We start from the raw sequence: 115,343 nt of genomic DNA, 5'->3' as shown, positions 1-115,343 counted from the left end.
ACAATGGGTGTTATTTCACAAGGAATCCTGGGCGGTGTATCAGGTAAAGTAGGAAACGTAGTTGGTGCTTCTTGGAAAGGTATTGACTATTTGAGAATTAAGCCTTCAAATGTGACAAATCCACGAACAGAAGGACAAGTTAACCAAAGAAACAAGTTTACTGTTACTTTGGAGTATCTTCAACCGAATTTAGGTTTTATCAAGAAAGGGTATAAATCTTATGCGGTGCAAAAAACAGAGTTTAATGCAGCAATGTCTTATGTATTGAATAATGCGATTACAGGAGCTGCACCAAACTTTACTGTAGATTATTCTTTAGCTTTATTAAGTAGAGGTAATCTATCTGGAGCATTGAACCCTGCAACAGATTTAGCAACTGCGGGACAAGTAGAATTTACTTGGGATGATAACTCTGCTGAAGGTAATGCAAATGCAACTGATAAAGCAATGATTTTAGTTTACAATCCAAGTAAAAAAGAATCGATGTATATTCTTGATGGTGCTGATAGAACTGTAGGATCTCAAATCATTACAATTCCAAGTACCTACGCAGGGGATACTGTTGAGCTTTTTATGGCATTTATTACTACTGATGGTAGTACTGTGTCAAATAGCGTTTATTTAGGCTCTGGAACAGCTAATTAACGGTTGATGTTTAAATTATAAAACCGTTCTACACGAACGGTTTTATTTTATCGTTTAATAAGTTCTTAATTTTATCTATTATTTCTTTCCTTTGATTAGTTCTTATAATCAAATATTTGTTGCCTTATTGTTGCCTTTTTAACTTAAACCCCTTATAAATAAGGGTTTTTTAATTTCCGATTAGGAAAGTCAGAAGCAATGAACTATAGCCGGTGTTGTACGCTGGCTTTTATTTTCAAATTTTTATTAAGTCAGATAAGCAAGTCCGACACATATTAAAATCAGAACTCCGATTCCAATTCGGAAATACTTTTGTTGTTCAGCTTTTCGAGTAAATCCATCTTTTTTTAGCTCCCACGAAAATATTATTTCAAATAAAGTCCAAAAAGGGTCAAAAATAAAGTCGCAAAAGTGATAACTCTCGTTGCCTTTAATTCTTTCGTCAATCCTTTCTCTTTTTTTTGATAAATATTTAGCGGTCTTAATTTTTTTCGGCTCAACTTTTCTATTTATCAACTCATTATTCGCAAGGTGAACCGCTCTTGGGTTCCATTTTTCAGGCGCTCCAACTATTTTTAGTAAATCGTCGGTTGTTCGTTCTTTTATTGGTGGAATAAACTCGTCAGTCATTTTTTTGTCAGCTTGCGTACAACGGTTTTGGCTATGAAATCGTTGCGGAAAAATCCGCAGGATTCTTTCCGCCGTAGAACTAATATACAAAATATGGGGAATTTTCCAGTGGAAAATTCCGTAGCAATGTTTTATAGCCGTTGTTGGCTGCTGTGGTTTTTTTTAATTTTACGGTTTTTAGTTGATTTTCTTCGTTTTTCAATTATTCTTCGTGGTTTTTAACCGTAAAGATTTTGAATTTCACGTTCTGTTAACTTGCTGATGAGCGGTATTTTCAGTTGTCTTGGCAGAAAGTTCTGAAGTTAAATTTATTCGTTCTGCTATTCAATTCGTAGAGCAGGAGTGAGCGAGTTCAAATTCGCCGTTCTGATTTGTTTTCAGCGTAACGATTGGAAATTTTACCCGTTCTGCTGATTTTTATTCGATAAAACTAATAGTCAGTCGTAAGTTTTATTTCTTTTCAATGTTTGTTTTTTTATTTACCGTCCAGATTTTCAAAAATCCAAAACTCAAAAACAAACAAAAATTTCAGTTTAGGGAAGTAAGTTGGTGATTAGAAATTGCATTCGGTTACCATTGCTGCCAACGGTCTTGTATAACAATCAGTTGCGGATTGGTTCAAAACTAAGATAGCTAAAATTCCAGACTTTTATGCTTGCGCGGTTGTGTCCGCAGGACACAAAGCCGCAATTGTTGTTATACGGTGTTGCCAGTAGTACTTTTATGTATTCTCTTTTCGATTTAATACTGGTTTATGTTTTCTAATTAAATACTCTTCAAGTTCAAATCGTCCGAATGAAATCGGCATAGTTTTAATAGTACAAGAGTTCAAATATTTGGTTAATTGTAAATCTTCATTATCACTAAAATATCTTTTTCGTCCGTTTATGGTTTGCAATTTAAAACCTAAAATAGTTTCGCCTAAATTTCTACGAACAGCAGAAAAGTATGTTTTGCCAGAATGAGTTGCGTGTCTTTTAAAAACATCTGAACTTTCTCCAATATAGATATGCCCGTCTTCTTTATGCTCAATCCAATAAATTCCAGCACCATAATTTATATCGGCGGAAATCCAATCAAAAATTTTGGATTTAGCAAACTGTTTTTCTCCCTGCTTAATTATTTGTAAATAATTCTCCTGAACTTCTTTCCATAACTTTTTGTCCGATTTCGCTTTGAACAATTCCCGTTTCCCTCTTTGAAATTTGTTCAGATTTGTTGGATAATTAACTATCGTAAATTCTTCTAATTCTTTTCGTCCGATTAAGTTCTTTATTGTTCTAAATTCAAATTCCTCTAATTTTATTTTTTTTGCGGAATTGTCTGATTTTATGTAGGTTTTGAAAAAAGTTGAAGTTCTTTCTTTTGAGTGTTGTTTTATTCTTTTAGATAAATTTTTGCCTTCTCCTGTGTAACTCCATTTTCCATTTTTATTTGTTATCAAATAATTTCCATAACAATCTTCGCAGACAGTTCCAAAGTTATTTGGTTTGTCCTTTATCAGAACTTGTAATCCTGCTGACAAAATCAAATCAGAATTCTCTTGACAATATTTCCAATTAATAATAGACATTTTTTGTATTACTGGCAACGTTGTTGTATAAGATTAGTTGCGTTGTTTAAGCAACTAATTTAGCAAATAAAAACCGAATAGAAAATCCGCGAGGATTTTCGTAAGTAGGCTGGAACTAGCAATTAATTTTATACGTTGTTAGCAACTGGTTTTATTCATTTTTTATTCGCACGAGTTTAAATTCCGTTTGTGCTTTTTCCCTTAAAATCTTAAAAAAAAATTCGGATTTCATTCGGTTTTTTTCCCGAAAGTTTAGCCATTCCAATATTCAGCTCGAACCTTTGGTTTTCAAAATTTTCGTCGTTAAAAACTAAACCTGGGAAAATCCATTTTCACAAAGTTCAGCCACAACGTTTAGCTATTCTGTTATTCAGCCAAAACTTTTCGCTTAGCTAAATTTTCGATGCTAAAACTGATTTTGAGCGAGCCGAAATTCAGCGTAATATTCCGTATTTTTTTTAAATTCCGATTGAGTGAAATTCCGAGTTATTTTTCAGAATTCCGCTTTTCATTTTTCCTTTCTTAAAAACCCAAAAACTTGAAATTTAGCAGGATTTTCGTTGGTTTGTCAACTTGTTGCTAACGGTTTGGTGTATGGCTCGTTGTGTGCAAATTAGCGATTATTTTTCGGTTGAGCCACAAGCCAGATTTTTAAATTTTACTATTTATCTTGTTATTGGAAATCGTCAAATTTAAAAATTTGGCGACTTTCCAAATACGCCTAAACTTCGGTTTAAGCAACTAAACAGCAATGAGCTATACACGTTGTTACCCACAGTTTTTATTCCGCATTTTGATAGGATTCCATCAGCCACTTTTTTAGTTCGCTATCAATTTCGCTGACATTCGATAACTTAACTCTGTGTGTACACATTGTTCCAAAAGGTCCTGAATTTCCAAGTCTGTCTGTTGTCGGTTTGTCTTTGAGTTTTAACCCTAAATCGATTCTTGTTTTGGTCGCAGGTTTTATTAATGCAAATTGTTTTTTCCTGATTACGCTTACGCTTGTCTTTTTTGGTGTGATTGTAACATCTTTTCCAAATTCTTTTACGACAGCTAACAGGTTTTCATAAATCGGAATTAAATTTTCTTTGCCTTTATATTGGTTTTCAACAAGGTCGGTTGGTGTTTCATTTTCTTCTTTTGACAATGCGACAATCGTATTCGCAAATCCGTGTGTTACATTGTGTTCTTTTTTAAGAAAGTTTACTGCTTCTGAATGTTTGGCAAAAGACTTTGATTTGAGCACCTTTTTCCATTCACTCAAAGATTTGCCCGTTTTTTCAGGCATATTGTCAATCATTGTTTGAAGTACTTTGTCCATATTATTCCTTTTTTGAATTTGTGTCTGTTTCTAAATACAAAATTAAGTTCATTAATAACTTTTCGTTAGCAGGTATGAAATATTCCATTAGTGAAAGATATTTAGGGTTGTTCTTATATCCAATTCCGTACGATTTTACACTTGTTTTTCCTTTTTCGGTTTCGTCAAAGTAGATTACATTATAAAAGTCTTTTGCCTCTTTTTTCATAAATTCCGGAAAATTGTCGGTAATCTCAGCTTGAAGTGTAATCAGCTTTTTGGGAACGTAATTAATAATATGTGTTACGATTGTTGTGCTGTCTCCAATTTTTCCTGCTTTGTTGTAATTCGTTTTTATAAATCCACCAACTTTTAAATCAATTTCTGCGAGAGGAACGGCCCAACTTTCCCAACCTTTTTTCGTTGTATAAGCATTCCAAACGGAATCGATTGGTGAATTGACTGTAAATTCTTGAATTAAAACTAACTCTGGTGTTTTGGTCGAATCAATTATTGATACAACTCTTTTTTCTTGTCCGAATGTTAATGAAGTCAAAAAGACTACAAAAAGGATAATCAGTATGTTTTTCATATCGGTTTTTTTGGTTGTGACGATTTTTTTTCAAATTGTGGGTAACGGGTTATATCAAAACAAATATAAACGTTTTTACCTATATATTTCCGGATAACAGTACCTTTTTATCTTCATTATCAGGATGTATAAAACGATTAACAGCACTATCAAGCGGACTGCTAATCTTTAAATGGTCACGCGTGCTTACATGAGTGTAAATCATAGTGGTTTCGGGCTTGGCATGCCCTAATAAACTTTGTATATAGCGTAAATCAACACCGTCTTCTAGCATATGCGTGGCAAACGAATGACGTAACGTATGTGGCGTTACCCGTTTTGTGATTTTTGCCTTCACACAAGAATCCCGTAAAAATTTACGTACCGTAACAGCACTATAAGAACTCCCATTCTTTCCTTCAAATAAAAAATCGGTTGGCTGATAACTCCTTACATAATTATAAAGCAAAGGCAAAATACTCTCGGCAAGCATTACCGTTCGATCTTTTCTCCCTTTTGCATGATTTATAAATAGTTGCTTCCGGTCTATGTCAATAGCGTTTACTTTTAAGCTTAGAAGCTCACCTATACGTAGACCAGAAGAATAGAGTAGTGCCAAAGCAGTTCGGTGTTTTAAGTTTCGGGTAACTTGTAAAATTCTTAAAATCTCTTTCTGTGATAAAACGGTAGGTAGTTTTTTACTTTTTTTTGGCCTCAGCTCGTTTAACTCTGCCTCTATTTCTAAACCGTAAAGTTTTGCAAAATGCTGTAAAGCACTTACACATTGCCTGTGTGTACTAATCGCATAATTATATTTTGCAATCACGTCCTCCATAAACATTTCAAACGCTCGCGTACTCAATTTTTCAGTAGACTTTTTATAATAAGCAACAAACATCATTACAAAACCATAATAAGTTTTTACGGTACTTTCGCTAAATCTTTTTCCGCGTAGAAACCGCACATAGCTTTTTAAGATGTCTTGCTCTGCTTCTGAAAAATCATTTTTGGTAAGATTTCTGTATTTATTATGTATCCATAAAAGCTTTGGCTTTGGTTTTGCAGGTTCAACCAACAACTTTTGATAATCTACCAAATAGTTGTGACTTCTAAAGTAAGTAAACAAATAGTGCTTGTTTTTGCTATTATAATCTACGTAATAAGCTTTATAAGTTGCCGAATAACTTAGCTGCGGAATTGCTTTGATATGGTTTTTTGCAGCAGGATGGTAAGGTTGCGACCGAATACCAATTCGATCTTTTCCACGATGATAAAATTTATCTAAAACAATAGTAATCATGTAGTTTACAACTTAGTTCTAAGCTACAAAACTAACCAAAAAATGGAAATAATCCAACTTAAATAGGATTATTTACTTGTGTTTCACTCAACACTCATCACTATCTAATACCAGCTTAACTTTATCACTTCGATATTGTTGTTGTTGGTGGTGACGATGTTTTTAAACTTAGCTACGTCACTCAAACCATTGGTACCCCGAAAATGATACGGATAAACTTTCTTTGGCTGAAAGTCTAAAACCGCATCGGCAGCTTTCTCAACAGGCATTGTATATGGTAAATTCATACAGATAAAAGCTCTGGTAATGTTGGTGAGGTTACGCATTTCAATAATATCTTCGGTGTCACCCGAAATGTAAATTTTTTCGTTTTTCCAGCTCAATAAATATCCATTTCCGCGACCTTTCGGATGATACTGTAGTGCTTCTTCTCGTAAATTGTACATCGGGATTGCCCTGTAGTTGATATCACCCAACATTATTTCCTCATCGTTGTTTAAGATTTGTGCTTTAGGCTTCAACTCTTCAGGCAATTGCATATAAACTGCTTTGGGCATGATGATTTTGAGCTCGTTTTGGCTTAATTGTAAAAGCGTTTCCACGGAAAAATGGTCTTTATGAATATCGGTGACCAAAACAATAGTTGGTTTTTTATAGTTGCGGTAGGCGCTTTCTGGTTGAACAGGATCTACATAAATTACATTTTCGTCTAATTCTAACACAAAAGAAGCGTGATTGATCGGATGTATCTTTACGGAACTTTCCGTCGAAGTGTTGTTTGCTTCTTCGTCTGTTGTGGTTTTTTCTTGAACAGGTTCACTTATTTGCTGTTCGTTTTTTTGTTGGTTATTATTTTTACATCCCATAAAAATCAAGACCATTAATAAAAGGTAGAAATGTTTCATCGCTATAAATTTTTAATCGGTTGTTCTTATAAAATCGGTCACAAAAAATGCCAAAGCTTTGCCAGTCATGTTATGAGTGTCGGTAATGGTTTCGCACAAGTGCAAATAAAGTACCTCTTGTTTTTTGGCAATTTTTATAAAACTTCTAATATCGTTGATGCTAAAACCCGTAGGTGATTGGGCGCTGCTGTTAAAATGCTCAATCGCATCACAATCGATTTCTAAACCAAACTGATTTTTAACATAATCGGTTGCTTTTTTAAATTTAATCAATTTATCGATGGTACTCAAGTGTAAAAAATCATTGAGTAGCATAAATGATAGATTTTTGCTATCATTCATCATCTCAAAAATATACTGAGGGGTATAATTTCGATGTAAACCAATGACCATATATTTATCGAGGTGTTCTTCTTGTAAGGCTTTGGTAAATCCGTTTCCGCTATGACGAAAATCTACTTTACGTAAATCGGTGTGCGCGTCGATATTGAGCACAGAAATAGGTTTTTCAAGGGCAAAAGAAGTACCGCAAATATTGCCATAGGCATTGTTGTGACCGCCTCCAATAATAATAGGGGTTTTATTGGCACGAACAATATTTTCGACCACTTTTTCGACAGTATCGTCTATTTCTTCAACGATTTCTCCCAATTCTGAAGGTGATTTTCCTTCGGCTTCCTGCATCCAACGGTCGGTGTTTACACTTCCTAGAATCAAAAAATTATCGGTCGTATTGTATTCGTTCTGTTGTACGTTCAGAAAAGCTTTTAGAAAACCATACCAAGCGTTTGCGGTTCCGGGTTGACCGTAATTGGCGCGAACACCAATATCTTCAGGAATGCCGAAAATAACATAACCTTGCTCTTTTTGGTGAAGCTGATCGAAACCAGAAACAAAAGACAGGCTTTCGCCGAGCTTGGTTTCGCCTTCACGTTGATTGGTATATTGACTTGCGGTTTGTGGCGTAAAAAAGTCGAAATGTTCCATAAGCGATTAGTTGAAAAATTTGCCTTCTAAAATTACACTTTCTATATGATTTGTCCCAAAAGAATAAGGTAAAAATCCGTATGACGGAATAGGCTTGGTAATCATTAAGTTAGCTTTTTTGCCTTTGGTAATGCTGCCATGGGTTGCGCTCAAATCGATCGCATAAGCAGCATTGATCGTTGCCGCATTAATGGCTTCTTCTGGTGTCATTTTCATTTTGATGCAAGCCAGAGAAACTACCAGATTCATATTTCCAGAAGGTGTACTTCCCGGGTTGTAATCGGTGGCAAGTGCCAATGGCAAACCACGGTCGATCATTTCTCTTGCGGGAGTGTACGGAATACTCAAAAACAACGAACAAGAAGGCAAAGCTACGGGCATGGTATTTGAATTTTGTAAAGCTTCAAAATCTTCGGTATTCATGACTTCTAAGTGATCGACACTCAAGGCATTTTGCGCTACCGCAGCTTGTATTCCGCCAAAGGCGTTAAACTGATTGACGTGTATTTTTGCTTTCAAGCCATATTTATTTCCAGCTTTCATAATGCGTTGGGTATCTTCGATAGAGAAGTAGCCTTTTTCGCAAAACACATCCACATAATCGGCGAGTTGTTCCGCAACTGCGGGCAACATCTCATCGATGATTTGATTGATATAGGCTTCTTTATCGCTTTTATATTCCGGAGGTAAAGCGTGGGCTCCCAAAAAAGTGGTTTTGATGGTGATCGGGTAGTTCTGGGCTAGTTTTTGGGCAACCCGTAGCATTTTGAGTTCGGCTTCTTGGGTAAGGCCGTAACCTGATTTAATTTCGATGGCTCCAGTACCTAATTTGATGACTTCTTCGAGACGCACTTTCGATTGCTCGTACAATTCTTCTTCGGATGTTTCTTGCAGTTTTTTAGCCGAATTTAAGATTCCGCCACCGCGATTGGCAATTTCTTCGTAGGTCAATCCGTTGATGCGATCGACAAATTCTTGTTCGCGGTTACCGGCATACACCAAATGTGTATGCGAATCGACCCAAGTAGGTAACACCATTTTACCTGAACAGTCAATGGTTTGGTCAACTTCTATTTCAGGTAAACTTTCCATACTTCCGTAATCGGAAATGAGGTTGTTATCGATCAGTAACCAAGCATTTTTTAGGGTAGGTAGCGTTTGCATTTCTCTTCCTTTTAAAAAGGAAATTTGTTCGTCTCTTACTTGAATCAGTTCTTTGATGTGGGTGAGTAGTTTTTTCATATCCGTAAAGATAAAAACTATGATTGTTTATAGAAGAAATGAAAGAAAGATTATTTGTTATAACAAAATCTTATGTTAATGAATTTAACGTATAAATAAAATTTATTGATTGATAAATAATCATGAATACAATGCCTCTTGAAGAAGGCAGATAAAATATATATTTGTCACCGAAAAAGTATAACAATTAAAAAAATAAAAAACTATGTCTTTAGTAGGTAAAAAATTTCCAAATTTAGAAGTAAACGCGATGAACGAAATGGGCGATACTTTTAAAATTAATGTATTAGAAGAAGCAAGAAAAAACAACAAAAAAGTATTGTTATTCTGGTACCCAAAAGACTTTACATACGTTTGCCCAACAGAATTACACGCTTTTCAAAACGCTTTACCAGAGTTTGAAAAGAAAAACACCATCGTGATCGGAGCTTCTTGTGATACCGCAGAAGTACACTTTGCTTGGTTAAACACGTCAAAGGACAATGGCGGAATCGAAGGAATCACCTATCCTATCCTTGCAGATTCTAATCGTAACTTAAGTTCAAGGTTAGGGATTTTAGATATCGAAAACGAACGTTATGATGAAGAAACCGGAACTTATATGGTCGATGGTGATAATGTGACTTACCGTGCAACTTACCTGATTGATGAGGAAGGAACTATTTTTCACGAAGGTGTAAACCATATGCCAGTTGGTAGAAATGTAAATGAGTATTTAAGAATGATCGACGCTTACTCACACGTACAAAAACATGGTGAGGTATGCCCAGCAAACTGGGAAGAAGGTAAAGAAGCAATGATTGCCAATAGAGAAGGTGTTGCGACTTACTTAAGAAACTAAAAAAAATAAAAATTGCTATGATAAAAGAATTAGAAAAAGATAATTTACAAGAACTGATTAACGAAAATGGAACGGTTGTCGTTCAATTTTCGGCTTCTTGGTGCGGAAATTGTCGCTTGATGAAACCAAAATTCAAAAAAATGGCTTCAGAAACAGATAATGCTCAATTTATCATGGTTGATGCAGAAAAATTTCCTGAATCCAGAAAATTGGCAACGGTAGATAATTTACCCACTTTTGCCACTTTTAAAGATGGACAGTTTGTCAATCAAGTGCAAACAAACCAGTTAGAATCGCTTAAAAACTTAATCGATGAAGTTACCCGTAATTAGACATTTACAGAAAAACAATACTGCTGAAGATTTAGAAAAAGCGGTAGAAGTCTTAGAATCTTTTACAGAACATCGTTCGGTTTCTGAAACAGAAATGGATGTAGTAGGAGAACTCATCACCAATCTTTGTGGCGCGATAGAAGTACACAAAATGATTGAAGAGGGTATGCCGGAAAGAGATGCCGCCAATAACTTTGTAAAAAAAGTGATGGGCGCTATCGATAAATAAAAATAGATTTTTACGATTTCAAAAAAAGGTTGGCTATTTTAGCTAACCTTTTTTTATTAACTTCAACTTTGAAAAAGTACAACCTAAATGAATAAAAACTTCATCATAGGAAGAATAAAATCCATAAAGTATGCTTTTGATGGTTTGGTAAAGCTCATCAAAACCGAGCATAGCATACAAGTTCAGGTCACCATCGGCATCATTATGGTCATCTTAGGCTTTGTTTTTGGTATTACACGAGTAGAATGGATGTTTCAGTTACTCGCAACAGGACTAGTTTTATGCCTGGAAGGGATTAATTCTGCGGTAGAGGAAGTTGCCGATTTTATACACCCTACGTACCATAAAAAAATAGGTTTGATCAAAGATATCGCTGCTGGAGCGGTGTTTTTTGCGGCCATTATCGCTATTGTGATTGGTATTTTAATTTACTATCCGTATATTTTTCCATAAAATTAAATTTATACTGAGCAATAACCCTAAAAAAATACATTCATATTTGTACTTTTGCCTTATTAGTTAGATTACATGGCCAAGCGTAAAACCAAAACAAAAAAAGCGACCAAAACCAAAAAAAGTTTACCAAAGTTTACTTTAACCAGAAAGCATAAAGTTTTGTTAGGTGCTTTTTTAATTTTGTTGGGTATTGCACTGCTCATTGCATTTACCTCTTTTTTGTTCAATTGGAAATACGACCAAGACACGCTCAGCCAAGTAGCCAACAGAACAGTAGAAACCAAAAACTGGCTCAGCAAATTTGGAGCAGTCATCAGTGATTTTTTCATCTATAAAGGTTTCGGAATACCAGCTTACAGCATTGCTATTTTAATTTCCCTTACGGGGATTTACTTGTTCTTCAATCTAAAGTTAAAGTCACTTTATAAATTTTGGTTCTGGGGTTTACTCGTGATGCTTTGGCTATCGACAAGCTTGGGTTTTTTGGCACATAAAAATTCCCTTTTGGGCGGAACCGTAGGTTACGAAACTAACGATTACCTACAAGATTACCTTGGCTTCACCGGAACGGTTTTACTACTTTTGTTTGTTCTGATTATCTACTTAGTCGTTCGTTTTAACATTACGCCAGAATTGGTGGCAAGTCAGTTTAAACGAACAAAAAGTGAAGTGGTAGAAGATTTCAATTCCGCTCAAGCGGAAACAAAAACACACGCAAAAGAAGAAGTAGTGGTTTCAGAAGAAGAGGATGATGAAGCCATTATCAAGGAGTTTATGGAAAAAGAGAGGAATACACCTCAAGAAGAGCCAGAACCACCAAAACCAGCAGAAAAAATTGTGATTCCGTCGTCTAACGAAGAAGGTGATGTCGATATGGAAGTAGAAACCGCACAAGAGGAAGAAGTAGAAGAGGAGTCACTCAGCAAAAAATTGGTTAACGATTTTGGAGAATTTGACCCGACTTTAGAGCTTAAAAACTTTAGATTTCCTACCATCGAATTGCTAAAAGACTATACCGACGGAAAAGGAATTACCATCGACCAAGAAGAACTCGAAGAAAACAAAAACAATATTGTAGATACGCTTAAAAACTACAAGATTGATATAGCACAAATCAAAGCCACAGTTGGACCAACGGTAACTTTGTATGAAATCGTACCCGAAGCAGGAATTAGGATTTCGAAAATTAAAAATTTGGAAGACGATATTGCACTTTCGCTCTCAGCTTTAGGAATTAGAATAATTGCACCTATTCCAGGAAAAGGAACGATTGGTATCGAAGTGCCCAACAAAAATTCGACTACAGTAAGTATGCGTCAAGTGATTGCTTCCTCCAAATTTCAGCATGCAGAAATGCAATTGCCAATTGCTTTAGGAAAAACCATTTCGAACGAAACTTTTGTGGTCGATTTGGCCAAAATGCCTCACTTATTAATGGCTGGAGCAACAGGGCAAGGTAAATCTGTAGGTTTAAATGCGATCTTAACTTCGTTATTGTACCAGAAACATCCCGCAGAAGTCAAATTTGTGTTGGTTGACCCGAAAAAAGTAGAACTCACACTTTTCAATAAGATAGAACGACATTACCTCGCTAAACTTCCAGACACCGAAGAAGCGATTATTACCGATAACAGTAAAGTAATCAATACGCTCAACTCGCTTTGTATCGAAATGGATAATCGTTATGACTTGCTCAAAGATGCGATGGTACGTAACATTAAAGAGTACAACGAAAAGTTCAAGCAAAGAAAACTCAACCCGAACGACGGGCACAAGTTTTTACCCTATATTGTTTTAGTCGTAGACGAGTTTGCCGACTTGATTATGACCGCCGGAAAAGAGGTAGAAACGCCTATTGCTCGTTTGGCACAATTGGCTCGTGCGATTGGTATTCACTTGATTATTGCGACACAGCGACCATCGGTAAATGTGATTACTGGTATGATCAAAGCCAACTTCCCGGCTCGTATCGCTTTTAGAGTGACCAGTAAAATAGATTCGCGTACCATTTTAGATGCAGGTGGTGCTGAACAACTTATCGGAAAAGGAGATATGCTCTACACACAAGGCAACAATCTTATCCGTTTGCAGTGTGCTTTTGTAGATACGCCAGAAGTAGAAAAAATAACCGATTTTATAGGTTCGCAAAAGGCTTACGCCGATGCTTATCAGCTTCCGGAATATCAAGGGGAAGAAAGTGGCACAGGTCTTGATATAGATGTAGGCGATAGAGATCAACTCTTTAGAGAAGCTGCTGAAATACTGGTGACCGCACAACAAGGTTCTGCTTCGCTTTTACAGCGAAAACTAAAAATAGGTTACAACAGGGCAGGTAGAATTATCGACCAAATGGAGGCTGCAGGAATTGTAGGTCCGTTTGAAGGTAGTAAAGCCAGAAGTGTTTTGATTACTGATTTGGTAGCGCTCGAAGAATTTTTAAATAATGAAGAATCATAAATGTTGAAAGCATTTAAAAAATTAAAATCATTGCAAATGAAAAAGTTAGTTTTAATGGTATTAGCCGTTTTGGCGTTTCAGGTAAGCACGGCACAAAATTCCGCGAAAGCGAAAGAATTGTTAAGCCAAGTTTCTAAAAAAGTAAAATCCTATGATAATATTTTGGTAGGTTTTGACTATGTTTTGGAAAATACTGCCGAAAATATCAAGCAAGAAACCCGAGGTGAAGTCAATCTAAAAGGCGAGTTATACCGTTTAGAATTGATGGGAATTACCAGAATTTTTGACGGAAAGAACCTTTACACTATTGTTCCCGAAGACGAAGAAGTAACCATTTCGAAGCACGATCCTGAAGATGAGGGTGGCGTTTCTCCTTCAAAAATGTTGACCTTTTATGAAAACGGTTATACCTACAAATGGGATATCGAGCAAAGCGTCAAAGGGAGAAAAATACAATATGTGAAGTTGATCCCGATAGATTCGAATGCCGAAGTCAAAGAGATTTTATTGGGTATAGATGTGCAAACCAAGCATATTTATAACATGATTCAGAAACAAGATAACGCTACACAAGTGACCATAAAAGTCAATAAGTTTACGACCAACGAACCGATATCGAGCAACTTATTTAAGTTTGATAGAAGTAAATACCAAGGTTATTACATCAACACACTTGACTAATTGAAAATATTAGACCGCTACATATTTGTAAGTTTTATAAAAACTTTTCTGGCTGTTTTTGTAGTGTTAATGATGATTTTCCTTTTACAGGGAATCTGGCTTTACATTTCAGAACTGGCAGGCAAAGACTTAGATATTTTTATTATATCTAAGTTTTTGTTTTATCTGATGCCCAGTATGATGGCGATGGTTTTGCCGCTCACTATTTTGGTTGCTTCAATTATGACCTTTGGCAGCTTTGCCGAAAAATATGAGTTTGCTGCGATGAAATCTTCCGGTATTTCGTTACAAAGAGCGATGCGAAGCCTCATTTTCTTTATTACTTTTTTGAGTTTAGTGACCTATATTTTTGGAAATAGTGTGATCCCTTGGTCACAGTATAAAATTATCAACCTACGGAAAAATATTTCCCAGATGCAACCTGCGATGGCAATAGTAGAAGGTGCTTTTAATACGCTAGGCGATATCAATATAAAAGTAGCCGAGAAAACTGGTGAAAATGACGAAATTTTAAAAGAAGTTATCATTCACAAAAAAGGGGCAAATTCAAACAGTAACAACGTCGTCCTAAAAGCAGAAAGCGGTAAAATTTTTGGAGAAGAAGATTCAGATATCTTGACATTAATGCTGGAAGATGGTAATTATTATGAAGAGTTACAACCTAAAAAGTACAGCGAGCGAAAGAAAAAACCTTTCGTAAAGAGTTATTTTAAGGAATATCAGATCAATTATGATATGTCTGATTTTAATAACGTAGATCTCGATCAGGAACTTTATAGTAACTCCTCAAAAATGCTTGATAGAGGCGAGTTGGTAATTGCTATCGATTCGATGTCAAGAGATTTTAATCAAGATCGCGAAAGCTATTTGCATAATATAAAAGATAGGAGTGGTTTTGATAGACTATCACCCAATACAAAAGAAGAAACAACATCGGCAAAACCTTTGCGAGTTGTCAATAATTCTAATTTTAACGAAAAAACGAAAGAAGCCTATCATATCAAAACTTTAGAAGAACTATACCAATCTTACGATTTGATACAAAAACAAAAATACTTAGGTGTTGCCCAAGGTTCCGTTAACGGAACTTTACTCAATATAAAAGGTAAGAAAGAAGTTTTTAAGAAAAAGACAGAAAGTCTCAATAAAGCAGAAATACAACTGCACGAGAAGTTTTCTTTGCCAGTGGCTTGCTTTATTTTGTTTTTTGTAGGAGCTCCGCTCGGAGCTATTATTCGTAAGGGCGGACTTGGTTTACCAATGGTTATAGCCGTTTTATTGTTTTTGACCTATCATTTTATCGGTATTTTTGCTAAAAATGGTGCTGAAGACGGTACGATTAGTCCTTTTGTCGCCACTTGGGTTTCAACATTTATTATGTTTCCGCTTAGTATTTACCTTACTTATCGGGCGACCACCGACCAAGGTTTTGTCAATACCGATGTCATTACCATTCCGGTAAAGAATTTTTTCAAAAAAATAGGTTTAAGCAAGAAAGACTCTTAAGAGTTCACTATTTTTGCAAAAAATTATAGTTATGGCTACCAAAACCCTCTCTAAAGAAATAAAATTAGATACGATTGAAGATGCAATTGCTGATATCAAAGCAGGAAAAATAGTCATCGTGGTTGATGATGAAGATCGAGAAAACGAGGGTGATTTTGTTGCTGCCGCGGAAAAGGTAACGCCAGAAATGATTAACTTTATGGTCACGCACGGTCGTGGTCTTATTTGCACACCGCTTACCGAATCACGTTGCGAAGAGTTAGACTTAGATATGATGGTGCGCAACAATACCGATGCGATGGAAACTGCCTTTACCGTTTCGGTAGACCTAAAAGGTCACGGTTGTACTACAGGTATTTCAGCTTCTGATAGAGCAAAAACCGTAAAAGCACTTACCGACAAAAATTTAAAACCCTACGAACTGGGAAGACCAGGTCATATTTTTCCGCTGAAAGCGAAAGAAGGAGGCGTTTTAAGAAGAACAGGTCATACCGAAGCAGCTATAGATTTAGCCAGGTTGGCAGGTTTGTCTCCAGCGGGCGTAATTGTAGAAATAATGAATGAAGATGGTTCGATGGCGCGTTTGCCGCAACTCATGGAAGTTGCAGAACGTTTCGATTTAAAAGTAATTTCGATTGAAGATCTGGTGGCTTATCGCATGCAGCACGACTCTTTGATTGATAAAAAAGAAGACTTTCAGATACAAACCAGGTTTGGCGAATTCCGTTTAAGAGCCTACCAACAAACCACCAACGATCAAGTACATTTAGCGTTAACGAAAGGAAATTGGCAAGCTAATGAGCCTGTTTTGGTTCGCGTAAACTCTACTTTGGTCAATAACGATATATTAGGAACGCTCACCAATAATGCCGATAAAAAATTAGACGATATGTTTCAGGCACTTAATAAAGAAGGTGCAGGAGCGATTGTGTTTATCAATCAGGAACAATCGGGTTTTAATATCCTGTCACGTTTGGAGGAGTTAAAAGACTTACAAGCGCAAGGCGAAATGAAAGCTCCGAGTATTGTGATGGATAATAAGGATTTTGGTATTGGGGCTCAGATTTTACACGATTTGGGTATTCATAAAATCAAATTACTATCGAATACGCAACAAAAAAAGAGGGTAGGAATGATTGGTTACGGCTTGGAGATTACCGAGTATGTGAATTATTGATTTTTCCAATCAATCACAATTTCCTCTAAGGGTTTTCTTACTTTTTTAAAATCCGCAAAAATATCATCTGCAGCACGGATGCCAACTGGTAATAAAAGTGCAGCACTCAAACCTAATTTCTCTAATTCTAAAAATCGGTTGATTTCTAGCTGCTGAAAACCTTCCATCGGGCAAGCGTCTATTTTTTCTTGTGCACAAACCGTGAGTAAATTGCCCATGGCTAAGTACACCTGATTGACTGCCCAAGTTTCTATTTCCTGTTTGGTCTTTTCCTTAAAATCTTCTGTGAGAAAATCCTGAAAAGGCTGTATGATCTTATCTGGGGTGTTTCTTATTTGTTTCACTTTGGTGAAATATTTTTCGATAAAATCTTCGTTGATATTTTGGACAGTACAAAGAATAAGTAAGTGAGAAGCTGTTCCTATTTGTTGCTGGTTCATACACAACGTCTGAATTTTCTGTTGCGCATTTTTATCCTGAATCACCAAAAGCTTCATCGGTTGTAAACCATAAGAAGTAGCCGTAAGCCTAAAAGCATGCTTTAAGGTATCTATTTTGCTTTCTGGTAAAAGTGTTTCTGCGTCAAATTTTTTGGTGGCATAACGCCAGTTTAGAGCTTCAATCGAATTCATATCATTTAGTTTCATCACAAATTTAAACTTATTGATTGCTTTGGTAAAATTATGATTAAGTTAATTTTAAATGCTACAAGTCTTAAGATTTAAATAATACCTACTTTTGTCAAAATTTAGTTTATGAAAAATATTGTTTTCTCGATTTTCTTTTTGTGTTTTACGCTTAATGTTTCTGCACAATTGGTCATCAACGAATTAGATAGCGATACCCCAAGTACAGATGATAAAGAATTTTTAGAAATCAAATCAGCAACGCCTAACTTTTCACTTAACGGCTATATTGTGGTTTTTTTTAACGGTTCAGCCAGTGGGAACAATTCGAGTTACTTAGCTTATGATTTGGCCGGTTATACAACCGATGCCAATGGTTTGTTGTTGATGGGAAGTAACTTAGTTTCTCCTTTTCCACAATATGTGATTTCGCCCAATGTTTTTCAAAATGGTGCCGATGCAGTCGCTATTTACCAAGACAATATCAATAATTTTCCTCCACAAACGATAGCTACAACCACAAATCTTATCGATGCTTTGGTGTATGGTACTGGAGATCCTGACGATACAGATTTGATGGTATTACTTGGGGAAACCCAACAAATTGACGAAAATTTAAATAACGATAAAGACAACGAGTCTATTCAGTTAAATGCTTCTGGAGGTTACGACGTTAAAGCACCAACACCAAGACAACTCAACGACGGAAGCGGAATTATGCTTAACGGAATTACGATTTCGGTTGCTCAAACGCAGTATGATGAAGGTGACAATTTTGATATTACTTTTACACTTGAAGAAGACGTAACACAATCAAAAACCGTCAATTTTACTTTAAATAATGCTGGTTTTGATGCTGCAGATTTTACAGGTAACACCTCCGTAACTTTTGCCACTGGAACCAAAACAGCAGTTGTAAACATTCAATTGATAGACGATACCCTAGATGAAGGTGACGAACAAGCAGTGATAGAGCTGCAAAGTATTCCCTCTGATTTTATCATTCTTAACAATGAAATTACAGTAAGAATTGTCGATAATGATTTCCAAGTTGCCCCTTGGGGAACACCAACTAATCCCACTTTTATAGAAGTAAACTCAACGGCACCAAATACCTATTACGATGCTATCGACGGTTTAGCAGGACAAAACCTTAGAGACGATTTACAAGGCATTATCGCCGAAGAAGGTGTGGTAAGAGCACAAACCTATGCCGATGTGTATGATATACTGATGCAAGCCGACCAAAACCCAGAAAATAGCAATCAAGTTTGGTTAGTTTATACCGAACAGCCCAGAGCAAAACTCGATGTGCAAACAGGTTCAGACAACACCGGAAAATGGAATCGAGAGCATGTTTACCCACGTTCGCGTGGTGGTTATGACAGTATCGAGGATGACGATTTTGCCGATGGTCCAAATGTATATTGGAATACCAATGCAGATTCTTTACGCCACGGAAATTCTGATGCTCATCATATCAGAGCCGTAGATGGTATCGAAAACAGCATTCGTGGTAACCAACATTTTGGTCAATACAACGGACCACAAAATAACCAAGGTAGCTTTAAGGGTGATGTTGCCCGCAGTATTTTTTATATGGTTATTCGTTACAACGGTTTAGACGTTGTCAACGGTTTTCCTGAAAACGGGCCAGGGGAAATAGGAGATTTGGCAACTTTACTGACTTGGCATCAGCAAGATCCGCCAGATGATTTTGAGATGAACCGCAACAATGTAGTTTACGAATGGCAGAAGAATAGAAATCCTTTTATTGATTATCCAGATTTGGTCGATTATATTTTTGGAAGCCAAGCAGGAAACCCATGGAATAATCCAGTTTCCACTGAAAACCCTTCAATTAGTGAAATAAAAATTTATCCAAACCCGTCGAGCGGAAAAATTACTATCGATGGAGTAGAAGGTGAGTTCGAACTTTCTGTTTATTCTGTCATGGGTCAGCAAATTGAGCAACAAAAAATAACAGGAAATGAAACGAATTTATATTTGCCTGTCGGGGTGTATGTACTAAAAATTGAAAACGAATCACAGTTTTTTATACAGAAGTTGGTCATTAAATAAGAAGAAGCGAGGAAGAGGAAAACAAAAAAATACATTAAAATTTTTGTTCCACTACAGTGGTAATTTCTTGCACTTCGCCTGCTTTCATTTCGCCTAAATGGATATCACCAATTCTTACACGCACCAGTCGAAGCGTAGGAAAACCAACAACGGCTGTCATTTTTTTGACTTGTCTAAACTTCCCTTCCGTTAATGTAATCGACGCCCAACTTGTGGGTCCGTGGCGATCGTCACGTACTTTTTTTGCTCTTTCAGGAAAAATGGGAGTATTTTTCAATAATTTAGCTTTGCAAGGAAGCGTTTGATATTTTTTTCCGTTGATGCTTATTTCTACCCCTTTTTGAAGTTTTTTTATAGTTGTTTCAGTAATTATTCCGTCAACTTGTACATAATATTCTTTTTCAATTGCTTGCGAGAGAATTTTGTAGCTCATCTTTCCGTCGGTCGTAAGCATGAGCAGACCTTCAGAATCTTCATCTAGTCTTCCTACAGCCATGGTTTCTTCAGGAAAATCGTATAATTCTCCCAACATTTTTTTCTTTTTGGCTTTTGCTTGATTAGTAATAAATTGGCTTAAATACCCGTAAGGTTTATAAATTTTAAAGTGACGATGCATTATTTAAAAGCCTTATTAAGAATACTTAAAACCCCACGAATAAAAGTCGCGCTCGTCACTACTTTTAGAACGTGATCGGTGACCGTTTTTCCGCTTTTTCTAGCAGTAGATTTTCTTTCGATTTCTTTTCGTTGCTCCTTGGCTTTTTCTTGTTGTTCTTTTTCGCTTGCTGTTTCAATTTTTTTAGTTAAAATTTCATACGCACTTTCTCTATCGATAGCTTCATTATACTTATTTATGAGTTTAGATTTTGAAAGTACTTCTTCGATTTCAGCGGGGCTTAAAATATCCATGCGACTCATTGGTGCGCGAAGCATGGTTGCCGCCAAAGGAGTGGGTCGCCCTTTTTCATCGAGCGCTGTCACAAAAGCTTCTCCTGTGCCTAAAGAAGTGAGCACTTCTTCGGTTTGGTAAAAATCACTTATCGGATAATTTTGTGCGGTCAATTTAATGGCTTTTCGGTCTTTTGCTGTAAAAGCACGTAAAGCATGCTGTACTTTTAAACCTAACTGACTCAAAACTGCAGCAGGAACATCGGTAGGGTTTTGGGTCACAAAAAAGATTCCTACTCCTTTTGAACGAATGAGTTTGATAATGATCTCAATTTGATCTATAAGTGCACTCGAAGCTTCATCAAAAATTAGATGTGCTTCGTCGATAAACAATACTAATTCTGGTTTTTCGCTATCTCCTTTTTCAGGGAAAGTAGAGTAAATTTCCGCCAAGAGACTCAACATAAAAGTAGAAAACAATTTGGGCCTGTCCTGAATATCCGTCAAGCGGATAATATTAATCATTGCATTTCCGTTTGCGTCTTTCTGTAATAAATCTTTTACCTCAAAAGAAGGTTCGCCAAAAAACAAATCGGCACCTTGTTGTTCTAAAGCAACAATTTTTCGAAGAATGGCTCCCGTAGAGGATGAAGAAACGCGACCATATTCTTTTTCGAAAACCTCTTTTCCTTCTTCGGTGACGTAGCGAACAATTTTTTTTAAATCTTCTAAATCAATCAGTGGAATCTTTTTGTCATCACAATATTTGAAGATAATGGCTAGAATCCCTGTTTGTGTGTCACTAAGTTCTAAAATTCGCGAAAGCAAAACAGGACCAAATTCACTTACAGTGGCTCTAAGTTTAACTCCTTTTTGTTCAGAAAGAGACAAAATTTCGATAGGAGAAGCTTTAGCTTCAAAAGGGAAACCAATCTTCTCGTGTCTTCCAGCAAGCTTATCAGCAATGTCAGAAGGTTTTGCAAGTCCACTTAAATCACCTTTAATGTCCATTAATAATACAGGAACCCCTTTTTGGGAAAGATTTTCCGCAATAATCTGTAAAGTTTTAGTTTTTCCAGTTCCTGTTGCACCGGCAATCAACCCATGTCTGTTCATCATTTTTAGAGGAATAGCCACTTGGGTTTCTGATAAAGTTTCATTTTCTAACATTGCTGCGCCGAGATAAATAGAATCACCTTTACTGAGGTAGCCTTCTTGTATGTGCTTGATGAAGTTTTCTTTCTGACTCATTGCTTAATTGATTAGTGTTTAAAAAAAAAGCTCTACAATTAATTTGTAGAGCTTAAATTTACTAAAATTAATATTTCTATTGAATAATTAATTTTTTAACTGCCTTTTCACTTCCGTTACTAACTTTCACTAAATAAACACCAGAAGATGGATTGTTTAATTGAATAGACTTTGTAAGCGAGTTGTTTTCAACTTCTTGATGTTGTACCAATCTACCTCTTAAGTCATAAATTTCTAAGTTATAACTTCCAGCATTTTCAAAACTTAAATTAAAACTACCATTATTTGGGTTAGGATATAGGCTAAATAAGTTATTGTTTATCGTTTCTGTTCCAATAGTATTGGTAATTACAAAATTTTGACTATTGACTGCAAAGAAAATATTATCACTCGCTTTTATTTTTATTCTTGCCGAATTAGACTGTGTTCCAATTGGAATTTGAACGTTTTGAAGACCATCATTTGGAACATTTGAAACCAACAATGTATTAAAATTTAAGCCTCCATCATAAGACAAATAAATATCTACAGTAGTAGCGTTTATACCATTGGCATCAGTTCCAGCTACATTCCATGTCACCGGAACGGTGTTGTTTTGATCATATGAGATACCGGTAGTGTTTTGCGAAGTAACTTCAAAAGGACCTTGATTAACAACATTGATTAGGATATCATCTCTATCACTTTGACCTCCTAAGGCATTGTAATCTCTAACTGTGACAGCAAAATTAATTTGACGAGCGACACTAGGAATAACTTCCCATTGTGGGGTTAAATTACCATTTAATACATCTTGAATTCTCGGAAAGATTCTAGTATTGTTTTTTACAGGAACTCTTGATCTAAACAGAGCTCCATCACTAGAAAATTCTGAAGGAGGAACAAGTGTAATTTCATTGTCAATCTGATCCCAAGTATAATACAATTGATCGCCATCTACATCTACAGCAGTGACCTCTATTTCAAAAGCAGTCTCTTTTGGAATAACATAGTTACTAAGCGGAGTGATTACAGGAGGAGTATTTACAATGGTAGACGTTTGGCCACAAGTACTTGCTGTTTGAAATCTTGCATTTGTATACATTTGATCTATACTTACGGCATTAAATAAAGCGTCACTTAACGACTGAACATTTTGACCAGCACACAAACCTCCATAACCCATAATTGTGGAGCCACTACCAGGCTCGACAGCAGTTTGATCTGTACGCTGCTGTACACATCCGTTTGATGTAGAGTTAAAGGTATGAGTAGCCCCCATTTGATGACCTAGTTCGTGACAAACATAGTCTATTGCAAAAGGATCTCCTATAGGAGTTGGAAGTCCTGTGACACCGCGAGCTTTACCACTATTATTACAAACACTTTGCAATTGTGCTAAGCCTCCAGGGCCTGTACAAAAAGTATGACCTACGTCATAGTTTGCAGTTCCAATAACATTGGTGATTGTTTGTTGACTTTGATTAATTAGCTGACCAGTATTATTGTTATTAAATGGATCCGTACTTCCATTTAAGTAAATTAACTGATCATTGTTGGCAATTAAATTAAAGGTCACTGCCACATCTCTTTCGTATATTTCATTGACTCTATCTATAATAGTTGTAATTGCGCCCATTACGGCTTGTTTTTTTACAGTCTCAGAACTTCCTTGATTACCTGTTACGTTTATATAATACTGAGAAAACTCTCCAGTTACCGCAACAGCTAACCGATAACTTCTTAGAGTAGAGTCATTAACGTCTGCTAAGGCAACATTTTCAAATGAACCATCAATCTCTTCTATCTCAAAAGAACACTCTAAAAAACCATCAATTCTTTGCGTATCTTTTCTGAAAAATGCTTGATAAGTGTTTTTTGAATTATTAAAAGGATTGATTAAAAATCTTCCATTTTCAGTACTTATAAAACCAAATAGACCTTGATACGTAAGTGTAATTCTTATTTTATTTAGGCTATTGTCAGATACTCCTATATAAGATTTGATTTCCGGAAATTTTTCAGATAACTCTTTACTGAGGGTACTAACTTCATATATTCTAAAGTTTTTATATTCATTAAAACCAATAGGAAAAGTTACAAAAACACTACTTTCTATATCTTCGTCTCTGTTTGGAGCAGTAGATAACTGGTGTTTAATTGCATCAAAATTTAGCTGAAAATTTTGATAGTCATCAAGTGTGGTATAGTCATTTAGAAATCCCTCTTGCGCTAGCGGTAGCTTATCTATTTCACTCCATAAATTTACTTGAGCAAATACAAATGTTGGGGAAAGGAAAATAAAAAATAATAGTTTATGTATAAATTTATTCATAATAATAAAAAATTTTAAGCTATAAAGATAGCTATTTTGTACCTATTTACCTAAATGTAAAACTTATTTTTTCAATTAGTATATTAATTTCAAAACTATTATTTTCGTGTAAATTATAAAAATTAAAAACTATGAAAAAAATTGTGATGAGTTTAATGTTGCTTACAGCTTCATTTATAATGAGCGCGCAAGTAACAACACCTCAAGCCAGTCCTTCAGGTGAGATAGACCAAATGGTGGGTTTGACAGAAATTGAAATTGAATATTCTCGACCTTCGATGCGTGAACGTGAAATTTTTGGCGGACTCGTTCCTTACGATAAAATGTGGAGAACTGGAGCCAATAAAAATACAACTATTGAGGTTAGTGATGATGTAACCATAAATGGTGAAAACCTTCCTGCTGGGAAATATGCTATTTATACCATTCCGCAAGAACAAAACTGGGAAGTTATTTTTTACAAAGACAACGAAAACTGGGGCCTTCCAAAAGAATGGGATGAAGCCAAAGTAGCTTTAAAAACAGAGGCGGCTGTCTACCAAATGCCAATGGGGATGCAAACTTTTACGATTGTCATCGACGACTTGACCAACAACTCAGCAATGCTGAGCTTTTTGTGGGAAAATACAATAGCAGCTTTAAAGATAGAGGTTCCTACAGAGGAAAAAGCTTTGAATAGTATAGAAACAACTCTTGCTCAAGATCCAAAACCTGCAGATTATTATGCAGCAGCAAATTACTATTACGAAGAGAAAAAAGACATGAATCAAGCTTTAGCTTGGATGAATAAAGCCGTAGAAGGTTATGGTAAAGACACTCCTTTTTACATTCTTCGTAAAAAAGCATTAATTCAAGCAGAATTGGGGATGAAAAAAGAAGCGATCAAAACAGCTAAAGAATCGTTAGAAGGAGCAAAAAAGGCAGGAAATGATGATTATATAAAAATGAATGAAGCCTCTATCAAAGCGTGGAGCAAATAATAAAATAACACTTTCGTGAAATCAAGGAGCTTTTTTTAAGCTCCTTTTTTTATGAAATATTGTAATGAGGTCAAAATAACAGCTAATATCATAACAACCGCACATCCAAAAATATTTAACCATAAATAAGGCATTACATCGTACCACCATACTATTATTACTATGATTTGAGTGATAATAGCAGCCATAAAAATAGCATTGCTTTTGATCCATTTTACAAAAAATGCAATTAAAAAGATACCAAGAACATTTCCATAAAATATAGAACCAATAATATTGACGAGTTGTATTAAATTTTCAAACAAATTAGCGGTACAAGCAATTAAAATGGCTAAAACGCCCCAAGCCAAGGTAAAATATTTAGATGCTTTGAGGTAATGTTTTTCGCTTTTTGGTTTCCTTTGATTCCGTTTGTAAATATCAATAACCGTTGTGGTGGCTAAAGCATTGAGTTCTGAAGCAGTAGAAGACATCGCTGCACATAAAATAACGGCTAGTAAAAGCCCAATTAGACCACGTGGTAATTCGTTTAAGATAAAATGGATAAACACATAATCTTTATCATTGGTTTCTATCTGTGGATTTATTTTATGAATAAGTTGATCCGCATCTTTACGAATCTCTATTTCTTTTCCCGAAAGTTCTATGAGTTGTCTTTTGTAGATTGTTTGTTGGTTGGTTTCTGCTTGACCTAATTGCAATGTTAGTGCTGCTTTTTTTTCTTGAACCGCTTTTAATTGGGTTTGATAGTCTTGATATTGAGCTTGTTCGCTAGCACTTGCATCTTTTATAACTTCTGCTGTTGCCGGATTAAAATTGAGGGGCGAAGCATTAAACTGATAAAAGACAAAAACCATTACACCAACCAATAAAATAAAAAATTGCATCGGTACTTTTAAAAATCCGTTAAAGATTAATCCTAACTGACTTTCTTTGATACTTCTACCCGAAAGGTAACGTTGTACTTGACTTTGATCAGTACCAAAATAAGAGAGTGCCAAAAATGTTCCGCCCAACAAACCACTCCATATCGTATAATTGTTCTCAAAATCAAAATTAAAGTCAAGAATATTGAGTTTTCCGTGGGTATTGGCAATCTCCAAGGCATTGTTAAAATTGACATTTTCTGGCAGGTACTCCAAAATAAAGAAAAATGCAGCAAACATTCCTAAAAAGATAATTCCCATTTGTTGCTTCTGCGTAATACTCACGGCTTTTGTTCCACCAGAAACGGTATAAATAATTACCAAAATACCTATGATGATGTTGAGGGTAAATAAATCCCAACCCAAAACGGCAGAAAGAATAATAGAAGGAGCAAAAATGGTAATTCCAGCAGCTAAACCACGTTGTATGAGAAACAGAATTGCGGTAAGGCTTCGGGTTTTTAAATCAAACCTGCTTTCTAAAAATTCGTACGCAGTATATACTTTCAACCGATGATAAATGGGTATAAAAACCATACTGATCACCACCATCGCAATAGGAACCCCAATATAAAATTGCACAAAACTCATCCCGCTATGAAAAGCTTGTCCCGGTGTAGAAAGGAAAGTAATGGCGCTGGCTTGGGTTGCCATGACTGAAAGACCAATGGTCCACCATTTGGCTTCGTTTCCTCCTTTTAGATAATCATTTACATCTTTACTGCCTCTAGTTTTGTAATATCCATAGATTACAATAAATAGTAGCGTCGAAAATAAAACGATAAAGTCTAATGTGTGCATTAAGCGTAAAGATTCATGAGAAAATAAAAAAAGATGAGGTAAAGCAGGTTAAAAACCAATACTAAAGTGTAAACTTTTTTCCAGCGGTATTTTTCGGGCTTTTCTATCATTTTTTACCAATCGAAAGTAAATTTACAAAAAGTTTATATGCTCCAGAAACGCCTTCGGGCAATTCTCTAAAAAAGCTAATACCTGTGTAAATGTAGTAACCTTTGCCGTGCTTACCAATAAGTAAACTTCCATCTTTCCAGCCTTCGTTATGTTCATAAAAAGACAATACTGGTGTAAAATTTTTGTCCCATTCATTCGGAAAATATAAACCACGTTCTTGTACCCAACCTGTAAAATCTTCTTTGGTAATTTTGTTAGGGAAGTTTAAAACGGAATGATTTCTGTTTAAAAACTTGACTTCTGAAAACTCATCTGTCACTCGTTCTCGTGATAAGGCTATCGGGAAAGGAGCAATTTCTTGGGTTTGCAAACCTCTAGTAGTGTTGTATTGCGTGACGACAGTGCCACCATTTTTAGCATAATTAAACAGTAAATTACGGTGTAAAACTAAATCTTCGTTGGTATTGAAAGCTCTAATTCCTACGACAATCGCATAGTATTTCAACAAATCAGATAACGAGCTTTCATTTAAGTTGATATTGTCAACTTGGTAGCCAATGTTGTGTAGACTTTGCGGAATTAAATCACCTGCACCTTCAATATAACCAATCAAGTTACCTCGTTTTTGAAGATCTAAACGAATGAGTTTACTTTCTGCCGGAGAAAGTATCATTTGTTTTGGAATATGATCAAAATCTATTTCGGTGAGCGATTGGTCAAAAATACCGTGATCACTTACAAAAAAGGCTTTTGCTGAAATTTCTGAAGCTTTTTGCGTAGGTTTGATCGTGACCATTATTGTTTGTTCTTCGCCTTTATGATTGAAATGAAGTTCTTGCTTTACAGAATTAATCTCCCAACCTTTTTCTGTTTTAAACTGTAAACTTCCGCTAAGGTTATCTTGGTATGATTTTACTTTTACCGCTACAGATTTGGGTTGATTATCGGCAAAAATCATCATGGGGTTTTCAAAAGAAATAACCACATCCGGAACTATTAAAATAGGTTCGTTTACTTCACCTCTTACAGGATCATTATGTTTATGGATAAGCGGTCTTTTTATCTGAAAGGTTTCACCATTTATTTCATAAGTTATTGTAGCTATAATTTCAGACAGATTTTCAGGTAAACCAATCAAATTTTCGTTTTCTACCTGATACATTCCTAAACTTGCCTCGGGATTAAGCCAGTAAGGTGAAGTATAATTTACTTTTTGTGGAATTTCAACTGAAAAACTTTCTATATTGTTTTGATTTTTAGATAATAAGATATTTTTATTTAAATAAAAACCTAAACTAGGTATCTCAATATTTTTTAACCTAACTTCTTGATTATTTCGCAAGGTGTTTTCAATGTTTAAGGTGATTTTACTTCCTCTGGTGAGGTGTTGTTGCGGTGTAGAAATTTCGGTATATAAACCTAAACAAGCGAATATAATCTCTTGTGTGAGCTCTAATTTTTCTGTTTTATACGAATTGCTTTTTAGTTGACTGATTTCCGTATAAATTTTTACTAAATCGGTAACACTTTTCTGTGGATTTAAAAAGTCAAAATCCTGCTTTACATCCGTAACAAGTTTTTCTATTTTATCACCTCCCTCAATTTTAGACCAACGGGTGTTAATATTCTCAAAAACATCATTATTTTTTATTTTTTCGCCTTCCAGAAGTTCTAAATATTCACTTTCGTTTCCGCGAATAGCAGTATTACCAAAACCTTGTGATTTGTGTTGACTACGGCTTAAGGCAGCAATTTCGGTGTTTGATTTTCCCGTCATCGGATCAAAAACACCTACATTTACTTCGACCAAATTACTTTTATCGGTTTTGTTGAAAGCTTCTTGTGAGCCGTAAAACCACCAAGAGGTATTCCAAAACAGTCGTTTAGGTTGGTGCAAACCATATTTCTGTGCTGATTCGGGGTGAAAATTAGAGTCGTTTGCTAAACGAAAAGCTTCTACACTTAAACGGGCAGAAGCCGTATGATGACCGTGTGTATTGCCTTCGCTTCGATGGTCAAAACGATTGATGATTACATCGGGCTTAAACTTCCGGATAGTCATCACTACATCTGCCAATACTTTTTCTTTATTCCATATTTCTAAAGTTTCCTGTGGTGTTTTGGAAAAACCAAAGTCATTGGCTCGTGTAAAAAATTGTTGCCCGCCGTCTATTTTTCTGGCTGCAAGAAGTTCTTGTGTGCGTATAAGCCCTAATTGTTCCCGTAACTGTGTTCCGATAAGGTTTTGTCCACCATCGCCACGCGTAATCGATAAATAGGCTGTTTTGGCGTGCTTATGGTTGGCATAGTAGGAGATGAGTTTGGTGTTTTCATCATCGGGATGAGCTGCAAGATATAAAACCGAACCTAAAAATTCGAGTTGTTCTATTTTCTGGTAAATGGCTGCACTTGAATAGTCTATTGTTTGTTGCGAAAACCCAACTAAGGAAGTAAGTAAAAAGAAGAAGTAAAAATGTTTTTTGATGAAAAACATAAGGTGAATTTATTTATGGATTAATGCATAGTTTCGTCTTCCAAAAATGCATCTTTTTGTATCAAAGAAACGCCTTTTTGCAAAATTAAATTGTTGGGGTAAGTTACTAATTCGCCATTTTCTGCTCGTAAAATTAGATGAAAAGCTTTTATATCTTCAATAATTGCCTCCATAGGGTAATCTTTATCGTGAATTTTTATTTTATCCCCAATTTTATAAGGAAAAGAGAAAAACATAATGACTCCTGAAGTAATGTTACTTAAAATGGACCAAACTGCGAACAGAGCAATACCTATAACCGCAAAAATAGAGGAAAAAACTACTGCAAAATCTTTTGGAGTAACTCCCCAAACCAACAAAAGTAAAAATAAGGCAATAAAGGCCATCAAAAAATTGATGTAACGTGCCATCAGTTGGATGCGTGCGATATTTATTTCTTGTCTTTTACCCACTCTATTGGTGGTGGTTGTCAATATAAGACGAACAATTAGCAAGAATAAAATAACGGCAATAGTATATATGATTTGTGTTTGATATGTATAAAACAGTTCTTTCATGAAAACTCGACGGATTTTAAAACCTCAAATTTAAAAAATAGCACGTTATAAAACTTCAAGTTTATAGATTTTTCAACTCCTTATACAATAGATGTATGGGCAAGCCCATCACTGTATAAAATGAGCCTTCAATTTTTTGAATACCTATTTTACCAATCCATTCTTGAATGCCGTATGCGCCAGCTTTGTCGTAAGGTTGAAAAGTGTCGATGTAAAATTCGATTTCTGATGGGGTTAACTTTTTAAAGAAGACTTGAGTTGTATCATGACTCACTTTCGTAAAATTTTTACGAGCAATAGCCACTGCAGAAATCACCTGATGCTGTTTTCCAGAAAGGTTTTGAAGCATTTCTATAGCTTTCTTTTTGTTTTTTGGTTTTCCTAAAATATAATGGTCTTGAGCCACAATGGTGTCTCCTGTAATCACAATGGTATTTTCTTCCTTAAGTATATCTGCAAAGGCTTTTGCTTTATTTAATGTGATGTGTTCTGTAACCTCAGTAGGAGAAAGGTGGTCAGGATAACTTTCGTCAACATTCTTCGCCAAAATCTCAAAGGTCAAGCCCAATTCTTCGAGCAATTGCTTTCTTCTGGGCGAAGCAGAGCCTAAGATAATTCGCTTGTTTTGTAATTTTTGTATCAACGGATTTATTTCCATAAAACAGGATATAAAGCAATAAACCCGGCAAGAGCTACCAACACTAAGTTAAGTAGAACTTTTACAGGAGCATAAGCGTTTTTGTCACTCAACAATTTGAAAATACAAAAGAGTAGCGGCGCAATCACTAAAAATAATACATAAAACAAGGCAATAGAATTGTTGTAGAGAAAAGTAAATAGGTAAAATATGGTGGCGAAAACTACTACAGCAAGAATAGCCACTATTACAAAATTGGTTCGTTTTTCACCTAAGATAATGGGAAGTGTTTTGTTTTCTTGTTGGTAATCACCATTTTTATTTTTCTGCTGATGAACCAATAATAAAGACCAAACGATAAAAAAGGTAAAGACCGCATAATTTACCAAAATAAAAAACAGTTCTCTTTGCCAAGACTGATTGGTGTTATTTACTGCAGGTAACAGGTCATAAATCCCAGGTAAAATAAAAACAAGACTCGTTAAAACAGCGAGAAGAATATTACCCACTTCTACATAAGATTTTAAAAGGTTTCCTCGGGTATAGAGAATGATAGAAATCAATAAAAAAATACTACTAAAAATAGGTCTCTGAATGAGGTTGGAAAGATAAAAACCTCCTAAAAACCCTAGAATACTTAACCCAATAAAAAGATTTACTGCTTTTTGTTCGGTAAAGGTGTTGTAAAGTGTAGCTTTCTCTGGATTGTTGACTTTTATTGCTTTTTTCTGATTGATAAAATCGATGACACTTCCTGAAGCAGCTAAGCAAACCATAGAAAACACCAAAATAGAATAGCCAAAAGTATTAAGGGTGATGTCTATATTGAAGTTTTGGTTGTTTTTTAAGAAATCAAACAGACAAAACTTGATTGCATATAAGGTTGCTGCAATGAGAATTAAGTATCGAAAACGGATGAGTTGTAAGTATTTGTTCATGAAAAAAGATTAATCGTTTATCCAGTTTCCTTGCACTTTTAAGACTTGCTCTATCAAATCCCGTACGCAACCCTGGCCACCATTTTTATGAGAAATATACTTGGAAATTGCTTTTACTTCGGGTACTGCATCTTGCGGACATGTGGGCAAAGCCACCATTTTCATCGGATATACATCGGGAATATCATCACCCATATAGGCTACTTTTTGCGCATCAATATTATAAACATCAAAAAACTCATCAAGACATGCTACTTTATCATCTATTCCCAAATGAATATCAGTAATGCCCAATCCGCGTAAGCGTTTTCTTACGGCTTCATTCTTTCCACCAGAAATCACACAAATGGTATAACCTTTTTGCACAGCTTTTTTTAAAGCATAACCGTCTTTGATGTTCATGCTTCTCAAGAGTTCACCATCATAAGCAATATGCACTTTTCCGTCGGTTAAAACGCCATCTACATCAAAAACAAAGGTGTTGATGTCATTTAAGATCTCTTTATAGTTTTTTTCCATGGGTACGTTGTATCGATTGGGTGAGCAATTTATAAATTTCTTTGAAATTGGCGTCATCCAATTGCGCTAAATGCGAAGAGATGGTCTTTTGATCGTTGCGAATGGCAGGTCCGGTTTGTACACGCTTGGGCGAATTATGGGTCGCTTTTTTTGTAGTTTCGGTCATTAGAGCGTGTAAAATCTCGAAAGGAACTTGATTTTGCTCACACAAATCTTCTCCGATTTGATAAAGATGGTTGACAAAATTACACACAAAAACCGCCGAGAGGTGTAAAGACTTCCGTTGGGTTGAGCTGATAGGATAAATTTTATCGGAAACCAATTTTGCTAATTGCTCTAAAAGTTGGTAATTTTTTTCGGAATCGGCTTCCAAACAAAGCGGAACTTCCTTAAAATTGACCTCTTCTTGTTTAGAAAAAGTCTGTAGCGGATAAAAAACACCATTGTTTTTGGCTGTTTTTTGAAGCGGAACACTTCCGGAAGTGTGTAGAATCAGTTCGTTGCGATCTTGTAATTTTTCCACGTAAGTGCTTACCAAATCATCCTTAAGTGAAATAAGAATCACATCGGCTGGTTTTAGATCTTTTAGGTCGGTAATAGTTGCTGCATTTGTAAATTGCTCAAGGCTCTCTCTGCGGTGATTATAAACTTGTTGCACTTCAATTTCTGGGCTTTCGGTAAAAGCTCTAAAAAGATGAGTGGCGACATTACCTGCTCCTAAAATGCTTACTTTTATCATATCACGAAAGTATAAAAACTTTTAGGCTTGTAAAATAGCATTTTTCTTGTTTTTTGAAGTAAAATTTGGTCTTCAATCGGTTAAAAAGCAGTAAATTTGTCGCGATTTAAAAAAATCTACCATGCTTCAGAAAAAGATCTCCCAATTTTTGTTTTCAACACGCACCATGGCAAGCCTTTTTATCTTATTTGCATTAGCCATGGCAATAGGAACTTTTGTCGAAAACTCTTACAGTACAGCAACAGCAAGAGCATGGATTTACAACGCTTGGTGGTTTGAACTGATTATGCTTTTGTTTGCCGTTAACTTTATTGGGAACATCAAAAAATACCGCTTGTTGCGAAAGGAAAAACTCAATACACTTTTATTACACCTTTCTTTTTTGCTGATTATTATCGGTGCTGGCGTGACAAGATATATTGGGGAAGAAGGTATAATGCCTATACGCGAAGGAGAGACCAGCAATACCATGTTATCTGAAAAAACATACATCTCTGCAATGATAGATGGCAAAGTAGATGGGCAACCTTTACGTAGAAATGTGCACTTGCCTATCAATTTAGCACCGAAAATCGACAATAACAAGACCGTTTCTACCGACTTTAAAGATGATCTCATTGATTTTGAAGTAGTAAAATTTATTGCTGGAGCAGAAGAAGGTCTAATCGAAGATGAAAATGGTAAAAACTACCTAAAAATTGTGGAAGCAGGCGACGGAACTCGTCACGATCATTACCTTGAAGAAGGTGAAGTTACTTCAATACATAATATATTATTTGCTTATAACAAACCCACAGACGGAGCAATAAATGTGATAACAAGTGAGGAAGAAGGCTATCAACTTAAAAGTCCTTTTGTCGGAAGTTATATGCGCATGGCAGATCAGAAACAAGGTATTGTCTATGAAGATTCGTTACAAACCTTGATGATGCGTTCCTTATACGATGTGGCAGGAATGCAATTTGTTTTTCCAGATCCAGAAACTAGAGGGAAATACGATATTGTCGAAAAAGAAGAAAAAGAGAAGGGCGATCAAGATGGTGTGATTCTAAATGTAAAAGCTGGAGGAGAAACCAAACAAGTGAGTTTGTTGGGTGGTAAAGGTTATGTCAACAACCATAAAAAAGTAGAAGTTGGAGGTTATGAGATATATGTACGTTACGGAAGCAAGGAAATCGAATTGCCTTTTTCGCTAAAGCTGAATGATTTTATTGCAGAAAAATATCCGGGTACAGAAACCAATCCGATGCCCAGCTATTCTTCGTTTAAAAGTAAAGTAGACTTGATTGATGGGGAAGAAGTTACCCAACATGATATTTATATGAACCACGTTTTAGACCATCGGGGTTATCGTTTTTTTCAAGCTTCTTTCGATGCCGATGAAAAAGGAACTATACTTTCGGTCAATAACGATTGGTGGGGAACTTGGATCACGTATATCGGTTACTTTTTACTCTACATAGGTTTGATGGTGATTTTATTTGAAAGAGGTTCGCGTTTTGGTGAGCTCAAAAGAAAGTTAGACAAGGTAAAAGCAAAAAAAGAGGCTCTAACGCTATTTATTTTATTGATTTCGTTGACCGGATTTTCACAACAAGATTCTATCGTTATGCCTTCCACACATGATAATGATCCTTTAAAACCCAATCAAGCACAGCACGAACATCACGAAAACGATGCTCATGCGCACTCGAGTAGTATCATTCTCCCTAAAAAAACAGTCGATTCGCTATTAAAGAAAAATGCCATTTCTGAAGAGCACGCCGATAAATTCGGAAGGTTGGTTATACAAGATGCTAAAGGAAGAATGAAACCTGCCAATACTTATTCTTCTGAATTGTTACGTAAACTTAGTAAGAGTGATCATTACGAAGACCTTAATAGTGACCAAGTTCTGTTTTCGATGACAGAAAACCCAACACTTTGGTACAATGCACCACTTATTTATGTGAAAGCCAAAAATGATAGCTTACACCAGATTATTGGGGCAGAGATGGGAGCGAAGCACATCGCCTTGGCTCAGTTTTTTGATGAAAAAGGAAATTATAAGCTTTCACCTTATTTGGAAGCTGCTTATAAAGCGAAAGTAAAAAACCAATTTCAAAAAGACTTTATTGCTGCCGACGAAAAAGTAAACCTATTGTACAATACGTTAGAAGGTAAAGTATTACGTATTTTTCCAATTCCGAATGCCGAAAACAATAAATGGATTTCTTACCCAGAAGCTTTAGAGCAAAAAGAAGCTTTTGTTGGGGTTGATTCGTTGATCATATCCAATATTTTTCCGCTTTATATGCAATCGGTCCATTTTGCCAAACAAAATGGCGATTATAAAAATGCCAACGACTTGTTGTTGGGCATCAAAGGGTTTCAAAAAAAATATGGCTCAGAAGTTTTACCGAGCGAAGAGAAAATAAATGCAGAGGTTTTGTACAATCGTTACGATGTTTTTAGAAATCTGTTTTGGCAATATATGTTGGCAGGCTTGGTCATGTTTATTTTTGTGATTGTTCGAATTTTCAATACTAGTAAAGTATTAAACACATTAGTTTTAATAAGTAAAATAGCAATTTTCTTATTATTTATAGTCCATACCGCAGGATTGATTGCTCGTTGGTATATTTCGGGCCACGCACCTTGGAGCGATGCTTATGAAAGTATGATTTATGTCGCTTGGGCAACCATGTTCTTTGGTCTTGCCTTTGGGCGAAAAAGCGATTTGACCACTGCTTCAACCGCATTTGTAACTTCCATGATTTTGATGGTCGCCCACTGGAACTGGATGGACCCATCGATTGCTAACCTTGTTCCGGTATTAGACTCTTATTGGTTGATGATACACGTTGCAGTCATTGTGGCAAGTTATGGTCCTTTTACGTTAGGGATGATTCTTGGGTTGGTTTCTTTATTGCTTATGATTTTAACCAATGAGAATAATGTTAAGAAGATGAAACTGAACATTCAAGAGTTAAGTATCATCAACGAAATGGCGCTTACCGTTGGTTTGGTCATGCTTACCATTGGTAACTTTTTAGGCGGCCAATGGGCAAACGAAAGTTGGGGACGTTATTGGGGCTGGGATCCTAAAGAAACTTGGGCACTCATCAGTATTATGGTTTATGCGTTTGTGATACACATGCGTTTAGTACCAGGCTTAAGAAGCCGTTTTGCTTTTAATTGGGCGTCTATTATTGCTTTCGGAAGTATTTTGATGACTTATTTTGGAGTAAACTTCTACCTTACAGGTTTGCATTCTTATGCAAGCGGGGACCAAATTATCAGCTATAAATTTATTATAGGTTCGTTTATAGCCTGGATTGTTTTGGGCTTCTTTGCTTACCAAAAATATAAACGCTTTTATAAGAAGTAAGCGATAAAAAAAGCCTATCAAAAATTGATAGGCTTTTTCATTAAAATGTCGAATGTGATATTTATATAACTCTTACGTTTACAGCATTCATTCCTTTTTTACCTTCCTGAAGATCAAACTCTACAGTGTCGCCTTCGTTAATTTCGTCAACTAATCCTGTAACGTGTACAAAATATTCAGTGTTGGTTTCGTCTTCTTTAATAAATCCAAATCCTTTAGTAGAGTTAAAGAATTTGACAGTTCCTTTGTTCATTTTGTGTAATTTAATTTATAATGGGATAAAAATACATTTTATTATTATAATAAATACATTTTTAATACATTATCTTTTTGTAAGGTTAAAATATTTCCTCTAATGCTTTCTGGCGAAAATCAAAAATGGCATCTAATTTCTTCTTAATGATGAGGTGATTCATCAAGTTTCCAATAACACCCAAAGGAGGTTGATAGCTTACAATGTCTGTCATTATAACCCCTTGACGATTAGCCTCTAAATGATGCTGGTGATGCCAAATTTTATAGGGTCCAACACGCTGCTCATCTACAAAAAACTTTTTTTCTTCTAAGTGGGTTATTTCGGTTACCCAATTGGTTTTGATACCCAAAAGTGGAGTTACTTTATATTTAATGATTAATCCTTGGTACATCTTTTTAGGTAAATTCTTTGAGAGAATATCAAAATTCATGTCAGTAGGTGTGATCTTATTAAGGTTTGCAGGGTTTGAAATAAAATCCCACACCTCATCTAAAGATTGGTTGAACTGTTGTGTTTTATACAATTGGTAAAATCCCATGTTTTTAATTTTAAACGAGTTTAAATTAATTATTTTGAGTGCAAAGAGTTGTTAAGAATATCTCAAATTATCTTTTTTGTGTAAGATGTTTGATAATTTTAAAACAAAAAAATTAAGATGAATATATTTGAAGCTATCCGAAAAGACCATGACATTCAACGTGACTTATTAAAAAAAGTATGTAATACTTCTGGTGATACTGAAGAAAGAACAAAACTTTGGAAAGCGTTAAAACAAGAGTTGGTTATCCATGCCGATGCAGAAGAACGCTTTTTTTATGCGCCTCTTATTCACAATGATATGATGCAAGAACATGCAAGACACGGTATCGCCGAGCATCATGAAATGGATGAGCTAATAGAAAAGATTGAAGAAGCAGACCCCACAACGCCAGCTTGGCTAACTTATGCTAAACAGCTTTCGGAGAAAGTTGAACATCATCTCGATGATGAAGAACATACATTTTTTCAGTTGGCAGGAAAGGTATATAATGAAAAAGAGAAAGAAGGATTGGCGAAAGATTATCTAGATTATATGGAAAATGAACGCGGCTAATATAAACTTCCTGTTTTAAAGGTAAAATTTTAATAAAGTCAAGCTTTTATTAGGTGTTTTATCTACTAAACCTTATATTCCTCGCAAACAATATTAATATTTTTAAATTAAAAGACATGTCAAAAGCAGAAAAAGGAAGTAAAGTAAAAGTACATTACACAGGGAGATTGACAAACCATACGATTTTTGATTCTTCACGTGACCGCGAGCCATTAGAGTTCACCGTAGGTGCGGGTCAAATGATTAAGGGTTTTGATAGAGCTGTAGAAGGAATGAACATTGGAGATTCCAAAAACATCAGAATTCCTATGGATGAAGCTTATGGGCCAAAAAGAGACGATGCTTTCGTCACCGTAAATAAATCTAAATTACCCGAAGGCTTAGAGCCAAAAGTAGGAATGCAATTAGAGGCTTCACAACCCGACGGACAAAGACAAATGTTGGTGATTTCAGAAATTAAGGAAGACGAAGTTGTTTTGGATGCCAACCACCCATTAGCAGGTCAAGATTTAGAATTTGATATCGAACTGATGGAGGTGAACTAAATTTTATATCATACATACAAAAAAACCTCTCACGTGTGAGAGGTTTTTTTGATTTTGTGTTTTAGAAAAAACTATCTTGTGCAATTTGCACCCCAGTTTTCGCTTCCTTCGCTATATAAAATAATCAACTCACTTGCGTTGATTCTAATATAGCTGCTTTCGTCACCACCAACATTAATGTGGTATTCACTGTTTTCTTCTTCAAATTTCACACCTGTAATATCCGGAATTCCATCTGAAAAACTAAAACGATAGTTATCACCAACTTTGGTTACTGTAACTCTACCATCATTGGTGTTTACAGTCGTTCCGTCACCAGAGTCATAGCTTAAAGAACCGTCATAAGTTCCTACAAACAAATCGTTATCTACTGGGTTGTCATCTTTGCTGCAAGAGGTAAAAGCAAAAATGGTCAAGGCAAATACTGCCGTTAATTTCAATAAATTTTTCATAACTATTTTTTGTTTTTATGTTAATGAGATAAATATAGAAACGTATTGATGGTCAAAAAAAATGATTAACAAAAACTTAGGTGCATAACTAAAAGACTTGTTAAAAAATAGTTTACATTAGTGTAATGCAAATAATACTTTACACTTCAGAAGATTTACCAAAATGCTTAGAAATTTTTGATTCTAACTGTCCTTCTTATTTTAATGAACATGAGCGCTTTGAATTTGAAAACTTTCTGAAAGAAAATAAGTTTCCATATTGGTTAGTGACAGAAGGTGATAAAATTGTTGGTTGTGGCGGAATTTATATTTCCGATACTGATTTTGAGCGAGCAGAATTCGACAAAGAGGTAGGCTTTGCTTGGGGAATGATTCATCAGGATGAACACAAAAAAGGTTACGGTAAAGCCTTGAGTAAATTTAGAATTCAGTTTTTAAAAGAAAATTTTCCCGATTACCAAAAGGTTCTTCGCACTACACAAAACACCAATAAGTTTTTTGAGAAGTTTGGGTTTACTACTTACAAATTTGTAGAAAATGGTTTTGGTGGAGGTTTTGATAAATATGTGATGGTATATCAAAAAGAATCATAGCTTTTTCTTAAAACTACAAAAAATAAAATTTTGTGTAGTGCCAAAAGGAGTAGAGTGATTATTGATTTTACATTGCTCTTTTGCAAAAATAGTTTCAAAAAGTAAAGTCATCGATTTTTCTGAATATTGTTTGATAGGTATTCCGCTGCATTTTGTTGGTCCATCGGTAGAAAATGTTCCTAAGATGAGTTTCCCTTTCGGGGAAATAGCATTGCGGACTAATTCCACGTATGTGTTGATGTCACTTTCTTCTGTCAAAAAATGAAAAGCCGCTCGGTCGTGCCAAATATCAAAAGTTTCTTTAGGGTTGAACGCTGTAATATCACTCACCACCCAATTGACTTGCTTAGCTTTTGCCCCTAAACGTTTTTGAGCTCTTTCGATCGCAGTTTTGGAAATATCGAGCACGGTAATATTTGTAAAACCCAATTCTAGTAAATGGTCGACGAGAAAACTATCACCGGCACCAACATCAATGATTTTAGTGGTTTTAGGAGGTTTACTTTCTAAAATGAAATCTAAAGATGTTTGTGGAGTAGGTTGGTACCAACTTACTTCGTTAAGACTTTTAGTTTCGTAAATGTTTTCCCAATGCTTTTTTCTGTTGAAAACTTCCATAAGTCAATAATAAAAAAGCCACTTACAAAAGTGGCTTTTGAAGTTCTTTTATTTTAATCCGCCAACCATATCTTCAGGTTTTACCCATTCGTCAAATTCTTCGGCAGTGGTATGACCTAATTTTACGGCTTCTTCTTTTAAAGTAGTCCCGTTTTTGTGGGCTGCATTGGCAATTTCTGCGGCTTTGTAGTAACCAATTTTGGTATTTAAAGCGGTAACCAACATTAAACTTTTGCTTACTAATTCGTCGATACGTTCTTGATTGGGTTCGATACCTGCTGCACAATGCATATCAAAAGAGACACAAGCATCACCGATAAGTTGGGCACTTTGTAGTAAATTGGCTGCCATCACAGGTTTAAAAACGTTTAACTCAAAATGACCTTGCATGCCGCCGACACCGATGGCTACATCGTTCCCCATGACTTGGGCACAAACCATAGTTAAGGCTTCACATTGAGTTGGATTTACTTTTCCGGGCATAATTGAAGAACCAGGTTCGTTTGCCGGAATGATAATTTCACCGATTCCGCTACGAGGTCCAGAAGCCAACATACGGATATCATTTGCAATTTTATTTAAAGAAACAGCAATTTGTTTTAAAGCACCGTGAGTTTCGACAAAAGCGTCGTGTGCAGCAAGTGCTTCAAATTTATTTTCCGCAGAAGTGAAAGGCAAACCAGTAAACTCGGCAATGTATTTCGCTACATTCTCTGCATAGCCTTCAGGTGTATTTAAACCTGTTCCTACAGCGGTTCCGCCAAGAGCAAGTTCTGCCAAATGCGGTAAGGTATTTTCTAAGGCTTTAATACCGTGGTCAAGTTGCGAAACATAACCGCTAAATTCTTGTCCCAAAGTAAGTGGTGTCGCATCCATAAAGTGTGTACGACCAATTTTGACCACTTTTGCAAAATCTTTGGCTTTTCTATCTAAAGTATCCCGTAAACGTTTGATTCCCGGAAGGGTCACTTTTATAATTTTGATATAAGCAGCAATGTGCATTCCTGTCGGGAAAGTATCGTTAGACGATTGCGACTTGTTGACATCGTCATTGGGCTGAAGTGTTTTTTCACCTTCGCCAATGGTTTTTCCAGCTAATTGATGAGCACGATTGGCAATAACTTCGTTTACATTCATATTGCTTTGCGTACCCGAACCTGTTTGCCATATCACTAACGGAAACTGATCGTTGTGTTTACCTTCCAAAATTTCGTTACAAACGTCAGCAATCAACTCCCTCTTTTCTGGAGCTAAAATACCTGCATCTGCATTGGTATAAGCCGCTGCTTTTTTAAGGTATGCAAATCCGTAAATAATCTCGAGAGGCATCGAAGCTTCTGGGCCAATTTTGAAGTTGTTACGAGAACGTTCGGTTTGTGCTCCCCATAATTTATCGGCAGGCACTTTTACTTCGCCCATAGTATCTTTTTCTATACGATATGACATGATTTGAGTGTTTTGTTTTTAGGATTTCAAAAATAAGATTTTTACGGCTAAATCTTAAGCATATAGAGCTACAAATTTATTTTTGTAATCGATAGGAGTGACTCCAACATATTTCTTAAAAATATTTCGAAAAGATTTTTCATCATTATAACCAACCTCGAGCATGACTTCACCTATATTTTTTCGTGTACTTTCAATTAGTTTTTTGGCGGCTTCTACTTTTACACGTTGTATATATTGCGCAAGCGTATTGTGTGTTGCTTTTTTAAAACGTCGTTCGATATTCCTTCTGCTCATCGCAACCATTTCTGAAAGTTCATCGACAGAAAGTTTTGCGTTATAATTTTTTTCGACAAAAGTCTGTAGTTTTTTTACTTCTTCATCCTGATGGTTTTTTTGACCTTCAAAAATGGTGAATGTCGCTTGATTGTTTCGGTGTATATCTATGGCAAAATATTTGGAAGCTCGAATAGCCATTTCCCTATTGGTATATTTTTCCGCTAAATAGAGTAATAAATTCCATATAGAATTTGCTCCGCCACTCGAATAAATGCCATTATCTACCGTAATAATTCCACCGTCAACAATATTTATATGAGGATACCTTTCTTTAAAAAGGTTATAAAACGCCCAATGGGTAGAACATTTTTTTTGATCGAGTAAACCTGTTTCGGCCAGAAGGAAAACACCGGTACAAAGCGAAGCTATTTTTGCTCCCTCTTTATATGCTTTTTGTATGTAGGGAATGAAGTTTTTGTTAAGTTGTAGGTTGTCTTCCATATTCCCGTAAATAGGAGGAATGATTAGCAAATCGGTTTTGGGCGGCTCACTTAATAAAACATCAGTCTTTACCTGAAAAGAGCCTTCTTGCACGGGAACAATCGTTTCTTCACCCATTAAATTTATGTTAAACTTAGCTGGTTGACCTTCTGATTCTAAGAAAGAATTGATAGTTTTAAATAAATATTGTGCACTTGCAATTCCTTGAATTACAGCATATTTAGGCGTGAGAATTGTAACTGTCACCATTGTTTTTATAAAAGAAAATAAAGATAAATTATTTTTTTGTCGCAAACAACCCGATAAGCAGTCGTTTTTACACATTATAAGTTCAAGTCTTTTATTACAACTTTGTCATATAAAATTTAGAAATCATGAAAAAGCAAACATTTACCACACGCATTAAAGCTCCAAAAGAAAAAGTATGGGAAGTACTTTGGGGTGACGAAACCTATCCGCAATGGACTTCCGCATTTAGCGAAGGGTCGATAGCCAAAACCGATTGGAAAGAAGGAAGCAAAGTCGAATTTATAGATCGTAAAAGCAACTCTGGAATGCTAGCCAGAATAGCCGAAAAAAAAGAACCAGAAGTTATGTCTTTTGAGCATTATGGAATAATCAAAGATGGGGTAGAAGATACGCAAAGTGAAGAAGTAAAAGCATGGGCTGGCGCAAGAGAAAACTATTATTTAACACAAACGGGAGAAGAAACAGAACTGAAAGTAATTTCTGATGTAAACGAAGAATACGAAGAAATGTTTGCCGATATGTGGCCGAAAGCATTAAAGAAACTAAAAGAAATTTCAGAAAAATAAATAAGATGAATAACGATATCTATCCTTGTGTTTGGATGAACGGAACTGGAGAGGAAGCCGCAAAACTGTATTCCGAAGTTTTTAAAAATACCAAGGTTGTAAAAAATACACCCATGGTAAAAATGTTGGAGCTAGACGGTCAGAAACTGATGCTTTTAGATGCAGGTTCGCCTTTTAAACCTAATGCCAGTCTTTCTTTTTTAGTTGCCAATAAAGACGAAAAAGAAACCGAAAGACTTTATAAACTGCTCGAAAAAGAAGGAGAAGTCTTGATGCCTTTAGACAAATACCATTTTAGCGAAAAGTATGCTTGGGTAGAAGATAAATTTGGTGTGAATTGGCAATTATATACGGGTGAAAAAGGTAATACCGACCAATATTTTACGCCAAGTTTGATGTTTGTGAATAAGAATAATGGGAAAGCAAAAGAGGCAATTGCGTTTTACACTTCCGTTTTCCCTAATTCTTCTGTAGAAGGAATCATGGAGCAACCAGAAGCAAGTGATGAGCCTAAGGGAAATGTGGCTCACGCTCAGTTTCAGCTGAATGATTTTACGATGGCGATTATGGAAAATTCTGCAGCGCATGATTTCGATTTTAACGAAGGTGTTTCGATTACCGTGATGACCAACGACCAAAAAGAAACCGATTATTATTGGAAGTTGCTTACCGAAAACGGAGGAGAAGAAAGTAAATGCAGTTGGCTAAAAGATAAATACGGTGTGAGTTGGCAAATTGTCCCGAAAAGATTGGTGGAACTGATGAACCAAGAAAATCAAGAAAAAGCTCAAAAGGTAATGCAGGCGATGATGCAAATGAATAAAATTATTATTGAAGACATCGAAAAAGCAAATAACTCCTAACTCTCAAAAAAACACAAAAGATGAAAACACAAAATAAAAAAGTAACGATTTCTGCAGAAGTAAACTCCCCAGTAGACAAAGTTTGGGAACGTTGGAACGAACCAAAGCACATTACCCAATGGAATTTTGCGACAGACGATTGGTGCTGCCCAAAAGCAGAAAACAATTTACAAGCAGGAGGAAAGTACCTTGCGCGTATGGAAGCCAAAGATGGGGGTTTTGGTTTCGACTTTGAAGCCACGTATGATGAAGTAAAAAATCAAGAAAACATAAGTTATACGATGCCTGATGGAAGACAAGCGACAACGCTTTTTGAACCAGAGGGAAATAAAACCAAAATAACTACTACTTTTGATGCTGAAAATGTAAATTCGGTAGAAATGCAACGTGATGGTTGGCAAGCTATTTTAAACAACTTTAAAAAGTATACTGAAGAAGTTTAAGAATCGAAGTTGATAGTATTGTTAATAAATTCGCATATTCATTTGGAAGAAAACAATGCTTTATCCTATCTTTGCCCCTATAAAATAAAAAAGTCATGTTCGAATTTGATCAGTATTTAGGTTTTTTAGCATTTTTAGGCATTGCCACGATTGGTTTTTGGTTAATGATATTATTATTAACTTTTATTGTTCCGTATTGGGTTGGAGGCTCGATTATGGAAATGATTAAAGAAAAACGTGAAGAAAGAAAACGTAAAAAAGAACTATCTAAATAAGTTCAAAAAACATATTTAAAATAAAAAAGGGAGCAATTTGCTCCCTTTTTTTCTAACTAACACTAACACACAATAATTTTAGTAATCGCCACCATTTTCGTCGCCATTTCCAAAACCATTATTCTCTTCTTGCCCTTCTCTTTGTTTTTTACGATCGTTGGGTTGGTTGAACCTGTAAATAACCGATAAGGTATATTGTCTTTGTCTCCACTGAAATTCACTTTCTCTTATCGTCCCATTAGAAAGTCGAGTGTATGAATCTCTTACGCGAGAATTGAATAAATCACTCACATTAAAAGAAGCCGTTAACACATTTGGGACAATCTCTTTACTCATCGCTAAGTTAGCTGAAAAGATTCCATCGTTTTCTGTTTGGGCATTTTTACGGGGTCCCATATAAAAACCATTTAGCTGTAAATCTATTTTAGCTGGGAGTTCAAATTTAGAGCTTAACCTTCCAAACCAAGTTGTGTTTTCGGTACCGTATTCTTCTCCATTATATTCACCTTCGGTTTGTGAATTAAACAAATTGAAACTAGCATTGAGTCGTAACCATTTCGCAGGATTGTAAATTGTTCCTATTTCGGCTCCTATACGCTCATCGGTACCTAAGTTAATCGGTATAGTTCTTACGCCGGGTCTTCCGTTGAGTTCTATTTCTTCATCAATTCTCTCAAAGCTATTGGTCTCTTTTTGATAATAAACCGATGAGGTTAGGGTAAGTTTTTCCCATTTTTTGAGATAGCCAACATCAAAGAAATTAGAGTAAGCCGGATCTAAGTCAGGGTTACCTTGAAATACGTTGGTAGCACTAGATCGAGAAGGGAAAGGATTGATGTACCATCCTCTTGGTCTGTTGATACGACGGTTATAACCCAAAGTTATGTTTTCGTCTTCCGACAATTCGTAAATTAAATTAACGGTAGGAAATAAACCGAGGTAATTTTTGTCGAAATTGGCATTAAAATCAACACCAAGACTTTCTTCCAAAGTACTTTCAGGAAGTAAAGTTTCTAGTTCTCCTTTCATAATGGTTTGCTCTAGGCGTAAACCTAATAAAAAAGAAAAATCACCAAACTTATTACCGTACTGTGAGTAAAGTGCGTTTACATTTTCGGTATAAGTAAAAACATTGGTCAGGGTGTCATTTAGAACACCAAACTCTTTCAATTCATAATCTAATTCTTCTTCTTCATAATTACTACGAAAACCAGCTTCGAATTGTGCTTCGCCCATCGGTAAAACATAATCGGCTTGTAATAAGAATTCATTTTGGATTTCGGTTTCAAAAATACTTTCAGAGTCTGTTATGTCTTCTGTCGGAAAAGTTTTTGTTTCTACAATTGTCGTTGGTCTGTCTTCTTTATCATAAGAATACTGAAAGTCTGCAGTAAGTTGATGTCCTTCGTCATTAAACTTGTTCATATAATTTAAAGAAGCCTGATAACTGTTGTCTTTTTCTTCTTCAATTTGCTCGCGGTAAATCCTTCTACTTACCTCGTCATTCAGATAGCCAATGGTGTTGTTTTCGGTTACGTCTCTATCATCGCCATAACGGAAGAAAAAGCTACCGGTAATCGATGATTGATCATTGATGAAATATTCAACACCAAAATTGTTATTGAAACCTTGATAACGTCTGTCCATATCACGGTCTTCTATTTCACGGTTATATGCTATACCATCTTGATCGGTAGCAGCGTTGGCATATCTAGAATCGAAATAACCATAACCAGGAGACTTTCTGTAGTAGTTACCTATGGTATTGAAAATATTAAACTTGTCGGTTCGTAAATTGAGATTAGCCGAAATACTAGAGTTGGCAGGAAAACCAACATTGGCAGAAATAGAACCATTAAAGCCTAAAGTCTTTTCTTTTCTCAGAATAATATTAAGGATACCTGCAGTTCCTTCTGCATCGTAACGCGCCGATGGACTTGTAATCACTTCTACACGCTCGATGGCATCTGCAGGTAATTGCTGAAAAATATTGGTGTCACCAAAACCAGCCATCGCAGAAGGCTTACCGTTAATGAGAATGCGTACGTTCTCATTTCCGCGTAAGCTAATACCTCCTTCTACATCTACCGTTACCGAAGGTACGTTGCTTAAAGCATCGCTTACGGTAGCTCCTTGTGTGGTTAAATCTTTACCAATATTATATATTTTTTTATCAAGGCGAACATCTACTTCTGTGGTTTCTGCTCTTACGACCACTTCGTTGAGGGTGTTTTGGTTGATTTCTAAAACAATATTCCCTAAGTTAATATCTTTATTGATGGTTCTATTATTGTATTTTTTGGGTTGAAAAGAAATGTATTCTACAACAATGTTATAAGTTCCTTCTTTTATTTCGATAGAAAAGTTACCGTCAAAATCGGTAACTCCTCCTTGTGCAGAAAGTTTACCAGTAACATCATTAAAGGTTATAGTGGCGTATTCTAGAGGAATCCCTGCATCATTATCGGTTACTTTTCCGGTAACAACGTGTGTGTTTTGTGCAAAGGTGAGGAAGGAAAAAAAACTAAAAGCAAAAGCTAATAGTAGGGAGCTATTTTTAAAATTCATAAAACTTATTCTTTGTAGAGTATGACTTCTATTTTACAGGAAGGTTGTAAGGAAAATCGTTAATTTTTTAATAAAAAAAATCTGTAGCGATTAAACTACAGATTTTCAATAGGGTAACTTAACTTAGGTTTTTATGTAGTGAAAGATTTAGTCTTCAATTTCCACTTCAACCTTACGTTTTCTCATATCTCTTTGCCGATCTTCGATGTCTTCTTTTCTGTCTTTCAGCATTTTTCTGCGATTTTTCATTCTTTCGGCATTAGCTTTTCTATGCTCTTTTCTTCTCTCAAGCATTTCTTTGTACTTCTTCTTTTGGTCTTTGTCTAGTACAGCTTCAATTTGTGCTTGTTTATTTTCTTGAATCGCATCTATTCTTGCTTTTTTCTGATCTCTTGTCAATTCATCCATCGCCATAATCTTTTTGATTTCCTCTTTAGAATTCATATTGATGGCTTTAATTCTTTGGCCTTGATTTTCTGTAAGATTTAATTCGTCTTTCACGTGATCTCTTCTAATTTCTGCTCTAGCTTCTACTTTTGCAACACGCTCAGCACGTTCTGCTTTTGCTGGTCTTTCTTGTGCTTGGCTTATTCCTATACTGAAAATAGCGATAAATGCACTTAAAATTATTTTTTTCATAATTTTTATTTTTAATTGTTTGTAGTGTATAAATCTAAAAACGTGCCAAAAGTTAATTTCTTATGTTTTCAAGATTGTTTTTCCGTTGTTCTTTTACAATCTGCACATACTTATCATACTGTGTTTTGGTAAGGATATCCCTCACTTCTCTTATTTTTTCTATATCAAGAGCAGCAATAGACTTATTTTTTTCTTTCAACGGTAAATCACTGTTCACTAATTTCTGCTCTTTCATTTCAAAATCAAGAAGCTTGTTTTTCATCAATGTATACTGTTTTCCTGAAAGTGCGAGTTCTTTTGCAAGATAGTCTACTTGATTTTCAACTCTTTCTTGAATGTGTTCAGGAACTATATCTTTTGATATAAATTGTGCATGTAACGAAAAACTTCCCATCATAAATATGAATAATACGACTATTTTTTTCATAACTATAGGTTTTAAGGTGAATGCTTAATATACTTATGAAACTGTACTTTTGCCGTTAAAATAGCGTTAAACTATATCAATACCCTTTTATTGAAATCTAGATAAACTCCTTTATTTTTTCGGTTGGGCGACCAATAATTGCTTTATCATCTTTTACGATAATTGGTCTTTCGATAAGCTTGGGGTGTTTGGTCATTGCATCAATAATTTGAGCTTCCGAAAGTTTTTTGCCTTTGTAATTCTCTTTCCAAATGCTTTCTTTGGTTCGTACAAGTTCAATAGCTTTTATACCTAATTTTTTTAGGACATCTTTTATTTCTTCTTTGGTTAACGGAGTATCTAGGTATTTTACAATGAGAAAGTCTTTTCCTGAATCCTCCAGAACCTGTAATCCTTCTCTTGATTTACTACATCTAGGGTTGTGGTATATTTTGATCATTTTTATCTATGTTTAAAGTTGAAAGTTTTAAAGTTAAAAAGACTTTTTTGAAATTTAAAATCAAGTATAGAATCCCATATCTTAAATTTCAGACTTATACCTCGTCTCGTTGTCCCATAAACATCAAGTAAGCTTTTAAAAAGCGGTCTATATTTCCGTCCATCACATCATCTACATTGGCAGTTTCTTCACTGGTTCTAACATCTTTAACCAATTTATAAGGATGCATCACATAGTTTCTAATTTGTGAACCCCATTCAATTTTCTTTTTACTAGCTTCAATATCTTCGCGTTGTTCGAGTTGTTTTTGAAGTTCTATTTCATACAACTGCGATTTTAACATTTGCATTGCTCTTGCTCGGTTGTCGTGTTGTGAGCGCGTTTCTGAACACGAAATCTGAATACCCGTAGGTTTATGTACCAACTGTACTTTGGTTTCCACTTTATTCACGTTTTGTCCACCAGCACCACTTGATCGAGCAGTGGTAATTTCGATATCAGCAGGATTAATTTCAATTTCGATCGTATCGTCTACCAACGGATACACATACACCGAAGCAAACGACGTGTGACGTTTGGCATTGCTATCAAACGGAGAAATACGCACCAAGCGATGTACACCATTTTCACCTTTTAACCACCCAAAAGCATAATCTCCTTGTATCTCAAGGGTTACGGTTTTAATTCCAGCAACATCACCATCTTGATAATTGAGTTCTTTGACTTTGTAGCCTTCTTTTTCTGCCCACATCAAATACATCCGCATCAGCATACTTGCCCAATCGCAACTTTCTGTTCCGCCAGCGCCGGCAGTAATTTGTAAAACAGCAGGAAGATTATCACCCTCAGTAGAAAGCATATTTCTAAACTCGATATCTTCTAAGTGATTTTTTGCGTTGTCAAAACTTTCGTTAAGCTCTTGTTCGGTAGCGCCTTCTTCTTTGTAAAATTCGTACATGACTTCTAAGTCATCAACCAGTGTGATGGCTTTTTCATAGTCTTGCACCCATTTTTTTTCTGCGTTAAGCGATTGTAATAACTTTTCAGCTTCTTGTGGATTGTCCCAAAAGTCGGGAGCAAAAGTTTTTTCCTCTTCATTAGAGATTTCTATTTTCTTTGCATCGATGTCAAAGATATTGTTTTAGGGCGGTGACACGATCTCTTAAGTTTTGTATGTTTTCTTGTGTAATCATTGCTTCAATTTCAATTTAGATAAACAAAAATAGATTTTAGTGTGAGATTGAAAAAGATTTTATAGATTTAATTCCGCTTTAAGCTGAAATTTTATGATCGATTTAAAAAGTGATACCGTAACTAGACCAACCCCAGAAATGTTGGATTTTATGATGAACGCCGAGGTTGGTGATGATGTGTATAAAGAAGACCCAACGGTAAATGAATTGGAAATGCGTGTGGCCGAAATGTTTGGGAAAAGTCAAGCCTTGTTTTTCCCGACAGGTTCGATGGCGAACCAAGCAGCTATAAAAATGCATACTCACCCAAGCGAGCAGCTTATTTGTGACAAATGGGCGCACGTTTATAATTATGAAGGTGGTGGCGTTTCGTTTAACAGTGGGGTTTCTTGTAAATTGGTAGATGGCCATCGCGGTATGATTACTGCCGAACAGGTAGAAGAAGCTATCAATCCGCCAGATTTTTATCACAGTCCGTTTACGCGCTTGGTTTGTATCGAAAACACGACCAATAAAGGTGGTGGTGCTTGTTATGATATTGAAGAAATCAAAAGAATCAAACAAGTCTGCGAAAAACATCAGTTGGGTTATCACCTTGATGGAGCTCGGTTGTTTAATGCTTTGGTGGCTAAAAATGAAACTCCAAAACAATATGGCGAATTATTTGACACAATCTCTATTTGTCTATCTAAAGGTTTGGGAGCTCCGATTGGTTCGGTTTTGGTAGGCGATGACCGTTATATGGTACAAGCTATGCGTGTACGTAAAGTTTTAGGCGGCGGAATGCGACAGGTAGGTTATCTCGCTGCTGCTGGAATTTATGCTTTAGATCACCATATCGATCGATTGGCAGAAGATCACCAACGAGCCCAGGAAATAGGAGTGAAGTTACAAACGCTTTCGTATGTAAAAAGTGTCGAACCGATTGAAACCAATATTGTCATTTTCTATTTGAAAGATAGTATTGATGAGGAAAAATTTATGCAGCAGTTACAAGAAAAAAATGTGGTCATTAGCAATATGGGGAATGGGAAATTACGGGTCGTTACGCATTTAGATTATACGGCAGAAAAACATCAAGAGTTTTTGGAGGTTTTAGGAGCGTTGAAAGTTTGAAGAATATATAGTGAAAATTTTTTTGCAATTAGCTTTACGGATTGGGATTAATCAAAATCTGGTTTTACATCTTTGATTTTATTATTGTATATTTCTTTATGAAATTTATGTTTTTCAATAATACGAAAATCAAAATTTTGCATAATATCAAATTCTTTAATCAAAAACAAAAAATTAGGATACCCTAAATCTTTTTGTAAAGAGTTATATAATATTAAAAATAATTCGTCAGAAGATAATTGTGCTCTAACAATTGAAGCATAAAATTGTTTTTTTGAATTTATTATTAATTCTGATTTATATATAAACTTAAAAATATGATAAATATTCCTAAAATAATGACTTAAAATTTGTTTAAAATCTTCAAAATAAAATTGTTTATAAACATCTAGCAATCTTTCCTCTGAACTATATATTGAGTCAGGTGGATTTTCAATATAAGTATATCCTCCTGAGGAATTTCTTTGCGAAATTAAATTACTTCTTTCTATCTTGTTATCTAATTTAGCTGATGCTTCTGATAAAACTTCTCTACTTTCATAATTTCTTAATCCAAAATTTATTTCATGTAGACTGAAATTTAACTTATCTATTAATTCATGATGTAGAGACAAAAGCTGAAAAAAAGTGTTTTCGAATCGTTGGATTTTTAGAGTTTCAGATTGTTCCTCAAAAACTTTTCTCGTTTCGGTAAGCTCGGATCTTTGCAATTCAAATTCTTGAATTTGTTGATTTAAGGCTTGAACTTGTGCTTCTAATGCCTTTCTATTAATTTGAATATCTGTCCTCTGTTCTGTTAATGCCACATAAAAAAGAATAACACCTGCTAAAGACCAAAGTGAGCCAACAATTCCTCCAATTAAATCTCCAAATTGAGCAGCTTTATTAGAATTTATTTTTGTAGAAAAGCTAATACTTTCCTTCCAAAGGAAGAAAATAACACCTAATAATAAGAGGGCTAAACCTACCCAAAGTAATATTTTACTATTCTTTTCTGTTAACATTAACTTTAAAATCTCAAATCTAACACCTATTTTCTAATTTCTCATACATAAAACTATTTAAACATATCCATTCCGGGAATATTGGGCATCCCTTCTTTGGCGACTGCGGCAAGTTCGTCTTCGTTTATTTTAGTGGCTTTTTCGATGGCTTTGTTTATGGTTAACACCAAATAATCTTCGAGCTGTTCTTTGTCTTCTAACAGTTCGTCAGCTACAGAAATATTCTTTATTTTTCGATTTGCCGTAATTGTAACTGATAAAAGTTGGTCTGAAGAAGTCTCTTCAATCGTTACGGTATCCAGTCTTTTTTTTGTAGCTTCTACTTTGGCTTGGGCTTCTTTAAGTTTATTCATCATACCCATCATATCTCCAAACATAATTTTTGTATTTTTAGATTTTCCTCAAAATTAAAAAATATGCCGTTAAAATTAAGTAGGTCTCGGGTAAAATTGTTTCATTTGTATGCTTTGTTCCTTTTATTGGGAGCTTGTAAAAACCAAGATCAAGAAATGAATAAAACTGAAATTATTCCGCCGAAAGCAAAAAAAATAGAAAAGAAACTAGAAAAACACGGTGATGTGCGCATCGATAATTATTATTGGCTGAACGATCGCGAAAATCCAGAAGTGATTGCTTACCTCGAAGCAGAAAATGAATACAACGATAAAATGACGGCACATACCAAAGATTTTCAGGAGAAGTTATTCCAGGAAATTAAAGGTAGAATAAAAGAAGATGACAGTTCTGTGCCTTATAAACTTCGTGGTTATTGGTATTACACCCGATACGAAAAAGGAAAAGATTACCCCATTTATGCACGTAAAAAAGAAAGCTTAGACAATGATGAGGAAATTTTATTTGATGTAAATCAAATGGCCGAAGGTCACAGTTACTACCAATTAGGAGGTTTAAATGTGAGTCCGGATAACCAAAAGATTGCTTTTGGGGTTGATACCGTGAGTCGAAGAAAATATACCATTCAGGTAAAAAACATGAAAACAGGAGAAATTCTACCCACAAAAATAGAAAATACCACGGGAAGCTCAAGTTGGGCAAATGATAACCAAACCTTGTTTTACAGTCGGAAAGATGAACAAACCCTTCGTGCTAATCAAATTTTTAAGCACAAACTCGGTGAAAATCCAGCAAATGATGTTTTAGTTTTTGAAGAAAAAGATGAAACATTTAATGCTTATGTGTATAAATCGAAATCACATCAGTACATCATTATTGCTTCAGGAAGTACGATGTCTGATGAATATCGAATTTTAGATGCCAATCAACCTGATGGTGAATTTAAAATTTTTCAACCTAGAGAAAGAGGTTTAGAATACAGCATTTCGCATTACAAAGATCATTTTTATATTCTGACCAATATAGATAAAGCAACCAATTTCAAACTTCAAAAAACGCCGATTTCGGCTACCGAAAAAGAAAATTGGCAAGAAGTGATTCCGCATCGCGATGATGTTTTGTTAGAGGGAATCGATATTTTCAAGAATTACTTGGTGGTTTCTGAACGTTTTAATGGGTTAAATAAAATTAGAATCATGCGTTGGGACGAAAAAGCCGATTATTACTTGCCCTTCGATAACGAAACCTATACCGCTTATACCAGTACCAATCCCGATTTTGATACGCAAATATTGCGTTACAAGTACAACTCGATGACGACTCCTGCTTCAGTGATCGATTTTGATATGGAAAATAAAACTTCGGAAATCAAAAAAGAGCAGGAAATTTTAGATCCAAATTTTGATAAAAATAATTACGCTTCCGAGCGAATTTGGGCAACGGCACGAGACAATACCAAAGTTCCTATTTCGTTGGTCTATCGCAAAGGCATCAAGCGGGACGGTAAAAATCCGACGTTGATTTACGGTTATGGCAGTTATGGAAATACCATAGACCCATCATTTTCGATAAGTAGATTGAGTTTGCTGGATCGAGGTTTTATTTTTGCTATAGCGCACGTTAGAGGAGGAGAATACTTGGGTAGAGATTGGTATGAAAACGGTAAAATGTTACATAAAATGAACACGTTTACCGATTTTGTTGATTGTACAAAATACCTTATCGAGCAAAACTATTCATCACCTCAACATATGTATGCCATGGGCGGTTCAGCTGGCGGTTTGTTAATGGGGGTAATTCTTAACACCAACCCAGAACTGTATAACGGTGTGATTGCTGCAGTTCCGTTTGTGGATGTAACCACAACGATGCTTGACGATAGCATTCCGCTTACGACAGGAGAATATGATGAATGGGGAAATCCCAACGATCAGAAATATTATGAATATATTAACGCCTATTCACCCTACGATAACGTAAAAAAACAAAATTACCCTAACGTTTTGGTAACCACGGGATTACATGATTCTCAAGTACAATACTGGGAACCAGCAAAATGGGTGGCAAAATTGAGGGAATATAAAACAGACAACAAGAAATTATTATTCCACACCAATATGGAAACAGGTCATAGTGGAGCTTCTGGGCGTTTTGACGCGCTTAAGGAAGTGGCCGAAGACTATGCTTTTTTGCTAGACTTGGAAGGAAAAATTCGTAATTAAAAAAAATCATGTAAATTTGCGATGTTTTTTGGGCTTATTTTTATCAGTCCTAAAACAAAAATTATAAATAAGAATTTCATTTTATGAAAGAAAACTCAAAAGTTTATAATAACGTTTTACAGCTTATAGGAAATACTCCGCTTATCAAGCTTAACCAAATTACCCAAAACTTCGACGGTGAATTTTTAGCTAAAGTAGAAGCCTTTAATCCAGGTCACTCTACCAAAGACAGAATAGCTTTATACATTATCGAAGAGGCAGAAAGAAAAGGTATTTTGAAGCCTGGTAGCACCATTATCGAAACCACTTCGGGTAACACTGGTTTCAGTATTGCGATGGTTTCTATCATCAAAGGTTATGAGTGTATTTTAGCAGTAAGTTCAAAATCATCGGCAGATAAGATAGATATGTTAAAAACGATGGGGGCAAAAGTATACGTTTGTCCAGCTCACGTTTCTGCAGATGACTCTCGCTCATATTACCAAGTAGCCAAGCGTTTACATCAAGAGATCAAAGGTTCGGTTTATATCAATCAGTATTTTAATGAGTTGAATATCGATGCGCATTACAATACCACCGGGCCAGAAATTTGGGAGCAAACTCAAGGTGAAATTACACATCTCGTCGCTTGTAGTGGAACGGGAGGGACCATTTCCGGTACAGCGAGATACTTAAAAGAAAAAAATCCGAATATTAAAGTTATAGGTATAGATGCTTACGGCTCGGTATTGAAAAAATACCACGAAACACGCGAGTTTGATGCCGAAGAAATTTACCCTTACCGTATTGAAGGTTTAGGAAAAAACTTAATTCCTACGGCGACAGATTTTGATGCTATCGATAAATTCATCAAAGTAACTGATGAAGAAAGTGCCCATACCGCAAGAGAGTTGGCAAAAACCGAAGGTTTATTTGTTGGTTATACCAGTGGTGCCGCTTTCCAGGGAATTAAACAATTAGAAGCTCAAGGCGAATTTGATAAAAACAGTAAAGTAGTGGTAATTTTCCCAGATCACGGTTCGCGTTATATGAGTAAAATTTTCAGTGATAAATGGATGCACGAGCAAGGTTTCTCAGATTCAGAGAATAATATCCACGTTGAAAAAATAGAGTATATCAAGTAAGAAATTAACAAATTATACATCAAAGCATCCAATTTGGGTGCTTTTTTTGTTTATAACAAATTAAAACCTCATTTAATAAGTTGGTCAAATTTCACTACATTTGCCACATAATAAAAAGAAAATTGATTGATGTATGAAAGATCTTTTCGATAAAATTTATAAAGATAAAGGTCCATTAGGAAAATGGGCAGAGCAAGCAGAAGGTTACTTTGTATTTCCAAAATTAGAAGGAGAAATCAGTAACCGAATGAAGTTTAGAGGAAAAGAAGTTATTACTTGGAGTGTCAACGACTATTTAGGTTTAGCCAACCATCCAGAAGTAAGAAAAGCAGATGCAGAAGCAGCTGCAAAATACGGTTCGGCTTACCCGATGGGAGCAAGAATGATGAGTGGTCACACTGATTTGCACGAAAGATTACAAAACGAATTGGCTTCATTCGTTAAAAAAGAAGCCGCTTATTTATTGAATTTTGGTTACCAAGGTATGGTTTCTACCATTGATGCTTTGGTTAGCAAAGACGATGTAATTGTTTATGATGTAGATGCACACGCATGTATCATCGACGGAGTTCGTTTGCACTTAGGAAAGCGTTTTACCTATAAGCATAACGATGTAAAAAGTATCGAAAAGAACTTAGAAAGAGCCACCAAAATTGCCGAACAAACAGGAGGAGGAATTTTGCTAATTTCAGAAGGAGTTTTTGGAATGCGTGGTGAACAAGGAAAACTTAAAGAAATTGTTGAGCTTAAGAAAAAGTATAAATTCAGACTTTTTGTAGATGATGCCCACGGTTTTGGTACTTTAGGAAAAACAGGAGCAGGAGCAGGAGAAGAACAAGGTGTTCAAGACGAAATAGATGTGTATTTTGCAACGTTTGCCAAATCGATGGCAAGTACAGGTGCTTTTATTGCAGGGGACAAAGAAGTGATGGATTATTTGAAATACAACTTACGTTCGCAAATGTTTGCCAAATCTTTGCAAATGCAATTGGTAGAAGGTGCCTTAAAGCGTTTGGATATGCTTAGAACCATGCCAGAGTTGAAAGAAAAGCTTTGGGAAAATGTCAATGCTTTGCAAAACGGTTTACGTGATCGTGGTTTCGACTTGGGAACGACACAAAGTTGTGTGACTCCAGTTTACCTAAAAGGAAGCATTCCAGAAGCGATGGCCTTAGTGAAAGACTTACGTGAAAACCATGGTGTTTTCTGTTCGATTGTGGTTTACCCAGTCATTCCAAAAGGATTGATTTTATTGCGTTTAATTCCAACAGCAACACATACGATGCAAGATATCGAAGAAACATTAGAGGCTTTCTCTGCTATTAGAGAGCGTCTAGAAAACGGAACTTACAAAAGACTTTCAGCTCACGTAGCAGAAGCGATGCAAGGGAAGTAATTCTTTGAGAGAATAATCAATAAAAAATCCGCTTAAAGCGGATTTTTTGTTTATACAATTTTCTTGATCACCCGTAAGTTATGTGAATACCGGCTGGTATCTACATTAAAAATACCGCTGTGATCGATACGGTCGACACGAACTTTTCCGTGGGCGTGAATGATGTAGTTGTTTTCCATAATGATACCGACGTGAATAATGTTGCCTTCGGCATTATCAAAAAAAGCTAAATCTCCGGGTTCGCTTTCTTCTATAAAACTTAAAGCTTCGCCTTGGGTGGCTTGTTGGGAGGCATCTCTTTTGAGTGCATAACCACAAATTTTATACACCATTTGCGTAAAACCACTACAATCGATACCAAAAGGGGTTTTTCCGCCCCATAAATAAGGAGAGTTTAAATATAACAAAGCGGTTTTGACCAATTCTGATTTCGGTAATTTTTCCTCCATCTTTTTACCATCGTACTGAAATGGGAGTAGCGACAAGGCTTTTAAATTTGCCCCAATAGAAACCAGCTGTAATTGATGGTTTTGGTCGTGAAGAAATTCTACTAAATCACCAACCAAAACATTTTTTTGTTGATCTAGTTGCTTGTAGTTTTCTTCTGTAATTTCTATATATTGTTGATGGTCTATCCAACCTTCGTATTGATCAAAAGCAATTCTGATTTTGACCCAATTCTTTCGCTTATCAATAATTTTAAAATGGTCACCAAACAAAAGTTGTGTGACCATTTCACTTTTATCAGAATTTTCTAAACGAACGGGTACGATATTAAGATGACCAACTCCGTATTGCATTCAGAAAATAATTAGAGGATGTTTTCGATCACCATGGCAGAAGCTCCACCGCCACCGTTACAAATTCCTGCTGCTCCGTATTTGGCTTTGTTTTGTTTCAATACACTCAATAAAGTGATTAAAATTCTAACTCCAGAACAACCGAGTGGATGTCCTAAAGAAACCGCGCCGCCATTTACATTTACCTTTTCGGCATCCAGTTCCAGCAATTGTAAATTGGCTAAACTCACTACAGAAAATGCTTCGTTGATTTCATAAAAATCGATATCTTCTTTGCTTAAGCCAGCTTTGTCTAAAGCTTTTGGTAATGCTTTTGCGGGAGCGGTCGTAAACCATTTTGGTTCTTGTGCCGCATCGGCGTAACTTTTTATGACAGCCAAAGGTTTTAGGCCTAATTGGTCTGCTTTTTCTCTACTCATCAAAACCATTGCGCCAGCACCATCGTTTATGGTTGATGCATTGGCTGCGGTTACTGTTCCTTCTTTGGTGAAAGCGGCTCTTAATGCTGGTATCTTGTCTAATTTTACATTTTTAAATTCTTCATCTTCGCTTACTTCAATAGGTTCGCCTCTTCTTTGCGGAACACTTACCGGTACCACTTCGTCTTTAAACAAACCGTTTTCCCATGCTTTTTGCGATCTTTTGTAGGACTCGATAGCGTAGTTGTCTTGCGCTTCACGCGAAATGTTATACTTGGTAGCGGTTTCGTCGGCATAAACGCCCATCGCTTGTTTGTCGTAAGCATCGACTAAACCGTCTTTTTGCATTCCGTCTTCCATTTGGCTAGGGCCAAATTTTACACCATTTCTCAAATGCATGTAATGTGGAATCATACTCATATTCTCCATTCCTCCAGCAACAACCACATCGTTATCACCCAAAGCAATACTTTGCACAGCTTGCATCACAGCTTTCATTCCACTAGCACAGACCTTATTTACCGTGGTGCAAGGAACATCGTGAGGAATTCCTGCAGCGATAGCGGCTTGTCTTGCTGGCGCTTGTCCATTTCCGGCCTGAACGACATTCCCCATAATAACTTCTTGAACTACTTCTGGTTTTAGGTTGATGGCTTCTAAGGCTCCTTTGATGGCAATAGCACCCAATTGGGTTGCAGGTATAGTAGATAAACTGCCCATAAAACTTCCTAATGGAGTTCTTTTGGCACTTACAATAACGACTTCTTTGTTCATAATTTTATGTTTCAATTCTGTTTCTGCGAATTTAAGGTATTTATAAAGAACATCCCAAAAAGAATTAGGTCAAGAAGCTAAGTTTTTATTACATTTGAGAGATATTGTTTTTTATGAATAACTTAATCAACAACTTTTACAAAAACCAATCTTTGTTTTACAAGATGTTTTTGTACCTCATTGCGACGGTAACTATTGTTTATTTATTTCCGAAGGGAAGTAAGTTTAAGTATGATTTTACCAAAGGAAAGCCTTGGCAGCACGAAAATTTATACTCACCTTTTGATTTTGCCATTTTAAAATCAGAGGAAGAAATTGCAAAAGAGCAAGATCAGATCAAGGCAAACCAGATTCCTTATTTTAATTACAGCACGACAGTTCCCAACGAAATAAAAGAAAATCTCGATGAACGTATAAAAGTTGTTTTTTCAGATAGTATTCTTCGTCGGGATGAACTCAAAATAAAAACCTTTTCGCGAAATACTTTAAACGAAATTTACGAATACGGTATTCTGAACGATCTTAAAAAACTGAACGAAAACAGTTTGGTTTACCTTAAAAAAGGAAATGAAGCTCAGGAAGTGGTTTATAAAAATATCCTCAACCAAGAAGAAATTTCTAACTTTCTTGATGGGGAAATAGAGAATTCAAGTATTCAGGAATACAGCACACAAATCAAACAGTTGTTTTTTGATATTTTAAAGCCAAACGTGAGCCTCAATGAAGAGCTCACCGAAAAGGACTTACAGTCAAAACTCAACTCGATATCGTACACCAAAGGTAGCGTTCCCAAAGGAAGCCGGATTATCGAAAGAGGTGAAATTATCAATAATGATACTTACCGAGTTCTGACTTCGCTCAAAACAGAGTATGAGTCTAAAGTTTGGACTTCTTCGAGTTATTTTGTGGTGGTCATAGGTTATTTTTTATTGGTTTCCCTCGCGTTATTGATGTTGTTTTTATTCATCAAAAAATACCGTTACGACATTTTTGAGAACAATACCAAAATGACATTTATTGTCTTTAATATTTTGTGGGTTGTTTTCTTAACAGTAACCGTGATGAAAATCAATGTAGATTATGTCTATGTAGTCCCGCTCTGTATTTTACCACTTACACTTAAAGCTTTTTTTGACCCAAGACTCGGTCTCTTTACGCACGTGATTACGGTTCTCATTCTTGGTTTTGTGGTTCCGAATAGTTATGAATATATGTTTTTGCAGATTATTGCAGGGATTGTTACCATTCTCACCATTTCAGAATTATATAAACGTGCCAATTTGTTTATTTCTGTAGGACAAATCACAGGAGTTTACATTTTTGCTTATTTAGCGTTTACGATTATTCAGGAAGGTGATTTCGAAAAAATAGATTATGTCACTTTACTAATGTTCGTCTTAGGTGGATTTGCAACTTTATTTGTACAACCACTTATTTACGCTTACGAAAAGTTATTTGGCCTAGTGTCGGACATGTCGTTGTTAGAACTTTCGGATACCAATTCAAAATTGTTGAAAGAACTTTCTAATCAAGCTCCAGGAACGTTTCATCACAGTTTAAACGTTGCCAATCTTGCGGAAGCTGCGGCAAGTGAAATAGGAGCTAACGCTATGTTGGTTCGAGTTGGCGCTTTGTACCACGATATCGGAAAAATGCATAACCCTACGTATTTTACCGAAAATCAAAGCACTTCTGTCAATCCGCACGAAGAATTAGATCCGCACGAAAGTGCAGAAATTATCATTAACCATGTAAAATACGGTATCGAAAGAGCCAAACGTAACAATTTGCCTGATCGAATCATCGATTTTATTAGAACCCATCACGGAACCACTTTGGTCTATTACTTTTATAAATTGGCACAGGAAAAAGCAAAAGAAACCGGCGAAGTTGTAAACGAAGAAGATTTTAAGTACCCTGGTCCAATTCCCTTTAGTAAAGAAACAGCAATTTTAATGATGAGCGATAGTCTAGAAGCTGCGACCAAAAGTATCAAAGACCCGAATGCGAGTTTGATAGATGAATACGTTGAAAAAATCATCGACAAGCAAATGGAAGAAAACCAGTTTCTGAATGCGAATATTACTTTTAAGGAAATTAGAATTGTCAAGAAAATATTCAAGCGAAAGCTAAAAAATATTTATCACCTGAGAATAGAATATCCAGAATAAAACCAGCAGCTTATGAAATTCGGAAAAGTAGATGACCCAGGAAACATAGATTTTACCTTGCCCAAAGATCATCCGCAAACCAAAGAAATATTGTCGAAGCAACAACCAAAAACATTAAACGAAGTTTATATTGGTTGTGCGAAATGGAATAAAACCGACCTGAAAAACTTTTATCCTAGAGGAACTAAAGATGAGTTGGAATATTATTCTACGCAGTTTAATAGCATCGAACTCAATGCGACATTTTATCGTATGTGGGGAAAAGACCAATACGAAAAGTGGCGAGAAAAATCTGTTGAGGATTTTAAGTTTTTTCCGAAAGTTCCGCAACTCATTAGTCACCGTAAACGTTTATTAGATAGCGAAGAGTTAGTAACCGATTATACCGCAAACCTTACTGGTTTAAAAGACAAACTAGGAATGGCTTTTTTGCAGATGCCTGAGAATTTTCATCCTAAAAATATCGACCGTTTACCCGATTTTTTTGAAAAGTGGCCCAAAGAAATTCCATTGGCATTTGAACCCCGGCATGAAGATTGGTTTATAGACAAAACTATTGCAGACGAGCTCAACCAAATATTGGTAAAAAATAACATTACACATCTTATTACCGATAGTGCTGGCCGTCGAGATATGTTGCATATGCGACTAACCACTGAGACCGCGTTTATCCGTTACAATGGTGCCAACCATAAGAGTGATTACACCCGTCTTGACGATTGGATAGATAGAATAGAAGATTGGTATAACCAAGGTTTAAAAAACCTTTACTTTTTTGTACACCAGAATCTTGAAAAAGAATCACCACTACTATCAGCACATTTTATCAAAAAGATGAACGAAAGATTTGGGCTGTCTCTAAAAATCCCAGAAACCCTTGACTAAATGAAGCAAAATATTGCTATTACAACAGATGCTGTGGTATTTGCACAAGAAAATAATGAGATTTTCTTATTAGTGATACAACGAAGAAACCCACCTGATCAAGGAAAATGGGCTTTACCAGGAGGTTTTCTAGAAGAAAATGAGCTTTTGGTAGAAGGTTGTTTAAGGGAACTAAAAGAAGAAACGGGTCTAGTTCTATCAAAAATAGAAAAAGTAGGAATTTATGACGCTGTTTATCGCGATCCGCGAGGAAGAACGATAACGGTAGCTTATACCAGTTTACTTCAAGAAAGACTACCAATAGAAGCAAATGATGATGCTGCTCAAACAGAATGGGTGAGTGTAAATAACTTAAAAAGCTTAGCTTTTGATCATTCAGAAATTATTGAAGATGCGTTAAAGAAAATGAATATAATATTATAATTTTTATAGATGATAAGGCATTCAAAAGCCTTTTTAAAAAGAGTAAATTGCAAATAAAAAATGAAATTTCACACACGAAAATGGATTAAACCCGAAGACCTAAACCCCAATGGAACTTTATTTGGCGGACGATTACTCGAATGGATAGACGAAGAAGCGGCTCTTTATGCAATTATTCAGTTGGAAAACCCTAAGACCGTCACTAAATTTATGAGTGAAATTGATTTTAAAAGTTCTGCAAAACAGGGAGACATTATTGAAATCGGTTTAGAACCTGTAAAATTTGGTGCCTCTTCACTCACATTAAAATGTGAAGTGCGCAACAAGATGACACGAGAAACGATTATTGCTATCGAGAAAATAATTATGGTTGGTTTAGACGATCACGGAAATGCCAAGCCCCACGGAAAAACCCAAATCGAATATGTTTCTGATCGGTTGAAAAATTAGTTAGTAATTTTTCTGGAAATTCGTCAATTCGAGTAAATTTTTCTTGTGAAATTTTTATTGAGAATTAGAATTTTAGTGAAAGAAAAAATTTATTTTCTTGCTTCCTTCGCTTCTTTAATGGTTTTATTAATTTTTTTAAGTTCTGCTTCTTTGAGTTCTGGTGGTATTTGGTTATCGTTTTCTTCTTGCAGAACAATACTCGCATAAATAGGGAAGTGATCGGAATTAATATGTTCACCTCTGTCTAATTCATCAATTACAAATTCTTTGGAGACAAAAACGTGATCTAAAGGCCAACGGAAAATAAAAATATCAGCATTATAAGTTGAATAAAAACCACGACCAATTCTCGGGTCTAGTAATCTGCTTAACTTCTGAAATTCTTTAGTGGTTTCCGACCAAGCTACATCATTAAAATCGCCCAGGACAATGGTTGGGATTTTAGAATTTCTTGCTTTTTTGGCGGTAATCATCATTTCACCATCACGATCGGTAGACTTTGGGTTGTGCTTTGGCATTGGTGGCGTCGGATGAATTACATAAACTTGAATGATGTCTTTTTCATTCAGCTTTAGCTTGGTATCAACCGATGGAATTGAATCTGCAACCACAAACTCAACTTTTGGGTTGATCAACTCTTTTTTAGAATATATCAGTAAACCATAAGTATTACTCAAAGGTTTTTTGACCGTGTACGGATATTCTTTTTCTAAATCAGCTACGTAACCTTCCCACTTTGTATCGGTTTCCAAAAGTACGACCACCTGCGGATTCAGTTCATTGATTTCGGCAAGCAATTTTTGTGGCTTGTCGTTATCCTGTAAAACATTAGCGACGTAAATATCCAGTTTTTTGGAGTCGCTTATATCCGCGGAAGCTTTTTTTACTTGTTTATCCGCCAAGGGTGTATAAATAAATATTTTTGAAAACTGAAATACCAGACAAGCCACCAACATCAATATAAAAGCATAATCGTCTTTGCTTTTTAAATCAAATTTGATGCAGTAAGTGAGGGTAGCGACAAGCGTTAAAATGGTGAGTTGTACGTGTGGGAAATCAAATAAGCGTATCCACCAATAATTAACCGTAAAAAGTGGAATGATGGTGAGTAGAACGGCTACAAACCCAAAACCGATAAGAAAGTTTTTAAGTTTCAAGTACTAGGCAAATATTTTTTATCAAAATAAAAAGGACCAAAAGGTAAAATAGAACATAAAACTGCAATAGCGAATGTTTTAAAAGGCCAGTTGAGTTTCTCATACATCCAATAGGCTAAAAAAACGTAGAGTACAAAAAGCAATCCGTGAGCCATACCTACAATTCTTACCATTTCGGGCATATCCCAAACATATTTGAGAGGCATTGCCACTCCTAACAAAAGTAAAAATGAAATCGCTTCGAGTACACTCACAATTTTAAAAATCTTGATTAAACTCATGGGGTTTTGGAATTTTTTTTGCTAAAATACCTATTAATAATTGTTTTGTTATTATAGATTTGTAGAAAATCCTATTTCATGAAAGTTTTAGTCACTGGAGGTCTCGGTTTTATTGGTTCCCATACTGCAGTTGAGTTACTCAATAACGATTATGATGTAGTGCTTGTAGATAACCTATCCAATTCAAGCCTTTCGGTTTTAGAAGGTATTGCCGAAATTACAGGAAAAACACCTGCGTTTCACAAAATAGATTTACGCGAGCCTATAAAAATTCAAGAGCTTTTTGACGAGCATCCCGATATCGAAGGAGTGATACATTTTGCAGCTTCAAAAGCGGTAGGGGAAAGTGTTGAAAAGCCTTTATTGTATTACGAAAACAATATCAATGCGTTGGTTTTCTTGCTCAAAGAGATGCAGAAAAGAGAAATCAGTAACTTTATTTTTAGTTCGTCGTGTACCGTATACGGTCAAGCCGATGAATTACCAATTAAAGAAAATGCACCGATAAAAAAAGCAGAATCTCCTTACGGAAACACCAAAAAAGTAGGGGAGAATATTTTAGAAGATCTCGCTACAGCGGATAAAAATTTCAAAGCTATTTCGTTACGTTATTTTAACCCAATTGGCGCCCATGAATCTGCTTTAATTGGCGAACTACCTATTGGTACACCACAAAACCTTATTCCGTATATTACCCAAACCATGGCAGGTGTTAGAAAAGAACTTTCGGTTTTTGGTGATGATTACCCAACACCAGACGGAACTGCGATTAGAGATTATATTTATGTGGTCGATCTTGCCATTGCTCACGTGGTTGCCTTAAAAAGATTGATAGAAAATAACAATAAAGCCAACTACGAAATATTTAACCTCGGGACAGGAAAAGGAAATAGCGTATTGGAAGTCATAAATGCTTTTGAGGACGTAACCCAACAAAAATTACCTTATAAAATAGTAGCTAGGAGAGAAGGTGATGTAACGGCGGCTTATGCAGATACACAAAGGGCTAAAGAAGAGCTAGGTTGGCAAACCCAATACGATATTAAACATGCCTTGAAAACAGCTTGGAAGTGGCAACAAAAACAATAAAAAAATGCTCCTGAATTGGAGCATTTTTTTATTGTTATAAGTTTAGAAGCTAAAACTCGTATTCTTGAAGTGCAAGATTGTATTCTCTTAGTTCCTCTATATTTAGGGTGTTGTCTGAATTTTTAATCAAATCCATAAAATACAACATGCTTTCGTCTGCATTGATTTTTGTTTCGGTGATCACATCTGCCTCATCAAGCGGTTCGTCTTCTGGTATTGCAATGTCGAAGGTATAGTTTTCTTCGATATGTTCGTAAGCAAGACGTAAAGCCTTGGCAACAACAGGTTGGTTTTCTTCAACAGCAAATGGTCGAAGTGCTTTTAAATCTTTAACTAATGTATTGGTAATGATACCTGCATGTTCTAAATCGTCGATTATTTTTTTGATAAGTTTTTGGGCTCTTTGGTCTTTCAAAATAGTAATTTTTTAAAAAGGTTCGTTTCGATTGCAAAAATAAGTTTTTGCTTAATGTAAAAAAACAGAAAGCTCTAAAAAATCATTTTAAATTTTAAGGAGATAAATTTCAATATACCCCTAAAATCTCTTATTTTTGCAGGGTTTATTTTAAAACCGCAGAAAAAGCAATTTATGGTCGAGGCAAAAGTTGAAAAAAAGTTATACGATTATCAAGAAGAAGATTTAAAAAAGATTTTTCATTATTTAAATGAGGCTCCAGATAATTTCAACTTGTTATATCAATTACCGACAGGAGGCGGTAAAACCGTTGTGTTTTCTGAAATTGTTCGTCGTTATATAGAACGAACAGAAAAGAAAGTGGTTATCCTAACGCATAGAATAGAGCTTTGCAAGCAAACTTCTAAAATGCTGGATGGTTTTCAAGTAAAGAATAAAATCATCAACAGTAAGGTAAAAGAACTGCCAGATCAAGACGAATACCAGTGTTTTGTGGCGATGGTTGAAACTTTGAACAATCGTTTGAGCGACGAAAAACTAGAAGTAGATAATGTTGGTTTGGTCATTATAGATGAGGCACATTACAACTCGTTTACCAAACTTTTTAAATACTTTGAAGATTCATTTATTTTAGGGGTTACCGCAACTCCTTTGAGTTCGAACATCAAACTCCCAATGAAAGACAATTACCAGGAGCTTATTGTGGGTAATTCTATTTCATCACTTATCCAGGAAGGTTTTTTGGCAAAAGCAGAAACCATTTGTTATGATGTTGGTTTAACCTCACTTCAGGTAGGAATCAACGGTGATTATACGGTAAAGTCTTCAGAAGATTTATACACCAATTTGACCATGCAAGAGAAGTTGGTACAGGCATACGAAGAACATTGCAAAGGTAAAAAAACCCTTATTTTTAATAATGGAATAAACACTTCGTGGTATGTTTACCACACTTTTAAGGATGCCGGTTACGAAATCAAACATCTCGATAACACTTGTAGCAAGAAAGAACGTAAAGAAATTTTAAAATGGTTTAAACATAAACCCGATGCAATTTTAACTTCGGTAAGTATTTTGACTACTGGTTTTGATGAACCAAGTGTTGAAAATATCATTCTCAATCGTGCGACCAAATCACTTACATTGTATTACCAAATGATTGGTCGTGGCTCACGTAAAATACCGAATAAAGACACTTTTAAAGTGATTGACCTAGGCAATAATATGGCACGTTTTGGTCTTTGGGATGCCCCAGTAGATTGGCAGCTAATTTTTAGTAATCCCGATTATTTCTTAGAAAACATACGTGGAGACGAAGAGATAGAGCAGGAGTTTACGTATAAAATGCCTCAAGAAGTCCGAGAGTTGTTTAAAAACTCAGAAGACATTTCTTTTGACATCAAAAAGAAGTACAACCAAGCTGTAAATAATGGTGAAAAATCGAAAGCGGTATTAGAAGAATCGATTGAACAACACGCCCAAATGTGTGTTGAAAACAGCGAAGATGTCTTTGACGCCCGTATTTTGGCGCAAGAACTCAAAGACGATATTCGTGATCGTGTAAAACGCTATTCGTATTGTATTATTAACAACACAAAAAACTATCGCGACTGGCTATTTGAAGATTATTGCCGAAAGTTGCGATTTCGAATCAACGAAAAGTTTCAGGATTAAAATAGAAATTCCGCTTTAAGCGGAATTTTTTATGAACTCTATTGAAGTAAATGATTTAAAATTATTCTAATAAATAGAATAATAAGGGAAATAAAAAGGATAGTAATTAGTATTATACCAATCACTTTCATTGTTGAAATTGCTCCAGCATTGATATACGAACCATCAAACTTATTATCTAGAATCTCTTTTACCTTGGCTTTCTTTCTATATCTAACCCATAGATAAACCCTGCCAATAGCAGCATATACGACTTCTCCCATTATTTAAAAATAAAAAAATATAATGTTCCGCAATTATTGAAGTTAGTTCAATGCTCCAAAAATCGCTACACCGTAGATAAAGAATCGCAAGAAACGCAACAAACCAAAAAGTAAATAACTTCCGAAAGGAAACTTGATAATTCCTGCAGCCATGCTTGATATCGCAAAAGGAACTGGTAACAACGCTCCAACAACAATTAAAAAGCCGCCCCATTTACGCATGTTTTTGATATGTTTTGCCATTTTGACTTCTAGATAGACAAACACCGAGGGAATGCTAGCGATTCCTCTTCCCATAAAATAAGAAATAATTCCACCTATATAAGAACATAATGCCAATAGGGAAAGGTAAAGGTTTGGAAGCTCTGACTTTCCAGACCAAGCAATAAATATTTCGGGAGGAATGAGTCCTAAAATAGATTCTGAAGCCAAAAAGACAGAAAAAACACCAAGTGGATGAAAATTTTCGGTAATGTAAAGTAAAATCGTATTGATATCGACTACAAAAAAGTGCACACAGACCAACGCCCCAATAAATAATAAAATAGGAATAGCTGCTTTTAGTAAACTATTACCTACAAACGAGTAAAAGCCTGTATAGCTATAATACTGATGTAAGAGTTTCCAGCGTGGTTTTTTATTTGTTACTTTTTTTCTTGTCATAAAACTTGGGGCACAAATGTAATAAGTTTACACTTATTTTCTATACTTTTCTGTGTTTTGGTTTTCGTTTAAACCCTTATTTTTATTAGTCATATGTATATCAAATTGTTGACCAGAAGGTAACTCAAAAATTTCTAGTTCAAAATATTTAAGTGATGCAAGTAGGTGGTCAAAAATATCGGCAATGATATATTCGTAATTTTGCCAAACTTTGTCTTTACTAAACGCATAAATTTCTAACGGAATACCTTTTTCTGTTGGAGCCAACTGTCTGGTCATAATCACCATATCTTTATTGATGGCCGAATGTTGGTTGAGATAACTGTCTATATATTTTCTAAAAACACCAAAGTTGGTTTGGTTTCTACCATTCATCAGAACACTTTTATCGATATTTTGATCCTGGTTGTATTTATCAATATCTTCTTGGCGATGCGTCAAGTATTCTCGAATTAGACTGATGCTTTCTAATTTTTTCACCTCTTCTTTTTCGAGAAAACGAATACTCGAAGCTTTGATCAATAAGGCACGTTTGATTCTCCTTCCTCCAGAGTTAATCATTCCGCGCCAGTTTTTGAATGAATCAGAGATTAAATAATATGTTGGAATGGTGGTAATCGTATTGTCAAAATTTCGCACTTTTACCGAAGAAAGGTTGATTTCAATAACATCACCATCTGCACCGTATTTTTCCATGGTAATCCAATCACCAATTCTAACCATGTCGTTTGCAGCAACTTGTATACTTGCCACAAACCCGAGTATACTATCTTTAAAAATGAGTAAAACAACTGCAGAAAATGCACCTAATCCCGTGACGAAATACCAGATAGATTTCCCTGTAAAGATAGAAAAAATGAGAACCAAGCCCATCATCCAGGTGAAAATCATAAAGACTTGTATGTAACTATCTATAGGTTTGTCTTTATAATTGTCTTTGGTTTTGAGGTAGTCTTTAAAACCTCTTAAAATTGCTCTCACCAAAAAGATGATCACGATAATATTTATGATATTTAGCAAAGTGGTAATTCCGCTTTGATAAGCCGTAAAGTCGGTCATTGTAATTGGTGCCGCCCAACGAATGATGATGAGTGTTAGAAAAAGCGAAAAATAAGAAAGTGTTTTGTTCTTTACTAAAAAGTTATCGAGTTTGGTTTTAGATTTTGCGGTAAGCTTAATGATAAAACGCTTTAAGAATTTTCGTAAGAAAAAATTGAATAAAGCGGTAATGATAAATAAAATAAGAATATTCACAAAAAGATTGGCGTAAGCTGCCAAAACATCATTCCAACCCCAATCTTTAAAAAGTTGATAAAAATATTTATTGTAGTTTTCTATTTGCATCAAAATAGTTTTTGCAAAAATACTTGTCCCTAAAAGGATAGACAAAATCTTAACTATAATTTTTGATTTTAAAATTTAAATGGGTGGATTTTAGAAAGCCTTTAGGTTTGTGTATCTTTATAAGATGAAAAAAACTTTACAGATTGTTAATATTCTTGCTTTTATAGCTATGATTATTTTCAACTATTTGAGCAATAAAGGCTTGATTAACCACACAACGATAGGTGAAGTTTCGCAAAAACTTGAAAACCTTTTTACACCAGCCAGTTATGCTTTCTCTATATGGGGGTTTATCTATGTTTTGCTTTTGGGTTTTGTCGTGTATCAGAGCAGAAGTTTGTTTGTCACGGTAAGAGATGATGTATTTATTATGAAAACTGGAGGATGGTTTTTTCTATCTTGTTTGGCTAATATCAGCTGGTTATTCTTCTGGCTTTATGGTTATATTGGCCTCTCGGTAATAGCGATGGGAGTATTGTTGTTTTCCTTGCTTAAAATCATCGTCAATAATGAGATGGAACTATGGGACGCACCTATATCGCTTATTGTATTTTTGTGGTGGCCTTTTGTTTTTTATAGTGGATGGATAAGTGTAGCAACTATAAGTAATGTCGCTGCTTATCTCACTTTTATCAATTGGGACGCTGGTGGAATAGAAGTATCTATTTGGGCAATAATTATGGTTGTTTTTGCAGGAATTCTAAATATATTTATCACATGGCGTAGAAATATGCGTGAATTTGCGCTTGTAGGATCGTGGGCGTTAATCGCCATAGCAGTATCTAATTGGGGTGTGAACAGTAGTTTGAGTTATACTTCTTTAGGTGTAGCAATTGTTTTGGTAGTTAGCAGTGGCGTCCACGGCTATAAGAATAGGCATTTAGGTCCTTTGGCAAAGTTAAAAGAATATCAATCTGCCCGTAAAAAGATTTGAGCTTATGAGAGTTTTTAGAATCTATTTATCATATTAAAAACGATACATTTAATATTCAAACAACTTTCCTTATTTTTGAAATAATTATAAATACCCATTATGAGTTATTTTAAAAGTCCGCCGTTTTATATCACACTAGTGATTATGGTTTTTGTAAGTATTATGTATTTTACTTTCAAAGACAAATACGTCGTCGATTATGACAATCCTTCTAAAATAGAAATTGCTAATAAGTGGACATTACCTTCCAGTTTAGACGAAATTTCAGGAATTGCTTTTGTAGATAAAAATCATATGGCTTGTATACAAGACGAAGCTGGCGAAATTTTTATTTATAACCTAACTTCAGGTGAAGTGGTAAAAACAATCAAATTTGGCGATTACGAAGATTATGAGGGCATTGCCATTGTAGGGAAAGATGCTTTTGTAGCGCGAAGCGACGGAAAAATCTATGAAGTGAAGAACTTTATGGCAGATAATATTGAAATAAAAACTTACCAAACACCACTTACAAAAGAAGATGATTTAGAAGGCTTATGTTATGACAAAAATACCAATAGCCTTTGGTTGGCGTGTAAAGAAAGTCCGGATAGAGACAAATTATACAAACCTATCTATCGTTTTGATTTGGCGTCTAAAAAAATGATGGAAGAGCCAATTTATAAGCTAAAATTTGATGACCCTATTTTTAAAGATTTGAACGAATTGGGTAACGAAAAGACTTTTAGAACTTCAGAAATAGGCATTCACCCAAAAACGGGAGATATTTACATGGTAGATGGTGCGATTCCTAAATTGCTAATTCTCAACAAAAAGTGGGAAGCACAAAAACTCATTGTTTTTGATCCTGATGAGTTTGCTCAACCCGAAGGTATAGCTTTTGACGATGAGAACAAACTCTACATTTCTAACGAAGGAGAATGGAAAAATGCCAATATCTTAAAGGTAGAGATAGAAGAGGATAAGAAAAACGAACACTAATCTTTCTTTTTCTTAAGCCAAGAAAAAATACCTTTTTTCTTTTTCTTGTTTTCACTTTCGTGGAATTCTTTTTCTTTATTCTTTTTGCCAAAGAGACGCTTGAAGAAGCCGTCTTCTTTCTCAGAGGCGCAGGTTAAAATTTCTTTGACTTCTTCACTGGGTTCCTCAAATTTTGCTTGGGTAAGCTGACTGTAATCACTGTCGTTGTTTACTTTTTCCAAGAAATTGGCAAAAATAGGCAAAGCAGAATTAGCTCCTTGACCCATAGCTGTAGTTTTAAAACCAATTTCTTGATTGTCGTTACCAACCCAAGTAACCGTTACCAATTCGGGTAAAATACCTATAAACCAACCATCTTTGTTGTCTTGTGTAGTTCCTGTTTTTCCGGCAATATCGTTTGTAAAATGGTAACTGCTACGTAATCTTTTAGCGGTTCCATCATTTACAGTAGCTTTCATAAATTCTAACATGATTTGTCGGTTTTCTTCGGTAATAGCCTCATCAACAGTTTTTTGCTTACCGTATAAATCTTCGTAAGAAGCAATCGTATTCCCAAATTTGTCTTCAATTTTAGTGATAAAGAGTGGAGTAGAAGGCTTCCCTTCATTTACATAAGTAGTATAAGCTTTCGCTAAATCGATAGCGCGAAGGTTGGACGAACCTAAAGCAATTGAAGGCACTTTTTCAACTTTGCTGTCGATACCCATTTTTTCTGCTTGTTTCACCACATTGTCGATTCCTGTTTCGTATAAAACCTTTACCGCAATTGTATTGACGGAATGACTCAAGGCCTTCTCTAAATTATAATTGGTGTTAGGATCGTTCAGTCCGCCAGCATTTTTAGGCGTCCAGTTGTCAACATCGGTGTAAGTGACTTCGCCTACAGAAAAATAGGAGCAAGGATCCATGCCATTTTCTAAAGCCGCTGTGTAAACAATAGGTTTGAAGGTAGAACCTACTTGGCGTTTACTCAACGAAAGATGATCGTATTTAAAAAAAACATAGTCAATTCCGCCAACATATGCTCTAATCGCACCAGTTGTAGGCTCAATAGCTATAAAACCAGCATTTAAAAATTTGCTGTAATAGGCTAAACTATCGATGGTCGACATTTCTGCAATTGTATTTTCGCTCCATGAGAAAAGTTCTATTTCCTTTTTCTCTGATAAGCTATCTAGAATTTGCTTTTCGGTTAAACCTTGTTTTTTGAGTTTCTGGTAAATAGGTAACCGTGTTACCGCTCTTTTGATAATTGGGTTATTCTTTTTCCACGGATAGTTGCTACCATAGGATTTCTCGTATTGTGCTTGCAATTTTGTCATATGCAATTGCATCGCAGCTTCTGCATAACGCTGTAAGGTGTTATCGAGTGTTGTATAAACTTTAAGTCCGTCGTGATAAATATTGTAAGGCTCTCCGTTTGCTTTCGCGAAAGCTTTATTTTTGAGAATGCTGTCAAGTTGTTTTTTGACTTCTGTTCTAAAATAAGGTGCTAAACCCTGATTTGGCGCATAATACTGATAATCGAGTGCTAACTTTTGCTGCATTATTTTGTTAGCAGTTTCGCTATCTAGATAACCATAAGCCACCATTTGTTGCAAAACCACATCTCGACGTAATTGTGATCGTTCTGGATAAAGTCTAGGATTGTAACTGTGGTTTGCTTTGAGCGAACCTACAAGCGTTGCAGCTTCGGCAATGCTCAATTTTTGCGTAGAAGTATTAAAAAATTTTCTAGCGGCACTTTCAATTCCGTAGGTGTTGTCCGGAAAAGGGACTGTATTGAGGTAAAGTGTCAAGATATCTTGCTTAGGGTAGATTTCTTCAATACGTTTAGCAACAATGCTTTCACGGATTTTATTGACGACTATACTCATAAAGCCATAATCTTTTCTTCCATAAAGGTTTTTGGCCAATTGTAAAGTAATCGTGCTTCCGCCACCAGAAGACTTGTCAGACATCAGAATAGTTTTAAAGAAAACACGTAATAAACTCTTATTGTCGATACCATCATGTTCATAAAAACGAGCATCTTCAGTCGCAATCAGCGCATCAAGTAAATGTTTAGGGAATTGATTGTAAGTTATTGATTGTCTATCAAGTATGTAAAACTTACCGATTAGGTCACTATTTTTATCTAATACTTGTGTCGCTTGGCTTTGCTTAAGATTGGCTAAACTTTCTTTGGTAGGTATTTTTCCGAAAAGGCCAAAATAAATACTAGCATAAAAAAGCATAAATAGGGCAAAAATTACACCTATTGCTATGGTAAATCGCTTTAACCATTTAATGACCTTTTTCTTATCCATAGAGAAATTTTGAGTTTTCTGTCTACAAAAATCTAAAAGAAAATAGCTTAGCCCTAAAGTTTTAAGTTTTTTATGATTTTTTTAAAGTTTTCTATACGTACAGAAAGCGAAATGTTTTTTAATTTTAAGTAAAATAAAGACATTTCAGATGAATAAACTACATAACAAAACAGCATTAATTACAGGAGGAAGTAAGGGAATTGGTTACGGAATTGCCGAAGCTTTATTAAAAGAGGGTGTAAATGTAGCACTTACGAGTAGGCAACTTAAATCTGCCGAAGATGCAGCCAATCAATTGGCAGAAAAATACGGAAAAAAGAAAGTACTTCCGTTGAAAGCAGATGTTCGACTTTTGATAGATCAAACTGAAGCCGTAAAAAAGATAATTGAGAAATTCGGAAGTATCGATTATGTGATTGCTAATGCAGGCTTAGGGCATTTTAATAGTATTTATTCAATTTCCGAAAGCGAATGGCAAGAAACGATTGACACTAATTTAACAGGTGTTTTTTACACAGCTAAAGCGACTATTGAGGAACTTAAAAAAACGAAAGGCTATTTTATCAGTATTTCCAGTTTAGCGGGCACTAATTTTTTTGCGGGAGGTACCGCTTATAATGCAAGTAAATTTGGTCTAACCGGTTTTACGCAAGCCATGATGCTTGATGTAAGAAATGATGGTGTGAGTGTCTCAACCATTATGCCTGGTTCGGTTTCGACTCACTTTAATGGTAATGATCCTAATTTGAAGGAAGAAAATGAAGCATGGAAAATTCAAAAAGAAGATTTAGGAGAATTGGTTGTAGATATATTTAAGATGAACAAGCGAAGTCTGCCAAGCAAGATAGAAATAAGACCTTCGATGCCTCGACAGCATTAAAAAAGAAAAAGCGACTTTTAGTCGCTTTTTTATTTATCCTAAATATTTTTTTAAAATCTTATTTTTGGATTGATGTTTTAAACGTCTAATCCCTTTTTCTCTTATTTGACGCACTCTTTCTCGACTTAAATCAAAAGTGTCTCCAATTTCCTGTAAAGTCATTGCAGGTTGGTTTCCGATGCCATAGTTTAAACGAATAACATCGGCCTCACGTGTAGAAAGTGTATCTAATGCACGATTTAACTCAATGCTGAGGGAATCTAACATCAAGCTATCATCAGGATTTGGAGATTCACCAGAGCTTAACACGTCGTAAAGATTTGAGTCATTTTCCCCTTCCTTAAAAGGAGCATCCATAGAAAGGTGTCTTCCTGAGTTTTTCATTGCTGCTTTTACTTGGCTTACAGCCATATCAAGTTCTTTAGCGATTTCCTCTGCAGATGGCGGTCGCTGTAGACTTTGCTCTAGGTGCGAAAAGGTTTTGTTGATTTTATTAATCACTCCAATTTTATTCAGCGGTAAGCGAACAACTCTAGATTGCTCAGCAAGGGCTTGCAATATAGATTGTCGAATCCACCAAACAGCATAAGAAATAAATTTAAAACCTCTAGTTTCGTCAAAACGTTTGGCAGCTTTTACAAGACCAACATTTCCTTCGTTTATTAAATCGGGTAGGGTAAGTCCTTGATTTTGATATTGTTTAGCGACTGAAACCACAAACCTCAAATTGGCATTGGTCAACTTTTCTAAAGCTCTTTGATCTCCAGCTCTAATGCGCTGTGCTAACTCTACTTCTTCTTCGGCGGTGATGAGGTCAACTTTGCTAATGTCCTGTAAATATTTATCTAAAGATTTTGATTCTCTGTTGGTGACCTGTTTCGTGATTTTAAGCTGTCTCATGTATCTATTTATCGTATTGAATTTAACAAGTCATTATACGAAAAAAAAATGACTTTTCCAAATTTGTTGATTTTAAAGGGCTCAGCATTAAAAAAGTGCCTTACAAATGGCACTCTTCGGCTAACTCAAATAAAAAATTTTAAAAGCTAATAATCGCATTCGGCGTAGGGACCGCTCCAACTGGTGTCATTAAATTTTACTTTATCGACGACAAAATCTATTCTTGATGCATATTCTACATCTGTAAAATAATATGATTTTTTAGTTTCCCCTGATTTGATTGTCGAGCGATCACCACCAAAGCCGTTTTTTATGGTTACAGACATCGATATGTTTTGGTTGTAATTGTTTTTAAACTCGATATACCATTTTTTTGCTGTTTCTCCCTTTTTTACACGATAATTTAAATATTTAAAGCAGGAGGTAGTTTTCCATTCGCTCCAATCTGATTGTATGTTTTCGTAGGAAGAAATTCCATTTTCTTCCGCCTTTACCATATGAGTATATGGACTCATAAAGACAACACATAACAATAAAAAGAGAAATAATAAAATTCTATTTTCATTTGTTTTCATAATGACAAGATTTATAGATTTTTTAGTTTTTATAAAATTAGGTTAACCTACAAACAAAAAAAATACCCAGTACTGGGTATTTTTATATTTAATTTACTGATAATCTTATGTTTAAGTGGTGCTATCCAACTTTTAAGAGTGATTTTTTTGTATCGGTGATTTCCACAAGACCTTCACATATTAAATATTCGAAGAGAACCGATATACCTTCTTCGTCTAAATATTCTTTTAAATGTTCTTGCGAAAAAGCTTTTGCATTTAAAATAATATCAAAACAAGGTTTGATATAATCTGGAAATTTATGCTCTTGACCATTTGCTGACAGAATATATTCTTCGCCAATAATTTTAGCTGAAGTAATGATATTTTGTTTGAGCCTAAATACTGATTTTTCTATATCGAGCTTTTCTTCTAGCATATTGTCGATAAGCTCTAGTTGGTTGAGAACAAGATTAGATTGATTTTTAATGCGATCTGCTTTGACTCTTTCAATGTCCCGATTAATATTGATATCTTCTGTGGCTAACACTTCTAATATTTCATTTAACTTTTCTTCCATTTCCTTTTTAAGGTCTTCATGATTTAAAAAGCCAAAAGGCAAATACTTTCTCGATCCTTCTACATTTATAAGTTTGTCTTTGATAATAGAAACCATAAAGTTGTAGTATGTGGTACCAATAAGACCTAAAGTGATGTGTATAGAAGACTCATCTTTTGTTCTTGCATTATGCATCACACCCCTAGGAATATATAATAGTTCACCTTCTTTTAAGGTAAGTGTCTTTTTGAGTGTAGGATTAAGTTGCATCCCTTTCTCAAATTCTTCAATTCCTTTTAAAGGTAATTTTACAGGATCATCATAAATTTCCCATTCTTTGGTTCCATGAACTTGTAAAACAATTACGTCATGAGAATCGTAATGGGTGATAAAACCTTGCGAATTTTTAGGTGTACAGTAAATATTAGTTTGGTATTTGTGCGAGGTCTCTTTAGTAAGAGATTGGCACAACTCTTTAAGATCAAGTAGGTATTGGTGCAAGCCATTTACATTAATGGTAGCACCTTCGCTGTAATACTTGTATAGTTTCGACACTTGGATGTTACCCTCATTATCAGTGTAATCAGAATGTTTGAAATCATCATCCACTCCAACTAATTTAATGTTAGGATATTTTACTGACTGCTCATTTAAAAATAAATCTAATTTACCTCTACTGAGTAAAGAACTATAGTATTCTCTCCCTCTAGAGTCATTAGAGATGTGCAAGTATTTTTTTTCGAGGTAATTATCAATAAAATCTTCTTTGGTAATAGGGTGCAATAACCAATCTGTATTTTTCTCAGAAAATTTCATGTTGTTCTAAGTTTAACAACTATCACCGTAACGAGTAACATCATAGTCACTTCCGCTAGCTCTTGCAGGATCACCGTAACGAGTAGTGTCACTATCACAAGGTGTACAAGCACCCATTGCAGCTACTAAAGCAATTGCTCCAACTCCTTTTGCAATGGTTGAAGAATTTACATTAATCTTTTTCGATTTGATTTGACTTTTTTTCAGTGTTTTCATAATAATGATTTTATGATTAAATAGTTTACAATAAAACTAATCCTAAAAAGGCAAAAAAAAAATACCCAATAAAGGGTATTTTTATAAAATCTTTCTATCGAAATATTTAATTCTTTAAAGTAGGAAACCGCTGTGGATTTACTTCGTTAAAAATTGCATACACTGTTTCAAAAATATCATCTACTGATGGTTTTGAAAAATAATCTCCGTCGGTTCCGTAAGCTGGTCTGTGTGCTTTAGCCGTTAAAGTTTGCGGCTGACTGTCTAAATGTTTATAGGCTTGTTGCTCTTCTACTACTTTTTGTAGAATATAAGAAGAAGCACCTCCAGGAACATCTTCATCGATCACCAATAGACGATTGGTTTTAGCTACACTTTTTACGATATCATGATTTAAGTCGAATGGTAATAGCGACTGTATATCAATAATTTCAGCATTAATACCTACTTCCAGCAATTCTTTGGCGGCTTGTTCTACCAATCGTAGGGTAGAGCCATAAGAAACCAAGGTTATGTCTTCACCTTCTTTAATGGTTTCAACCACACCGACAGGAGTTCTGAATTCACCTAAATTACTAGGCATTTTCTCTTTTAGACGGTAACCATTAAGGCACTCTACAATCAAACCTGGTTCGTCACTTTCTAACAAAGTATTGTAAAAACCTGCGGCCTTGGTCATGTTGCGAGGTACAAGTACATGCATTCCTCTTACCAAATTGATAATTCCGCCCATGGGCGAACCACTATGCCAAATTCCTTCTAGACGATGTCCTCTAGTACGTACAATCAGTGGGTTTTTTTGCATTCCTTTGGTACGGTAATGTGTACATGCTAAATCATCACTAATGATTTGCAATGCGTATAAAATATAATCTAAATACTGAATTTCAGCAATCGGACGTAAACCACGAAGCGACATTCCGATACCTTGACCAAGAATGGTAGCTTCTCTAATTCCAGCGTCAGCGACACGTAATTCACCATATTTATCTTGTAAGCCTTCAAGACCTTGGTTCACATCACCAATGTTTCCAGTATCTTCTCCAAAAATGAGGGTTTCTGGTCTGGTTTCGAAAATTTTATCAAAATTATCACGTAAAACGACTCGTGCATCTACTTCTTCGGCATTATCATCGTAGGTTGGTTTTACTTCGCTAATGTTTACTGCCGCCCATTCGCTTTGGCTGTGTAAGTGACTGCTGTAATCGGGTTGTGTTTTTTCTACGAAAGTATTAATCCAATTGATGAGCGCTGTTTTTGAACTTAAGCTTTCTTCACGTACGTAACGCAAACTTTTTCTAGCAGCGCTCAACACTTGATGTTTTTCTGGAGTTGATAAGCTCTCTAATTCTGCTTTAAGCGTATTGATAAAGTTGGCATTTTTACTTTCGGACGCCAAATTTTCTAACAACGAAATTACTTCTTTTTGAGCTGTTTTTGGTATTAGGTTTACGGCTTCCCAAGCTGCTTTTTTGCCCTCACGAACTATCTTTTTACATTCTTTTTCCAATTCGCTAAGTTCTTCTTCGGTGGCGATATTATTTTCGACCATCCATAGGCGCATTTGTAGGTTACAGTCGTATTCTCTTTCCCAAGCCAATCTTTCTTCACTTTTGTAACGCTCGTGCGAACCAGAAGTTGAGTGACCTTGTGGTTGTGTAAGTTCATAAACGTGAATAAGCACCGGAACATGTTGCTCACGCGAAATATCACTAGCTTTTTGATAGGCTTCTACCAATTCTGCATAATTCCAGCCACACACTTTGATGATTTCGTAACCATCGTTTTCTTCATCACGTTGGAAACCTTTTAAGATTTCCGAAATATTTTCTTTTGTAGTTTGGTATTTTGCAGGAACTGAAATTCCATAAGCATCGTCCCAAACACTAACCACCATCGGTACTTGCATGACACCTGCGGCATTTATGGTTTCCCAAAACAAACCTTCACTGGTACTCGCATTCCCAATAGTTCCCCAGGCAATTTCGTTACCTTTATTCGAGAACTTTTCCGCGCCAGCAATGTCTACGTGACGGTAAATTTTTGAAGCTTGCGCTAAACCTAACAGTCGAGGCATTTGTCCTGCTGTTGGCGAAATATCGGCACTTGAGTTGGGTTGCTCGGCGAGGTTTTTCCAACTTCCATCAGGGTTTAAACTGTGTGTGCCAAAGTGACCACCCATTTGTCTCCCGGCAGCCATTGGTTCTTGTGCTAAGTCGGTGTTGCCGTAAAGACCGGCAAAAAACTCTTGCACAGAAAGTAAGCCCAAAGCCATCATAAAAGTTTGGTCACGGTAATAACCTGATCTAAAATCACCATTCTGAAATGCTTTTGCCATCGCCAACTGAGGTACTTCTTTTCCGTCACCAAAAATTCCGAATTTGGCTTTTCCGGTTAATACTTCACGTCGACCAAGAAGACTACATTCTCTACTAATGACTGCAGTTTTGTAATCTTTGATTACTTCTTGCTTAAAATCTTCAAAAGACAAGTCGCTTGGGCTGATGGTTTTTTCTTTTTGCATTACGTAATGTTTATTTTTTGAATGCTGCGAAGATAGGAATTTTTAGGCTTTTTATCAATTGAAATTATTGAGGATATGTTTGCTGTTTTTGTTTTTTTAGGAAAAAACTACTCTTAATACCAACGCCTCGTAAACAATCTGATCAGGGTTTTGATGTCTAAAGATACAATAAAACGTATTTTCTGGTCGTAGTTATCTTCACTGGGCTCCCAGCCAAGGTTAGAATAAAGCGGGAAATAAATTTCAAAATAATCCTGTACTAGGTTGAGACGTATACCGCTATCGTATACAAAAGCAGCACTTTGGTTTTCGTTTTTTACTAAGCCAGCATCACCATAGAGCAAAATCCAATTCCAGATGGTGTAGCTTCCGTTAAGCGTGGTCATCCATTGGTTGGCAAAAGCGGGTTGTAGTTTCGACTTAAAACCACCTTCTGCTTCTATAAACTGTTGACTGAAAAGTCCAGTATCTTCGCTTCTTCCGTAATAATTATAATCGAATAAATAATCGGTGGGCCTATCGAGCGCAAAACTAAAGTAATCGGATTCTCGTGTGTCGTTTTTAAGAAAAGTTCCGGCGAAAAGCCTAAACTCTAACTGTCTACTATTCAAAAAAAGCTTCCGCCATTTGGTAGTGATCGATACCTTGCTAAAATCTTTATGCCATTGGTAGTCGAAACTCCCTGTAAAAAAGTTGTCGAAGTTTCTATCGCTATAACTATAACCAAGATTATGCACACTATAATCGGGTTCGTCTACAGGATTGGCAGCATCGCGATCCCGAAAAACATTTACACTCCTAAAGCCAATAGATTGTCTTTTATTGCTTCGTAAATTACGATCTCGAAAAGCAAAATTGATAAATGGCGTCACGCGGTGGTAATAGAGTTGTTCCGCGTAAGCGTTACGCGAAGCGCCAATTCCTGGGCGAATGGCAAACAAATGCTGGTTTTTATACTGAAAGGTATAATCTATAGAAGCAGAACCTGAAACTTCGTTACTTACAAACCCATATTTAGGAGAAACTTTATACTCAAATCTTCTAGCAAGTATGGTTTTGTTATAAAGTTTTGGGCCTATTTTAAAACCGTCGTACAAGTTATAATCAAACTCAGGAATAATAAAAAACTGTGTGTAATAAGGATCTTCGGCATCGACCAACAAACGCATCTGAAAAGGTTTATTTAGCAGTGTAGTTACCCGATAATAATTGTCACGTTGATTGAATTCTGGAGCAATACCTTCGTAATTTACGGCTACTTTTTGTGTATTTTCTTTAGGTAAAGTGATGATTTGTTCACCTACAAAAGGAGGAAGCCATTTTTTTGAAACTATGGCTTTGTCTTTAATGCCGTAAATAGGAATAGGCAGTTTGATGTTTTCTTTATTTTTAACTTTTATCACCAGCGAATCACCAACTTCCTCTACCTGAGTGATTTTATAGTCTATCCAATTGTTTTTAGCGAGGTATTCTTCAAAAAACCAATCAACATTTTTATTGGAATTTTGTTTTAGGATAGTTTCGAAAGACTTTGAAGTAATTCGTTTTAAGCGATTTTCTTGGTAAAAAGAAGCTAAACTTTTTTCCATCAATTGATTGTCTTCTAAATAATCTTCGAGGTAATAAAAACCGATGCCCGTTTTGTATGGGTTGGCAATATTCTGGTTGAATTTGATAAGCTTATCATAATCGGTTTCGATGGCCTGATCTAAATTGAGACGAGCCATATTCATAAAGAAAAAAGCATAACGATCGTTAAACTTAAAATCGGCGAGATGAAACCAACGTACACCAATCACTTCGCTAAATTTTCCTAACAGTTTTAAATCGGGGTAATGTTGCTCTACATAATCCATCATCAAATAGGTGAGTATGCCTTCCTTTACCCAATATTCTTCCCGATGGTTAATCACAATAGTTTGGTCTAGAAACTGATGCGTTAGGGTTTTGAGCAATTTCATATCGTACTGAAAACTTTCCGGAAACGGACTCAAAAAACTCGGCAATTGGTTCAGACCATAGACCGGGTTAGAAAGGTAATCGCGTTCACTTACCAATATCTTTTCTTGCGGATAATCGCCTAACTTATTTTCAAGGTAATTTACAATTCGTTTAATGAGAATTTCCTTCATTTCTGGTGCTGTTTTTTCATCAGAAATGTTGGTATGTACATTTATATGCGATGTTTCAGCAATCTGGAAACTTGGACTTTTTTCTAGATAAAGATTGGTGTGAATGATTTGTTTCCCTTCTAATTGGTATTGGTTGTTTAGTGAAGTTAATTGACTGCTAACGAGGTGTAAGTTAGAGCTTAATAAGAAGCTCGGTGGTACTTCTAGTTTTAGCTGAATATCATAAGGTTCAATAAAGATGTCATTAAGGTTTTTATTGCTGAAATATACCCATTTTTCGTCATCAACAACCGCAGGTAGAATCAACCAGTGTTGTAGCGCATAACCATTTTTGTGGTATCCGTAACGTGTAAATTTATCGTCAGGAATTTTAATTTGATAAACAAAATCTATTGTTATTGTCTCATTGGGTTGCAAGCTTTTTTTTAGCTGTAGCGAAATAATATCAGGATGTTTAGGTGGTCTTTCCCAACTTACAGAATCACCGTGCGCTAAAATCTTTGAGATATTCGTGTAACCTCGTTCGTGGTCTTTAGCATAATGAAAATTACGTTGGTAATCTTCTGCAAAACGATCGGCAAGAGGAGTGGAGTTGTTTTTGAAAGCGTTTGCCCAATCGTAGAAATAAAGTTCTTCGAGAGCTATATTACTGTTGTTGGTATAATTTATTTGTTGAGAAATAAATAATGTCTTTTTTTCATTATCTAAACGAGCATTAACAACAACAGCAGTTTGGGCAAAACTATATTTGCACCCTAAAATAACCAGCAACCAACAGCAGATAATTCTCAATAGAAAAGATGATTAGAAGTTCGGACTCAAGTTGAACTGGTTATAGAACTCGTCTAAAATTTCAATAACTTCATCTTCGGTATCTACAATTTGTATGAGGTTAACATCTTCTGGGCTGATGTTGTAGAATCGTTCCAGCAACGTATCTTTTATCCAATCGAATAAACCACTCCAGAACTCACTACCTACCAAAATAATCGGAAATTTATCTATTTTATGAGTTTGAATAAGGGTAATTGCTTCAAAAAGTTCGTCGAGTGTACCAAAACCACCAGGCATCACAACAAAACCTTGTGAGTATTTTACAAACATCACCTTGCGCACAAAGAAATAATCGAAATCTAAACTCTTATCAGGGTCGATATACGGGTTATCGTGTTGTTCAAACGGTAAATCGATATTTAAGCCTACTGAAGTTCCGCCACCAAGATGAGCTCCTTTATTACCAGCTTCCATAATTCCTGGACCTCCACCGGTAATGACTCCGTACCCATGATCGACAATTTTCTGAGCAATTTTCACTGCTAAATCATAATATTTATTGTCGGGTTTTGTTCTTGCCGATCCAAAAATCGAAACACAGGGTCCAATCTGGCTCATTCGTTCATAACCGTTGACGAACTCGCTCATGATTTTAAAAAGTGCCCAACTATCATTGGTTTTTATTTCATTCCAACTTTTATTACGTTGGTCTTTTCTTCTAATGCTCATTCTTTCAATATTATTTCGGTTAATTTAATTCTTTCTTTAAAAACTTAGCCGTATAGCTTTTTTTATTTTTAATTATTTCTTCAGGCGTTCCTTTGGCAATTACTTTTCCGCCACCTTTTCCGCCTTCAGGTCCAATGTCTATCAAATAATCAGCCAGTTTAATGACATCAAGGTTGTGTTCGATAATCAAAACCGTATTGCCTTTATTCACGAGTTTATCCAATACATTCATCAACACCCGAATATCTTCAAAATGCAAGCCAGTTGTAGGTTCGTCGAGAATATAAAAAGTGTTACCAGTATCTCTTTTAGACAATTCTGTTGATAGTTTAATACGTTGTGCTTCACCGCCCGAAAGTGTGGTGCTTTGTTGTCCTAAAGTAATGTACCCTAAGCCAACTTCTTTGATCACTTTTAACTTACGATAAATTTTAGGAATGGGTTCAAAAAAATCGGTTGCTTCGTCAATGGTCATTTCCAGCACATCGTTGATGGATTTTCCTTTGTAGCGAATTTCTAGGGTTTCGCGGTTAAAGCGTTTTCCTTGGCAAGTTTCACATTCTACATAGACATCAGGCAGAAAGTTCATTTCGATAACACGTAAGCCGCCACCGCTACAAGTTTCGCAGCGACCACCTTTGACATTAAAACTAAATCTACCTGGTTTGTAACCCCGAATTTGTGCTTCGGGAGTTTTAGCAAATAAGCTTCTAATTTCCGAAAAAACACCGGTATATGTTGCTGGATTAGAGCGTGGCGTTCGCCCAATAGGCGATTGGTTGATTTCGATTACTTTATCGATATGTTCTAATCCTTCTATTTTTTTATAGGGTTGTGGTACTTTCACGCCATTAAAAAAATGGGCATTGAGAATAGGGTAGAGTGTTTCGTTAATTAGAGTAGATTTTCCGCTACCGGAAACTCCTGTGACCAAAATAAGCTTTCCTAAAGGGAATTCTACACTTACATTTTTGAGGTTGTTTCCTGTTGCTCCACTTAGTTTAAGCGTTTTTCCGTTACCCATACGTCTCTCTTTGGGAACTTCAATTTCTTTTTTTCCGCTAAGGTAATCTGCGGTAATGGTATCATCTTTTAAAATCTCTTTAGGCGTACCTTGACTAATGATTTTTCCACCATGTTTTCCTGCTTTTGGGCCGATATCAATCACATAATCGGCATTTTCTATCATGTCTTTGTCGTGCTCGACCACAATTACCGAATTACCTACATCACGTAGAGAAACTAATGAATTGATTAATTTTTCGTTATCTCGCTGATGCAAACCAATACTAGGTTCGTCCAGAATATATAATACGCCTACCAGTTGCGAACCTATTTGTGTGGCCAAACGAATGCGTTGGGCCTCACCACCCGAAAGCGATTTTGAGCTACGATTGAGCGAAAGGTAAGTGAGTCCCACATCGACCAAAAACTGCAAACGCGCATTGATTTCTTTTAAGATTTCTTCGGCAATGGTAAATTGGTTTTTGCTAAGTTTTTTTGGTAAATCTTTAAACCAATCAGCTAATTCTTCAATATCTTTATTTGCTAGTTCTGCGATATTTTTTTCGTTGATTTTAAAATACAGCGATGATTTTTTGAGTCGAGTACCTTCACAAGTGGGGCAATCGGTTTTATCCATATAATTTTTTGCCCAACGACGTAAACTTGAGGAATCGTTGTTGTGAAAAGTACTTTCGATAAACGGAACAATGCCTTCGTAATCGATTTTATAATCACGGGTGATTCCCAAATCTTTAGAAGAAACCTCAAACTTTTCTTTTCCTCCGTAAAGGATAATATCTAAAGCTTCTTGCGGAATTTTTTTAATAGGGTCTGATAAACTAAAATCATAGCGTTTGGCAATGATTTCCAATTGCTTGAATGCCCAATTGTTTTTTTGTGGTCCATTGGGTTCTAAACCGCCAGCTTTAATAGATTTATTCTCGTCGGGAATTACTTTATGGATGTTTACTTGACGGATTGTGCCTAAACCGTTACAAGTATCACAAGCTCCTTTGGGTGAATTGAACGAAAAATTATTAGGCTCTGGGTTAGGATAGGAAATGCCGGTATCTGGACACATCAAATTACGACTAAAATAACGTCCTTCGGTTTTATCTTTTTCGATGACCATCAAGACATCATTACCTTCTTGCATCGCGACTAAAATACTATTCATCAAGCGTTTTCCATCGGTATCCTTATTTATTTTCAGTCGGTCGATAACCACTTCGATATCGTGTGTTTTGTAACGATCAAGCTTCATGCCTTTTTCGATATCTACAATCTCACCATCTACACGCACTTTTACATAACCTTGTTTGGCGATTTGTTCGAACAATTCGCGGTAATGCCCTTTTCTAGACCGAATTTTTGGAGCGAGAATACTAATGGCTCTTCCATCAAAGTCTTGCAAAATCAAATCTTTAATTTGCTCATCACTATAACTTACCATTTTTTTACCGGTATTATAGCTGTAGGCGTCGCTGGCACGAGCAAAAAGCAACCGAAGGAAATCGTAGATTTCAGTAATGGTGCCAACTGTACTTCGCGGGTTTTTACTAGTGGTTTTTTGTTCGATAGCAATTACAGGGGAAAGTCCATCGATTTTATCGACATCTGGGCGTTCGAGTCCACCTAGAAACTGTCGTGCATACGCCGAAAATGTTTCGATATACCGTCGTTGTCCTTCGGCATAAATGGTGTCGAAAGCCAAAGAAGATTTTCCCGAGCCTGAAAGTCCGGTGATAACGACCAATTTTTCCCGAGGTATTTTGATGTTGATGTTCTGGAGGTTGTGTTCGCGCGCTCCGTAAACTTCGATAAATTCTTCCAAATTGAAAACTTTAGGCAAACCGCAAATTTACATATTTGCTTGGTACATAGAAAACTTGGTTAAAAAAGTTTTGATGGTAAATTTAGAAAACAGGTATATTGTTTTTTGTAAATTTTATTTCTTACGCGTATAAACGATTTCCATAGTTTTTAACTCTTGACCTTCTTGGATCATAAACATTTCAAACTTATGTTTGTCTTTAGATAGGTAAGTCATTACTTCTTTCACTTGGATATCTTTACCAGTCATAGGGTCAACCATCGTTCCAGTCATAATTAATTGCTTGGTTTCTTTGTTATAATCACCTTCTAGTATAAGAACGCCTGTTCCCATATTGTCTATCCAGGTAGCGATATATTTTTTCTTAGCATTATCAAAAGCGGTAATGCTCTGACCCTCAAAAGGCATTCCACCCATATCGCCTTTGTGAATGGATTGTTGGTACCTTCCACCCATAATCATTTTGTTGGTCGTCGTAGCTTTTGAAATTGTTGGTGGAGCAGCGGGATCCATCCACATCTTTACTTCGGCATCCCAATTTCCGTCAAGTGTTGCCAACCATTGGTGTGCATCACCTGGCGTCATATAAGCTTGCCAAGCCATCATTTCTTCTTGAGTTTGCGCAAGCATGCTATTCAATCCGAAAATAGCAAGGGCTGTAATAAGTAATTTTTTCATGCTTTATAATTTTTTGTTATGCGTTTTCTTTTAATCTTCATTCATCGATCCATCGGGATTGACCAGTTCACTATTTTTCTTTTTCTTATGCTTATCTTCTTGTTTTTTACCTCCTTCCATGATGATTTCATCTTCAGTGTGCATATCAAAGCGGTAGGAGAGACCTAAAGCCACTTGCCATTTTCTAGGGGTATCTTTAAAATTATACAAACCAGAAACATCTATTTGGAAATCTTTAGTAAACAAATAAGCTGCTCCAGCTCTAGCAATATCGTCTGCATACAAATCACTTTTTATGGCTTGATATTCTGCAAAAACAGAAAAATAACCATTTACGGAATGTGTCATGGTAAAAATACCCGCATAAGTAGGGTATTCTTCGGTCATCTTGTCGCCAATAAAGTTCATTACAAAAACCCAACGTCCCCAGTTGTTTTGGGTGATAATGGCAGCTCTCGGGCTTATACTTTTATCTGTATCATATTTATAAGGATTTTCACCAAAGAGAAGATTTGCACCAGCGTAAACCGAGACAGCAGGAATCAAATCACGCCATTTAAAACGGTGATTGGCATGCCAACTAATGATGTTTGGTTTTTCAAAAACCCTATTTTTATAGGGATCATATAATAAATATTTTCCGCCAAGGGTATTGCTTTCAAAATTTACCTCTTTTAGCTCTTCTGTTTCTCCGCCAGCTTCCCACATATGATTAGAAGTCAGGTGTGAACCAATCAAACTTATCTCTAACTGCTCTATTTTTAAACCATAACGCACTTGGTAATCAATACCAAACAGATCGGTCTCTATGCCTGTTAGTTCGTGATCGTCTTGACCCATTCTAGCTCCGGCTTCAAACTGTAATACATTATATCCTACGGCAAATGCGCCTTGGGAGTTTCCAGGGCGGTTCGAATTAATGGTTTCGGTATATTGACTATAACTTAAAGCGGAAAAAAATAAGAAAGGGATAAAAAATAAAGGTTTCATAGCTAAGTTGTTTCTCTCAAATATAGAGATTTTTATGATTTTTCATACTTTTAGCCATAATTTAAATAAAGAAAAATTTCTATCATGCAATACGCCTCATTTGCTGGATTTATAAAAACCGTACTCATTATATTATTGGTCTATTTCGGATTAAAATTCCTATTTAGGCTTTTAAAACCTTATATTTTAAAGTTTGTCATGAAACAAGTGAACCAAAAAATGGGAGAACGATTTCAGCAACAAACAGGGTTTAATCCTTTTGAACAAAAAGAAACTCATTCCACGAAAGTGAACAAAGAAAACAAAAAAGAAAAAGTAGGAGAGTATATCGAATACGAAGAAATAGACTAACTTTCTGGAGAATTACATTTATGAAACTGAAAAAAAATATACCGCACCTTATCGTCTTATTGTTGTTTGTTGTTGCAGCAGTAGCTTACTTTAGCCCTGTTTTGCAAGGAAAAACCATTTACCAAAGTGATATTGTCCATTATACAGGGATGGCAAAAAAGCAAATAGACTATAGAGAAAGTAACGGTGAAGAACTGTATTGGACAGACGCTGCTTTTGGCGGAATGCCAACTTACCAACTCGGAGCTAAATACCCTTTTAATGTCATTAAACAAATCGATTTGGGAATTCGTTTTTTACCTAGACCAGCCGATTATTTGTTTCTTTACTTTATAGGTTTATATATTCTTTTGCTTACGTTAAAATTAGACTACAAACTTGCTTTTTTAGGAGCTTTGGCATTTGGTTTTAGTACTTATCTCATCATTATTTTGGGTGTTGGTCACAACGCCAAAGCACATGCGATTGCTTATATGCCAATTGTTATCGCCGGAATGATAAAGATTTTTCGGAAAGATTATTTTTGGGGTTGGCTGTTGTTTACCCTTGGTTTGGCTTTAGAGCTCAACGCCAATCACTTTCAGATGACTTATTATTTGATGTTGTTGTGTTTGGTGATAGGAATTGTGTATTTAATAGACTTTATCAAAAAGAAGGAGTTCAAAACCTTTTTTATTGCTTTTGGGTTGCTGATTTTGGGAAGTGTAATCGCGGTAGGAACCAACGCTACCAATATTTTAGCTACCAAAGAATATGCTGATTTTAGTACGCGTGGTAAAGCTGAACTTACCCAAAATGCAGACGGAAGTCCGAAAACACAAAACGGCCTCGATTACGATTATATTACCGAATACAGTTACGGAATTTTTGAAACTTTCAACTTGATGGTACCACGATTTATGGGTGGTTCGAGTGCCGAAAAGTTAGATAGCGATTCGCATTTGTATAAAGAAGTGCTGAAAATGGGAGCAACTGCAGCGCAAGCAAAGGATTTTGCGGAAAATGCACCAACGTATTGGGGCGATCAAACTTATATCGGAGCTCCGGCGTATATTGGTGCAACGCTTATTTTCTTGTTTGTTTTTGCACTGTTTTTAGTGCGTGGCAAACTCAAATGGTGGATTGTCTCGGGCTCACTTTTGGCTTTATTGTTGTCTTGGGGTGACAATTTTGCGATTCTCACCAAACTCTTCCTCGAAGTGATGCCTTTTTACAACAAGTTTCGTGCGGTTTCGTCTATTCAAGTACTCATCGAGTTGTGTGTTCCTGTGTTAGCACTGGTAGGTTTATCGAAGTTGTATCAAAAAGATTTCGCTCAAGCGGAATTAATCAACGCTCTTAAAAAAAGTAGTTTTATTGTAGGCGGAATTTTATTTGGTTTTTATTTGCTTAAAAGCGTCTTTTTTGATTTTGCAGGAGCAAATGATGGGTATTTTATTCAGAATTACGGACAAAGCTTTGTAAATGCCTTAAAAGATGACCGAAAAGCGATGTTCAATGCCGATATATTGAGAAGTTTGTTATTTATAGTTGCTATCGCAGGAACGATTTGGGCTTTCTTAAAGCAGAAAATCAATAAGAATGTTTCGTTGGTTGCCATAGGAATTTTGATACTGTTAGATTTAGTGATGGTTGATAGAAAATATGTTAACAACGAAGACTTTGTCGCTAAAAGAATGATGGAACAACCTTTTTCTGCGACACCAGCAGATGTAGAAATTCAAAAAGACACGACACATTTTAGAGTATTAGACTTAAACGAAAGTTTATTGAATTCCGCGAGAGCTTCTTTTTTCCATAATTCCCTGGGAGGTTATCACGCGGCAAAACCAAAGCGTTTACAAAATATTTTCGATTACCACGTCGCTAAAGGCAATCAAGAGGTACTTAATATGATGAATGTGAAATATTTCATCACGCCTATGGAAGACAATACGGTTGTCCCACAGAAAAATGAAGAAGCCAACGGAAATGCTTGGTTTGTAGAAAATGTAAAATGGGTAGAAACTGCCGATGAAGCTATCCGCAAAATAGGAGAGGTCAACACTAAAAAAACAGCTGTTTTACAGAATGAATACCGACAAAACCTTGCAGGTGTTTCTTCGCAAAGTAATGACTCGCTTGCTCAAATAAAGTTGATTAACTATCATCCAGAAAAGTTGGTATATCAATACAACACTTCAGAAAGAAAGTTAGCCGTTTTTTCGGAGGTATTTTATGAAAATGGATGGAAAGCCGAAGTTGATGGGGAAGAAGTAGAGGTGTTAAAAAGCAACTATTTGTTACGTGCCGCTGTTTTACCCGCTGGAAACCACACCATAACTTTCAGTTTTAAACCAGAAGTGCTTAAAACTGGAACAACACTTACAATCATTTCGTTAGTTTTATTTATATTATTAATTCTTGCAGGAATTTTTTACGAGCGAAAAAAGAGAACTTCTAATGAATAAAAAAGTACTTATCATACTTTATTATTGGCCACCAGCTGGCGGTCCTGGCGTCCAGCGTTGGCTGAAGTTTGTAAAATATTTACCTGAATTTGGTATCGAACCCATTGTTTTTGCACCAAGTAATCCCGACTACCCGATTATCGATAAAGGTTTAGAGCGTGAAATTCAGGAAAACCTCAAATTTTATAAACTTCCCATTTGGGAACCCTACCGTTACGCTAATTTGTTTGGAAGCAAAAACAAGGCTAAAGAAATTAGTTCGGGATTAATTACAGATAGAAAAAAACAAGGTTTCATCGAGCGTTTAATGCTTTTTATTCGCGGAAATATGTTTATTCCCGATGCCCGTAAATTTTGGAAAAAACCTGCTGTAAATTTTCTCTCTAAAGTAATCGAAGAAGAACAAATCGATACAGTAATTTCTACCGGTCCGCCACATAGTTTACATTTAATCGCCAAAGATTTAAAAAAGAGGTTTAATATTAATTGGATAGCCGATTTTCGTGATCCCTGGACAAAAATAGGTTACCATGAAGACCTTAAACTTACCTCAACATCGAGAAAAAAGCATCTTAAATTAGAGCAAGCAGTTTTAGACACGGCTGATAAGATTGTCACGACGAGTTTTACCACACAAAAAGACTTTGAATCGCAAACCCAAACGCCTGTTTTTTGTGTGACCAATGGTTATGACGGAGCGCAAATTCACGAAAGTGAATTAGACGAACATTTTACCATTTCACATATTGGTTCGCTATTAACCAAGCGAAATCCTACGGTTTTGTGGGATGTGCTAGAAGAAATCATTATAGAAAACAAGCAATTTGAAGAACATTTTAAACTTCGCCTGATTGGAAAAGTGAGTGAAGATGTTTTGCAAAGTATGCGGTATCGAGCTTTGGAAAGCCATATAGAGAATTTAGGCTATTTAGCACATACAAAGTTGATTGATTACCAGTCGAAAACACAAGTTTTGCTATTGGTCGAGATTGACGAAGAAAAAACACGAGGAATTATTCCTGGGAAACTCTTTGAATACTTACGTGCCAATAGACCAATTTTAGCTATCGGTCCCAAAGATTGGGACGTTGGTGTGATTTTAAAACAAATTACAGGAAGTCCACATTTCGAATACTCACACAGAGAAGCCATAAAACAACAAATCTTACAATGGTTTGAAGCTTATCTAGAGAAAAAATTACAAGTAGACCATCAAGAGATATCGCAATTTCATCGTAAAGATTTAACCCGAAAATTAGCAGAAATTATTAAGAACTAGTGGGCATCATTTTTAAGCAATCATATCAAAATTTGTTGGTGACCTATTTCGGTTTTTTGATAGGTGCGCTTAATGTACTTTTTCTTTATCCAAAATTTTTGACACCAGAAAATTACGGTTTGATTACCTATTTACTTTCTGTCGGAACGCTTATTTGGCCCTTTTTAGGTTGGGGATTTAGCAATACGATTATTAAATTTTATTCAGCATATAAAGATAAAGTTGATCAATACAAATTACTTTCTTTAGCTCTTGTTTTTCCTTTGTTTGTTGGGCTTTTATTAGGAGTTTTTGGTATTGCTTTACAAGAAAAAATACACGATTATTTTTCTGATAATCCTTTGGTAAGACCTTATGTATATCTTATTTTAATGGTTGCGGTTTCCATCGCTTATTTCGAGGTTTTTTTTGCTTGGAGTAAATTGCAACTCAAAAGTGTTTTTGGAAATTTTCTCAAAGAAGTTTTCCATCGGGCGCTAACTTGTACGCTGCTTTTAGTTTACTTTTTTGAGTTAATTGATCTCAATATTCTTATTCATTCGATTGCCGTTGTTTATATCATACGTGCAATTGTGATGGGCGTTTATGCTTTTAAATTACTCCCGATAAAGTTTATATTTGGTTTTCCCACCGCTTACGCGAAAGTTTTTAAATATTCGTTACTTATCTTGATTGCAGGTTTTGTATCGACTTCTCTGTTAGATCTTGATAAATTTATGATTGAGTATTTCTTACCCATTTCAGAAGTTTCTATTTACGGAATAGCTACCTACATTGCAGCTGTAATTGTGGTTCCGTCACGAGCGATGCATCAAATTACCTTACCGATTACTGCAAATTTACTCAACCAAAAAAATTATTCAGAACTCAAATCTTTGCTGAAAAAGAGTTCGATTACCTTATTGGTTATCGGAGGTTTTATCTTTACACTTATTGTTGGTAATATCCAAGCGCTATATAGTTTTTTACCAGAAGATTACCAGCTCAATTTTTTGATTATTATTTTATTAGGCTTGGTTAAAATCTACGAAAGTGCCCTCGGAAATGCGAATTCTATACTTTACAATTCAGATTATTACCGTTTGGTGCTTTACAGCGGAATTTTTGCGATTCTAATGGCTGTATTACTCAATATTTGGTTAATTCCTACGCAAGGTATTTTAGGAGCAGCTTTGGCAACAGGGTTGGCTTATGGGTTGTATAATACGACTAAACTATTGATTGTCTACTACAAGTTCAAAATACATCCCTTCTCAAAGAAAAGTCTTTATGTTTTCCTGTTTGTGTGTGCTGTTTCCTCTATTTTTTATCACATCGCTTTTACTGAGGTTTGGTATATTGATATTGGGATAAAATCAATTCTGATTGGTGTGATTTTCTTTTTGGGAGTTAAATACCTCAATTTTTCAGAAGAAATCAAACAAAGTATCGACAATTTAATTCATAAAAAAAGGATTTTCTAAAAAGAAAACCCTTTTTCAACTACATTATGAAAAACAACTTATCTTCTGGTACGGTTATTAGTTGTTCTTGTATTTGTTGCACTTCTGTTTGAACTCGCATTTCTTGTAGTAGAAAAGTTTGTTCGTGTATTACTGATTGGAGTAGAAACACCAGTTCTTCTTGTTGGTAAAGTGGTATCTACACTCAAACTTCTTCTGTCTGTTCTTTGTATTTCTCTTACCTCATTATTTGCAGGAGAGACCTCACGTCTTGTAGGTTGCGTACTTCGAGTAGTATTTGTATTTCTCGTTCTAGGAGAAGTAGAAATGCTGTTTCTTCTAGTATTCGCATTTACTTCGGTATTTACGTCTCTACGGGTGTTACTACTTCTGGTATTTTCTGCAATAGCATTATCACGTCTGGTCACCATTTCACCTCGAGTGTAATTGCTTACTTTCTCAGAAGGTCTATAAAAACTCCGTACATTATTGTGATGACTACTTCTGTAATGGTCTCTGTATTCTACATAACTCACACGATAAGGTTGGTAATAATACCTGTAGGGTTCGTAATAAACAATCGTATAATGTGCTGGTGGGATCATATAATAATGGTGCCAAGGTTTAACTACATAAACTCTATTGAAACGATTGATATAACCTCTACGGTATAAAAAATGACCATTGGTATTGTAGAAAAACCTCATGTTTCCAATGCTCGAAACCCTACCAAAACGATTGTAATTGATAAAAACATCACCTGCCTGAATAATTCTACCGTAATAATCGTAGAAAACAGGGGTGTTTTCTATCTGTATCACCGCTCCGTAATCATCAAACTGTACAAACGGATTGTAGTTATATCCGCTATTAAAGCTAATGTTTATATTGTGATTTCTATAAAATCCTCGTGGTGCAGCAGGTTGATAGAAAAAATCGAATTGACCATCTGGATAAACCGCAAACTCAATATTGTTTTCTATAAAGATGATAGGATTACTTCCGTAGAACGGATCAGCAACATTCGTTTCGTTTTTAGCAAACGAAAATGAGCTAATCATCAGGGCTAAAAGGAGAACGAAATTTTTCATGATACTATATTTTAAATTACACCATTTAGAAAACAAATAATGTGCCAAAACTTGTGAAGATACTATTGGTAGGCTTTTTGAGACTTTTATAAAATACAAAGACTCTGTATAAAACAGAGCCTTTGCTAACCAACCAAAAAATTATACATCATGAATACATGAATGTACACCCTTTGATTACAAGAACTGTGCCATTAGACTTTCTGTTGCAAGTATGTTGCTGTGAAAGATTTGTTAATTTTCACGATCTCTTCGGGTGTTCCAAAGGCAAGAAGTTCTCCACCTTTGTCACCACCTTCTTTTCCTAAGTCAATAATATAATCAGCAGATTTGATTAAATCTAAGTTATGTTCGATAACAATAATTGAGTTTCCTTGATCTAAAAGTGCCTCAAAAGAAGCAAGTAATTTTTTGATATCATGAAAATGCAAGCCTGTAGTAGGTTCGTCAAAAATAAAAAGCGTTTTTTCTTTGGTGACTGCTTTACCTATAAATGTAGCGAGTTTGATGCGTTGTGCTTCGCCACCAGAAAGGGTAGAAGAGCTTTGTCCTAAAGAAACATAGCCCAAACCAACATCTTGCAGTGGTTGTAATTTTTTGACAATATTAGTTTTTTTATGTTCACTAAAAAATGCAATCGCATCATCGATGGTCATCTTTAAAACATCATCGATGTTTTTTTCTTTGAATTTTACTTCCAATACCTCTTTTTTGAAACGCTTGCCTCGACATATTTCACACTCTAAATGAACATCGGCCATAAATTGCATTTCGATGGTTACTTCACCTTCACCTTTACAAGTCTCGCATCTTCCGCCATCGACATTAAAGCTAAAATGTTTTGGCAGAAAACCTCTGTTGAGCGCAAGTTTCTGATTTGCAAAAAGCGAGCGAATCACATCGTAAGCTTTCACGTATGTTACTGGATTAGAACGTGAAGAACGCCCAATCGGATTTTGATCGATAAACTCTACGTTTTTGATGTTATCAAATTTACCTTCTATTTTGGTATGCTCACCAATTTTTGAGCCGTAACCGCCAATTTCTTTTAAAATTGCTGGGTATAATATTTTTTTGACCAAAGTGCTTTTTCCGCTACCGGAAACTCCTGTAACCGCAGTGAAAACGCCTAAAGGAAAACGAACATTTATATTTTTTAAATTGTGGGCTCTTGCCCCAATGATATCGATATAATATTTATAATCTCTGCGCTTTCGCGGAACTTCAATCTCAAGTTTCCCGCTTAAGTAATTTCCCGTAAGACTATTTGATTTTAGAATCGTTTTGTAATCTCCCGTTGCTACCACTTCGCCACCAAACGTTCCAGCTTCCGGACCAATATCAATAATCTCATCGGCCATTTTCATAATGTCTTCGTCGTGTTCTACCACAATTACGGTGTTGCCCAAATCACGTAGTTTTTTTAACACCTCAATGAGTTTTTCGGTGTCTTTAGGATGTAAACCAATCGAAGGTTCGTCGAGAATATACATTGAACCTACCAAGCTCGATCCTAGAGAAGTAGCCAAATTGATACGTTGTGATTCGCCTCCTGATAAAGAATTAGATTTTCTGTTGAGCGTCAAGTAATTTAAACCTACTTGCGCCAGAAAAGACAACCGGCTATTGATTTCCTTGAGTAATCTGGTGGCAATTTTTTCATCATTTTCATTTAACTTCAATTCCTTGAAGAATTTAGCTAACTCATCAATAGGTAAGTTGACCAAATCTGAAATCGATTTGCTATCAATTTTTACATAGTTGGCTTCTTTTCGTAAACGCTTTCCTTTACATTCAGGACAAATTGTTTTTCCGCGATAACGTGATAGCATTACCCGATTCTGAATTTTATAAGCTTTGGCTTCTAATTCGTCAAAAAAAGATGTTAGTCCTTCAAAATATTGATTACCATCCCAAAGCAATTCTTTTTGAGATTCGGTAAGCTCATAGTAGGGTTTATGAACAGGGAAATCGAATTTATGGGCATTGTTGACCAACTGATCTCTGTACCAACTCATGCTTTCACCACGCCAAGGAAAAATAGCATCTTCGTAGACCGAAAGCGAAGTGTTGGGAATAATCAAATCGATGTCCAAACCAATGATATCGCCATAACCCTCGCATTTGGGACAAGCTCCAAACGGATTGTTGAAACTGAACAAATGAATGTTAGGTTCATTAAAAGTAATTCCATCTTTTTCAAACCGATTGTTATATTCTTTAATGGTATTGTCGTTTAAGTTTTCGAGCAGCAAATCGCCTTTTCCTTCGTAAAAAGCCGTTTGCACAGAGTCTGCCAAACGGTGAAAGAAATCTTCGTCATCTTTCTTTACAATACGATCGACTACGAGAAAGATTTCGCCAACGAGCATTTTCGGTTTTTCATCTATTCTATAAACGGTATCGTCTATTTTTATGCGGCTAAAACCTTGCTGTTGTAAAACCTCTATTTTTTTTTCGATGGTTCTACCTTCTTCTACTTTTATAGGTGCAAGCAATAAGAGTTTTTCCTTTTCAGGTAATTGCTTGATGTAATTGATCACATCGGTCACCGAATCTTTCTTGACCAAATCGCCCGAAATAGGAGAGTAGGTTTTACCAATTCTCGCGTATAGCAACTTTAAGTAATCGTATATTTCTGTGGTTGTACCCACCGTAGAACGCGGATTGGTCGAATTCACTTTTTGCTCGATAGCAATTGCAGGAGCAATTCCTTTAATATAGTCTACTTTAGGTTTGTCTAATCTTCCTAAAAACTGTCTGGCGTAAGAAGATAAACTTTCTACATAACGGCGTTGTCCTTCCGCGTAAAGCGTATCGAAGGCCAAACTTGATTTTCCAGAGCCAGATAAACCCGTAATCACCACCAATTTATTTCTCGGGATGACCACATCTATATTTTTAAGGTTATGCAGTTTTGCTCCTTTGATAATGATGTTTTCTTTGGGGTTTACTTCTTGAAGTGTTGTAGGCATAGCTTTCTAAAAATAGTTTGCTAAGATAAGTAAAGTCTTGAGCTCTATAAAATAAAGTAAGGAATAGAAAAATGTTAAAATATTTAACTTTTTTGGAATTCTGAAAATTAAGTTGTTATATTTATGCCGTAATCATAAAAAAAACGCCTATTACATACAGTTACTTTAACCCAAAATTCTAAATTTTAATAAGCACATCTATTGTGCGTTTAATCTAAGTAGCTGTATGAAAAAGATCGAATCCCCAACCGATGCTCAATTAGTTAGTGCCTATATCGCAGGCGACGAAATAGCACTTTCGAAATTAATAAACAATCACCAACAACGTTTATACAACTTTATCTATTCTAAGGTTTATGATAGAGATGTCGCAGACGATATTTTCCAGGATACCTTTATAAAAGTAATTAGAACGCTTAAACGCGGAAAATATAATGAAGAAGGTAAATTTTTACCTTGGGTCATGCGAATTGCTCATAATTTGGTCATCGACCATTTCAGAAAAAATAAACGTATGCCAAAGTTTGAAGGTTTTGGTGATTTCGACATTTTTGATTTCATTAAAGATGATGGGCTAAATGTTGAAAAACAAATTATTAAAGACCAAATCGAGTTTGATTTGGTTGGTCTGATAGATGAGCTTCCAGAAGATCAAAAAGAAGTCCTGAATATGCGTATTTTTAAAGATATGAGCTTTAAAGAAATAGCCGTTTCTACCGATGTAAGTATCAATACAGCATTAGGTAGAATGCGTTATGCGCTCATCAATCTTAGAAAAATTATAGAAAAACACAATATTGTTCTCACAAATTAATCTTGGTACACAATAAGCCATTTCATTTTACGTTTTTAACGTTAGTAGATACCAATAAAAAACAAATAAATGGCAAAACTTTACGCAAAAAAACCAAGATCAAACAAAAATTTGGAAGGGATAAAACCTAAACAAGAAACCATTGATTTTATACTCAACTATTCAAAAGCCTTAAAAATAGTAACGTATAAAAAAGAAAAATTTGAAACGATTTTGAATTAACCTAAAAAGAGTCTTAATTTTTAAGGCTCTTTTTTTTATCCAAATAAGCTTTAATTACCGATTTTCTTCCGATGGTTTTGGTAATGATATCTTTATCTAAACTCCAACCACGAGCAGGCGAATACTCACGACCATACCAAATAATTTGCAGGTGTAAATCATTCCAGATATTTTTTGGAAAAAGTCTTTTGGCGTCTTTTTCGGTTTGTACCACATTTTTTCCGTTGCTAAAACCCCAACGATACATCAGTCGGTGGATATGTGTATCTACCGGAAAAGCAGGAATACCAAAAGCTTGTGAGACTACAACACTCGCGGTTTTATGCCCAACGGCAGGTAATTTTTCTAGTTCTTCTATACTTTGCGGAACTTTACCGCCGTGTTCTTCAATAAGAATCTGAGAAAGCCCATATATTCCTTTCGATTTCATCGGTGAAAGCCCAACAGGTTTAATGATCTCTCTAATTTCTTCTACAGAAAGCTTCACCATATCATACGGATTATCTGCTTTTGCAAACAGTAGAGGTGTGATTTGGTTTACACGCACATCAGTACTTTGGGCCGACATCAAAACTGCGATGAGTAAAGTATACGGATCTTTATGGTCTAAGGGTATCGGAATTTCTGGATAAAGTTCATTTAAGGTATTTATTACGAAATTTACTTTTTCTTTCTTGGTCATTTCTTTATTTTAGACAAAAATAAGAATTATGACCACATTAAAAGCAGGAGACAAAGCACCAAGTTTTAAAACTGAAGATCAGGACGGAAATTTACACTTGTTAGAAGATTATAGAGGTTCAAAATTGGTTATTTTCTTTTATCCAAAAGCCAATACACCGGGTTGTATTGTAGAAGCTTGTAATTTAAGAGATAACTGGCAGCGATTTCAAGCAGCAGGTTACGAGATTTTGGGTGTAAGTGCAGATACGAAGCGAAGACAAAAAAATTTCGTTAAAAAATACGATTTACCTTTTCCCTTATTAGCCGATGTCGAGAAAGAAGTTATCAATGCATATGGCGTTTGGGGACCAAAAAAATTTATGGGCAGAACCTTCGACGGAATACACCGAACCACTTTTGTGATTAACGAGGAAGGTATTATTGAAGAGGTGATTGGCAAGGTAAAAACCAAAGATCACGCCAACCAGATACTGTAGTTAGGCTAGATAAAACCTAAAAGCCTCTATGATTTGTTTTTCACTTACGTGGATATCTATTTTGGCCTGACCAATGTCTTCCAACAACACAAAATTGACTGCTGAGCTGTTATTTTTTTTGTCGTATTGAAGCAGCTGTATAATTTCTGCGATATCTTTTTCCGTAAAATGTACTTTTTCGAAAGTTTGTAAAAGCACTTTTTTTATTTCTTCTACTTTTTTATGTGGCAAGTCTAATTCTGAATATGATAAGTGACTTTCTAAAACCATTCCAATAGCAATCGCTTCACCGTGTGTCAGGTTTTTGAATTGGTTGTCCTGATGTGAATAACTTTCGATGGCGTGGCCTAAAGTATGACCAAAATTTAAGATTTTACGCAAGCCATTTTCGTAAATATCTTTAGTGACCACTTCGTCTTTTATGTTGATAGAAGTCAGGATAAGATTTTCTAAATCGGCTAACGAAAGTTGTGACAAATCAGAAAGTTCTTTCCAATAATTTTTACTGGTAATCAAACCGTGTTTGTACATTTCTGCCAAGCCACTTTTAAGTTCGCGTTGCGGTAAAGTCTCTAAGTAATTGATGTCTAACAAGACTATTTCTGGCATTTTAAAAGAACCCACCTGATTTTTTAAGGTGTTGAGGTTGACACCTGTTTTTCCGCCTGCAGAAGCATCTACCATGCCCAACAAACTGGTTGGAATATTGATAAAACTGATGCCTCGTTGGTAAGTAGAAGCAATAAAACCACCAATATCGGTCGTCATTCCGCCACCAAGATTCATGAGTAGTGAATTGCGTTTGGCACCGAGTTCAGAAAGCGTTTCCCAAATTCCTGTACAAGTTTCGATGGTTTTGTTTTCTTCTCCAGCTTCAATTTCTATAACTTCAATAGGTAAACTGGTTGCTAATTGTGGTAAAAAGTGTGGCAAACAATAGGCTTGTGTATTACTGTCGACCAAAATAAAGATGTTGGCAAACGTGTTTTTTGTGAGCCACATATTTAATTCCGCGTAAGCGTGATCACCATAAAAAAGCTTGGTATGATTACCGATAAGCATTTGCATAAAAAATGATGTTTGTTGACTCGAAATTAAAGAGAAAAACTCAAATATTCCCGATTGAGAAATTATATTTGCAAAAAATTGCTTTATTATTCTATGGAACAAAAAATCTTTAACGATACCAAGCGCGCATTTGCTTTAAAAAGTGATAAGGAACTAAAAGAATCTCTTTTTGTTTTTGGGTTGATGAACCGTCCTGTTTTAGTAGATATTGGTACACGCATCACTCCATTGGCACTAAAACTTAGATTGCCTGTTGAAGGTTTGATAAAAAAGACAATTTTTAAGATGTTCTGTGGCGGCGAGACCAAAACAGAATGTTTGCCTATCATCAAAAAAATGCACGAAAAAGATGTGCATAGTGTGCTGGATTATTCTTCTGAGGGAAAAGAAGAAGAAGCACATTTTGATAAAAACTTGGATATAAAATGTAGGATTGTTGAATTTGCCAAAGGCAAAAACGAAATACCATTTACGGTTTTTAAACCTACAGGAATAGGAAGGTTTGCCATATGGGAAAAAGTATCGGCAAAGGAAGAACTGACAGACGAAGAGCAATTAGAGTGGAATAAAGTGGTTGCCAGGGTAGATAAAATATGCAAACTGGCGTATGATTTAGACGTTAGAATTTTAGCTGATGCAGAAGAGTCTTGGATGCAAGATGCTGCCGACAAGCTTTTGGAGGAAATGATGGAAAAATACAATACAAAAAAAGCTATTGTATATAACACTTTACAATGTTATCGTTGGGATAGATTACAATATATTAAAGATTTGCATGCCAAAGCGCAAGAAAAAGGTTTTAAGGTAGGAGCAAAGGTAGTTCGTGGCGCGTATATGGAAAAAGAAAATGCCCGTGCCGAAAGAATGGGGTATCCGACCCCAATTTGCGAGGACAAAGAAGCCACCGATGTCAATTTTAATGCGGTGGTGTATTACGCAATGCAACATTTAGAAGATATTTCGCTCTATATTGGTACGCACAACGAGGTAAGTACTTATTTGACCATGCAACTTATGGAAGAAAAAGAAATTGCCAAAGACGACGACCGTATATGGTTTAGCCAATTATATGGTATGAGTGATCATATTTCTTTTAATTTGGGTAACCATGGTTATAATGCCGCAAAATTGGTTCCTTTTGGTCCCATTAGAGATGTGATTCCTTACTTGATGCGTCGTGCTCAAGAAAACACTTCCGTGAAAGGGCAAACCGGAAGGGAATATGCCTTGTTACAAGAAGAAAAACAACGTCGTGATGGTACTTATGTGAAGCGAGTAGGGTAGAGTCTGAGTTGAAAGTTGAAAACTTCAGGTTTTAAAGTTTTCGGGTAAGCGGGTATAAAATAGTTGGCAGTGTTTCAGAAGTAAGAAACAAGAATAAGCACATTATAACATTCACACATTCGCTTATATGGATCATCAAATTCTCTAACCTTCTAATCATCTGAGGTTCTAAAAATCTAACCTATTCTTTAAACAAAAACTTCAAGCCCATTCTACTGAGCATTTTCTTTTCAAAATTCCAGAAGAATTTAAACTGCCCGAAAATAAATCCGAAAAGCAACAATAAAACCTGGTAAAAAGGGAAGATAAGAATAAGTCGAAGTGTGTAGTACAAAAAACCGCCCCAAAAACCTTCTGCAAAAGTCTCACGAGTGACGTTAATCAATTCTAAAAAAGGTTTGGCTACATAAACCGAAGACGAACCAGTGATCGCAAACACCATAAAAATGATGACCATTTGCCAATTCGATTCAATTCCCCATTTTTTCTTTAATTTTTCCATTTATGGATTTTCTATTTTATTTAAGTCGACAATAAAACTGTCAGGATATTTTTCTTTGATACTTTGTTGAAAGGCTTCGACTTCTTCTCTCGATTTAAAATCGGTGATCAAAACAGCAAAAAGCTCTTTTTGATTTACAGTTTTAGCTTTTACCATTACTGTTTTTTGCGCCTCAAACAAAAACTCTTTGGCTACCTCAAAAGCTTTTTCTTTTTCACTAAAGACAACAATTTGTATACCAAGTTTTTCTTCAGCAATTTTCTTTTTTAGATTTAAGCTGTCAACAATTTTGGTACTGGTTTTAATATCGAGCGCCTTCTTTTTGAAATTTTTGATGGCTTCTTTTTTTCGTTTTTCTATAGCAGCTTTCTGCTTTTCGAAATAGGCTTCAAACTCCTGTTTGTGAATCCCTAATTGTGAAATTGGTGGATTTCCTTTTTGGGTAATGATGGTCACTTCAACGGGAGTTACACCTTGATGGATAAAACCCAATTTCTTTGCCATTGCTCGTGTTAAATCGATAATTCTTCCTTTTACAAATGGTCCACGATCGTTAATGATTACCTGTACTACTTTTTTATTCCGTAGGTTGGTTACTTTCACGTAAGTGCCAAAAGGTAAACTTTTATGGGCTGCGGTTTTTAGTTTTTGCGAAAAGGTTTCGCCACTTGCCGTCAGACGACCTTCAAAAAAATCGGCGTAGAAAGAAGCTTCGCCTATTTGAGTTTGGGCTATAGTACACCAACTAAAAAAACTTAGGAGTAATAAGAGATATGTCGATTTATTGTTTACCAAACTTTTCTATGATTTGTTCTGCAAGTTCGCTGCCAATTCTGTCTTGTGCTTCTACAGTAGAACCTGCAATGTGCGGACTTAAACTTATACCAGGATGCATCAACAATTGAATTTCTGGGGTGGGTTCTTTTTCAAAAACATCTAATCCGGCGAAAGCTAACTTACCACTGTCGAGTGCTTTTATGAGTGCGACTTCGTCTAACACGCCACCACGAGCAGTGTTAATAATCGCACTGCCTTTTTTCATCTTATCGATTTCTGCTTCGCCAATCATATAACTTTTTTGTGCAGGAACGTGTAGCGAAATAATATCACTTTGCGACAATAACTCGTTTATTTTTACTTTTTTAATCACAAAATCCAAGGATTGATTATCGTAAAAATCTACGGTCACAGTTTCCTTATCAGGTTTATCGGTGCTGGCGATAACTCGCATTCCTAACGCAATTGCCATTTTAGCGACTTCTTTTCCGATACGACCAAAACCGATAATTCCTAATGTTTTTCCTTTGAGTTCGGTTGCCTTGCTGTACGCTTTTTTAAGTTCTTTAAACTTTACATCGCCTTCTAAAGGCATTTCTTGGTTGGCATCTTTTAGAAAACGGATTCCGCTAAAAATATGGGCAAAAACCATTTCGGCAACACTTCGCGAAGAAGCTGCCGGTGTATTGATTACTGGAATTCCTTTACTTTCTGCGTAAGCCACATCGATATTGTCTAAACCAACGCCACCACGACCGATGAGTTTAAGTTTTGTAGCGTCGATAAGCTCTTGACGCACTTTGGTGGCACTTCGCACTAATAAGATTTCGATGTTATTTTGGTTGATGTAATTGGCCAATTGATCTTGAGCAACTTTTACGGTTTGTACTTCATATCCAGCATTTTCTAATGCTAAAACTCCGCTTTGGGAAATTCCGTCGTTGGCTAATATCTTCATAAGTTATGCTTTTTGTTCTAAATTTTTCATCACTTCTACCAAAACGTGTACACTTTCTAATGGCAAGGCATTATACATCGAGGCGCGATAACCACCAACACTTCGGTGACCATTTAAACCATTTATGCCGGCTTCTTGCCACAAGGTGTTGAATTTTTCTTTTAGACTTTCGTCGGAAAGGTTAAAAGTAGCATTCATTGGCGAACGGTCTTCTTTGGCTGCAAAACCTGTAAAAAGTGGGTTTCTGTCGATTTCGTTATAAAGTAAATCTGCCTTTTTGGTATTCACTTTTTCGATGGCTGAAATTCCGCCTTGAGCTTTTAACCAGCGTAAATTAAGCAAACTCACATAAATGGCATAAACCGAAGGTGTGTTGAACATCGTGTCTTTATCGATATGAACTTGGTAATTGAGCATCGATGGAATTTGACGTTCTACTTTTCCGAGAATATCGTTCTTGATGACAACTAAAGTTGTTCCGGCGGGACCCATATTTTTCTGTGCTCCAGCATAAATAAGATCAAACTGAGAAAAGTCGAACTGTCGCGAGAAAATATCACTACTCATATCACAAACCATGCGAACATCGGTTTGCGGAAAACTCTTCATCTGTGTACCAAAAATGGTATTATTACTGGTGCAGTGAAAATAATCTGCATCTGCAGGGATTTGGTAATTCTTCGGGATATAATTGAAGTTTTTATCGGCAGAAGAAGCTACTTCAATCACTTCACCAAACAATTTTGCTTCTTTTAAGGCCTTGCTAGACCAAGTTCCGGTATTGAGATAAGCCGCTTTTTTCTGTAAAAGATTGTAAGCCACCATCAAAAACTGTGTACTTGCTCCACCGTGTAGAAATAGTGCCGTGTAACCTTTGTTTTCGAGATTTAATAACTCTAAAGCTAGGTTTCTGGCTTCTTCAACCACGGCAACAAAATCTTTGCTTCGGTGTGAAATCTCAAGAATTGAAAGTCCGGAATTGTTGAAATCTAAAATAGCCTTTGAGGCTTCTTGAAAAACTTCTTGTGGTAAAATACAAGGTCCAGCACTATAATTATGTTTTTTCATGGTTGGTGTTTATAGTTGTGTTAAAAAGTTGACGGTATCTACTCCGTCGGCATAATCGTTGAGTTTTGGTTGTTGGGTTTCCCCAAATTTAATGTGATTGGTATCTAGGTTAGAAACGATGCATTGTATTTTTTCTTGTTGTAAGTCCAATTTTTCGTTTAACTCTTTTTGGTTATCGTAATATTCATAAAAGAGAGAAGCAATAGGAGAGGCAAAATTTTCATCTTCTTTTAAAACAATAAAATCGTTATCGAGAATCTGAAACTTGCTCATCAGGTACACCGCTTTGTTATAGTCGTAATTATTGGCATATTTGTGATGATTAATAACTTCTTTCCAGTTGTATAGTGCTTGGAAGATTTTTTGTATGTCATAGCCTTTTGGAAGGTAAATTTTAGAAACATTACGACAACCCAAACCAAAATATCTAAAAATATCGTCACTCAATTTTTCTAAATCTTCTGTTGAATCGTTTTCAGAAATAATGGCAACAGAGTTTCTGTTTTTGCGAATGATATTGGGCTTTTTACTAAAATAATACTCGAAATAACGAGCGGTATTATCACTTCCTGTGGCGATCACCACATCAAAATCTTCTAATTTTTCTTTGGTGAAAGTGATGCGATTTTTAAAACGCGGTTCGATAGTTTGTAAGACTTTTATCAAAAAAGGCAACAAAATTTGAGCATTGGAAGATTGCTTGATAAGTGTTTGATGACCACTGATTAAAACCGAAAGCAAATCGTGAAAACCTACTAAAGGAATATTTCCCGCCATAATGATGGCCACCTTTTTAGAAGATAATTTCTCAGAAATAGAATAATTAGAAAGCCAATGAGTTAAGTTTTCTTCTGTTAGCGCATTTGCCCATTGCTGTATCGAAAAGCTGATGTTCTCTGGCGTAAACCAACCATTTTGTAAATGATGCGTTTCGATTTTTTGGCTGAGTTCCGGAAAAAATTCCGCGTAAGCGTAAGAAGTGTTTTTATTTAAAAAAGCAGTTAGAAAGTCGCCTAATTTTGAGAAAGCAATAATTCTTTCTTTTACGGTCATCTTTACAAAATTGATAAATTATTTACAGCTACAAATTTAATGATATTAACCTAAACAAAAAGGTAAATTAGAAGCATTAACAAATTAAAATCTTATTTGGTATTGTTTGCAATTGACTGTATTTTTGCGTAAGATTAGAAAAAAGAGTTATGGCAATTATAATCACAGATGAATGTATTAACTGCGGAGCTTGCGAACCAGAATGTCCGAATACCGCAATTTACGAAGGGGCAGACGATTGGCGTTATGCAGACGGAACCGACTTGGAAGGCGATATTATTTTGCCTAATGGGAAATCTGCCAACTCAGAAGAAGCGCAAGAACCTATAAGTGACGAGTATTACTACATTGTTCCTGATAAATGTACCGAATGTAAAGGTTTTCACGAAGAGCCACAATGTGCTGCAGTTTGCCCTGTAGATTGTTGTGTGCCTGATGATGACCATGTCGAGAGCGAAGAAGAATTGCTGAAGAAGCAATCTTTTATGCATCACGAATAAAAAAATCCGCTCGAAAGCGGATTTTTCCATTAGGGGTAACCTAACTAAAGTTATTGTTTCATAACTTTTACTTCTCTAGTTTTTGTTGTTCCGTCGTTGCGACGAATCATATATTTCTTTAAAATTACATCGTCTGCTTTAGGGTCATAAGTGCCCACCACAAAGTTTCCATCTTCGTCAAAATAACCTGCAGAATCATAATTGGCAGTGTGTAAAACATAAACATTTGTGTTTGGAATCTGTCTGATGATACCGTATTGAGCTTTTTCTTTGTTTTTTACATTTAGTCTGGTCATTACATAACCTTTTTCTGTCGGTACAATAGAATAGCCTTCGTCATCTATATAGAAATTCGTAGAAGTAGTAATTTGCATTTCTTTTTTACGGGTTACTGCTTGATTAGTTTCACCAGAATTTTCAACTTCAAGTTTTTCTTTCTCAACTTGGGTTTGTTGTTTTACATCTACCTCTTCTCCTAAGTTAGACTTTACTTTGGTTTTGGTAGTAACAGTTTTCTTTACAGTATCGGTATTTTGTGCATAGCTAAAAAACGTAAAAGTAGAAGCTAATGCTAATAAAAATAATTTTTTCATGGATAAAGATTTTTTTGTTTTGATAAAGTTAAACTACTTACTTGTTAAAAAGTAATAAGATAAATCTAATTTTTACTTAAAAAGTAATTTAACAAATCGTAGAAAAATCTTGGTTTTTCACTAAATTTGCAACCAATTTTTTAGAAAATACAACTATGAAAGCTGGAATAGTAGGATTGCCTAACGTAGGAAAATCAACACTTTTTAACTGTTTGTCGAATGCTAAAGCCCAAAGTGCAAATTTCCCATTTTGTACGATAGAACCCAATATTGGTGTAGTAAATGTACCTGATAAAAGACTCGAAACTTTAGAAACTTTAGTCAACCCAGAGCGTGTGGTTCCGGCAACCGTAGAAATTGTAGATATTGCTGGTTTAGTAAAAGGAGCGAGTAAAGGGGAAGGTTTAGGAAATCAATTTCTTGGAAATATTCGGGAAACCGATGCTATTTTGCACGTATTAAGGTGCTTTGATAACGATAACGTCGTACACGTAGATGGAAGTGTAGATCCAATTCGTGACAAAGAAACCATTGATATCGAGTTGCAGTTGAAAGATTTAGAAACGGTAGAAAAAAAATTAGATAAAGTAAAAAGAGCCGCCAAAACGGGGAATAAGGAAGCTCAAAAAGAAGAAGCGGTTTTATTGAAACTAAAAGCAGGTTTAGAGGAAGGAAAATCGGTAAGAGCTATCGAAATTGGTGAAGAAGACCGAAAAGAATTTGTGAGACCTTTACAATTTATTACCGATAAGCCTGTGCTATATGTCTGTAATGTAGATGAAAAATCGGCTGTTAGCGGTAACACTTATGTGGAAAAGGTAAAAGAAACCGTAAAAGACGAAAATGCAGAAGTATTGGTTTTAGCCGTAGGTACCGAAGCCGATATTACCGAACTGGAAGATTACGAAGAGCGTCAACTGTTTTTAGAGGATTTAGGTTTAGAGGAAGCAGGGGCATCTAAACTGATACGAGCAGCCTATAAACTTTTAGACAGACAGACCTATTTTACTGCAGGTGAGAAAGAAGTGAGGGCTTGGACAATTCCTGTGGGAGCAACAGCTCCACAAGCAGCAGGCGTAATTCACACCGATTTTGAAAAAGGTTTTATTCGCGCCGAAGTTATCAAGTATGACGATTATGTCAACTTAGGCAGCGAAGCCAAAGTAAAAGAAGCAGGAAAACTAAGTGTAGAAGGAAAAGAATACATTGTAAAAGATGGCGATGTAATGCACTTTAGGTTTAATGTCTAAAAACTTATTAGAGTATCAAAAAAGCCGATTTTGTGATAAAATCGGCTTTTTTGGTTTTAAACAAAATCGTTGATGCTATTGTTAATTACTTTCCGGTTTTTAAGTTTCAAATTCCTTGAAAACACGCTATATTAGCCCATATCGCTAATTTTATGGGAGAAACAAAGTACACCGAAGAAAACATCCGTTCGTTAGACTGGAAAGAGCATATTCGTATGCGGCCAGGAATGTACATCGGGAAATTGGGTGACGGTTCGAGTGCAGACGACGGTATTTACATCTTATTGAAAGAAGTGTTAGACAACTCTATCGATGAGTTTGTGATGGGAGCAGGTAAAACCATCGAAGTTTCTATACAAGGTCAACGCGTGATTGTACGTGATTTTGGTCGTGGTATTCCACTAGGGAAAGTCGTAGATGTAGTTTCTAAAATGAATACTGGTGGAAAATACGACACCAAAGCCTTTAAAAAATCGGTCGGATTGAATGGTGTGGGAACCAAAGCGGTGAATGCACTTTCTGCGTATTTTAGGGTAGAATCTACCAGAGATGGGAAATCAGCTTCCGCGGAATTTGAAATAGGAGAGCTGACCAACCAAGAATTGCTCGAAGAAACCTCTCGTAGAAAAGGGACCAAGGTGACATTTGTTCCAGACGAAAAAATCTTTAAAAACTACAAGTTCATCAACGAATATGTAGAAAAAATGTTGAAAAACTATGTCTATCTCAATCCGGGATTGACAATCATGTACAACGGTGAAAAATTCTACTCTGAAGATGGATTAAAAGATTTACTCAATGAAAACATCAACGACGAAGAGCAGCTTTTTCCAGTAATTCACTTGCGTGGCAACGACATCGAAGCAGCCATCACCTACAGTAAAGCACAATATAGTGAAGAGTACCATTCGTTTGTTAATGGACAGCATACGACTCAAGGCGGAACACATCTCAATGCTTTTCGAGAAGCCTTGGTAAAAACCATTCGGGATTATTTTGGTAAGAATTACGATGCAAGTGATATTAGAAAGTCTATTGTTTCTGCGATTAGTATTAAAGTGATGGAACCTGTTTTTGAGAGTCAAACCAAAACTAAATTGGGTTCGACAGATATGGGAGGTGATTTGCCAACGGTAAGAACTTACATCAATGATTTTATAAAAAAAGAATTAGACAATTACCTGCATAAAAATACCGAGGTAGCAGAAAAAATACAACGAAAAATACTCCAAGCAGAAAGAGAGCGTAAAGATCTTTCCGGAATAAGAAAGCTTGCCCGGGAACGAGCTAAAAAAGCGAGTTTACATAACAAAAAACTTAGGGATTGTCGTATTCATTTGGGAGACATCAAAAAAGAAAGAAATCTCGAATCGACCTTATTTATTACTGAGGGTGATTCTGCAAGTGGAAGTATCACTAAATCTCGTGATGTAAATACCCAAGCAGTTTTTTCCTTAAAGGGTAAGCCTTTAAACTCTTATGGGTTAACCAAAAAAATTGTTTATGAAAACGAAGAGTTTAACCTGTTACAAGCGGCTTTAAATATCGAGGATTCCATCGAGGATTTGCGTTACAACAATATTGTGATTGCTACCGATGCCGATGTCGACGGAATGCACATTCGTTTATTATTAATCACGTTCTTTCTACAGTTTTTCCCCGAAGTCATTAAAGAAGGGCATTTATACATTTTGCAAACCCCACTCTTTAGAGTGCGAAATAAAAAAGAAACCATTTATTGTTACTCAGAAACCGAAAAGCAAAACGCCATCAAAAAGTTAGGAGCAAAGCCAGAAATAACTCGATTTAAAGGTCTGGGTGAGATTTCGCCAGACGAATTCAAACATTTTATAGGTGATGATATTCGTTTAGACCCTGTGATGTTAGACAAAGAAACTGGTATTGAAGAATTACTCGATTTTTATATGGGAAAAAATACCTCAGAAAGACAGGATTTTATCATCGAAAACCTAAAAGTAGAGTTGGATGTTGTCGAAGAAGAAGTTTAATTTTTAGAAATAGACCTAATATATTCAATGGATATAGAAGAAAATCAGAATCATCAACCCGGAAATCGCGAAGAGAACCAAGAACAAGAAGTAGTGACCAAGGTCACCGGAATGTACAAAGACTGGTTTTTAGATTATGCTTCTTACGTAATTTTAGAAAGGGCTGTTCCTAATATCGAAGATGGCTTTAAACCTGTTCATCGTCGTATCATGCAAGCCATGAAAGACTTAGATGACGGTCGCTACAATAAAGTTGCCAATATTGTCGGACATACGATGCAATATCATCCGCACGGAGATGCAAGTATTGCCGATGCGATGGTGCAACTGGGCCAAAAAGATTTGCTGATCGATACGCAAGGAAACTGGGGGAATATCTTAACAGGAGATAGAGCTGCAGCTTCGCGTTATATCGAGGCGAGACTGTCAAAATTTGCTTTGGAGGTGGTTTTCAACCCAAAAGTAACCCATTGGCAAGCGTCTTACGACGGAAGAAGAAAAGAACCAATTACGCTTCCTGTAAAGTTCCCGCTATTGTTGGCACAAGGCGTCGAAGGAATTGCCGTTGGTTTAAGCACTAAAATCCTTCCGCATAATTTTATAGAACTTATAGAGGCTTCTATCAAACACCTTCAAGGAAAAAGATTTAAGCTATATCCAGACTTTCCTACAGCAGGGATTATGGATGTAAGCAATTATAATGATGGCCTTCGTGGTGGAAAAATCAGAGTTCGTGCAAAAATAAATCAATTAAATAAAAACACACTGGTTATAAATGAGATACCGTTCTCTACTACAACCTCTACTTTAATAGATTCTATTTTGAAAGCCAACGATAAAGGCAAGATAAAAATCAAGAGTATCGAAGACAATACGGCAGAAAATGTAGAGATACTGGTTCACCTTCCGGGAAATATTTCTCCCGACAAAACGATTGATGCCTTATATGCGTTTACCAACTGTGAAGTTTCTATTTCGCCTCTGAGCTGTGTAATTATCGATAACAAACCCCACTTCTTGGGTATTTCCGAAATCTTAAGATTGAGCACCGACCACACCGTAGAATTGCTCAAAAAAGAATTGGAAATAAAGCTCAACGAACTACAAGAACAATGGCATTTTGCTTCGTTAGAACGCATTTTTATCGAAAATAGGATTTATCGCGATATCGAAGAAGAAGAAACTTGGGAAGGCGTGATCAAGGCAATTGATAAAGGTCTAAAACCACATATCAAACATTTAAAACGGGCGATAACCGAAGAAGATATTGTCCGCTTGACGGAAATTAGAATTAAGCGTATTTCTAAATTCGATATCGATAAAGCCCAACAGAAAATAGAAGCACTCGAAGGCGATATTGCTCAGGTAAAACATCACTTAGAACACCTCATAGAATATGCGATAGATTATTTTAAAACCATCAAGGAAAACCATTCGAAAGGAAAAGAGCGCCTTACAGAAATTAGAATTTTTGATGATATCGAAGCGACGAAGGTAGTGATTAGAAACACAAAGCTTTATGTGAATCGGAAAGAAGGTTTTATCGGGACTTCGCTCAAAAAAGACGAGTATGTAACCGATTGTAGTGATATCGATGATATTATTTGCTTTACGGAAGACGGAATGATGAAGGTGGTAAAAGTAGATTCGAAGGTTTTTATCGGGAAAAACATCATTCACGTTGCCGTTTTCAAGAAGAAAGATAAACGTACCATTTATAACCTGATTTATCGTGACGGAAATGGCGGAAAGTCTTACATCAAACGTTTTGCGGTGACTTCTATCACAAGAGACCGTGAATACAGTGTAGGAAAAGGAAAAGCAGGAACCAAGGTTTTTTATTTTTCTGAAAACCCAAATGGTGAAGCAGAAATTGTGAGCGTTTATTTGCGCCAAATCGGAAATATCAAAAAACTAAAGTTTGATCTAGATTTTGCAGATCAAATGATTAAAGGAAGAAATGCCAAAGGAAATTTAGTGACCAAACACGCGATCAAAAAAATAGAATTAAAAGAAGAAGGTGTTTCTACGCTTAAGCCTCGAAAGATTTGGTTTGACGATACGGTAAGAAGACTTAATGTAGAAGGAAGAGGTGAACTTTTAGGAGAATTTAAAGCCAACGATCGCTTATTGTTGGTAACCCAAGAAGGATTGACAACTACCATAAAACCTGAACTTACCAAGCGTTTTGATGACGAATATATCGTTATAGAACAATGGAACCCTAAAAAACCATTGACAGCAGTTTATTGGGAAGGTGAGAAAGAACGTTATTATGTGAAACGCTTTTTGATCGAAAACCCGGAAAAAGAAGAATTGATTATTACCGAACACCCAAAATCATATCTAGAACTTTTTTCTACCGATTTTATTCCGCAACTAGAAATAGTTTACCGTAAACAGCGTAATAAAGAACAAAAACCAAACGATATTATAAATTTAGAGACGTTTATAAGTGTAAAAGGAATAAAAGCGCAAGGAAATCAGTTGACGACAGAGTCGGTTACTCAACTTAATCTTTTAGAGCCCATAGAACCTGAAATAGAAGAGGAACAAGTAGTTGAAACAGAAGAGGAAGAGAATAAAAGTGATTTCAACGAAAGTGAAAATAATTCTTCTACAACAGAAAATGATGGTCAGAAAGGCACGCAAGGCTCATTATTTGATTAAACGATGATTAGAAATTTTTTTAAAGAATTTAAAGAATTTGCCATCAAAGGTAATATGCTCGATATTGCTGTTGGGGTGATTATTGGTGCAGCTTTCAACAAAGTAATCGACGTATTGGTAAAGCGGGTTTTGATGCCACCTTTGTCGTATATTACCGATGGAATAAATTTTGACTCACGTAAATATGTGTTGCGGGAAGAAGTGCGTGTAAAAGAAGTGATCACCACCGAAGAAATTGCGATTTATTATGGGGATTTCATCACCGTGCTTATCGATTTTTTTATCATTGCCTGTACGGTTTTTATGGTGGTAAAAATTTTCAATAGACTTAGAAAAAAAGCAGAAGATACCAACAATAAAGACGTAGAAACTCCCAAGGATATTCAGCTGCTAAATGATTTAAAGTTGCTGATGAAAGAGCAAAATGAACTGTTGAAAAATAAGAATAAATAAAACTTCTGAAGTGAACTGGATATTATTAATCATCGCAGGCTTGTTTGAAGTGGCATTTGCAGCTTGCTTAGGGAAAGCCAAAGAAGCTACAGGTACTACAACAACGTATTGGTATGTTGGTTTTTTGGTCTGTTTGGCCATAAGTATGTTTTTGTTGGTAAAAGCCACACAAGAATTACCAATAGGTACAGCTTATGCGGTTTGGACAGGTATTGGTGCAGTAGGAACCGTTTTGATAGGGATTTTTGTTTTTAAAGAACCCGCTACTTTTTGGAGGCTATTTTTTATTACTACTTTAATAGCCTCCATTGTAGGTTTAAAAATAGTCTCGAATTGATTTGTATGGCATTATAAAATTTATTTATCAAAACAGACTTTATATATTTTCTTATGCTTCCGAAAATAGAAGTTAATTTTTGAGCGCTAATTAATAATTGATTAGATTATAAACATTTTAAGTTTTTTCATCTTCTACAAACTCAAAAATATCTCCAGGTTGACAGTCTAAGGCTTTACAAATTCCTTCTAGTGTACTAAATCGAATAGCCTTTGCTTTTCCTGTTTTAAGAATTGATAGATTGGATAATGTGATGCCTACTTTTTCAGATAAATCATTTAAAGACATTTTTTGTTTTGCCATCACGACGTCTAAATTTACAATTATTCCCATAGCTTATACAGTTAAATCATTTTCAGATTTAATTTCTATAGCGTTTTTGAGCAATTCTTCTAATGTAGCTGCAAAAACAGTAACAACTGTAGGTGCTGCAATGAGTACCAGCCCTATAAGTATTCCTCCGGGAGCGTCATCTTTTTCAGCCACATAATAGATATAGGGCATACAGAGTAAATAAAAGACACTCAAAACAAGCGCATATATCTTTATTTTTTTTAGAGCTTTAATTGATAATTCTGAAAAGGCAATATTTTTATCTACATATTCCAATAGTTTGAATGCTTGATAAAGTCCCATAAAGAAAGGGATTACAGATAATATTATTGCTAATAAAATAGGTTTGTAA

109 protein-coding genes (1 of these 109 cut by a window edge) are annotated in these 115,343 nt (G+C 35.7%); 46 read left to right on the top strand and 63 right to left on the bottom strand.

Annotated elements, in window-relative coordinates; all coding sequences use genetic code 11:
• Window positions 1-3: 3 nt before the first annotated feature.
• Window positions 4-645, top strand: coding sequence for a DUF6266 family protein (locus tag DNG35_RS02520; protein WP_111126183.1), 642 nt, complete (start codon window positions 4-6; stop codon window positions 643-645).
• Window positions 646-891: 246 nt separating this feature from the next.
• Here the strand turns inward: DNG35_RS02520 and DNG35_RS02515 are convergent, their stop codons facing one another.
• From DNG35_RS02515 to hutI, 8 genes are all read right to left on the bottom strand, one after another.
• Complete coding sequence (locus DNG35_RS02515; protein ID WP_111126220.1) at window positions 892-1,275, bottom strand: hypothetical protein; 384 nt, start codon at window positions 1,273-1,275, stop codon at window positions 892-894.
• A gap of 721 nt (window positions 1,276-1,996) precedes the next feature.
• Complete coding sequence (locus tag DNG35_RS02510; protein WP_111126182.1) at window positions 1,997-2,848, bottom strand: GIY-YIG nuclease family protein; 852 nt, start codon at window positions 2,846-2,848, stop codon at window positions 1,997-1,999.
• 781 nt (window positions 2,849-3,629) lie between these two features.
• Window positions 3,630-4,172, bottom strand: a complete 543-nt coding sequence (locus DNG35_RS02505; protein WP_111126181.1) for a DUF4287 domain-containing protein — start codon at window positions 4,170-4,172, stop codon at window positions 3,630-3,632.
• Window position 4,173: 1 nt separating this feature from the next.
• Complete coding sequence (locus DNG35_RS02500) at window positions 4,174-4,743, bottom strand: SRPBCC domain-containing protein (RefSeq protein WP_111126180.1); 570 nt, start codon at window positions 4,741-4,743, stop codon at window positions 4,174-4,176.
• Between the two features lie 79 nt (window positions 4,744-4,822).
• Window positions 4,823-6,022 (bottom strand): tyrosine-type recombinase/integrase, encoded by a 1,200-nt coding sequence (locus DNG35_RS02495; protein WP_111126179.1) that lies wholly within the window; start codon window positions 6,020-6,022, stop codon window positions 4,823-4,825.
• Window positions 6,023-6,126: 104 nt separating this feature from the next.
• Entirely contained in the window at window positions 6,127-6,927 is an 801-nt protein-coding gene (locus DNG35_RS02490) for an MBL fold metallo-hydrolase (RefSeq protein ID WP_111126178.1), read from the bottom strand.
• A gap of 12 nt (window positions 6,928-6,939) precedes the next feature.
• A complete protein-coding gene (locus DNG35_RS02485; protein WP_111126177.1) occupies window positions 6,940-7,914 on the bottom strand; it encodes a formimidoylglutamase in 975 nt (324 codons plus the stop codon).
• 6 nt (window positions 7,915-7,920) lie between these two features.
• Complete coding sequence (gene hutI / locus DNG35_RS02480; protein ID WP_111126176.1) at window positions 7,921-9,156, bottom strand: imidazolonepropionase; 1,236 nt, start codon at window positions 9,154-9,156, stop codon at window positions 7,921-7,923.
• Between the two features lie 205 nt (window positions 9,157-9,361).
• Here hutI and DNG35_RS02475 point away from each other — a divergent pair, with 205 nt between their 5' ends.
• The 8 genes from DNG35_RS02475 (at window position 9,362) to ribB (ending at window position 16,835) form a co-directional block, all read left to right on the top strand.
• Complete coding sequence (locus DNG35_RS02475; protein ID WP_111126175.1) at window positions 9,362-9,997, top strand: peroxiredoxin; 636 nt, start codon at window positions 9,362-9,364, stop codon at window positions 9,995-9,997.
• 17 nt (window positions 9,998-10,014) lie between these two features.
• Entirely contained in the window at window positions 10,015-10,329 is a 315-nt protein-coding gene (locus DNG35_RS02470; protein ID WP_111126174.1) for a co-chaperone YbbN, read from the top strand.
• On the top strand, window positions 10,310-10,558 hold the full coding sequence (locus tag DNG35_RS02465) for a hypothetical protein (RefSeq protein WP_111126173.1): 249 nt from the start codon (window positions 10,310-10,312) through the stop codon (window positions 10,556-10,558). The genes DNG35_RS02470 and DNG35_RS02465 overlap by 20 nt, the downstream gene beginning before the upstream one ends.
• Before the next feature lie 87 nt (window positions 10,559-10,645).
• Complete coding sequence (locus tag DNG35_RS02460) at window positions 10,646-11,011, top strand: diacylglycerol kinase (RefSeq protein ID WP_111126172.1); 366 nt, start codon at window positions 10,646-10,648, stop codon at window positions 11,009-11,011.
• Between the two features lie 75 nt (window positions 11,012-11,086).
• Window positions 11,087-13,471: a DNA translocase FtsK gene (locus DNG35_RS02455; protein WP_111126171.1), complete on the top strand. Its 2,385-nt coding sequence runs from the start codon at window positions 11,087-11,089 to the stop codon at window positions 13,469-13,471.
• 36 nt (window positions 13,472-13,507) lie between these two features.
• Entirely contained in the window at window positions 13,508-14,152 is a 645-nt protein-coding gene (locus DNG35_RS02450) for an outer membrane lipoprotein carrier protein LolA (protein ID WP_111126219.1), read from the top strand.
• The gene (locus tag DNG35_RS02445; protein ID WP_111126170.1) at window positions 14,153-15,658 is read left to right on the top strand and encodes an LptF/LptG family permease; all 1,506 of its coding nucleotides are present in this window, start codon (window positions 14,153-14,155) and stop codon (window positions 15,656-15,658) included. It begins immediately after the preceding gene.
• Between the two features lie 31 nt (window positions 15,659-15,689).
• Window positions 15,690-16,835: a 3,4-dihydroxy-2-butanone-4-phosphate synthase gene (ribB, locus tag DNG35_RS02440; RefSeq protein ID WP_111126169.1), complete on the top strand. Its 1,146-nt coding sequence runs from the start codon at window positions 15,690-15,692 to the stop codon at window positions 16,833-16,835.
• Here ribB and DNG35_RS02435 read toward each other — a convergent pair.
• On the bottom strand, window positions 16,829-17,467 hold the full coding sequence (locus DNG35_RS02435; protein WP_111126168.1) for an NAD(P)H-dependent oxidoreductase: 639 nt from the start codon (window positions 17,465-17,467) through the stop codon (window positions 16,829-16,831). The two genes, ribB and DNG35_RS02435, sit on opposite strands and share 7 nt — an antisense overlap.
• A 123-nt stretch (window positions 17,468-17,590) precedes the next feature.
• On the opposite strand from DNG35_RS02435, the gene DNG35_RS02430 reads away from it, so the two are divergent.
• A complete protein-coding gene (locus DNG35_RS02430; RefSeq protein WP_111126167.1) occupies window positions 17,591-19,543 on the top strand; it encodes an endonuclease in 1,953 nt (650 codons plus the stop codon).
• 34 nt (window positions 19,544-19,577) lie between these two features.
• Here DNG35_RS02430 and DNG35_RS02425 read toward each other — a convergent pair whose 3' ends face one another.
• The 3 genes from DNG35_RS02425 to DNG35_RS02415 form a co-directional block, all read right to left on the bottom strand.
• Complete coding sequence (locus DNG35_RS02425; RefSeq protein ID WP_111126166.1) at window positions 19,578-20,159, bottom strand: pseudouridine synthase; 582 nt, start codon at window positions 20,157-20,159, stop codon at window positions 19,578-19,580.
• Entirely contained in the window at window positions 20,159-21,682 is a 1,524-nt protein-coding gene (locus tag DNG35_RS02420; RefSeq protein ID WP_111126165.1) for a helicase HerA-like domain-containing protein, read from the bottom strand. Before DNG35_RS02420 ends, DNG35_RS02425 begins: the two co-directional genes overlap by 1 nt.
• 76 nt (window positions 21,683-21,758) lie before the next feature.
• Window positions 21,759-23,996 (bottom strand): reprolysin-like metallopeptidase, encoded by a 2,238-nt coding sequence (locus DNG35_RS02415; protein ID WP_111126164.1) that lies wholly within the window; start codon window positions 23,994-23,996, stop codon window positions 21,759-21,761.
• Window positions 23,997-24,127: 131 nt separating this feature from the next.
• Between DNG35_RS02415 and DNG35_RS02410 the strand changes: the two genes are divergently transcribed.
• Window positions 24,128-24,976 carry a DUF2911 domain-containing protein gene (locus DNG35_RS02410; protein ID WP_111126163.1) on the top strand — a complete coding sequence of 283 codons (849 nt, stop codon included), beginning with the start codon at window positions 24,128-24,130 and terminating at the stop codon, window positions 24,974-24,976.
• 35 nt (window positions 24,977-25,011) lie between these two features.
• Here DNG35_RS02410 and DNG35_RS02405 read toward each other — a convergent pair whose 3' ends face one another.
• The 7 genes from DNG35_RS02405 to DNG35_RS02375 all read right to left on the bottom strand — a co-directional run bounded on the left by DNG35_RS02405 (window position 25,012) and on the right by DNG35_RS02375 (window position 32,698).
• Window positions 25,012-26,703, bottom strand: a complete 1,692-nt coding sequence (locus DNG35_RS02405; protein WP_111126162.1) for a sodium:solute symporter — start codon at window positions 26,701-26,703, stop codon at window positions 25,012-25,014.
• A 106-nt stretch (window positions 26,704-26,809) separates the two neighbouring features.
• The gene (locus DNG35_RS02400; RefSeq protein ID WP_111126161.1) at window positions 26,810-29,308 is read right to left on the bottom strand and encodes a PIG-L family deacetylase; all 2,499 of its coding nucleotides are present in this window, start codon (window positions 29,306-29,308) and stop codon (window positions 26,810-26,812) included.
• A 20-nt stretch (window positions 29,309-29,328) separates the two neighbouring features.
• The gene (locus tag DNG35_RS02395) at window positions 29,329-29,865 is read right to left on the bottom strand and encodes a mechanosensitive ion channel domain-containing protein (protein ID WP_111126160.1); all 537 of its coding nucleotides are present in this window, start codon (window positions 29,863-29,865) and stop codon (window positions 29,329-29,331) included.
• A gap of 61 nt (window positions 29,866-29,926) precedes the next feature.
• Window positions 29,927-30,523, bottom strand: a complete 597-nt coding sequence (locus DNG35_RS02390; RefSeq protein WP_111126159.1) for a nucleoside triphosphate pyrophosphatase — start codon at window positions 30,521-30,523, stop codon at window positions 29,927-29,929.
• Window positions 30,514-31,440, bottom strand: coding sequence for a UbiA family prenyltransferase (locus tag DNG35_RS02385; protein ID WP_111126158.1), 927 nt, complete (start codon window positions 31,438-31,440; stop codon window positions 30,514-30,516). The genes DNG35_RS02390 and DNG35_RS02385 overlap by 10 nt, the downstream gene beginning before the upstream one ends.
• A 9-nt stretch (window positions 31,441-31,449) precedes the next feature.
• Window positions 31,450-31,959, bottom strand: coding sequence for an HAD family hydrolase (locus tag DNG35_RS02380; protein ID WP_111126157.1), 510 nt, complete (start codon window positions 31,957-31,959; stop codon window positions 31,450-31,452).
• Window positions 31,943-32,698 (bottom strand): Rossmann-like and DUF2520 domain-containing protein, encoded by a 756-nt coding sequence (locus tag DNG35_RS02375; RefSeq protein ID WP_111126156.1) that lies wholly within the window; start codon window positions 32,696-32,698, stop codon window positions 31,943-31,945. Before DNG35_RS02375 ends, DNG35_RS02380 begins: the two co-directional genes overlap by 17 nt.
• Window positions 32,699-32,819: 121 nt before the next feature.
• On the opposite strand from DNG35_RS02375, the gene ccsA reads away from it, so the two are divergent.
• Complete coding sequence (gene ccsA / locus DNG35_RS02370) at window positions 32,820-36,068, top strand: cytochrome c biogenesis protein (RefSeq protein ID WP_233494436.1); 3,249 nt, start codon at window positions 32,820-32,822, stop codon at window positions 36,066-36,068.
• Window positions 36,069-36,129: 61 nt separating this feature from the next.
• Here the strand turns inward: ccsA and DNG35_RS02365 are convergent, their stop codons facing one another.
• Both DNG35_RS02365 and DNG35_RS02360 read right to left on the bottom strand, forming a co-directional pair.
• A complete protein-coding gene (locus DNG35_RS02365; protein WP_111126155.1) occupies window positions 36,130-36,321 on the bottom strand; it encodes a cold-shock protein in 192 nt (63 codons plus the stop codon).
• Between the two features lie 85 nt (window positions 36,322-36,406).
• Window positions 36,407-36,862, bottom strand: a complete 456-nt coding sequence (locus DNG35_RS02360) for an SRPBCC family protein (protein WP_111126154.1) — start codon at window positions 36,860-36,862, stop codon at window positions 36,407-36,409.
• Between the two features lie 117 nt (window positions 36,863-36,979).
• On the opposite strand from DNG35_RS02360, the gene DNG35_RS02355 reads away from it, so the two are divergent.
• Together DNG35_RS02355 and DNG35_RS02350 are read left to right on the top strand one after the other, a co-directional pair.
• Window positions 36,980-37,417, top strand: a complete 438-nt coding sequence (locus DNG35_RS02355) for a hemerythrin domain-containing protein (protein ID WP_111126153.1) — start codon at window positions 36,980-36,982, stop codon at window positions 37,415-37,417.
• Between the two features lie 116 nt (window positions 37,418-37,533).
• A complete protein-coding gene (locus DNG35_RS02350) occupies window positions 37,534-37,962 on the top strand; it encodes a peptidylprolyl isomerase (protein WP_111126152.1) in 429 nt (142 codons plus the stop codon).
• 71 nt (window positions 37,963-38,033) lie between these two features.
• Here DNG35_RS02350 and DNG35_RS02345 read toward each other — a convergent pair whose 3' ends face one another.
• Window positions 38,034-38,414, bottom strand: a complete 381-nt coding sequence (locus DNG35_RS02345; RefSeq protein WP_111126151.1) for a hypothetical protein — start codon at window positions 38,412-38,414, stop codon at window positions 38,034-38,036.
• Between the two features lie 125 nt (window positions 38,415-38,539).
• Between DNG35_RS02345 and DNG35_RS02340 the strand changes: the two genes are divergently transcribed.
• Window positions 38,540-39,007, top strand: coding sequence for a GNAT family N-acetyltransferase (locus DNG35_RS02340; RefSeq protein ID WP_111126150.1), 468 nt, complete (start codon window positions 38,540-38,542; stop codon window positions 39,005-39,007).
• Here DNG35_RS02340 and DNG35_RS02335 read toward each other — a convergent pair.
• Genes DNG35_RS02335 through DNG35_RS02325 form a run of 3 tightly spaced genes read right to left on the bottom strand, consistent with a single transcriptional unit; the run spans window position 39,002 to window position 42,100 of the window.
• Entirely contained in the window at window positions 39,002-39,625 is a 624-nt protein-coding gene (locus tag DNG35_RS02335) for a trans-aconitate 2-methyltransferase (protein WP_111126149.1), read from the bottom strand. The two genes, DNG35_RS02340 and DNG35_RS02335, sit on opposite strands and share 6 nt — an antisense overlap.
• Window positions 39,626-39,673: 48 nt before the next feature.
• Window positions 39,674-41,071, bottom strand: coding sequence for a class II fumarate hydratase (fumC, locus tag DNG35_RS02330; RefSeq protein ID WP_111126148.1), 1,398 nt, complete (start codon window positions 41,069-41,071; stop codon window positions 39,674-39,676).
• A 54-nt stretch (window positions 41,072-41,125) separates the two neighbouring features.
• Window positions 41,126-42,100, bottom strand: a complete 975-nt coding sequence (locus DNG35_RS02325; RefSeq protein ID WP_199489088.1) for a GlxA family transcriptional regulator — start codon at window positions 42,098-42,100, stop codon at window positions 41,126-41,128.
• Between the two features lie 125 nt (window positions 42,101-42,225).
• Between DNG35_RS02325 and DNG35_RS02320 the strand changes: the two genes are divergently transcribed.
• From DNG35_RS02320 to DNG35_RS02305, 4 genes are all read left to right on the top strand, one after another.
• A complete protein-coding gene (locus DNG35_RS02320; protein WP_111126147.1) occupies window positions 42,226-42,666 on the top strand; it encodes an SRPBCC domain-containing protein in 441 nt (146 codons plus the stop codon).
• 5 nt (window positions 42,667-42,671) lie between these two features.
• Window positions 42,672-43,529 (top strand): VOC family protein, encoded by an 858-nt coding sequence (locus DNG35_RS02315; RefSeq protein WP_111126216.1) that lies wholly within the window; start codon window positions 42,672-42,674, stop codon window positions 43,527-43,529.
• A 20-nt stretch (window positions 43,530-43,549) separates the two neighbouring features.
• Window positions 43,550-43,972 carry an SRPBCC family protein gene (locus DNG35_RS02310; RefSeq protein WP_111126146.1) on the top strand — a complete coding sequence of 141 codons (423 nt, stop codon included), beginning with the start codon at window positions 43,550-43,552 and terminating at the stop codon, window positions 43,970-43,972.
• Window positions 43,973-44,067: 95 nt separating this feature from the next.
• Entirely contained in the window at window positions 44,068-44,247 is a 180-nt protein-coding gene (locus tag DNG35_RS02305; protein ID WP_111126145.1) for a hypothetical protein, read from the top strand.
• 78 nt (window positions 44,248-44,325) lie between these two features.
• Here the strand turns inward: DNG35_RS02305 and DNG35_RS02300 are convergent, their stop codons facing one another.
• The 5 genes from DNG35_RS02300 to prfB form a co-directional block, all read right to left on the bottom strand.
• The gene (locus DNG35_RS02300) at window positions 44,326-46,815 is read right to left on the bottom strand and encodes a TonB-dependent receptor domain-containing protein (RefSeq protein ID WP_111126144.1); all 2,490 of its coding nucleotides are present in this window, start codon (window positions 46,813-46,815) and stop codon (window positions 44,326-44,328) included.
• A gap of 147 nt (window positions 46,816-46,962) precedes the next feature.
• Window positions 46,963-47,454, bottom strand: coding sequence for a hypothetical protein (locus DNG35_RS02295; protein ID WP_111126143.1), 492 nt, complete (start codon window positions 47,452-47,454; stop codon window positions 46,963-46,965).
• 52 nt (window positions 47,455-47,506) lie between these two features.
• Complete coding sequence (locus DNG35_RS02290; RefSeq protein WP_146228822.1) at window positions 47,507-47,881, bottom strand: hypothetical protein; 375 nt, start codon at window positions 47,879-47,881, stop codon at window positions 47,507-47,509.
• A gap of 97 nt (window positions 47,882-47,978) precedes the next feature.
• Window positions 47,979-48,320 carry an arsenate reductase (glutaredoxin) gene (gene arsC / locus DNG35_RS02285; protein ID WP_111126141.1) on the bottom strand — a complete coding sequence of 114 codons (342 nt, stop codon included), beginning with the start codon at window positions 48,318-48,320 and terminating at the stop codon, window positions 47,979-47,981.
• Between the two features lie 94 nt (window positions 48,321-48,414).
• Window positions 48,415-49,513, bottom strand: a protein-coding gene (gene prfB / locus DNG35_RS02280) for a peptide chain release factor 2 (RefSeq protein WP_111126140.1) whose coding sequence is annotated in 2 segments (ribosomal slippage) — window positions 48,415-49,449 and window positions 49,451-49,513 — 1,098 coding nt in all. Because the reading frame shifts where the segments join, the coding sequence is not laid out codon by codon here.
• A 93-nt stretch (window positions 49,514-49,606) separates the two neighbouring features.
• Between prfB and DNG35_RS02275 the strand changes: the two genes are divergently transcribed.
• Window positions 49,607-50,629, top strand: a complete 1,023-nt coding sequence (locus tag DNG35_RS02275) for a low specificity L-threonine aldolase (RefSeq protein ID WP_111126139.1) — start codon at window positions 49,607-49,609, stop codon at window positions 50,627-50,629.
• 47 nt (window positions 50,630-50,676) lie between these two features.
• Here DNG35_RS02275 and DNG35_RS02270 read toward each other — a convergent pair whose 3' ends face one another.
• The gene (locus DNG35_RS02270) at window positions 50,677-51,633 is read right to left on the bottom strand and encodes a putative phage abortive infection protein (protein WP_111126138.1); all 957 of its coding nucleotides are present in this window, start codon (window positions 51,631-51,633) and stop codon (window positions 50,677-50,679) included.
• A gap of 53 nt (window positions 51,634-51,686) precedes the next feature.
• Complete coding sequence (locus DNG35_RS02265; protein ID WP_111126137.1) at window positions 51,687-52,010, bottom strand: YbaB/EbfC family nucleoid-associated protein; 324 nt, start codon at window positions 52,008-52,010, stop codon at window positions 51,687-51,689.
• 39 nt (window positions 52,011-52,049) lie between these two features.
• Between DNG35_RS02265 and DNG35_RS02260 the strand changes: the two genes are divergently transcribed.
• From DNG35_RS02260 to DNG35_RS02250, 3 genes are all read left to right on the top strand, one after another.
• Window positions 52,050-54,209, top strand: coding sequence for a S9 family peptidase (locus DNG35_RS02260; protein WP_111126136.1), 2,160 nt, complete (start codon window positions 52,050-52,052; stop codon window positions 54,207-54,209).
• An 83-nt stretch (window positions 54,210-54,292) separates the two neighbouring features.
• Entirely contained in the window at window positions 54,293-55,333 is a 1,041-nt protein-coding gene (locus DNG35_RS02255; protein WP_111126135.1) for a PLP-dependent cysteine synthase family protein, read from the top strand.
• 133 nt (window positions 55,334-55,466) lie between these two features.
• Window positions 55,467-56,729, top strand: coding sequence for an aminotransferase class I/II-fold pyridoxal phosphate-dependent enzyme (locus tag DNG35_RS02250; protein ID WP_111126134.1), 1,263 nt, complete (start codon window positions 55,467-55,469; stop codon window positions 56,727-56,729).
• A 50-nt stretch (window positions 56,730-56,779) separates the two neighbouring features.
• Here DNG35_RS02250 and DNG35_RS02245 read toward each other — a convergent pair whose 3' ends face one another.
• Window positions 56,780-57,529, bottom strand: coding sequence for a C40 family peptidase (locus DNG35_RS02245; protein WP_111126133.1), 750 nt, complete (start codon window positions 57,527-57,529; stop codon window positions 56,780-56,782).
• Between the two features lie 11 nt (window positions 57,530-57,540).
• Window positions 57,541-58,722 carry an acetyl-CoA C-acyltransferase gene (locus DNG35_RS02240; protein WP_111126132.1) on the bottom strand — a complete coding sequence of 394 codons (1,182 nt, stop codon included), beginning with the start codon at window positions 58,720-58,722 and terminating at the stop codon, window positions 57,541-57,543.
• A gap of 113 nt (window positions 58,723-58,835) precedes the next feature.
• On the opposite strand from DNG35_RS02240, the gene DNG35_RS02235 reads away from it, so the two are divergent.
• The 4 genes from DNG35_RS02235 to DNG35_RS02220 are packed head-to-tail and all read left to right on the top strand — an operon-like array spanning window position 58,836 to window position 62,651.
• Window positions 58,836-60,893, top strand: coding sequence for an HD family phosphohydrolase (locus DNG35_RS02235; protein ID WP_111126131.1), 2,058 nt, complete (start codon window positions 58,836-58,838; stop codon window positions 60,891-60,893).
• Between the two features lie 12 nt (window positions 60,894-60,905).
• The gene (locus DNG35_RS02230) at window positions 60,906-61,778 is read left to right on the top strand and encodes a DUF72 domain-containing protein (protein ID WP_111126130.1); all 873 of its coding nucleotides are present in this window, start codon (window positions 60,906-60,908) and stop codon (window positions 61,776-61,778) included.
• Window positions 61,779-62,201 (top strand): NUDIX hydrolase, encoded by a 423-nt coding sequence (locus DNG35_RS02225; RefSeq protein ID WP_111126129.1) that lies wholly within the window; start codon window positions 61,779-61,781, stop codon window positions 62,199-62,201. It abuts the gene before it with no gap.
• Window positions 62,202-62,261: 60 nt separating this feature from the next.
• A complete protein-coding gene (locus tag DNG35_RS02220) occupies window positions 62,262-62,651 on the top strand; it encodes an acyl-CoA thioesterase (RefSeq protein ID WP_111126128.1) in 390 nt (129 codons plus the stop codon).
• A gap of 89 nt (window positions 62,652-62,740) precedes the next feature.
• On the opposite strand, the gene DNG35_RS02215 is transcribed toward DNG35_RS02220, so the two are convergent.
• Together DNG35_RS02215 and DNG35_RS02210 are read right to left on the bottom strand one after the other, a co-directional pair.
• The gene (locus DNG35_RS02215) at window positions 62,741-63,808 is read right to left on the bottom strand and encodes an endonuclease/exonuclease/phosphatase family protein (protein ID WP_111126127.1); all 1,068 of its coding nucleotides are present in this window, start codon (window positions 63,806-63,808) and stop codon (window positions 62,741-62,743) included.
• A complete protein-coding gene (locus DNG35_RS02210) occupies window positions 63,805-64,089 on the bottom strand; it encodes a DUF3817 domain-containing protein (protein WP_111126126.1) in 285 nt (94 codons plus the stop codon). The genes DNG35_RS02215 and DNG35_RS02210 overlap by 4 nt, the downstream gene beginning before the upstream one ends.
• Window positions 64,090-64,167: 78 nt before the next feature.
• On the opposite strand from DNG35_RS02210, the gene galE reads away from it, so the two are divergent.
• Entirely contained in the window at window positions 64,168-65,178 is a 1,011-nt protein-coding gene (galE, locus tag DNG35_RS02205) for a UDP-glucose 4-epimerase GalE (protein WP_111126125.1), read from the top strand.
• Window positions 65,179-65,227: 49 nt separating this feature from the next.
• On the opposite strand, the gene DNG35_RS02200 is transcribed toward galE, so the two are convergent.
• A complete protein-coding gene (locus tag DNG35_RS02200; RefSeq protein WP_111126124.1) occupies window positions 65,228-65,593 on the bottom strand; it encodes a hypothetical protein in 366 nt (121 codons plus the stop codon).
• A gap of 174 nt (window positions 65,594-65,767) precedes the next feature.
• On the opposite strand from DNG35_RS02200, the gene DNG35_RS02195 reads away from it, so the two are divergent.
• A complete protein-coding gene (locus DNG35_RS02195; RefSeq protein ID WP_111126123.1) occupies window positions 65,768-67,267 on the top strand; it encodes a DEAD/DEAH box helicase in 1,500 nt (499 codons plus the stop codon).
• Between the two features lie 38 nt (window positions 67,268-67,305).
• Here DNG35_RS02195 and DNG35_RS02190 read toward each other — a convergent pair whose 3' ends face one another.
• The 3 genes from DNG35_RS02190 to DNG35_RS02180 are packed head-to-tail and all read right to left on the bottom strand — an operon-like array spanning window position 67,306 to window position 69,537.
• Complete coding sequence (locus tag DNG35_RS02190) at window positions 67,306-67,530, bottom strand: hypothetical protein (RefSeq protein WP_111126122.1); 225 nt, start codon at window positions 67,528-67,530, stop codon at window positions 67,306-67,308.
• Window positions 67,531-67,572: 42 nt separating this feature from the next.
• Window positions 67,573-68,193 carry a YqaA family protein gene (locus DNG35_RS02185; protein WP_111126121.1) on the bottom strand — a complete coding sequence of 207 codons (621 nt, stop codon included), beginning with the start codon at window positions 68,191-68,193 and terminating at the stop codon, window positions 67,573-67,575.
• A gap of 33 nt (window positions 68,194-68,226) precedes the next feature.
• Window positions 68,227-69,537, bottom strand: coding sequence for a mechanosensitive ion channel family protein (locus tag DNG35_RS02180; protein ID WP_111126120.1), 1,311 nt, complete (start codon window positions 69,535-69,537; stop codon window positions 68,227-68,229).
• A gap of 124 nt (window positions 69,538-69,661) precedes the next feature.
• Between DNG35_RS02180 and DNG35_RS02175 the strand changes: the two genes are divergently transcribed.
• The gene (locus DNG35_RS02175) at window positions 69,662-70,471 is read left to right on the top strand and encodes a tryptophan-rich sensory protein (RefSeq protein ID WP_111126119.1); all 810 of its coding nucleotides are present in this window, start codon (window positions 69,662-69,664) and stop codon (window positions 70,469-70,471) included.
• A 99-nt stretch (window positions 70,472-70,570) separates the two neighbouring features.
• Window positions 70,571-71,452, top strand: a complete 882-nt coding sequence (locus DNG35_RS02170; RefSeq protein WP_111126118.1) for an SdiA-regulated domain-containing protein — start codon at window positions 70,571-70,573, stop codon at window positions 71,450-71,452.
• Here DNG35_RS02170 and DNG35_RS02165 read toward each other — a convergent pair.
• Window positions 71,449-73,761 carry a transglycosylase domain-containing protein gene (locus DNG35_RS02165; RefSeq protein ID WP_111126117.1) on the bottom strand — a complete coding sequence of 771 codons (2,313 nt, stop codon included), beginning with the start codon at window positions 73,759-73,761 and terminating at the stop codon, window positions 71,449-71,451. The two genes, DNG35_RS02170 and DNG35_RS02165, sit on opposite strands and share 4 nt — an antisense overlap.
• A 148-nt stretch (window positions 73,762-73,909) precedes the next feature.
• Between DNG35_RS02165 and DNG35_RS02160 the strand changes: the two genes are divergently transcribed.
• The gene (locus DNG35_RS02160; RefSeq protein WP_111126116.1) at window positions 73,910-74,641 is read left to right on the top strand and encodes an SDR family oxidoreductase; all 732 of its coding nucleotides are present in this window, start codon (window positions 73,910-73,912) and stop codon (window positions 74,639-74,641) included.
• A gap of 33 nt (window positions 74,642-74,674) precedes the next feature.
• Here the strand turns inward: DNG35_RS02160 and DNG35_RS02155 are convergent, their stop codons facing one another.
• The 10 genes from DNG35_RS02155 to DNG35_RS02110 form a co-directional block, all read right to left on the bottom strand.
• Window positions 74,675-75,541, bottom strand: a complete 867-nt coding sequence (locus DNG35_RS02155; protein WP_111126115.1) for an RNA polymerase sigma factor RpoD/SigA — start codon at window positions 75,539-75,541, stop codon at window positions 74,675-74,677.
• Window positions 75,542-75,687: 146 nt separating this feature from the next.
• Window positions 75,688-76,116 carry a hypothetical protein gene (locus tag DNG35_RS02150; protein WP_146228821.1) on the bottom strand — a complete coding sequence of 143 codons (429 nt, stop codon included), beginning with the start codon at window positions 76,114-76,116 and terminating at the stop codon, window positions 75,688-75,690.
• Between the two features lie 121 nt (window positions 76,117-76,237).
• Entirely contained in the window at window positions 76,238-77,470 is a 1,233-nt protein-coding gene (locus DNG35_RS02145) for a cupin domain-containing protein (protein ID WP_111126113.1), read from the bottom strand.
• Between the two features lie 12 nt (window positions 77,471-77,482).
• A complete protein-coding gene (locus DNG35_RS02140) occupies window positions 77,483-77,686 on the bottom strand; it encodes a hypothetical protein (RefSeq protein ID WP_111126112.1) in 204 nt (67 codons plus the stop codon).
• Window positions 77,687-77,792: 106 nt separating this feature from the next.
• Window positions 77,793-80,210, bottom strand: coding sequence for a thiamine pyrophosphate-dependent enzyme (locus DNG35_RS02135; protein ID WP_111126111.1), 2,418 nt, complete (start codon window positions 80,208-80,210; stop codon window positions 77,793-77,795).
• Window positions 80,211-80,323: 113 nt separating this feature from the next.
• Window positions 80,324-83,113, bottom strand: coding sequence for a metalloprotease (locus tag DNG35_RS02130; RefSeq protein ID WP_233494435.1), 2,790 nt, complete (start codon window positions 83,111-83,113; stop codon window positions 80,324-80,326).
• A 33-nt stretch (window positions 83,114-83,146) separates the two neighbouring features.
• Window positions 83,147-83,845 (bottom strand): TIGR00730 family Rossman fold protein, encoded by a 699-nt coding sequence (locus DNG35_RS02125; protein WP_111126109.1) that lies wholly within the window; start codon window positions 83,843-83,845, stop codon window positions 83,147-83,149.
• 19 nt (window positions 83,846-83,864) lie between these two features.
• Window positions 83,865-86,684 (bottom strand): excinuclease ABC subunit UvrA, encoded by a 2,820-nt coding sequence (gene uvrA / locus DNG35_RS02120; RefSeq protein WP_233494434.1) that lies wholly within the window; start codon window positions 86,682-86,684, stop codon window positions 83,865-83,867.
• A 114-nt stretch (window positions 86,685-86,798) separates the two neighbouring features.
• Window positions 86,799-87,362 carry a DUF1579 domain-containing protein gene (locus tag DNG35_RS02115; RefSeq protein ID WP_111126107.1) on the bottom strand — a complete coding sequence of 188 codons (564 nt, stop codon included), beginning with the start codon at window positions 87,360-87,362 and terminating at the stop codon, window positions 86,799-86,801.
• Between the two features lie 30 nt (window positions 87,363-87,392).
• Window positions 87,393-88,352 (bottom strand): transporter, encoded by a 960-nt coding sequence (locus DNG35_RS02110; RefSeq protein ID WP_111126106.1) that lies wholly within the window; start codon window positions 88,350-88,352, stop codon window positions 87,393-87,395.
• Window positions 88,353-88,436: 84 nt separating this feature from the next.
• Between DNG35_RS02110 and DNG35_RS02105 the strand changes: the two genes are divergently transcribed.
• Genes DNG35_RS02105 through DNG35_RS02090 form a run of 4 tightly spaced genes read left to right on the top strand, consistent with a single transcriptional unit; the run spans window position 88,437 to window position 93,895 of the window.
• Window positions 88,437-88,703, top strand: coding sequence for a DUF4834 domain-containing protein (locus tag DNG35_RS02105; RefSeq protein ID WP_111126105.1), 267 nt, complete (start codon window positions 88,437-88,439; stop codon window positions 88,701-88,703).
• 20 nt (window positions 88,704-88,723) lie between these two features.
• Complete coding sequence (locus DNG35_RS02100) at window positions 88,724-91,153, top strand: YfhO family protein (protein ID WP_111126104.1); 2,430 nt, start codon at window positions 88,724-88,726, stop codon at window positions 91,151-91,153.
• Window positions 91,146-92,432, top strand: a complete 1,287-nt coding sequence (locus tag DNG35_RS02095; RefSeq protein ID WP_111126103.1) for a glycosyl transferase family 1 — start codon at window positions 91,146-91,148, stop codon at window positions 92,430-92,432. The genes DNG35_RS02100 and DNG35_RS02095 overlap by 8 nt, the downstream gene beginning before the upstream one ends.
• Window positions 92,432-93,895, top strand: coding sequence for a polysaccharide biosynthesis C-terminal domain-containing protein (locus tag DNG35_RS02090; RefSeq protein WP_111126102.1), 1,464 nt, complete (start codon window positions 92,432-92,434; stop codon window positions 93,893-93,895). Before DNG35_RS02095 ends, DNG35_RS02090 begins: the two co-directional genes overlap by 1 nt.
• A 38-nt stretch (window positions 93,896-93,933) precedes the next feature.
• Here DNG35_RS02090 and DNG35_RS02085 read toward each other — a convergent pair whose 3' ends face one another.
• Together DNG35_RS02085 and uvrA (DNG35_RS02080) are read right to left on the bottom strand one after the other, a co-directional pair.
• Complete coding sequence (locus tag DNG35_RS02085) at window positions 93,934-94,965, bottom strand: hypothetical protein (protein ID WP_111126101.1); 1,032 nt, start codon at window positions 94,963-94,965, stop codon at window positions 93,934-93,936.
• Between the two features lie 194 nt (window positions 94,966-95,159).
• A complete protein-coding gene (gene uvrA / locus DNG35_RS02080; protein ID WP_111126100.1) occupies window positions 95,160-97,940 on the bottom strand; it encodes an excinuclease ABC subunit UvrA in 2,781 nt (926 codons plus the stop codon).
• 226 nt (window positions 97,941-98,166) lie between these two features.
• Between uvrA (DNG35_RS02080) and DNG35_RS02075 the strand changes: the two genes are divergently transcribed.
• Together DNG35_RS02075 and DNG35_RS12245 are read left to right on the top strand one after the other, a co-directional pair.
• Window positions 98,167-98,754, top strand: a complete 588-nt coding sequence (locus DNG35_RS02075) for an RNA polymerase sigma factor (RefSeq protein WP_111126099.1) — start codon at window positions 98,167-98,169, stop codon at window positions 98,752-98,754.
• Between the two features lie 69 nt (window positions 98,755-98,823).
• Window positions 98,824-98,976, top strand: coding sequence for a hypothetical protein (locus DNG35_RS12245; RefSeq protein WP_199489086.1), 153 nt, complete (start codon window positions 98,824-98,826; stop codon window positions 98,974-98,976).
• A 13-nt stretch (window positions 98,977-98,989) separates the two neighbouring features.
• On the opposite strand, the gene nth is transcribed toward DNG35_RS12245, so the two are convergent.
• Window positions 98,990-99,658, bottom strand: a complete 669-nt coding sequence (gene nth, locus DNG35_RS02070) for an endonuclease III (RefSeq protein ID WP_111126098.1) — start codon at window positions 99,656-99,658, stop codon at window positions 98,990-98,992.
• 28 nt (window positions 99,659-99,686) lie between these two features.
• On the opposite strand from nth, the gene bcp reads away from it, so the two are divergent.
• On the top strand, window positions 99,687-100,136 hold the full coding sequence (bcp, locus tag DNG35_RS02065) for a thioredoxin-dependent thiol peroxidase (protein WP_111126097.1): 450 nt from the start codon (window positions 99,687-99,689) through the stop codon (window positions 100,134-100,136).
• Here bcp and aroB read toward each other — a convergent pair whose 3' ends face one another.
• Complete coding sequence (gene aroB, locus DNG35_RS02060; RefSeq protein WP_111126096.1) at window positions 100,137-101,204, bottom strand: 3-dehydroquinate synthase; 1,068 nt, start codon at window positions 101,202-101,204, stop codon at window positions 100,137-100,139. It abuts the gene before it with no gap.
• A gap of 93 nt (window positions 101,205-101,297) precedes the next feature.
• On the opposite strand from aroB, the gene DNG35_RS02055 reads away from it, so the two are divergent.
• Complete coding sequence (locus DNG35_RS02055) at window positions 101,298-102,488, top strand: proline dehydrogenase family protein (RefSeq protein WP_111126095.1); 1,191 nt, start codon at window positions 101,298-101,300, stop codon at window positions 102,486-102,488.
• Between the two features lie 181 nt (window positions 102,489-102,669).
• On the opposite strand, the gene DNG35_RS02050 is transcribed toward DNG35_RS02055, so the two are convergent.
• The 5 genes from DNG35_RS02050 to DNG35_RS02030 are packed head-to-tail and all read right to left on the bottom strand — an operon-like array spanning window position 102,670 to window position 106,846.
• Window positions 102,670-102,990, bottom strand: a complete 321-nt coding sequence (locus tag DNG35_RS02050; protein ID WP_111126094.1) for a DUF6787 family protein — start codon at window positions 102,988-102,990, stop codon at window positions 102,670-102,672.
• Window positions 102,991-103,785: a septal ring lytic transglycosylase RlpA family protein gene (locus DNG35_RS02045; protein ID WP_111126093.1), complete on the bottom strand. Its 795-nt coding sequence runs from the start codon at window positions 103,783-103,785 to the stop codon at window positions 102,991-102,993.
• Window positions 103,772-104,725, bottom strand: coding sequence for a D-2-hydroxyacid dehydrogenase (locus DNG35_RS02040; protein WP_111126092.1), 954 nt, complete (start codon window positions 104,723-104,725; stop codon window positions 103,772-103,774). The genes DNG35_RS02045 and DNG35_RS02040 overlap by 14 nt, the downstream gene beginning before the upstream one ends.
• Before the next feature lie 3 nt (window positions 104,726-104,728).
• Window positions 104,729-105,793 (bottom strand): 3-phosphoserine/phosphohydroxythreonine transaminase, encoded by a 1,065-nt coding sequence (gene serC / locus DNG35_RS02035; RefSeq protein ID WP_111126091.1) that lies wholly within the window; start codon window positions 105,791-105,793, stop codon window positions 104,729-104,731.
• Window positions 105,794-105,802: 9 nt separating this feature from the next.
• On the bottom strand, window positions 105,803-106,846 hold the full coding sequence (locus DNG35_RS02030) for an acyl-CoA reductase (protein WP_111126090.1): 1,044 nt from the start codon (window positions 106,844-106,846) through the stop codon (window positions 105,803-105,805).
• A 149-nt stretch (window positions 106,847-106,995) separates the two neighbouring features.
• Between DNG35_RS02030 and DNG35_RS02025 the strand changes: the two genes are divergently transcribed.
• On the top strand, window positions 106,996-107,346 hold the full coding sequence (locus DNG35_RS02025) for a 4Fe-4S dicluster domain-containing protein (RefSeq protein ID WP_111126089.1): 351 nt from the start codon (window positions 106,996-106,998) through the stop codon (window positions 107,344-107,346).
• Between the two features lie 50 nt (window positions 107,347-107,396).
• Here the strand turns inward: DNG35_RS02025 and DNG35_RS02020 are convergent, their stop codons facing one another.
• Window positions 107,397-107,939: a hypothetical protein gene (locus DNG35_RS02020; protein WP_111126088.1), complete on the bottom strand. Its 543-nt coding sequence runs from the start codon at window positions 107,937-107,939 to the stop codon at window positions 107,397-107,399.
• 155 nt (window positions 107,940-108,094) lie between these two features.
• Here DNG35_RS02020 and ychF point away from each other — a divergent pair, with 155 nt between their 5' ends.
• The 5 genes from ychF (at window position 108,095) to DNG35_RS01995 (ending at window position 114,658) form a co-directional block, all read left to right on the top strand.
• Complete coding sequence (gene ychF, locus DNG35_RS02015) at window positions 108,095-109,189, top strand: redox-regulated ATPase YchF (protein ID WP_111126087.1); 1,095 nt, start codon at window positions 108,095-108,097, stop codon at window positions 109,187-109,189.
• A 152-nt stretch (window positions 109,190-109,341) separates the two neighbouring features.
• Window positions 109,342-111,198, top strand: a complete 1,857-nt coding sequence (locus tag DNG35_RS02010; RefSeq protein ID WP_111126086.1) for a DNA topoisomerase IV subunit B — start codon at window positions 109,342-109,344, stop codon at window positions 111,196-111,198.
• Between the two features lie 27 nt (window positions 111,199-111,225).
• The gene (locus tag DNG35_RS02005; protein WP_111126085.1) at window positions 111,226-113,868 is read left to right on the top strand and encodes a DNA gyrase/topoisomerase IV subunit A; all 2,643 of its coding nucleotides are present in this window, start codon (window positions 111,226-111,228) and stop codon (window positions 113,866-113,868) included.
• A gap of 3 nt (window positions 113,869-113,871) precedes the next feature.
• Window positions 113,872-114,321 carry a large conductance mechanosensitive channel protein MscL gene (gene mscL, locus DNG35_RS02000; RefSeq protein WP_111126084.1) on the top strand — a complete coding sequence of 150 codons (450 nt, stop codon included), beginning with the start codon at window positions 113,872-113,874 and terminating at the stop codon, window positions 114,319-114,321.
• Window positions 114,322-114,331: 10 nt separating this feature from the next.
• Window positions 114,332-114,658 carry a multidrug efflux SMR transporter gene (locus tag DNG35_RS01995; RefSeq protein ID WP_111126083.1) on the top strand — a complete coding sequence of 109 codons (327 nt, stop codon included), beginning with the start codon at window positions 114,332-114,334 and terminating at the stop codon, window positions 114,656-114,658.
• 117 nt (window positions 114,659-114,775) lie between these two features.
• Here the strand turns inward: DNG35_RS01995 and DNG35_RS01990 are convergent, their stop codons facing one another.
• Both DNG35_RS01990 and DNG35_RS01985 read right to left on the bottom strand, forming a co-directional pair.
• Window positions 114,776-114,991 (bottom strand): helix-turn-helix transcriptional regulator, encoded by a 216-nt coding sequence (locus tag DNG35_RS01990; RefSeq protein ID WP_111126082.1) that lies wholly within the window; start codon window positions 114,989-114,991, stop codon window positions 114,776-114,778.
• A gap of 3 nt (window positions 114,992-114,994) precedes the next feature.
• Window positions 114,995-115,343: the 3' portion of a DUF2975 domain-containing protein gene (locus DNG35_RS01985; protein WP_199489084.1), read on the bottom strand. 137 nt of this gene lie beyond the right edge of the window; only the last 349 of its 486 coding nucleotides appear in the window; its start codon lies beyond the right edge, outside the window; the stop codon is at window positions 114,995-114,997.

The sequence above is a fragment of the Mesonia sp. K7 genome (assembly GCF_003233725.1).
GTDB lineage: Bacteria > Bacteroidota > Bacteroidia > Flavobacteriales > Flavobacteriaceae > Mesonia.
This window is presented reverse-complemented; position numbering and strand designations above follow the sequence as displayed.

Excerpts from the sequence above, each read along its gene's own strand:
- DNG35_RS02260 (WP_111126136.1), top strand. The coding sequence starts at position 52,050 with ATGCCGTTAAAATTAAGTAGGTCTCGGGTAAAATTGTTTCATTTGTAT.
- DNG35_RS02325 (WP_199489088.1), bottom strand. The coding sequence starts at position 42,100 with ATGGTGACAGTTACAATTCTCACGCCTAAATATGCTGTAATTCAAGGA.
- DNG35_RS02010 (WP_111126086.1), top strand. The coding sequence starts at position 109,342 with ATGGGAGAAACAAAGTACACCGAAGAAAACATCCGTTCGTTAGACTGG.
- DNG35_RS02290 (WP_146228822.1), bottom strand. The coding sequence starts at position 47,881 with ATGAAAAAAATAGTCGTATTATTCATATTTATGATGGGAAGTTTTTCG.
- DNG35_RS02520 (WP_111126183.1), top strand. The coding sequence starts at position 4 with ATGGGTGTTATTTCACAAGGAATCCTGGGCGGTGTATCAGGTAAAGTA.
- DNG35_RS02465 (WP_111126173.1), top strand. The coding sequence starts at position 10,310 with ATGAAGTTACCCGTAATTAGACATTTACAGAAAAACAATACTGCTGAA.
- ychF (WP_111126087.1), top strand. The coding sequence starts at position 108,095 with ATGAAAGCTGGAATAGTAGGATTGCCTAACGTAGGAAAATCAACACTT.
- DNG35_RS02245 (WP_111126133.1), bottom strand. The coding sequence starts at position 57,529 with ATGCAATACGGAGTTGGTCATCTTAATATCGTACCCGTTCGTTTAGAA.
- DNG35_RS02240 (WP_111126132.1), bottom strand. The coding sequence starts at position 58,722 with ATGAACAAAGAAGTCGTTATTGTAAGTGCCAAAAGAACTCCATTAGGA.
- DNG35_RS02375 (WP_111126156.1), bottom strand. The coding sequence starts at position 32,698 with ATGATAAAAGTAAGCATTTTAGGAGCAGGTAATGTCGCCACTCATCTT.
- DNG35_RS02030 (WP_111126090.1), bottom strand. The coding sequence starts at position 106,846 with ATGACCGTAAAAGAAAGAATTATTGCTTTCTCAAAATTAGGCGACTTT.
- bcp (WP_111126097.1), top strand. The coding sequence starts at position 99,687 with ATGACCACATTAAAAGCAGGAGACAAAGCACCAAGTTTTAAAACTGAA.
- DNG35_RS02265 (WP_111126137.1), bottom strand. The coding sequence starts at position 52,010 with ATGTTTGGAGATATGATGGGTATGATGAATAAACTTAAAGAAGCCCAA.
- DNG35_RS02475 (WP_111126175.1), top strand. The coding sequence starts at position 9,362 with ATGTCTTTAGTAGGTAAAAAATTTCCAAATTTAGAAGTAAACGCGATG.
- DNG35_RS02500 (WP_111126180.1), bottom strand. The coding sequence starts at position 4,743 with ATGAAAAACATACTGATTATCCTTTTTGTAGTCTTTTTGACTTCATTA.
- ribB (WP_111126169.1), top strand. The coding sequence starts at position 15,690 with ATGGCTACCAAAACCCTCTCTAAAGAAATAAAATTAGATACGATTGAA.
- DNG35_RS02505 (WP_111126181.1), bottom strand. The coding sequence starts at position 4,172 with ATGGACAAAGTACTTCAAACAATGATTGACAATATGCCTGAAAAAACG.
- DNG35_RS02005 (WP_111126085.1), top strand. The coding sequence starts at position 111,226 with ATGGATATAGAAGAAAATCAGAATCATCAACCCGGAAATCGCGAAGAG.
- DNG35_RS02395 (WP_111126160.1), bottom strand. The coding sequence starts at position 29,865 with ATGAAAGAACTGTTTTATACATATCAAACACAAATCATATATACTATT.
- DNG35_RS02190 (WP_111126122.1), bottom strand. The coding sequence starts at position 67,530 with ATGGGAGAAGTCGTATATGCTGCTATTGGCAGGGTTTATCTATGGGTT.
- DNG35_RS02095 (WP_111126103.1), top strand. The coding sequence starts at position 91,146 with ATGAATAAAAAAGTACTTATCATACTTTATTATTGGCCACCAGCTGGC.
- DNG35_RS02345 (WP_111126151.1), bottom strand. The coding sequence starts at position 38,414 with ATGAAAAATTTATTGAAATTAACGGCAGTATTTGCCTTGACCATTTTT.
- DNG35_RS02195 (WP_111126123.1), top strand. The coding sequence starts at position 65,768 with ATGGTCGAGGCAAAAGTTGAAAAAAAGTTATACGATTATCAAGAAGAA.
- DNG35_RS02025 (WP_111126089.1), top strand. The coding sequence starts at position 106,996 with ATGGCAATTATAATCACAGATGAATGTATTAACTGCGGAGCTTGCGAA.
- DNG35_RS02175 (WP_111126119.1), top strand. The coding sequence starts at position 69,662 with ATGAAAAAAACTTTACAGATTGTTAATATTCTTGCTTTTATAGCTATG.
- DNG35_RS02145 (WP_111126113.1), bottom strand. The coding sequence starts at position 77,470 with ATGAAATTTTCTGAGAAAAATACAGATTGGTTATTGCACCCTATTACC.
- DNG35_RS02350 (WP_111126152.1), top strand. The coding sequence starts at position 37,534 with ATGTCAAAAGCAGAAAAAGGAAGTAAAGTAAAAGTACATTACACAGGG.
- DNG35_RS02180 (WP_111126120.1), bottom strand. The coding sequence starts at position 69,537 with ATGCAAATAGAAAACTACAATAAATATTTTTATCAACTTTTTAAAGAT.
- DNG35_RS02125 (WP_111126109.1), bottom strand. The coding sequence starts at position 83,845 with ATGAGCATTAGAAGAAAAGACCAACGTAATAAAAGTTGGAATGAAATA.
- DNG35_RS02235 (WP_111126131.1), top strand. The coding sequence starts at position 58,836 with ATGAATAACTTAATCAACAACTTTTACAAAAACCAATCTTTGTTTTAC.
- DNG35_RS02365 (WP_111126155.1), bottom strand. The coding sequence starts at position 36,321 with ATGAACAAAGGAACTGTCAAATTCTTTAACTCTACTAAAGGATTTGGA.
- DNG35_RS02455 (WP_111126171.1), top strand. The coding sequence starts at position 11,087 with ATGGCCAAGCGTAAAACCAAAACAAAAAAAGCGACCAAAACCAAAAAA.
- serC (WP_111126091.1), bottom strand. The coding sequence starts at position 105,793 with ATGAAAAAACATAATTATAGTGCTGGACCTTGTATTTTACCACAAGAA.
- fumC (WP_111126148.1), bottom strand. The coding sequence starts at position 41,071 with ATGTCATATCGTATAGAAAAAGATACTATGGGCGAAGTAAAAGTGCCT.
- DNG35_RS02515 (WP_111126220.1), bottom strand. The coding sequence starts at position 1,275 with ATGACTGACGAGTTTATTCCACCAATAAAAGAACGAACAACCGACGAT.
- DNG35_RS02380 (WP_111126157.1), bottom strand. The coding sequence starts at position 31,959 with ATGGAAAAAAACTATAAAGAGATCTTAAATGACATCAACACCTTTGTT.
- DNG35_RS02390 (WP_111126159.1), bottom strand. The coding sequence starts at position 30,523 with ATGGAAATAAATCCGTTGATACAAAAATTACAAAACAAGCGAATTATC.
- DNG35_RS02040 (WP_111126092.1), bottom strand. The coding sequence starts at position 104,725 with ATGAAGATATTAGCCAACGACGGAATTTCCCAAAGCGGAGTTTTAGCA.
- DNG35_RS02300 (WP_111126144.1), bottom strand. The coding sequence starts at position 46,815 with ATGAATTTTAAAAATAGCTCCCTACTATTAGCTTTTGCTTTTAGTTTT.
- mscL (WP_111126084.1), top strand. The coding sequence starts at position 113,872 with ATGATTAGAAATTTTTTTAAAGAATTTAAAGAATTTGCCATCAAAGGT.
- DNG35_RS02405 (WP_111126162.1), bottom strand. The coding sequence starts at position 26,703 with ATGCACACATTAGACTTTATCGTTTTATTTTCGACGCTACTATTTATT.
- arsC (WP_111126141.1), bottom strand. The coding sequence starts at position 48,320 with ATGATCAAAATATACCACAACCCTAGATGTAGTAAATCAAGAGAAGGA.
- DNG35_RS01990 (WP_111126082.1), bottom strand. The coding sequence starts at position 114,991 with ATGGGAATAATTGTAAATTTAGACGTCGTGATGGCAAAACAAAAAATG.
- DNG35_RS02385 (WP_111126158.1), bottom strand. The coding sequence starts at position 31,440 with ATGAACAAATACTTACAACTCATCCGTTTTCGATACTTAATTCTCATT.
- DNG35_RS02210 (WP_111126126.1), bottom strand. The coding sequence starts at position 64,089 with ATGAGTTTAATCAAGATTTTTAAAATTGTGAGTGTACTCGAAGCGATT.
- DNG35_RS02340 (WP_111126150.1), top strand. The coding sequence starts at position 38,540 with ATGCAAATAATACTTTACACTTCAGAAGATTTACCAAAATGCTTAGAA.
- hutI (WP_111126176.1), bottom strand. The coding sequence starts at position 9,156 with ATGAAAAAACTACTCACCCACATCAAAGAACTGATTCAAGTAAGAGAC.
- DNG35_RS02140 (WP_111126112.1), bottom strand. The coding sequence starts at position 77,686 with ATGAAAACACTGAAAAAAAGTCAAATCAAATCGAAAAAGATTAATGTA.
- DNG35_RS02225 (WP_111126129.1), top strand. The coding sequence starts at position 61,779 with ATGAAGCAAAATATTGCTATTACAACAGATGCTGTGGTATTTGCACAA.
- DNG35_RS02135 (WP_111126111.1), bottom strand. The coding sequence starts at position 80,210 with ATGCAAAAAGAAAAAACCATCAGCCCAAGCGACTTGTCTTTTGAAGAT.
- DNG35_RS02400 (WP_111126161.1), bottom strand. The coding sequence starts at position 29,308 with ATGTTTTTCATCAAAAAACATTTTTACTTCTTCTTTTTACTTACTTCC.
- DNG35_RS02415 (WP_111126164.1), bottom strand. The coding sequence starts at position 23,996 with ATGAATAAATTTATACATAAACTATTATTTTTTATTTTCCTTTCCCCA.
- DNG35_RS02165 (WP_111126117.1), bottom strand. The coding sequence starts at position 73,761 with ATGGATAAGAAAAAGGTCATTAAATGGTTAAAGCGATTTACCATAGCA.
- DNG35_RS02150 (WP_146228821.1), bottom strand. The coding sequence starts at position 76,116 with ATGAAAACAAATGAAAATAGAATTTTATTATTTCTCTTTTTATTGTTA.
- DNG35_RS02085 (WP_111126101.1), bottom strand. The coding sequence starts at position 94,965 with ATGAAAAATTTCGTTCTCCTTTTAGCCCTGATGATTAGCTCATTTTCG.
- DNG35_RS02160 (WP_111126116.1), top strand. The coding sequence starts at position 73,910 with ATGAATAAACTACATAACAAAACAGCATTAATTACAGGAGGAAGTAAG.
- uvrA (WP_111126100.1), bottom strand. The coding sequence starts at position 97,940 with ATGCCTACAACACTTCAAGAAGTAAACCCCAAAGAAAACATCATTATC.
- DNG35_RS02020 (WP_111126088.1), bottom strand. The coding sequence starts at position 107,939 with ATGAAAAAATTATTTTTATTAGCATTAGCTTCTACTTTTACGTTTTTT.
- DNG35_RS02335 (WP_111126149.1), bottom strand. The coding sequence starts at position 39,625 with ATGGAAGTTTTCAACAGAAAAAAGCATTGGGAAAACATTTACGAAACT.
- DNG35_RS02470 (WP_111126174.1), top strand. The coding sequence starts at position 10,015 with ATGATAAAAGAATTAGAAAAAGATAATTTACAAGAACTGATTAACGAA.
- DNG35_RS02315 (WP_111126216.1), top strand. The coding sequence starts at position 42,672 with ATGAATAACGATATCTATCCTTGTGTTTGGATGAACGGAACTGGAGAG.
- DNG35_RS02355 (WP_111126153.1), top strand. The coding sequence starts at position 36,980 with ATGAATATATTTGAAGCTATCCGAAAAGACCATGACATTCAACGTGAC.
- DNG35_RS02170 (WP_111126118.1), top strand. The coding sequence starts at position 70,571 with ATGAGTTATTTTAAAAGTCCGCCGTTTTATATCACACTAGTGATTATG.
- DNG35_RS02230 (WP_111126130.1), top strand. The coding sequence starts at position 60,906 with ATGAAATTCGGAAAAGTAGATGACCCAGGAAACATAGATTTTACCTTG.
- galE (WP_111126125.1), top strand. The coding sequence starts at position 64,168 with ATGAAAGTTTTAGTCACTGGAGGTCTCGGTTTTATTGGTTCCCATACT.
- DNG35_RS02510 (WP_111126182.1), bottom strand. The coding sequence starts at position 2,848 with ATGTCTATTATTAATTGGAAATATTGTCAAGAGAATTCTGATTTGATT.
- DNG35_RS02220 (WP_111126128.1), top strand. The coding sequence starts at position 62,262 with ATGAAATTTCACACACGAAAATGGATTAAACCCGAAGACCTAAACCCC.
- DNG35_RS02075 (WP_111126099.1), top strand. The coding sequence starts at position 98,167 with ATGAAAAAGATCGAATCCCCAACCGATGCTCAATTAGTTAGTGCCTAT.
- DNG35_RS02275 (WP_111126139.1), top strand. The coding sequence starts at position 49,607 with ATGATCGATTTAAAAAGTGATACCGTAACTAGACCAACCCCAGAAATG.
- aroB (WP_111126096.1), bottom strand. The coding sequence starts at position 101,204 with ATGCAAATGCTTATCGGTAATCATACCAAGCTTTTTTATGGTGATCAC.
- DNG35_RS02270 (WP_111126138.1), bottom strand. The coding sequence starts at position 51,633 with ATGTTAACAGAAAAGAATAGTAAAATATTACTTTGGGTAGGTTTAGCC.
- DNG35_RS02490 (WP_111126178.1), bottom strand. The coding sequence starts at position 6,927 with ATGAAACATTTCTACCTTTTATTAATGGTCTTGATTTTTATGGGATGT.
- DNG35_RS02115 (WP_111126107.1), bottom strand. The coding sequence starts at position 87,362 with ATGAAAAAATTACTTATTACAGCCCTTGCTATTTTCGGATTGAATAGC.
- ccsA (WP_233494436.1), top strand. The coding sequence starts at position 32,820 with ATGCTTCAGAAAAAGATCTCCCAATTTTTGTTTTCAACACGCACCATG.
- DNG35_RS02420 (WP_111126165.1), bottom strand. The coding sequence starts at position 21,682 with ATGAGTCAGAAAGAAAACTTCATCAAGCACATACAAGAAGGCTACCTC.
- DNG35_RS02100 (WP_111126104.1), top strand. The coding sequence starts at position 88,724 with ATGAAACTGAAAAAAAATATACCGCACCTTATCGTCTTATTGTTGTTT.
- DNG35_RS02105 (WP_111126105.1), top strand. The coding sequence starts at position 88,437 with ATGCAATACGCCTCATTTGCTGGATTTATAAAAACCGTACTCATTATA.
- DNG35_RS02450 (WP_111126219.1), top strand. The coding sequence starts at position 13,508 with ATGAAAAAGTTAGTTTTAATGGTATTAGCCGTTTTGGCGTTTCAGGTA.
- DNG35_RS02050 (WP_111126094.1), bottom strand. The coding sequence starts at position 102,990 with ATGGAAAAATTAAAGAAAAAATGGGGAATTGAATCGAATTGGCAAATG.
- DNG35_RS12245 (WP_199489086.1), top strand. The coding sequence starts at position 98,824 with ATGGCAAAACTTTACGCAAAAAAACCAAGATCAAACAAAAATTTGGAA.
- DNG35_RS02485 (WP_111126177.1), bottom strand. The coding sequence starts at position 7,914 with ATGGAACATTTCGACTTTTTTACGCCACAAACCGCAAGTCAATATACC.
- DNG35_RS02435 (WP_111126168.1), bottom strand. The coding sequence starts at position 17,467 with ATGAATTCGATTGAAGCTCTAAACTGGCGTTATGCCACCAAAAAATTT.
- DNG35_RS02460 (WP_111126172.1), top strand. The coding sequence starts at position 10,646 with ATGAATAAAAACTTCATCATAGGAAGAATAAAATCCATAAAGTATGCT.
- DNG35_RS02430 (WP_111126167.1), top strand. The coding sequence starts at position 17,591 with ATGAAAAATATTGTTTTCTCGATTTTCTTTTTGTGTTTTACGCTTAAT.
- DNG35_RS02425 (WP_111126166.1), bottom strand. The coding sequence starts at position 20,159 with ATGCATCGTCACTTTAAAATTTATAAACCTTACGGGTATTTAAGCCAA.
- DNG35_RS02055 (WP_111126095.1), top strand. The coding sequence starts at position 101,298 with ATGGAACAAAAAATCTTTAACGATACCAAGCGCGCATTTGCTTTAAAA.
- DNG35_RS02185 (WP_111126121.1), bottom strand. The coding sequence starts at position 68,193 with ATGACAAGAAAAAAAGTAACAAATAAAAAACCACGCTGGAAACTCTTA.
- DNG35_RS02320 (WP_111126147.1), top strand. The coding sequence starts at position 42,226 with ATGAAAAAGCAAACATTTACCACACGCATTAAAGCTCCAAAAGAAAAA.
- DNG35_RS02305 (WP_111126145.1), top strand. The coding sequence starts at position 44,068 with ATGTTCGAATTTGATCAGTATTTAGGTTTTTTAGCATTTTTAGGCATT.
- DNG35_RS02410 (WP_111126163.1), top strand. The coding sequence starts at position 24,128 with ATGAAAAAAATTGTGATGAGTTTAATGTTGCTTACAGCTTCATTTATA.
- DNG35_RS02155 (WP_111126115.1), bottom strand. The coding sequence starts at position 75,541 with ATGAGACAGCTTAAAATCACGAAACAGGTCACCAACAGAGAATCAAAA.
- DNG35_RS02360 (WP_111126154.1), bottom strand. The coding sequence starts at position 36,862 with ATGGGATTTTACCAATTGTATAAAACACAACAGTTCAACCAATCTTTA.
- DNG35_RS02495 (WP_111126179.1), bottom strand. The coding sequence starts at position 6,022 with ATGATTACTATTGTTTTAGATAAATTTTATCATCGTGGAAAAGATCGA.
- DNG35_RS02250 (WP_111126134.1), top strand. The coding sequence starts at position 55,467 with ATGAAAGATCTTTTCGATAAAATTTATAAAGATAAAGGTCCATTAGGA.
- nth (WP_111126098.1), bottom strand. The coding sequence starts at position 99,658 with ATGACCAAGAAAGAAAAAGTAAATTTCGTAATAAATACCTTAAATGAA.
- DNG35_RS02255 (WP_111126135.1), top strand. The coding sequence starts at position 54,293 with ATGAAAGAAAACTCAAAAGTTTATAATAACGTTTTACAGCTTATAGGA.
- DNG35_RS02310 (WP_111126146.1), top strand. The coding sequence starts at position 43,550 with ATGAAAACACAAAATAAAAAAGTAACGATTTCTGCAGAAGTAAACTCC.
- DNG35_RS02295 (WP_111126143.1), bottom strand. The coding sequence starts at position 47,454 with ATGAAAAAAATAATTTTAAGTGCATTTATCGCTATTTTCAGTATAGGA.
- DNG35_RS02110 (WP_111126106.1), bottom strand. The coding sequence starts at position 88,352 with ATGAAACCTTTATTTTTTATCCCTTTCTTATTTTTTTCCGCTTTAAGT.